Below are 82,614 nucleotides of genomic sequence, written 5' to 3'. Positions count from 1 at the left end.
AGTTTGCGCTCAAGAGCCACCACAATGCGATTGCCGCCACCAAGGCCGGTCTGTTCAACGATGAACTCGTCGTGCTTGATGTGGAAACGCCTGAAGGCGTGATCCAGCACAATGTCGATGAAGGCATCCGCTTTGACGCGCCGCTGGAAAGCATTGCGGGCGTGAAGCTGTTGCAGGAAGGTGGCTCGCTCACCGCTGCGTCCTCCTCGCAAATCTGCGATGGATCGTCGGCTGTCATGATCGTGTCGGAAGAGGCGCTCAAGGCCTATGGCCTGACGCCGATTGCGCGCATCCACAATCTGACGGTGACAGCCGGTGACCCGGTCATCATGCTGGAAGAGCCGCTGTTCGCCACCGACCGCGCCTTGCAGCGCGCGGGTATGAAGATCAGCGACATCGACGCCTATGAAGTCAACGAAGCCTTCGCCTCCGTGCCGCTCGCCTGGCTCAAGCACACCGGTGCTGACCCCGAAAAGCTGAACATCCATGGCGGCGCCATCGCGCTCGGCCACCCGCTGGGTGCTTCGGGCACCAAGCTGATGGCAACGCTCCTCGGCGTGCTCAAGGCCAAGGGCGGCAAATACGGTCTCCAGACGATGTGCGAAGGCGGCGGCGTTGCCAACGTGACCATTGTCGAACGGCTGTAATCAAAAATGTTGTGCTCCGGCGAAGGCCGGAGCCCAGAGTCAATTGGCGAGAGGCTGGGTTCCGGCCTCCGCTGGAACACAAAGGAGACTAAGCTCATGAAACTCGATTCCTCCGTATCTGCCGTCGTCACTGGCGGCGCTTCCGGCCTTGGTGCCGCCACCGCCCGCGCGCTCGCGGCGAAGGGCGTGAAGGTCGCGATCTTCGACATGCAGAAGGAAAAGGGCGAAGCCGTCGCGGCGGAAATCGGCGGCGTGTTCTGCGAAGTGAACGTGACCTCTGACGAGAGCGTGGACGCAGGGTTTGCCAAGGCGCGCGCGGCCAATGGTCAGGAGCGCATCCTCGTGAACTGCGCGGGCACCGGCAACGCGGTGAAGACCGCCAGCCGCAGCAAGGAAGACGGCTCGATCAAGCACTTCCCGCTGGAGGCCTTCAACTGGCTGATCCAGATCAACCTCGTCGGTACGTTCCGCTGCATCGCGAAGTCTGCCGCGGGCATGATGACGCTGGAGCCGACCGCAGACGGTGATCGCGGCGCTATCGTCAACACCGCGTCGGTCGCGGCTGAGGATGGCCAGATCGGGCAGGCAGCGTACTCGGCCTCGAAGGGCGGCGTTGTCGGCATGACGCTTCCCATCGCGCGCGACCTGATGAGCGAAGGCATCCGCGTCAACACGATCCTGCCGGGCATCTTCGATACCCCGCTGCTGGCAGGCGCGCCGCAGAACGTGCGCGATGCGCTTTCGGCTTCGGTGCCGTTCCCCAAGCGTCTTGGCCAGCCGGCGGAATACGCGCAGCTCGCGCTGACCATGATCGAATGCGGCTACTTCAACGGCGAGGACGTGCGCCTCGACGGCGCGATCCGCATGGCACCGCGCTGAATGATAGGGGCGGAAAAAGAGGGACAGTCCCTATTTTTCCGCCCCTATTCCCCCACCGGAGAGGAAGAGCCGAATGGCCGAATACACGCAGATCCTGCTCGACATCGCGGACGGCGTCGCGACGCTGACGCTCAACCGTCCGCACAAGATGAACGCCTATACCGGCACGATGATGAGCGAGATCATCGATGCGTTTGATCGGACCGACGCTGACGACAGCGTGCGCGCGGTAATCATCACGGGTGCGGGCGACCGGGCGTTCTGCGCGGGCGCGGACCTGACGCCGGACGACGGCAAGCGGCCTTTCTCCGATCCCAGCGAAGTGGCGGACCTCTCCGACGTGCGCGTGCGCGATGGCGGCGGATACTGCACCTTGCGCATCTTCAATTCGAAGAAGCCGGTGATCGGCGCGATCAACGGCGCGGCGGTGGGCATTGGTGCGACGATGCAGTTGCCGATGGATTTCCGCCTCGCCAGCACCTCGGCGCGCTTCGGCTTCGTGTTTGCCCGGCGCGGGATCGTGCCCGAGGCGGCATCGAGCTGGTTCCTGCCGCGCCTTGTGGGCATGAGCACGGCGCTGGAATGGTGCATGACGGGCCGCGTGTTCGGCGCGCAGGAAGCCAAGGACGCGGGCCTCGTGCGCTCGCTCCATGCGCCGGAAGACCTGCTGCCTGCAGCCCACGCTTTGGCGCGCGAGATTGCGGACAATACCAGCGCGGTTTCGGTGGCGATGACGCGGGCGATGCTGTGGCGCAATTCCGCCACGCCGCACCCGATGTTCGCGCACCGGGTCGACAGCCGCGCGATCTACCAGCTTTCGCGCGGGGCCGATGCGAAGGAAGGTGTGGCCAGTTTCCTTGAAAAGCGCGCACCCGCCTACCCGGGCCGCGTTTCTTCGGATATGCCGGGCTTTTACCCGTGGTGGGATGAGCCGAGCTGGGAATGAAAGAGCAGACGAACGTGGCTGACGTGGGGGAAGGCGGCGCACCTGAACAGGCTGGCGCGCGCGAATTGCTGCTGGAAACCGCCTCGCAGATCATGCGCGAGGGCGACCAGGTCGATATCTCGCTGTCGGAGCTGTCGCTGCGCTCGGGCCTCAATTCAGCGCTGGTGAAGTACTACTTCGGCAACAAGGCCGGGATGCTGGGCGAACTGCTCGACCGGGACATGGTGGCGATCATCAAGTCGGTCGAGGCGCTGCTGGCCAAGGACCATATGAGCCCCGAGGCGAAGCTGCGGCAACATATCGCGCGCTGCGTCGATACCTATTTCGCGTTCCCCTATCTCAACCGGCTGCTGATGCGGCTGGTGCGCGATAGCGACCCCGCCGAGGCGAAGCGGATTGCAGACAAGTATCTGCTGCCGCTCAACAAGGCCTATGACCGGTTGATCAGCGCAGGCGTGAAGGCGGGGGTGTTTCGCCCGATTGATCCGCAGATGTTCTACTTCACCGTGACGGGCGCGGCAGATCGGTTCTTCTCGGCGCGGCTGGTGCTGCGGCACTGCTTCGATCAGGATACGCTGACCGAGGAGCTGCGCGACCGCTACCGCGAGCACACGGTGGATTTCATCATGGCGGGCATTCTCGCGCGATGATCGGCGGGCGGATCAGCCCCCGCGCTTTTGCTTGCGCACGGCGCTGGCTGGCTTAAGCTTCGGGGCATGGCTGACACGCAAACCCGCCCTGAAAAAACCAGACTGTCCGATTTCATTCCGTATCGCCTGGCGATCACTTCCAACGCGGTGAGCAGCCTGATCTCAGGCGAATATCACAGCGAATTCGGCCTCAAGATTCCCGAATGGCGGATCATGGCGGTGCTGGGCGATGCCGGGCAACAGACGCAGCGTGATCTGGTGCGCGCGACGCTGATGGACAAAGTGGCGGTGAACCGCGCGTGCAAGATGCTGGGCGAACGCGGGCTGGTGGCGCGCACCGCCAACGAGGCAGACGGGCGCTCGCACCACTTGTGGCTGACCGATGCGGGCCGGGCGATGTACGACCGGATCTGGCCCAATGCGTTTTCGACATACGAGAAGATCTTTGCCGCGCTTTCCCCGGCCGAGACAGCGAAGCTGCGAGCTCTGCTCGACAAGCTGCTGACCGCGGTGCGCACCATCGAGGGGGAAAGTGCATGAAACTCGCCAGCTTGCCGCAACTGCGCGATGGCCGCCTGATTATCGTTTCGGACGATCTGGCGTGGTATGCCGATGCTGATCACATCGTGCCGACGATGCAGGGCCTGCTCGACGACTGGGATCGCCATGCCCCTTATCTGGAGGCGCTGGCGGTGGAATTGCAGCACGGTGCCATCCCGCAAAAGCGCTTTCACGAGCGCGAGGCAGCGGCGCCCCTGCCGCGTGCCTATCAGTGGGCGGACGGCAGCGCCTACGTCAACCATGTCGAACTGGTGCGCAAGGCGCGCGGGGCTGAATTGCCCGCCAGCTTCTGGACTGATCCGCTGATGTATCAGGGCGGCAGCGACGATTTGCGCGGTGCGCGCGATCCGCTGGTGCTGCAGGACGAGGCATGGGGCGGTGATCTTGAGGCCGAAGTGGTGGTCGTCACCGGCGATGTGCCGCAGGGCGTCTCGCCGGAGGAGGCGCTTGGCCATATCCGGCTGATCGGCCTGGTGAACGATGTTTCGCTGCGCGGGCTGATCCCGGATGAACTCGCCACGGGGTTCGGCTTTGTGCAGTCAAAGCCCGCCAGCCATTTCTCGCCGGTGTTGGTGACGCCCGATAGCCTCGGCGCGGCGTGGTCCGGCGGCAAGCTGCACCTGCCGCTGCATGTCGATGTCAACGGGCGGCCGTTCGGCCGGCTGGCGACGGGCGAGGACATGACCTTCGATTTCGGCCAACTGATTGCGCATCTTGCCAAGACGCGCCGTATCGGGGCGGGCACGATCATCGGTTCGGGCACAGTCTCAAACCGCGATGGTGATGCGAAAGCGGGCTATTCCGCAGGGCGTCCGGTGCGGGAAGGCGGGCGCGGCTATGCGTGCATCGCCGAGCAGCGCATGGTCGAGACGATCCGCAGCGGCGCGGCGGTCACGCCGTACCTCAAGCATGGCGATACCGTGCGGATCGCGGCGAAGGATGCCAAGGGCCACGCCGTGTTCGGCGCGATCGAGCAGACGGTGGTGCCAGCCTGAAAAGGGGCGCAGGAGGGCAAGCCCTCCCGCGCCGCAATCAGCCGACCTTGCGGTTGAGGAAGTTGTCGCTGATCGAGCAGGCCGCGGGGCCGAGGATCACGACGAACAGCGTCGGCAGGATGAACAGGATCAGCGGGATCGTCATGATCGCTGGCAGGCGCGCGGCCTTTTCTTCGGCGCGCATCATGCGTTCGTTGCGGAATTCGGCCGATAGCACGCGCAGCGCCGAGGCGAGCGGCGTACCGTAGCGTTCGGTCTGGATCATGGTCGTGACCACGCCCTTCACCGAATCGAGATTGACCCGGTAGGCGAGGTTTTCGAACGCCATGCGCCGTTCGGTCAGGAACGACAATTCGATGGCCGTCAGCGCGAATTCATCGCCGAGTTCGGGATAGGCGCGGCCCAGTTCGCGCGCCACGCGGCCGAACGCGCTATCGACGGTGAGACCGGCTTCGGCGCAGATCACCAGCAGATCGAGCGCATCGGGCAGGCCCTTGCGGATTTCCTTGGTGCGCTTGTTGGACAAGTTGCTGATCCACAGGTCCGGGCCCTTGTAGCCAAAGATCACCATCGCCGCGAACAGGCCGAACTTCTTGACGGCCGACCATTCGGGGAAATAGTTCACGCCGTAGATCAGTATGCCGAAGATCAGGCCGAGCACGATCGGCCCGATCATCCGGCCCAGCACGACAGCGACGGCCCATTCCTTCTTGCGGATGCCGGCCTGCGCCAGCTTCTGCTGGATGTCCTTGAGCTGGCTGTCCTGCAGCACCTTCAGCGATTCAAGGAAGGTCTTGATGTTGTCCGTCGTCTCGTTGCGGCGGACGATGCTCTGCCGCTTCTTGGCGTTGACCGTGACGATGCCAGCCTTGAGCTGATCACGCCGCTCGTTGAGCGCCTTGACGCGCTTGGCCATCGGATCGCGCACGGTGACCGCGGCATAGATCGCCAGCAGCATGGCGGCAGCGGCGATGCCCATGAGGATAGAGCCGACATAGATGACATCGACGCCGAGCAACGTGGGGCCGGTGGGGGGATTGACGTTCATGGCGGTTTCCCCCTCAGATTTCGAAGTTGACCATCTGCGCCATGATCCAGGCGCCGATGCCAAGCCAGGTCAGGCCGCCAAGGCCCGCGATGATCAGGCGCTCGTCGACGAAGAACTTGCCGAGGTAGGCCGGGTTGATCGAATAGATCAGCGCGAACACGATGAACGGCAGCGAGCCGACGATATAGGCCGAGGCCTTTGATTCCGAGCTCATCGCCGAAATCTTCAGCTTCATCTGCGCGCGCTTGCGCAGAACGTCGGCCAGGTTGGCGAGCGTTTCAGCGAGGTTGCCGCCGGTTTCGCGCTGGATGGCGAGCGTGATGCAGAAGAAGCTGAATTCGGCCATGTCGAGGCGGTTGGCGGTTTCCTGGAGGGCTTCTTCCATCGTGCGGCCCACCTTGATGCGGTCGGTCACCAGCTTGAACTCCTCGCCCACCGGGCCGGGCAGTTCGGTGGCGACCACGCCGAGCGTCTCGGTGATCGGCAGGCCCGAGCGCAGCCCGCGGACCAGCAGTTCGAGCGCATCGGGGAACTTGGAGACGAAGCCGGCCTTGCGCTTGTTGATCGCGCGGCCGACGAAGAAATGCGGAATGCCCGCACCCACCAGCACGCCCGCGCCAAGGCCGAGCAGCAGCGCGCCGCTCTTGATGAAGATCAGGAAGGCGAGGCCGAGCCCGAGGCCGAGCGAGGTGTAGAGATACTGGGTGAGGGTCCAGCCCTTGCCGGTCTTGTGCAGGCGCAGCGCCAGCGCTTCGATGCGCGAACCCGAACCTGCCTTCTTGAAGGTGGTCGGCTTGCGGTTGGCAACGGCCTTGCGATACTGCGCCTCGACCTTGTCTACCGCGCTTTCCGAATGGCGGAAGCGCACATTCTGGAGACGGCGCGTAGCTTCGCGGCCCGCCGAAGGACCGGTCAACGCAGCAGCGGCCAGGAGCAGCACCAGCACAGCTCCGACGCCAATGATCACGAGTTGCATGATGTTCATCGCGCGGTCCTGCCAGTTCTTTCAATGTGTCCGGTGCCCGCGCGCCGCCCCATCATCGAGGCGGCGCTGCGGGTGCGGATCATGCGGGGGTTCCGGCCTTGGCTTTGCCGGAGGTAAGGATCTTCTTGAAATCGAACTTGCCGAGCAGCGACGTCTTGGCCCCCGGCACGCCAGCCGGCTTGTCGGCCTTCACCTTGCCCTTGGCCTTGGTGTCGATCACTTCGCCGTCGCTGCCGGTGGCAATGATTGCCGTGCCCAGATCACGCATCGCCGCGCCAGCCTTGGTGCCGCGATTGGCCGCAACGAAAGTCTGGCCGAGTTTCGCCGCGTTGGCGGCAGCCTTCATGTCGTAGGGCACGCTGTAGTTGATCTTGCGCTCGATCGAAGCCTCGAAGTCCGAACGGCTGATCTCGCCCACACCCGAGTGGACCTTGTTGGCCACCACGATCGTTTCGGCATGCTTGGCGTTGGTCTTGAGCCACGAGAGCAGGCGGATCGCATCGCGCGCGCCGGCCAGCGTGAGTTCGGTGACCACCACGACCACGTTCACGTCAGCCAGCAGGTGCGGGAAGTTGATCAGCATGTTGCGCGGCAGATCGATCATCGTCATTTCGAACGCGTGGCGGAATTCTTCCTCCAGTTGCACGAAGGCGCTGCCATCGGTCATCAGGGGCGAGCTTATCGGCGCTTCGGCCGAAAGGATCGCCAGATTGTCGTTGGCGCGGATCATCGCGCGTTCGATGAACAGGCCGTCGATCCGGCTCGGGTTGTCGATGGCGTCGGTCAGGCCGCGCCCCGGTTCGAGATCGAGCGTGAGCGCGCCGGTGCCGAAATGCACGTCGAGATCGAGCAGCGCGGTCGGCAGGCGGTGATCGGCGCTGAACAGCCATGCCAGCGAAGTCGCGACGGTGGAGGCACCGACGCCGCCGCGCGTGCCGACCACGGCGGTCGAGACGTGGCGCTTGGCGGTGTTGCCATCAGCGGACTTGGGCGCAGCGAAGATCGCCTGCGCCTGCACCAGCGCATCGCGCACCTGGCCCGGCGTGAGCGGCTTCAGCAGGTAATCCTGAATGCCCGAAGCCAGCAGATCGCGGTAGAGGCGCACGTCGTTGACCTGGCCGACCGCGATCACCACGGTGCCGGGTTCGCACACTTCGGCGAGGGCATTGATATCGCTCAGCGGGTCGCCGCTTTCCGAAAGGTCGACCATCAGGATCGCGGGCGAGGCCGCAATCGAAAGCGACTGGATGGCGTTGCGCAGGCCGCCCTTGTTGCACTTCTCCGGCTGCCAGCCCATGTCGGCGGTGACCGGACGCAGCACATCGAGCGCCGCATCGTCGCACATAAAGGCGGCGAACATGTCGCGATTGCCTGTTTTCGAGGACGCGCTCATCGATCAGTTACCCCCGGACTTGCTGGAAACTTGCTTCAGGCCGCCCGCGCCTGTCGGCGGCTGGTCACGATAGGACTTGATCGCCTTGGCGTTGCTCTGGACCAGCGTGGTGCTCGCGCCCTTGGCGCCGTGCACGAGGTCTTCCTTGTTGGCGACCATCACCGCCATGTTGCTGTTCACCGCGCAGCCGTAACCGGGCGACGTGGCGTTGTTCAGCTTGTTGTCGACCTTCTGCGACCAGTCCGGGCAGCCGGGCACGCTGGCCTCGGTGCGCGAGACGACGACGCGCGCCGTGCCCGCACCGATATCGCCTTCAGTCACCGGGGCGACTTCCGCGAGGAGGATGCCGAAGCGGCCAGCGACCTGCTCGACCGAGGTGCGGGTCTGGTCGGAATCGACCGGATCATCGAGCGAGACGCGGTCGCCGTAGCCCAGATCGAGCGCCTCGAGCCAACCGGCGAGGCGGCGCTGTTCGGACACGGCGAGGCCGCCTCCGGGCAGGGTGCTCACATCGAACACGAAGCTGGTGCGCTGGACGACCGGCTGGCGGACGCTTTCAAGCCCGCGGTTCGTATCGGCCGAAGGCGCGTTGCATGCGCTGAGCGGCAGGCACAGCACGCCGGCGAGGAGAAGGACCCGGACGGAACCCTGAATGCGGGGCAGACGGATGGACATGATGGCGCCCTTTCTCACTGGAAGCTGAAGCCGGGCGCAGCATCGGCGCTGGCCTGACGATTGCGGGACGCACGCGGCGCCTTGACGGGTGCGGCCACGGGGGCGGCGCTACCGAGCGCCTGCGGCGTGGCATCGATCTGCGGGGCATCGAGCGCGCCGACCTTCGGACCGTTCGATTGGATCGTGCCGGACTTCTCGGTCGGCTTGGGCCGATCACCGCCGGTCACGCCGTCCGCCTCGATATGGCCGAGCATCTGCTGGAGCGCGGTGGCAGATTGGAAGCCATCGGTCGGCAGCTTGATGTCGTTCGCATCTACCGGGTTCACCAGATACGGCGTGACCACGATGACCAGCTCCGTCTCGCCCTTGCGATAGGCGGTGGAGCGGAACAGCGAGCCGAGGATCGGCACATCGCCAGCGCCGGGCATCTTGGTGATCGTGTTCTGCACGCCATTGCGCAGCAGGCCCGCGATCATGAAGCTCTGGCCCGAACCCAGCTCGATGGTGGTTTCCGCGCTGCGCACCGTGAGGGCAGGCACCGTGGTGTTGTTGGTGATGATCGCGCCTTCGGAGGACAGTTCCGAAACTTCGGGCCGCACGCGCAGCGAGATGCGCCCGTTGGCGAGAACGGTGGGCGTGTAGGCAAGGCTGACGCCGTACTTCTTGAATTCGATGGCGGTGTTGCCAAGGCCGGTCGAGACGGGGATCGGATATTCGCCGCCCGCCAGGAAGTTGGCGGTTTCGCCCGAAAGCGCGGTGAGGTTGGGTTCGGCGAGCGATGTGACGAGGCCGATGGTCTCACCCAGATCGAGCGCGCCGAGGATGTTCATCCCGAACAGCTTGCCCATCCCTGCGATGGTCTGCACGCCCTGCAGCGGGGTGACGACGGTGCCGTCGGTCAGCGCAAGCTTGCCGGTGGTCGGATCGAGCGTATAGCCCTGCACCTTGTTCCCGATGCCGAGCGGCAGATTGGGATCGGTGTTGATCGTCTGGCCGATGGCGCGGCCCTGGCCGACGCCGAACTTGAACCCGCCCGAACCATCGATGGTGGTGAGGTTCGAGCCGATCTGGCGCACCAGCGAGCGGTTCACTTCGGCAAACTTCACATGAAGGTTTACCTGCAGCGGGGTCGCCATCTTGAGGCGGCTGATCACGTTGGTCTTGTCATCGACGAAGGCCTTGACGAGGCGCTCGGCCTCGGCAGCATCTTCGGGCGCGGCAATCGTGCCGGTCAGCAGCACGGTGTTGTTCATCGTCGATGTGACGATCTTGGCCTCGGGCATCGCCAGCTTGAGCATCTGCTCGATGCTGTCGATATTGGTGCCGACGCGGATATTGGCCGACCACACCACATCGCCGTTCGCATTGCTGGCATAGACGGTGGTTTCACCGCCGGACTTGCCGAACACGTAGAGCTGGTTGGTCGATTTGACCTGCACATCCGCCACCGCATCGTTGGCAACGAACACGTCGGTCATCTTGCCGGGCAGCGTGACGAGCTGGCCGCGGCCGATCGAGATCGCGATGCTGCGCGCCGGGCTGGTCACCGACTGGGCCGAGGCGGCCGAAGGGGCTGCGACGAGGGCCAGCGGAGCTGCCAGGGCAGCAAGCGGGAGCAGCGTGGATGCGATACGGGCCTTCATGGTCTTGCCTTTCGCGGGCGCAGTCTGGGCCTTCATGGCGGCGGTTCGGGGAGCGCGGATGGTCATCTCAGTGTCCTCCGACCTTGACTTCGGTGGTGTCCTTGCCGCGCGTCACGCGGACCACCGGGCCGGGTGAGAACAGGGCGCGGGCGGCGTCGGTCATGGTCCCGCCTGCCGAAGCGCGGGGCATGGCGGGGGCCATCGCCTTGACCATGGCCTGGACGGCGGAGGCCGGATCCATCGGGGCCGAGCTCTTCTTGGGCTGGAAGCGCGAGACATCGCCTCCGGTCGCATAGCTGTTGCCGTCGGCCTCGATCGGCTTCGACATCGCTGCGCGCAGGATGCGTTCTTCTTCGGCCTTGCTGGCGCCAGCAGGGATCTTGATCTGGCCGAGCGCGAGCGCCTGTTCCAGTTCGCTCGAATTATCAGCCAGCGAACGCAGCGAGAGCGAGATCGTGCCGATGGTCTGCGCCACCGCGATCTTCTCGGCAATCTTGGGCGTGGCCTCGACCGTGACGGTGCTGAACGTGCGCACGCGGGTCTTGCCCTCGACCTGCTCCTGCGAGGTGGTCTGATCGGTGGCGAGCACGCGCAGGTTCTTGAGGATCGTCTCGGCGGTCTTGAGCGGGATCATGCCGCCCTTCACCGTTTGCGTGAGGACGAGATCGATGTGATCGCCGGGGAACACGAAGCCGGCCACGGCGGTACGCGCGCTGACGGGGATGGTGACGGCGCGCATGCCCGGCCCGAGCGCGGCGGCGAGGAAGCCGCGATCACCGGGAGCGACGAGGCTGCCTTGAGTCACCGGGCCGCCCGCCGTGATCGGCGTGCGCACCACGGTGCCGAGGAGCTTCGACATGTCGGTCTTGTCTTCGGTGAAGTAGACGTCCTGGACCAGATCCTTCGGCCAGGGCTGATAGCCCATCGCGTCGGCAGTGATGATCGTGCCGGCGGGAAGCGCGCGGTTGGCGACGAGCACCTTGGCGCCCATCGGCACTTTCGCGGCAGCCACGGCCTGCGGCGATCCAGCGCCTGCAAACATGCTCCTGGCAGCAAAGGCCGTGCCGATCGCCACGATCAGCGCCCCCACCAACAGCATCAGCTTCTTCCTGTCCATGGCTACAATCCTGCCGTTTGATCCACCCGCGTTCTTCGGGCAAAATGGTTAAGATAGACCTATCCCGCCGAAACGGCGTGAAGCGTGGCCCAATCAGTGGTTGTGATGATCCAGAGCCCTGCGGTCGCGATGGCGATGCCGTAAGGAATCTTGAGCTTGTCTTTCTGGCGCCGGGCGATGTGCCACATGCCCATCGTGATGGTCAGCACGCCGCCCGCCAGCGCCATGATCACCAGCAGCTTGAGGAACAGCAGCGCGGGCATCCACAGCGCAAGGACGGTGAGCAGCTTCACGTCGCCGCCGCCCATCGCCTTCAGCGCAAACAGGCCTGCCAGCACGAAGAATGTCACGGCAGCAAGGGCGAGCTGCAAGGCCACCCCCGGCCACAGTGAAAGTCCCGTCGCCCACCAGAACAGCGGCGCGCCTGCGGCAATCGCGACATTCAGCCAGTTGTCGATCTGGCGGCGGCGGATATCGGTGAAGGCGGCAACGGCAAGTGCGATTGCCAAGGCCCCGACCAGTCCGTAAACGATGTGAGTTCCCTGCATGGGGGTTGTCATACGGGATAATCACTTACCAAACGGTAACCAAACCTGCGCCGCAGATCTTCGGGCTTGCGGATAGCGCCGAAGCTTTGTGACGGGAGTTCTTGCTTGAGTGGAGGGTTTGACAGACGCGCGATTCCTGCCGGTGCGCGCGAATGGCGCTGGGCTTTGCCTGATGGCCACGAAATCCGCCGTATCGCGCTCGAACCGCGGCCCGGAGCGCCTGTGCGCGGTTCGATCCTGTTCATGCCGGGGCGCGCGGATTTCTACGAGAAGTATCTCGAATCGATGGCGGAATGGGCCGAGGCCGGCTGGCATGTCAGCGCGGCGGACTGGCGCGGGCAGGGCGCTTCCGGGCGGATGACGGCCAATCCGCTGGTAGGTGATATTGCGGACTTTTCGATCTGGATTTCCGACCTTGCCGCCTTGTGGCAGGATTGGGTGCGCAGCGCGCCGGGGCCGCATGTGCTGGTGGGCCATTCGATGGGCGGGCACCTGGTGCTGCGCGGCGTGGCCGAAGGGGCAGTGCGCACCGATGCCGTGGTCCTGAGCGCGCCCATGCTTGGATTCGTCACGGCGATTCCCCGCTTCATCCAGAGCCTGTACGGGCGAATCATGTGCGGCATCGGTGATCCGGGGCGCATGGCCTGGCCGGTCAGTGAAAAGCCGGGCTCGCCGCTCGACATGCGCCAGACGCTGCTGACCCACGATCCGGACCGCTATGCCGACGAGCTGTGGTGGCGCACTGCGCGGCCCGAACTGGAGCTTGGCCCCGCCAGCTGGCGCTGGGTCGAAAGGGCGGCTGCCTCGAACGAGACCTTGCGCGCGCCGGGCGTGCTGGAGGCGGTGATGGCACCGGTGCTGGTGCTGGCGGCCAAGCGTGACGCGCTGGTTTCATGGCCCGCCATCGAAGCCGCGGCAGCGCGCCTGCCGCGCGGCGAACTGGTGGTGTGGCGGCCGGAAGCGCGCCACGAACTGCTGCGCGAGGCGTACCCGGTGCGCGGGCAGGCGATGGCTGCCATCGCCAGCTTCCTGGCGCGCGCCCTTCCGCCAAAGACGTCTTGAGAGCGAGCATGACCGAAACCTTCGATATCGCGATCATCGGCGCGGGCATGGCAGGCTCCAGCCTCGCCGCCGAATGCGCCCACCACGCGCGCGTGCTGCTGATCGAGGCCGAGGACACCCCCGGCTATCACACTACCGGGCGCTCCGCCGCGTTCTGGCACGAAACCATCGGGGGGCCGCAGATCTATCCGCTGACGGCGGCATCGGGCGATTGGCTGGCGGAGCACGGCTTCCTTTCCCCGCGCGGCGGCCTGCATATCGGGCGCAAGGATCACCGCGCGGTGGCGGAAAGCTTCGTGGCGGAGTTTCAGGCCGCCGGGGCGCGGATCGAGTTGATCGGGCGTGAGCGGTTGGAGCGGATCGTGCCCGGGCTGCGGCCTGAGTGGATCATCGGCGCGTGGGAGCCAGAGTGCGCGGACATCGACGTCGCCGCGATGCACCAGCACTATCTGGCGGCGGCGCGCAAGGTGGGCAGCGTGCTCAGGGTGCGCGCGCGGCTCGATGGCGTGGAGCGCGAAGGCGGCGCATGGTCGCTGGCGTGGAGCGGGGCCGCCGGACCGGGTGAGGCGCGGGCCGCGCTGCTCGTCAATGCAGCAGGCGCGTGGGCAGACGGCGTGGCGCAGCTGGCGGGCGCAGCGCCGCTCGGGGTCCAGCCGCTGCGCCGCTCGATGGTGCAATTGCGGGTCGATCCAGTGCCGCCCGATGACTTGCCGCTGACGTTGAGCTTCGACGAGGACTTCTATTTCCGCCCGCAAGGTGGCCGCCTTTGGCTATCCCCGCACGATGAGACGCCCGATGTGGCGCGCGATGCCGCGCCTGAGGAGCTGGATATCGCGATGGCGATCGACCGGATGGAGCAGGCGGTGGATTGGAAGGTTCTGGCGCTGGAGCGGCGCTGGGCCGGGCTCAGGAGCTTCGCGTCAGACCGCCTGCCGATCTATGGCTTTGATGCGAGATGCGAGGGGTTGTTCTGGTTCGCCGGGCAGGGCGGCTTCGGCATTCAGACCGCGCCCGCCGCAGCCCGGCTCGGCGCGCAGCTGCTGCTGGGCCTGCCCCGTGATGCGATGACCGAGGCCCTTGACGCCGCGTGCTATTCGCCTGCACGGTTTGGATCCCATCTTTAGGCCAAAGCGGACTGTTTCGCGCTCCCGCTGGGGCTGGGCCGTGCTAAACCAAGCGCGGACCGATCCAACCACCATGGGAGTCGCGGCAATGGCCCACCGTTTCGAGATCCGGAAGAACAAGGCTGGCGAGTTCGTCGCCTATTTCTGCCACAACAGCGAAGCGATTTTCTGGACCGAGGGCTACAAGTCCAAGGCCAGCGCGAAGAACGCCATTGAGTCCGTGCTGAAGAACGGACCCGAAGCCGAAGTGGTCGATACCACGACCGACTGAGGTTCGCTCACGCCGCGATGGCGGCGTCGCTGGCGAGCTTGTCCACCCGTTCGTTCTCCGGGTGGCCGTCGTGCCCCTTCACCCAGACCCATTCGATCTGGTGCGGGCGCGCGGCGGCCAGCAGCGCGCGCCACAAGTCCTCGTTCTTGACCGGCTTGTTGTCGGCGGTTTTCCAGCCCTTCTTCTGCCAGCCGAACACCCACTTGGTGATGCCATCGAGGACATACTTGCTGTCGGTGTGCAGCGTCACGCGGCAGGGGGCCTTGAGCGCTTCTAGCCCGCGGATCGCGCCCATCAGTTCCATGCGGTTGTTGGTCGTCAGCTTTTCGGAGCCGGACAGCTCCTTTTCCGCTTCCCCCATGCGCAGCAGCGCGCCCCAGCCGCCCTTGCCGGGATTGCCCTTGCACGCCCCGTCGGTGAAAATCGCAACGTGCTTCACGCGAACATCCCCGGATTGGCCTTGTAGAAGCCCAGCCGCCGCGCCGGCCCCATCGGGTCCTTCGGCGTCACGAGCGCATCGGCAGGCGTGTTGAGCCAATCCCACGCGCGGCTCATCGCAAAGCGCATCGCCGCGCCTTGCCCCAGTAGCGGCAGTGCGGCGCGTTCTTCGGCTGAGAGCGGGCGGACGCTTTCGTAGCCCTCTATCAGTGCCTGCGAGACGTCAGCGCGGAAGGCATCATCCTTGTCGAAGCTCCACGCCACGTGCGTCACGGCCAGATCGTAGGCGATGATGTCGTTGCAGGCGAAGTAGAAGTCGATCAGGCCGGTGACGCGCTCATCCAGCATCAGCACGTTGTCTGGAAACAGATCTGCGTGGATCACGCCTGCGGGCAGGTCCGTGGGCCAGCTTGCGGCGAGGCGCGGGAGTTCGCTCGCCACGATCTCGGCCAGCTCAGGGTTGATCCGCGCAAGGCCCTCTGCGCCGCAAGCCGCAGCCAGCCGCTGCCATTCGGCCACGCCCATGCCGTTGGCGCGGACGCTGCGAAAATCGGCCGCCGCCAGATGCAGCCGCGCCAGCTCTGCGCCCACCGCGCGGGCCTGCCCGGCAGTCGGCGTGCTGACGGAAACGCCGGGGAGATATTCGATCAGGGCCAGCGCCTTGTCCTCTCCTGCCGGGCCGGGACGCGACACATAGAGGTTGCCCTCCCGGTCATGGATCGTGCGCGGCACCGGGCAGCCCGTGGCGGCGAGGTGATCGAGCAGCGAGAGGAAGTAGGGCAGGTCCTCCAGCTCGATGCGAAACTCGTACATCGTCAGGATGAAGCGCGCGCCGCTTCCATCATGTCCGGTGGTTTCCAGCAGCCAGTTGCTGTTGGAAACGCCCTCGGCAATGCCCTTGGCGGAAACCAGCGTGCCGACATCGAAGCGGGCGATCAGCGCGGACATGTCCTCCGCGCCGAGGTGTGTGTAAACGGCCATGGCTGCGGGCTCAGTCGGCGAGCTGGCGGGGCAGCTTGAACACCATGTTCTCGACCGTGGTGGTGACGGTTTCCTCGGTCACGGCGCGCCATTGGGCCAGCCGGTCGACCACTTCGCGCACCAGCACTTCGGGCGCGGAGGCCCCCGCCGTCAGCCCCAGCGTGGTGACGCCATCGAGCCAGCTTGGATCAATTTCATGCCCGCGCTGGATGAGTTTGGCGGGCGTGCCTTCGCGTTCGGCCACTTCGACAAGGCGCAGCGAGTTGGAACTGTTGGGCGCGCCGATCACCAGCAGCAGATCGCACTTGGCCGCAATCGACTTCACCGCCGATTGCCGGTTCGATGTGGCGTAGCAGATGTCTTCGGCGCGCGGGCCGTTGATATCGGGGAATCGCGACCTGAGGGCGGCTACGATCTCGCGCGTGTCATCCACCGAAAGCGTGGTCTGGGTAAGGAAGGCGAGCGGCGTGCTGGTGGGCAGATCGAGCGCGGTCACATCGTCCAGCGTCTCGACCAGCGTGATCGATCCTTCGGGAACCTGGCCCATCGTGCCGATCACTTCGGGATGCCCCTTGTGGCCGACGAACAGGATATGCCGCCCGGCCTCGACCTGGCGTTCGGCCTGGCGGTGAACCTTGCTGACAAGCGGGCACGTGGCATCGAGCCAGTCCAGCCCGCGCTCCGTGGCGGCGGCGGGCACGATCTTGGGCACGCCATGTGCGGAAAACACCACCGGCGCGCCATCGGGCACGTCGTCCAGTTCTTCCACGAAGACCGCGCCCTTGGCCTTCAGTCCATCGACCACGAAGCGGTTGTGCACGATCTCGTGCCGCACGAACACCGGCTGGCCGAACCGGTCGAGCGCGCGCTCCACGATCTCGATCGCGCGGTCCACTCCGGCGCAGAAACCGCGCGGTGCGGCGATCAGCAGCTTGAGCGGGGCGAGCGGTGAATCGAGGCCGGCGGGCGAAGCAGGTGCAATGGTGGTCATCGCGCGCGACCTTAGCAGCGGTGCGCGCGCCCGGCAAACCCGCTGAGCTGGGAGATGGGCCGGGACATGAGTCGGGACAGGCGGCATTGCGCCTTGGGAGCGGGGTGGGTAGAGGAAGCGAGACTACGCAATCCCGAGGATGCCTGAATGACCCTGCCCGCTTTCCGCCCATCCTCGCTTGCCCCGCTGGCTGCGCTCGCCCTTGTCGGTGCGCTGGGGGGCTGCAAGAGCGGCGGCGGCGAACTGGTGGTGGACGACAGCGTGGGCGTGACCGCGCTGCGCAGCCCGTGCCCCATTGTCGAGATTCCGGAAATGACCGGCGATGTGACGCTGATGTCCGCGCCCGGCCGCACCGATGCCGGCGCAATCGACGTGACGGCTGCGATCACCAACTTGCGCAGCACTTGCGACGACGCCAAGGGCCAGACCGAACTGCACACCGAGGCGACCTTCGACGTCTTTGCCCGCCGCATCGATACGCGCGGCGCGCGGCGCGTGGTCCTGCCCTATTTCTCGGCCGTGATGCGCGGCGGCAATGTCGTGATCGCCAAGCGGCTGGGTTCGGTGACGCTCGATTTCGCCGACGGGCAGGAGCGGGCGCAGGCGCAGGGCCGTGCCGCCTCGACCGTGAACCGCGCCGAGGCGACGCTGCCCGAAAGTGTGCGCAAGCTCCTCACCAAGAAGCGCAAGGCCGGGCAAGCCGATGCCGCGACCGACCCCCTCGGCCTGCCCGAAGTGCGCACGGCGCTGGCGAAGGCCAGTTTCGAACTGGTGGTGGGCTTTCAGCTGACCGACGCGCAGCTCGCTTACAACGCCACGCGCTAACCGGGCATTCCCTCTTGCGCCAGCTTCGGCTAACGGCGCGGGCATGACTGATACCGAAACCAGCGCCGCTCTTCCCCTGTTCGCCGATTTTGCCGGTGTGATCGACCGCGCGCTCGATGCGCTGGTCGCTGCCGGGACGCTGCCGCAGGGGCTGGCACGCGGCGGCGTGACGTGCGAGCCCCCGCGTGAGGCGAGCCACGGCGACATCTCCACCAACGCCGCGATGGTGCTGGCCAAACCCGCCGGAACCAACCCGCGCGCGCTCGCCGCGCTGCTGGTCGAGGAACTTGTCCGCGAGCCGCGCATTGCTTCGGCGGAGATCGCCGGGCCGGGCTTCATCAACTTGCGGCTGGCCGATGGCGCGTGGCTGACCGAACTGGCGCTGATCGCCGCAAGGGGGGCGGACTATGGCCGCTCCACCGTGGGCGGTGGCACCATGGTCAATGTCGAATATGTCTCTGCCAATCCCACCGGGCCGATGCACATGGGCCACTGCCGGGGCGCGGTGGTTGGCGATGCGCTGGCCAGCCTGCTCCAGTTTGCCGGGCACCGGGTGACGCGCGAATACTATGTCAACGATGCGGGCGCGCAAGTCGATGTGCTCGCGCGCTCGGTCCACATGCGCTACCTTGAGGCGCTGGGCGAGGCGATCACGATCCCCGAAGGCCTCTATCCGGGTGATTATCTCGTTCCGGTCGGGCAGGCGCTCGCGGCAGAATTCGGCGATACGTACGCCAAGGCCCCCGAAGCCGATTGGCTGATCCCGTTCCGCACCCGCGCCGTCGCGGCGATGATGGACATGATCCGCGCCGATCTTGCCACGCTGGGCATTCACCACGATCTGTTCTCGTCCGAAGCCGAGCTTCAGGCCTCGGGCAAGGTCGAGGCGGCGGAGGCGTGGCTGCGCGCGCATGATCTGGTCTATGATGGCGAACTCGAAGCGCCCAAGGGCAAGACGCTGGACGATTGGGAGCCTGTGGCGCTGCCGCTGTTCCGCTCGACCAGGTTCGGCGACGATCAGGACCGCCCGATCAAGAAATCGAACGGCGCGTGGACCTATTTCGGCGCGGACCTCGCCTATCACTTCCAGAAGGCGCAGGCCGCAGACGCCCTCGTCGATATCTGGGGCGCGGACCATGCCGGCACGGTCAAGCGGATCAAGGCCGCCGTCGCTGCGCTGACCAGTGCTGACGGGGGCAAGCCGAAGCCGTTCGAAGTCAAGCTCGTCCAGATGGTCGCGCTCATGAAGGGCGGCCAGCCGTTCAAGATGTCGAAGCGCGCGGGCAATTTCGTCACGCTGGCCGATGTCGTCGAGATGGTCGGCAAGGACGTGGTGCGCTTCACCATGCTGGCGCGCAAGCCCGATGCGCAGATGGACTTCGATTTCGACAAGGTGGTCGAAGCCTCGAAGGACAATCCGGTGTTCTATGTGCAGTATGCCCATGCGCGGATATGCTCGACCTTGCGCAAGGCGGCGGCGGAAGGCTTTGCGCCTGCTGCGGAGCATGTCGCGCTGCTGGGGGCCGAGGAACTGGGCCTCGTCAAGCTGGCCGCGCAGTTTCCGCGCGTGATCGAAAGTGCAGCTGCCGCGCGTGAGCCGCACCGGGTGGCGTTCTTCCTGTTTGATCTTGCCGCGGGCTTCCACGCCTACTGGAATGTTGGCAATGACCGGCCCGACAAGCGCTTCATTGTGGGACAAGATGCCCCGCTTACTTCAGCACGACTTTTCCTTGCCTCACAAATAGGGCAAGTGATTAAAAATGGCCTCGCCCTGTTGGGTGTGGAGGCCGCTGAGGAGCTTTGACGCGATGGTTATCAGCGTAGCGGACGGGAACGAAGAGGGCGGCGAAGACGGCAGCCTGCCGATCAACCCGGCCAATTGGGGCGAGGCGGCCAGCAACGCAGCCGAAGACGGCATCGCGGCGGCTCGGCACGAAGTGCACGAAGTTGCTGATGCGGTGTTGGGCGGCGCTGCGGCAGACCGGCTCGCGCTCGGCGACGAAGAGCGCCTGCCGTGGCTCGAAGGCGCTGACGACGTCGATTTCGAAGAGCCGGCGGATGGCAACAGCCGCATGATCGGCTTCGGCGTGCTGGCGGTTCTCCTGCTGGCGGCGCTGGTCGGCGGGATGTACTGGATCACACATCGCGGCGCGGCGACAGCTGCCGCCGATGGCAGCCTGATCGCGGCGAGCACCGAGCCCTACAAGGTCGCGCCCAAGGATCCGGGCGGCAAGACGTTCGAAGGCACCGGCGATGCCAGCTTCAAGGTGAGCGAGGGCGAAAAGCCCGTGGCCAACCTTGCCGGCAGCGCGGCACAGGCACCCGCTGCACCAAAGCCGGCGGCAGCGCCCGCCGCCGCAGGCGCAGCCCCTGCCGCCACTGGCTCTGGTGTCGGCGTGCAGGTCGGCGCGTTTTCGACCAGTGCTTCGGCGGAAGCCGCGTGGTCCAAGCTCGTCGCTGCGCATGGTGCGCTGTCGGGCCTCTCGCACCGCGTGGTTGAGGGCAAGGCCGACATGGCCACCGTGTTCCGCCTTCAGGCCGTGGCGGGCGACATGGCCGGGGCCAATGCGCTCTGTGCCAAGTTGCAGGCTGGCGGCCTGAAGTGCCAGGTGAAGCGCTGATGTCCCGTTCCTCCCCGAGCTTGCCTCGGGGAGGTGGCAGCCCGAGAGGGCTGATGTAGCGGCGCTTTTCCCCATTATCCCCTGCTTCCGGCCTTGCGCCGGGGCGGGCTTTGCGCGAACCCATCGCCCATGCTTCCGGCGATCTTCGGGCTTTCGGGCCTCACTCTCAGCACTGACGAGCGCGCGTTCTTTCGCGATTGCGATCCGGCGGGTTACATCCTGTTCGGCCGCAATGTCGAAAGCCGCGACCAGCTGCGCGCGTTGACCGATGAACTGCGCAGCGTGCACGGGCGGGACCGCACGTTCATCTGCATCGATCAGGAAGGCGGGCGGGTCGCGCGGATGAAGCCGCCGGTCTGGGCATCCTATCCGCCGGGCGGGGCGTTTGACAGGCTCTATGAAACTGCGCCGCTCAGTGCGATCGAAGCGGCCCGCGCCCATGCCGAGGCGCTCGGGCTCGATTTGGCGGAGGCGGGAATCAGCGTCGATTGCCTGCCGCTGCTCGATGTGCGGCAGGAAGGCGCGCACGATGTGATCGGTGATCGCGCGTTGGGGCAGGAGCCGCTGCGGGTGGCCGCGCTGGGCCGCGCCATGCTCGAAGGCCTCGCCCGCGCCGGGGTTGGCGGGGTGGTGAAGCACATGCCGGGGCACGGCCGCGCGGGGGTGGACAGCCACAAGGAACTGCCCACCGTCACTGCAAGCGCCGAGGAGCTCGAAACCGACCTTGCGCCGTTCCGCAGCCTCAATGACAGCCTGATCGGCATGACCGCGCACGTGCGCTACACCGCGTGGGACAACGAGAACCCTGCAACGCTCTCCACCACCGTGATCCGCGATGTGATCCGGGGTCGCATCGGCTTCGATGGCCTGTTGCTGACGGACGATCTCGATATGCAGGCGCTGGGCGGCGCGGTGCCCGACCGCGCGGCGCGGGCGCAGGCAGCGGGCTGCGATATTGCGCTCAATTGCTGGGCGAAGATGGGCGACATGGTGGGGATCGCGCAGGCGCTGGCCCCGATGTCCGCCGAGACCGCCGGGCGGCTGGAGCGGGCGCTCGCCCCCACTGGCGATTTCAGCGCGCCGGTGGATTACGCGCGGCAGGCCGAACGCACCGCCACGCGAGATCGGCTGCTGGCGCTGGCGTGACGGAAGAGGCCGCTCTTGCGCCGCTCGCAGCGGACGATTGGGATGCGGCCCCGCTCGATGTTCCGCCCGAGGCGAGCGAGACGCTGACGCTCGCCATCGACGGCTGGGAAGGGCCGCTGCACTTGCTGCTCGATCTGGCGCGGCGGCAGAAGGTCGATCTGCGCAAGATCTCGATCCTCGCGTTGGTCGATCAGTACCTGGAATTCGTGGAGCGGGCAGGCGCACAGCGGCTCGAACTCGCGGCGGATTATCTGGTCATGGCGGCGTGGCTGGCGTGGCTGAAATCGCTGCTGCTGCTCCCTCGCGATCCCGAAGTGCAGCCCAGCCCCGAAGAATTGGCGCTGCGCCTGCAGCTTCGGCTCCAGCGGCTCGGCGCGATGCGCGAGGCCGGCGCGCGGCTGATGGCGCGGGACCGGCTGGGCCGCGATGTATTTCCGCGCGGCGCGCCGGAGGGGCTGCGCACCGAGCGGCAGGTGCGCTGGCGGTGCGATCTCTTCGCGCTGATGCAGGCCTATGGCCATGTGCAGCATCGCGGGCGTCCGGTGGTCCACATGGTCCGCGCGCGGCCGGTGATGACGCTGGAAGCCGCCATCGCGCGGGTGGAGTCGCTGATCGGCGCGGCGATTGACTGGACCGAGCTTCGGCTGTTCCTGCCGCCGCAGGAGGCCGGGGCCGATCCGCGCCTGGCCCGTTCGGCGCTGGCGTCCAGCTTCGTGGCGGCGCTGGAACTGGCGAAGCAGGGCAAAGTGGAAATCGCGCAGGAAGCCACGTTTGCGCCCATCATGCTGCGGCGAGGCGCTGCGTGAACGAGATCGAACGCGCGGTCGAAGCGGCGCTGTTTGCCGCCGAAGCGCCGATGAGCGCCGAGGAGCTTTCGCGCCATCTTGCCGGATCGGATGGGGGCGCGGATGTGGCTGCAGCGCTGGAAGCACTCGCCGCGCACTATGCCGGGCGCGGGGTGGAACTGGTCTCGCGCGGTGAACGCTGGCACTTCCAGACCGCACCCGATCTGGCCCACCTGCTGCGGCGCGAGCGCGAGGACGTGCGCCGCCTTTCGCGCGCGGCGACCGAGGCGCTGGCGATCATCGCCTATCACGAACCGGTCAGCCGTGCCGAGATCGAGGCGATCCGCGGTGTGCAGACCGCGCGCGGCACGCTGGACGTGCTGATGGAGGCGGGCTGGGTGAAAGTGGCGGGCCGCCGCGAAGGGCCGGGCCGCCCGACGATCTACGCGACAACGCCAGCCTTCCTTGCGCATTTCGGCCTCGAATCGCGGCGCGATCTGCCGGGCATCGAGGAACTACGCGCCGCGGGCCTGCTCGATCCGGTGGAAGCGGTGTTTGCCGGTGAAGCCGATGAAGAGGCGGATGCGGAGCCGGACCCTCTGAACGAAGGTTGACAAAACCGCCGCAAGCTTGCTGGCAGTTTCGCACGAAATGTCCTATCTGAAGGGCATAAAGGAGAACTCCCATGGGCGGTCTGTCGCTTCCGCATCTGATCATTCTTGCTCTGGTTGTCCTCATCCTGTTCGGCCGTGGCCGGATTTCGGAGATGATGGGCGATTTCGGCAAGGGTATCAAAAGCTTCAAGCAAGGCATGAACGAAGGCGCGGAGACGCCGGTGGTTCAGCCGCCCGCGCAGATCCAGCAGCAGCCGGCCGCGCCCGCTGCACCCGCTGTGCAGGCTGAGCAGACCGGCACCGGCGGGAACGCCTGAGCCGTCAAACGCACTTCCGCTTGCACCTTTACTCGCAACTCTACTTGCACTGGGCCTGATCGATGTTCGGCATTGCGCCAGACGAGATGCTGCTCGTCGTGATCGTGGCGATCATCGTCATCGGTCCCAAGGACCTGCCGCTCGCGCTGCGCACGGCGGGCCGCTGGATCGGCAAGATCCGCCGTGTTTCCGGCCACTTCCGCACCGGAATCGAAACCATGATTCGCGAGGCGGAGATGGAGGAGATGGAGCGCAAGTGGAAGGAACAGAACGCGGCGATCATGGCGGCGCATCCCGCGGCCGATCCGGCGGAAGGCCAGAGCGCCGAAGCGGCGACCGATCAGAACGATCCGCCGCCCGCGCTCATGCAGCCGCTGCCCGCGCCGGTCGATCCTGACGTGGCGGCTGTCGCGCCGACGGACCCAATGCCTGGGCCTCTTGCTGAACCCATGGCCGAACTCCTCCCCATCAGCGAACGCCCCGCCCGGGCGCGCGGGCCTGCCGGGGGCGCAGCGTGATGGTCCGCGATATCGACGAGACGCAGGCCCCGCTGCTCGATCACCTGCTTGAATTGCGCACGCGGCTGCTGCGCTGCGTCTATGCCCTCGCGCTAGCGTTCGTGGTGTGTTTCTATTTCGCGAATCAGATCCTCGCGATTCTGGTCCAGCCGCTGGTCCATGCCTTTCCGGCGGGGCAGGGCAAGCTGATCTACACCAAGCTCTATTCGGCGTTCTTCGTGGATCTCAAGGTCTCGCTGTTCGCGGCCTTTCTCGTCAGCTTCCCGATCATCGCCAACCAGCTCTGGGCGTTCATCGCGCCGGGGCTCTATGCGCGTGAGAAGAAGGCGTTTCTGCCGTTTCTGGTCGCCACGCCGATCCTGTTCGGCGCGGGCGCAAGCCTTGCCTATTTCTTCGTGATGCCCACCGCGTTCCGCTGGTTCATCGGGTTTCAGGGGGATCGCGGCGGCCTGCAACTGGAAGCGCTGCCGGGGATCGAGGAATACCTCAACCTCGTGATGCAGTTCATCTTCGCGTTCGGCATCAGCTTCCTGCTGCCGGTTCTGCTGATGCTTCTGAACCGCGCCGGGATCGTCACGCGCGGGCAGCTTGTGGCGGCGCGGCGCTATGTGATCGTTGGCATCACCGCTCTGGCCGCCGTGATCACGCCGCCCGATGTGCTGAGCCAGCTGATGCTCGCGATTCCCTTGATGATCCTGTTCGAAGGCACGCTGGTGATCATGCGCTTTGCCGAAAAGAAGGACGCCGAGGAGAAGGCCAAGGAAGCGGCGGCAACCAGCGCCTGATCCGTAGCCTGCGCGCGCGCGGATGGCAGCGTCTAAAGCACGAAATCCGTCACCTTCAGCGCAGCCGCGCTATCGATGATGAGCACGAAATCGGCATCGGCATCGCCGTCGACATCGGCGAACAGCGTCGTGGTCGTACCCGTCCGGCCCATGACGATCTCCCTGCCTGCGCCCGAGAAGGCGGACACGATGGCAAAAGCCTGATTGCCGTCTGCCAGCGTGCTTGCATCGATCAGGGATAAATCGATCTTGTCCTGCCCGGTGGTGAAATCGGTGATCGCGTCAAAGCTTTCCGGCGCGCTGTCGCCCACTTCGGAGAAGGCGAACACATCCGCCCCGGCGCCGCCGGTCAGCGTGTCCGAATCGAAGCCGCCGACCAGCGTGTCGGTCCCGTCACCGCCCACGAGCCTATCGTTGCCCGCACCGCCCAGCAGGAAATCGTTACCGATCCCGCCCTTGATGGTGTCGTCGCCATTGCCGCCGGACAGCGTGTCGTTGCCGCCGTTGTCGGTGATGGCATCATTTCCCTCGCCACCCGAAATCGCGTTGCTGGCCGAATTGCCGGTGAGGTTGTCGTTGAACTGGCTGCCTTCGAGGTTTTCGATGCCTTTGAGAATGTCGCCGCGTGCATCGCCTGCGCCCGGGTTGGCGACCGTGCTGGAGAGGTTGACGACAACCCGGGCGACGGCATGTTCATAGCTTGCCCAATCGTTGCCCGCGCCGCCATCGATGGTATCGGCCCCTTCGCCGCCCTCAATCACGTCATCCCCGGTGCCGCCCGAGAGCTTGTCCGCGCCCGAGCCGCCGACAAGGCGGTTCGCGCCCGAATCGCCGGTGAGCGTATCGGCGAAGGCCGAGCCGGTCAGGCCCTCGATCGAAATCAGCCGGTCGCCCACTGCGTCTGCCCCGCTGAGCGTTGCCGTGCCCATGTCGATGGAAACGGCAGCTGCCGAATCCGAATAGTCGGCCATGTCGAAGCCCACGCCGCCATCGAGCGTATCGCGGCCCGCGCCGCCGTTCAGCACATCATTGCCGTCTCCGCCGAAGAGCTTGTCATTCGCCGCCCGGCCGAACAGCACATCGTCCGATAATCCGCCGAAGAGCGTGTTGGCCGCCGCGCTGCCATAAATGAAATCGGACCAATCGCTGCCGATCACGCCTTCGATCGAAACATAAGTATCGTCCTGCGCGACACCGAGATCGCCGATCCCCGCAGTTAGATCGAGCGAAACGGATTCGAGTGCATTGGCATAGCTCACCGTATCGAAGCCGGTCCCGCCATCGATCTTGTCCACATTGGCGCCCGGCAGGATGAGATCCCGGCCAGCACCGCCGAAAATCGTGTCATCCCCGTCGCCGCCGATCAGGGTGTCGGCCCCGGCATCGCCCGTCAGGGTGTCGTTGCCCGAACCGCCGTCGATCGTGTCGTCGCCGAGATTGCCGTAGATGACGTTTTCCCCGTAACCGGCGGTCAGCCGGTCGGCGTAGTTCGATCCGTTGATGTTTTCGATGGAATCGAGAAAATCGTCGGCGGCCGCGCCTGCGGAAACCTGCCGTCCGTAGATCGTCAGGTCGACCGTCACCCCGGCCAGTGATTCGAGATAGTCGATGGTATCGATACCCGATCCGCCATTGATGGAATCGAAGCCGGTGCCGCCGCTGATGGTGTCGTCGCCGTCACCCCCGTTGATCTGGTCGCCGCCAGCCCCGCCGCTGAGGACGTCGCCGCCGCCAAACCCTTCCAGAATATCGTTGCCCGCATTGCCGAACAGGATGTTGCCCGCATCATTGCCGCGCAGGATGTCGTTGAACTGCGATCCGCTCACACCCTCGATCGAGGTGAGGACATCGCCTAAGGCATCCCCGGTCCAGCGTTGCAGCGCCACGCGCAGATCGACGCGGACCGACGTGGAGTTCTCATAGAACGCGAAATCGAAGCCGAGGCCGCCATCCAGTTTGTCAGCGCCCGCGCCGCCTTCGAGAATGTCGCCGCCATCGCCGCCCTGCAGCGTATCGTCGCCAAAGCCGCCGTGCAGAATATCGGCACCCAGCCCGCCGCTCAGCAGGTCCTTGCCATCATAGCCGTAGATTTCATCATCGGCTGATGTGCCGGTCAGCGTGTCAGCTGCGTTCGTTCCGTTGAGCACTGCCATGATGGTCCTCCCTAGCCGCTACGCCGATCTGCGCCGGTGCCGGAGAATCGCCTCTCCGGTTCCCGTCCCTGCGCAAGGGGCAGCCTATTCGCGCCGTCACGTTATGACGACAGGGAATTGCTTCGGTTGTGGCTTGGGTCACATTCCGACCCATCACGGTGATCCGGATTGGGCGGAATGTGCGGCAATCAACGCTTGGGCGCGGGCGCGGCGCTTTGGGTGCCGCCTTCCGGCGTTGCCGCATCCCACACTTTGCCGCCGCCGACCCACGTTTCGAGCACCTTGGTCTGGCGGATGGCGGACGGAGTGGCGGTCATCGGATCGGTGTCGACGAAGATGAAATCGGCGCGCAGGCCAGGGGCGAGGCGGCCGAAGCGTTTCTCGGCAAAGCCCGCGTAAGCGGCATCCGCTGTATAGGCCGCCAGCGCGGTTTCGCGGGTGACGCGTTCCTGCGGCTGCCAGCCGCCAGCGGGCTGGCCATTTTCATCGATCCGGCTGATCGCGGCCGCAAAACCGGCCCACGGATCGGCGCGCTCTACCGGGGTGTCCGAGCCGAATGCGAGCGATGCACCGTTCGCCTTGGCCGTAGCCCAGGCATAGGCACCTGCCAGCCGCTCCGGCCCGAGCCGTGCTTCGGCCATCAGGCGGTCCGAGGTCTGGTGGATCGGCTGCATCGAGGCGATGAGGCCGACCGATTTGGCGACGCGCGCAGCCACCGGCCAATCGGGTGCATCGATCACTTGCGCGTGCTCGATCCGCCAGCGTCGATCACCCTTGTAGGTCTGCGAGAGGTCTTCCATCGCACCCAGCAGCACGGCATTCGCCTCGTCGCCAATCGCGTGGACGGCGATCTGATAGTTGTCCATCGCGGCGCGGCTCATCAGGTTGCCAAGCTGCGTCTGCGTGAAGTTGGGCAGGCCGCGGGTTTCGGGCCGGTCGTGATAAGGCGCCTTCAGCCATGCCCCGCGCGAACCGAGCGCCCCATCGAGCAGGAGCTTGATGCCATTGAGTCGCAACCTATCGGCATAGAGCCAAGGCGTCGGCCCCGGGCCGCCGATGCGGATCGTGTTATCGATCCCCGCGCCATAAACCATGATGCGCACATAAAGCGTGTTGGCATCACCGGCGCGACGGAAGGTCTGCCAGTCTTCCATGGTCGCGCCCATGTCCGCGACAGCGGTGAGGCCGCGGCGATAGAAATCCTGCTGGGCGAGTGCGAAGGCGGTGTCGTAGTCGCGCGCGGTAGGCGGCGGGACGAGCTTTTCGATCAGCGGCCGGGCATTGTCCACCAGCACGCCTGCGGGGGTGCCATCGGCGAGTCGAATGATCTCGCCTCCAGCCGGGGCCTGCGTGGCGGCGGTAACGGCGCCTGCCTTGAGCGCGGCGCTGTTGGCCCAATTGGCATGGCCGTCCGCGCGTTCGAGCCAGACGGGTCGGTCTGCCACCACGGCATCGAGTTCGGCAGCGGTGGGGAAGCGGCCCAGGTTCCAGCGTTCCTGGTTCCAGCCGCCGCCCAGCAGCCACGGACGATCCGGGTGCGCCTTGGCATAGTCTGCGATTTTTGCGAGTGCCTCGCTCAGGCTCTTCGTATCGGACAGGTCCAGCGTCAGCGCGGCAAAGCCAGTGCCCATCACGTGGACATGCGCGTCGATCATGCCCGGAAGCATGATGCGGCCCTTGCCGTCGATGCGGTACTGGAAGCCCTTCTTCGGCGTCTTCTCGCCTTCGTGGATCAGCGATTTCACCACCCCGGCATCATCGAATACCATGGCCTTGAAGCGTTCGACATGGCCGTCGGCGCCGATGGTCTGGCCCTGCACATTGTCGACGAGGGTGTCGGCCCAAGCTGTTTCTGAGGCGGCGGGGGCGGTGACGAGGACGGCCAGCGCGGCGAAAAGGGCTGGGCGCGCCATCATGCATTGCCCCGGCGCGGCAGGCGGCGGATCAGCGCGCTGGTGTCCTGCCGCCCGCCGCCAAGCGCCTGCACATCGGCATAGAACTGGTCGATCAGTCCGGTGACGGGGACGCTGGCCCCCACGCCGCGCGCTTCCTCGATCGCAAGGCCGAGATCCTTGCGCATCCAGTCCACCGCGAAGCCGAAGTCGAACTCATCCTTGGCCATCGTGTGCCAGCGGTTGTCCATCTGCCACGATTGCGCGGCACCGCCGGAAATCGCCTCGAACACCTTGTCCAGATCGAGCCGCGCGGCCTGCGCGAAGCGGATCGCCTCGGCAAGACCCGCAATGGCCCCGGCGATGCACATCTGGTTGGCCATCTTGGCGGTCTGCCCTGCGCCCGGCTTGCCCACATGAGTCACGCGCTTGGCATAAGCGGCGAGCACGGGGCGCGCGGCATCCACGGCCTTGGCACTGCCGCCGCACATGATCGAAAGCGTGCCCGCCTCCGCGCCCGATTGCCCGCCGGTGACGGGCGCATCGACGCAGAGCAACTCCTTGTCGCGGCCTTCCACCGCGATCTGGCGGGCAATCCGGGCCGAAACGGTGGTATGATCGATGAACAGCGCGCCCCGGCGCAAAGTGGAAAACGCGCCCATCGGGCTGAGTACCACGTCTGACAGATCATCATCATTGCCAACGCAAGTGATGACCACATCCGCGCCTTCCGCCGCTTCCGCCGGGCTGGTGGCAACCCGCGCGGCAAGCCCCGGATGCGCGGCCTGCCACGCTTCAGCGCGGGCCGGGGTGCGGTTGTAGATGGTGAGGGCGTGGCCTGCGGTGCCGAGATGGCGGGCCATCGCCCCGCCCATCACGCCAAGACCGAGGAAGGAAACGTTGAGCGGCTGAGTGGTTACGTCTGTCATGCCGCAGGTTCTAGCCGCTTTGCCGCGCGCTGCCAGCCCCCATCGCGCGGGGCCGGATGCAATTGCGGCTTGTGTGGCTGCGTGCAGCGAGGCTAGCCCCTGCGCCATGCTGCGACGCAATAGAATCACCGCTCTTGCCACTGTTGCCTTCTGGGGCTGCCTCGCCGGGGCGGTGACGCTGGCGCTGATCCCGCACCCGCCGCACTTGCCCGAAATGAGCGACAAGGCGCAGCACATGCTGGCCTTCGGGACGCTGGCCTTCTTCGGCGCATTGGCCTTTCCGCGCTTTCCCCGGCTGCATCTGGCAGAGCGGCTCTCGTTTCTGGGCGCCTTGGTGGAAGTGCTGCAGGCGATACCCGCGCTGCACCGCGATTGCGATATCAGCGACTGGATCGCCGATGCGCTGGCCATCATCGCCGTGCTTGTCCTGCTCGAAATGCTCAAGCTGCCGCGCCGCAAACGCTGAACGCTTCGGCGGTTCCCTTGTGGGCAGGTTTCGATTAGGGGCGGGGCCATGACCACCACCGCTCCCGCCGCCCTGCTGACCCTTGACGACGTGCGTGCCGCCGCCGCCCGCATTGCCGGGCAAGTGGTGCGCACGCCCACGATGTACAGCAAGACGCTGAGCGAGATTACCGGCGCGGAAATCTGGCTGAAGTTCGAGAACCTGCAGTTCACCGCCGCCTACAAGGAACGCGGCGCGCTCAACGCGCTGCTGCAGCTGACCGAGGAGCAGCGCGCCAAGGGCGTGATCGCGGCTTCGGCGGGCAACCATGCGCAGGGGCTGTCGTATCACGGCACGCGGCTGGGCATGCCCGTCACCATCGTGATGCCGCGCACCACGCCGACCGTGAAGATCATGCAGACCGAAAGCGTCGGCGGAACGGTCGTGCTGGAAGGCGAGACCTTCGACGAGGCTTATGCCCACGCGCGGCTTCTGGAGGCCGAACGCGGCATGACCTTCGTCCACCCGTTCGATGATCCGCAAGTGGCCGCCGGGCAGGGCACCGTTGCGCTCGAAATGCTGGAAGATGTGCCCGAACTGGAAACGCTGGTCGTGCCGATCGGAGGCGGCGGGCTATTCAGCGGCATGGGCACCGCCGCGCGCGGGATCAAGCCCTCGATCGGGCTGATCGGGGTGCAGGCCACGCTGTTCCCCTCGATGTACGCCAAGCTCAAGGGGCTGGATCTGCCCTGCGGCGGGGATACCATCGCTGAAGGCATCGCGGTGAAGGAGCCGGGCACGTTCACTTCGGCGGTGCTGAAGAAGATTGCCGACGATATCGTGCTGGTGAGCGAACCTGCCCTTGAAACCGCGGTCGCGCTGCTGTTGCAGATCGAGAAGACCGTGGTGGAAGGCGCGGGCGCTGCCGGGCTCGCCGCGGTGATGACCCACCGCAAGCGCTTTGCCGGGCGCAAGATCGGCCTCGTGCTGTGCGGCGGCAATATCGATACGCGCCTGCTCGCCAATGTGCTGCTGCGCGATCTGGCGCGCTCGGGCCGCCTCGCGCGGCTGCGGCTGACCTTGCAGGATCGCCCCGGCGCGCTGTTCAAGGTGGTGGAGGATTTCAACCGCCATCAGGTCAACATTCTGGAAGTCTGGCACAACCGCATCTTCACCTCGCTGCCGGCCAAGGGCCTTACCGCCGAGATTGAATGCGAGGCGCGCGACCGCGAGCAGATCGACCTGCTCGTCGCGAGCCTGCGCGCCAAGGGCTATGACGTGACGCAAGTGGAGCTGGGTTAACGCTCTTTGTTCATATCCCGGCTGCGGCGCATCCCGTTTCGGTACGCGGCCCGGACCCTGCGCAGCAGCAATGCGAAATCCTTGCTTATTAACTACCTTTGTTGGTTAATCGCTCTTTCACCAAACGCGCGGGTGGGGCATGTTCTTCCTGTCAGCGCCGCCGGATGGTCCGGAGGCGGACAAGGATACCGCCCAGGCCGTGACTGCGCCCGTCCGCTTCCCCCGTTTCTTCGTGACGAGCCCAAGCCCGTGCCCCTATCTGCCGGGCAAGACGGAGCGCAAGGTGTTCACCGAGCTCAAGGGGCCGAATGCCGACGAGCTCAACGATGCGCTTGGCCGGATCGGTTTTCGCCGCAGCCAGACGGTGGCCTATCGCCCCAGCTGCATCGAATGTTCGTCCTGCATTTCGGTGCGCGTGGTGGCGGGCGAATTCGTGCCCTCGGCCACGCAGCGCAAGAACTTGCGGCGCAACGGCGATCTCGTCGTCTCAGCCTGCAAGCCGTGGTCGACGCCCGAGCAGTTCGAGCTGCTCCAGCGCTATCTGGCCGCGCGCCATCCCGGCGGCGGCATGGCTTCGATGGACGAGATGGACTTTGCCGACATGGTCGAGCACACGCCGGTCAGCACTTTCGTCATCGAATATCGCGAGCCGTCGGTGGATGGCAGGCCGGGCAAGCTCGTCGGCGCCTGCCTGACCGACCGGCAGGGCGATGGTCTTTCGATGATCTACAGCTTCTACGAGCCCGATGAGGCGAGTGGAGAAGGCAGTGGCCGCCGGGGGCTTGGCAATTTCATCATTCTGGACCACATCCTCCATGCTGCGCGGATCGGTCTGCCCTATGTCTATCTCGGATATTGGGTCGAAGGATCGGCGCGGATGCAGTACAAGGTGCGCTATCGCCCGCTGGAACGGTTGGGCCGCGAAGGATGGGAACGCTTTGACCCCGATGAGCAGGCCCGCGCGATTGGCCGCGCCGCGACCGCGAACGGGGCCGACCGCCGAATCGCGGACGATACCGGCAAGGACGGTCTCGCTGCCGCGCAGGCCCAATACCGCCACAGTTGAGGGCATGCGGGCCGGGTTTCTGGTCCTCATCCTGGCCCCGATCATCGCCGCCCTGCCGCAATTGGCGCACGCCCAGTCGCGCAGCGCGGATCAGGCGCTGGAAGACCTGATCCCCGATTCCGCGATGGACGATCCCAAGGCCTGGGCCAACCAGACCGAGGCCGCCAAAGTCGCCGTGCCGGATCCGGCCACGCTGCTCTCGCCCGATGCCATTGCGCCGCTGACCGGCATTCCCGCGATCACGCTGGCCTGGCCCGATGCGGCGGAACTGCCGCCGATCGAACCGCTCACCCCCGATGCCGATATCGCTGCGGCGGCCGAGGAGGCCAAGCTTGCGGGCGATGCGCTGACCACCGATTCGGACCCGGGCAGCGGGCGCGGCATCGGCCTGATCCCGGGCGCAAGCCTGTTTGCGATCACGCCGCAGCTCGCGCTGGCATTCCCGCCAGAGCTTGAGGCCTTGCCCGAACGCGCGGCGGTGACAGACCGTTTCGGCGCGCTCGCCTCGCTGCGCAAGTTCGGCAACGAGGAAGACAACCTCGCCCAGCTGACCCGGCGCGCGCGGCAGGATACCGATCTGCTGCAGCAGGTGCTCCGGGTCTACGGCTACTACGACGCCGAAGTGTTCCAAAGCACGACCGGCTATGCCGCACCCGCCGAAGGCAGCGGCGCGGCCCCGGCGATCGACCTCAGGAAAGTGGGCGTGCGTTTCGATGTGCGCCCCGGGCCGCGCTACACGCTGGCGCGGATTGCGCTGGGCGATATCGGCGTTGCGCGCGATACGGCGGCGCTGGCCCGCGCCTTCGCGCTGGCGCCTGGCGATCCGGTCAATTCCGACCGGATCGTGGCGGAACGCGACAACCTGATCGCCGCGCTGGGCGAGGGCGGCCATGCCTTTGCGCAAGTGGGCCAGCCCGATCTGGCCATCGATCATGCGCTGCGCATCGGTGATCTTACCCTGCCGGTCACTGCGGGCGGGCAATATGTCATCGGGCAAGTGCGCAGCTCGCTGCCCGATTACCTCTCCTCGCGCCACTTGGGGCGCATCGCCCGGTTCCGCCCCGGCGATCCCTTCCGCCGCTCGCGCATCGATGATCTCAGGCAGGCGATTCTCGCCACCGGCCTTGTCTCCGCGGTCACCGTCACCCCGCGCGAGGTAGCCCCTGCGGCGGGCGCGCAGCCGGGCGTGGCCGATATCGACGTGACGCTGGCCAAGGCGCCGCAGCGCACCATCGCGGGCCTGATCGGCTATTCAAGCGGCGAGGGCCTGCGCGTCGAGGCGAGCTGGGAAAACCGCAACATGTTCCCGCCCGAAGGCCTCGTGCGCTTTCGCGGCGTCGTCGGCACGCGCGAGCAGCTGGTGGGAGCGACATATCGCCGCAACAACTTCTTCGGGCGCGATCAGGTGCTCACCGCCGATCTCTATGCCCAGACCCGCCGGACCAGCGCGTTCCGCGCGCGCACGCTCTCGTTCGCGACCACGTTCGAGAAGCAGACCACGCTGATCTTCCAGAAGGCGTGGGTCTGGTCGGCAGGGGTCGAACTGCTTGCGACGAGTGAATTGCCCGCCGCAACCGGTTCCACCCGCACCACCTATTTCATCGGCGCGCTGCCGCTGCGCCTGGCCTATGATGGCAGCAATGATCTGCTCGATCCAACGCGCGGTGTGCGCGTCTCGCTGCGGTTCAGCCCTGAAATCTCGGTGCAGAACGGCATGCGGTCGAGCTACATCCGCGGCCAGTTCGATGCGAGCGCCTACCAGCCGATCAGCAGCGGCGTGGTGCTGGCAGAGCGGGTGCGGCTGGGCACGATCCCCGGCACCGGCGTGAACAGCATCGCGCCTTCGCGGCGGTTCTATGCAGGCGGCGGCGCTTCGGTGCGCGGCTTCGCCTATCAGGCGGTTGGCCCCCGCGATGCGCTGGGCAACCCGAGCGGCGGGCGCAGCTTGTCCGAATTCTCATTGGAAGCGCGGGTCAAGACCGGGCTGATGGGCGGCGCGGTCAGCCTCGTGCCGTTCGTGGATGCCGGCACGGTGGGGACAACCGCTTCGCCCACGATCAATGGCCTCAAGGTCGGCGTGGGGCTGGGCGTGCGCTATCAGACCAGCTTCGGCCCGATCCGTATCGATCTCGGTACGCCGCTCAATCCGGTCAAGGGTGATCCCCGGATCGGCGTCTATGTCAGCCTCGGGCAGGCGTTCTGATGGCGAGCGTACCGCCCGAGGAGAAGCCGCCGGCACCGCGCCAGCGCAGCCTGATATGGCGGCTGCTGGGCTGGGGGCGCGGGCTGGTGCTCGCGGGGGTGCTGCTGGCGCTGGCGCTGGTGGGTGCGGTGGTGGTGCTCGATTCCCCGCTCGGCCACCGCTTCGTGGCAGACCGGATCGCGGCCGCCGATACCAGTTCGGGCCTGCACATCCGCATCGGGCGGATCGATGGCACGCTGTTTGGGCAGATGAGCCTGCACGAAGTGGTGCTGACCGACCCGCAGGGCCGCTTCATGGTGATCCCGGAGGCCACGCTCGATTGGCGGCCGCTGGCATGGTTCGGGCTCGATCCGCGCGGCGGCCTGATGAAGGGCCTCGATATCCGCGCGCTGATCCTGAAGCGGGCCACGCTGCTGCGCGCGCCGCGCCTCAGGCCCGGCAATCCGGACGATCCGATCCTCCCCGGTTTCGATATCCGCATCGACAAGCTTGCGGCAGAAAACCTCGTCGTCGAACGCGGCGTGATGGGCGAGCGGCGGCGGATCGATTTTGCGGCGCGCGCCGATATCCGGCGGGGCCGCGCGCTGATCAGCCTGGGCGGACGGCTCGGCGGGCGCGACCGCCTGCGCCTGCGGCTCGACAGTGAGCCGGACCGCAACAAGTTCGCGCTCGATTTCATCTACAATGCGCCCAAGGACGGGCTGCTGGCGGCGCTGACGGGGGTGAAGCGCGATGTTGCGGCGCGCGCAGGCGGTAAGGGCAGCTTCACCGAATGGCACGGCTGGGGCGCCGCGACCGACAATGGCCGCACGCTCGCCGCGTTCGAACTGGAAAACCGCGCCGGGCGCTTCAAACTGGCGGGGCAGGTGTTCCCCGGCGATCTGCCGGGCGCGGCGGGGCGGCGCGCGATGGGTGAGAAAGTGGCCGTCTTTGCCGAAGGCACGGCGGCGGGTGGCGGCGTGCTGCGCGGGAAGCTGTTCGTTGGCGCGGCGACGCTGCGCGGCACGGCGGAAGGCGCAATCGACCTGATGAACAACCGCGCCGAGGCGGTTAAGGTCCGCGCCCTGCTGGTGCGGCCGGAACTGCTGCTGGCTGGGTCGGGTGTGGAGCTTGGCGGCGCGCAGCTCGATGCGACGGTCGATGGCCGCTTCACCCAGCTGGCGATCATCCATGATCTGAGCGCAGCGCGGCTGGCAAGCGGGCCGGTGCTGGCCGAAGGGCTGCGCACTGCGGGCACCGCCTATTGGGACGGCAAGCGGCTGCGCTTGCCCTTGGCGCTCACCGCACAGCGGCTCAAGACCGGGCAGGCGATGGTCGATCCGCGCCTGCCGGGCGCGCGACTGACGGGTGATCTGGTGCTGGCGGGCGGCAAGCTTGTGTCAGACCGGCTCGATCTGGCGCTCAAGGGTGCGTCGGCGCGGCTCACGCTCGATGGCGATCTGGCGCGCGGGCGGTTTGCGCTTTCGGGGCCGGTCAACGCACGGGGGATTGCGCTGCCCGATCTGGGGCTTGCCGATGGCGAAGCGCGGATCCAGCTCACCGTTGGCGGCGGCGAGAGCTGGCTGCTCACTGCCGACGGCGCGGGGCGTCTGGCGCGGATCGACAATGCCACGCTGGCCAATCTCACCGGCGGCAATGTGCGGGTCTTGGGCGCGATTTCGCTGGGCGGCAGCCAGCCACTGCTGGTACGGCGGGGCGACCTGACTTCGGCCAAGCTCACGATGGCGCTGCGCAGCTGGACGCAGGTGAGCGGTGTGACGACGCTGGCCGGGCAGGGCCGCCACCTTGAATACGGGCCGTTCACGTTCGAAGGCGCGCTGGCCAAGGATGGCCCGCGCGCGACGCTCGTGCTCGCCAATCCGCTGCCTGCCGCCAGCCTCAAGGACGTGCGCCTTGCGCTCAGCCCGGAAGGGGACAGCTTCCGGATCGAGACGACCGGCGATTCCCGGCTGGGGCCGTTCAGCGGCCGGATCCTGCTCACCGCGCCCAAAGATGGCCCGGCGCGGCTCGGCATCGAGCGCTTCACCGTCTACCAGACCGAGATCACCGGCAGCCTTGCCCTCGCGCAGCAGGGCATGACGGGCAGCCTCGCGCTCGCCGGGGGCGGCGTTAGCGGGACGGTCGATCTGGCACCCGATGGCGCCGGGCAAGCACTCAAGGCCGCGATCACGGCGCGGGGGGCGCGTTTCGGCGGGGAAAACCCCATCGCGGTCGGCAAGGCCGACATCACCGCCGAAGGGCGGATGGAAGGGGGGAACACCACCCTCGAAGCCTCGCTCAAGGCCGAAGGCATCAGCGCGGGCAAGCTCTTTATCGGCCGGCTTGCAGCCGATGCGGCGCTGGTCAACGGTTCGGGCAGCGTCACCGCCTCGCTCGCCGGGCGGCGCGGCACGAGCTTTGCGCTGCAGGGCACAGCCGCGTTTTCGCCCGAAAGGATCGTCGCATTCGTGGCGGGGGACTATGCCGGGCGCGTCATCTCGATGCCGCGCCGCGCGGTGCTTGAGCGCGAGCCGGACGAAGCCGGGCAGGGGCAGGCCGCAGGTTGGCGGCTCCAGCCGACGCAGATCGATTTCGGGCGCGGCAGCGTGATCGCCAACGGGCATGTGCTGGGCGGGGCGACCAAGCTCAAGCTCATGCTCTCGCGCATGCCGCTTTCGGTGCTGGATATCGTGCTGCCCGATCTGGGCATGGGCGGGCTGGCTTCAGGCATCATTGATTACGAGAACGACCACCTCGGTGCGCCTTCGGGCCATGCGGCGGTCGAAGTGAAGGGGCTCACGCGCTCGGGCCTCGTCCTCACCTCGCGGCCGCTCGATCTTGCGCTGGTGGCTTCGCTTGATCCGGGCGCGCTGCAGATGCGCGCGGTGGCGCGCGAGGGCGCGGCGATGCGCGGGCGCGTGCAGGCGCTGGTGTCCGATCTGCCGCGCGGCGGGACGATGCTGGAGCGGCTGCGCGGGGGCACTCTCAAGGCCGAAGTGCGCTATAGCGGCCCGGCCGAAGCGCTGTGGCGGCTCGCGGCGATCGAGGTGATCGACCTCACCGGTCCGCTCGGCGCGGCGGCGAGCGTGACCGGCACGATCGACCACCCGGTGATCACCGGCGCGGTGGCGACGCGCGCGCTGCGCGTGCAATCGAACCTCACCGGCTCCGATGTGCGCGAGGTGGAGGCGCTGGGCAGCTTTGCCGATGCGCGCCTTAGCCTCGCGCATTTCAGCGGGACGACCGCTGGCGGCGGCACGGTGAGCGGGAGCGGCACGGTCGATCTGACCGACGCGGCGACGCGCGGGGTCGGGCTGGATCTGCGGCTGGCGGCTACCAATGCGCAGCTGATCAACCGCGACGACATGGCCGCGACAGTGACCGGGCCGCTGCGGATCGTCTCCAACGGGATTGGCGGCACGATTGCGGGGCGCGTTCATATCGACCGTGCGCGCTGGACGCTGGGGCGCACCAGCGTGATCGAGCAGTTGCCCGCGATTCCCACGCGCGAAAGCAACTTGCGCGCCGATATCGCCCCGCCGCGCGCGGCCTACACGCCGTGGAAGTATCTGATCGACGCGGCCGGGGCAGACCGCATCGATGTGCGTGGGCTGGGCCTTGAAAGCGAATGGGGCGCGGACGTGCGGCTGCGCGGCGATACCGCCAATCCGCAAATCTTCGGCAGCGCCGATCTGGTGCGCGGCGGCTATGAATTTGCCGGGCGCCGGTTTGATCTCACGCGCGGGCGCATCCGCTTTGTCGGTGAAGTCCCGGTCGATCCGCGGCTCGATATCGTGGCTGAAGGCGATGCCAACGGCGTCAGCGCCAAGATCGCGATCAGCGGTTCGGCGCTGAAACCGCAGATCGCGTTCAGTTCGGTTCCCGCGCTGCCCGAAGAAGAACTCTTGAGCCGGATGCTGTTCGGCAGCTCAATCACGCAGATTTCCGCGCCCGAGGCCTTGCAGCTTGCTTCCGCGCTGGCCGCCTTCCGCAGCGGCGGCGGGCTCGATCCGATCAACAAGGTGCGCAATGCCATCGGGCTCGACCGGTTGCGCATCATCAGCGCCGATGCTTCGGTCGGGCGCAGCACGTCCATCGCGGTGGGCAAATATATCGGGCGGCGCGTGTTCGTCGAACTGGTGACCGATGGGCGCGGCTACAGCGCGACGTCCGCCGAATTTCGCATCACGCGCTGGCTGGTGCTGCTGGGGACGATCTCGACCATTGGCGACGAGAGCCTCAACCTCAAGGCATCCAAGGACTACTAGGGCAAACAAAAGCCCCGCGCTGCCGTGGCAGCGCGGGGCCATATGTTTCAGAACATCAGCTGCGCTTACGCGCCAGCGATGGTCTTCAGTTCCATGAAGTCCTTGAGACCGTAGACGCCGCCTTCGCGGCCGTTGCCCGATTGCTTGTAGCCGCCGAACGCACCGCCCTTGACGCCGCCCCACTGGTTGACTGCGACGAGGCCTGCGCGCAGGCGGCCGACGATGCCCTTGGCTGTTTCCGGATCGCCGGTGATGACAGCGGAAAGACCGTAAGCCGTGCGGTTGGCCAGTTCGATGCCTTCCTCGATGCCGTCATACGTGGTGATCGTGGCGACCGGACCGAAGGTTTCCTCGCGGAAGATCGTCATGTCCGGCGTGACGTCGGAGAACACCGTCGGGCGGATGTAGTAGCCGCGGTTGACGTTGTCCGGCAGGCCCGGGCCACCTTCGAGCAGCGACGCGCCTTCGGCAATCGAGGTGTCGATCAGCGACTGGATCTTGCTCCACTGGGCCTTGTTGACCACCGGGCCGATATGCGCGCCGTCCTCGGCCGGGCTGCCGACCTTTACCGCCGCGAAGTAGTTCTTCACGAAAGTCTCGGCCTCTTCCTTGCGCGCCTTGGGGACGAGCAGGCGGGTGGGGGCGATGCAGCTCTGACCGGTGTTGGCGACCACGCCCTGCAGCGTGTTCGGCAGGGTTGCGGCGAAATCGGCGTCTTCCAGCACGAGGTTGGGCGACTTGCCGCCCAGTTCCTGATGGACGCGCTTCACGGTATCGGCCGCGTTCTTGGCGATCTGGATGCCCGCGCGGGTCGAACCGGTGAAGCTCACCATATCGACATCGGGGTGGACGGTGAGCGCGACGCCGACGCCCGGGCCATCACCGTTGACGAGGTTGAACACACCGGCGGGAACGCCCGCAGCATGCATCACTTCTGCCATGATCACCGCGTTCGAGGGGCATTCTTCCGAAGGCTTGAGCACCACGGTGTTGCCCGCCGCGATGCACGGCGCGATCTTGGCGCAGATCTGGTTGAGCGGCCAGTTCCACGGGGTGATCGCGGCGACGACGCCGATGGGTTCATGCACGAAGCGCGCATTTGCGCCCGGCACCGGGTGTTCCCATTCGAAGCCATCGAGCGCTTCGAGCGTGCCGGCGATATAGCCAATGCCCGCGCCGACTTGCGCGGTGCCGGCAAAGCCGATGGGCGCGCCCATTTCTTCGCTGATCACGGCGGCGAAATCGGGGATGCGCTTCTTGTATTCGGCCAGAATGCGCTCCAGCAGCGCCTTGCGTTCAGCGACCGGCGTGGCGGCGAAGGCCGGGAAGGCGGCCTTGGCAGCGGCGACTGCCTTGTCGACATCGGCCTGGCTGCCCAGCGTGATGACCGCGCAAGCCTCTTCGGTGGCGGGGTTGATCACTTCGTGGCGCTTGCCGCCTTCGCTGTTGACCCACGCGCCGTTGATGTAGTGCTGCAGATGCTCACGCATCGGTATTCTCCCAAAATTGTTAGCATGGTTGATGAAATGTCACGCACCGGGCGTCCGGGCGGGAGGATGGCAAGTCCGGTACGCGATTGCAACCGATTTGGCTCAGGCACGGGCGCCGCTGCCATGAATGGCCGGTCTGGCCATGCAGACCCTCTCAACGGCCCGAAATTCTTCCATTTTGGAGGCGTCGATCCCGGCAGTGCGTAAGCCGCGCTAACCGTTTATTTCCATCCTCGCCTTAAGTCTGGCCGGATGGGTCTTGACCTGATCAGCCGCGGCTCCGGCGCGCGTCCTTCTGTGCGCAATCTGCGCACCGGGTGGATTGCGCTTGCCACGTTCCTTGCGCTGATTGCCTTGTCCGCGCTGCTGGTGGCGGCCTTCTCGCGCTCGACCCGCATCGCCGACGAACTGGCGCGCGAGGACGAGCGCATGCTCGTCACCCGCTATCTCGATCAGCTCGGCAGTTCGATCGTCGCGGCGCAGAAGGTGCAGCTGACCTGGGACGATGCCATGCGCAACGCCGTCCTCAGCGACAACGAGGCATGGGCCGATCACTTCCTCGGCGATTTCGTGTGGAACAACCTCGAAACCGACGCGATGTTTCTGGTGAAGCCCGATGGCGGGCTGGTCCATGGCTGGGCGCAGGGGCGGCCCTCGGAAGACGTCGGCTATCAGGAAGTGCGCACGCATGTCGAAGACCTGATCGCGCGGGCAAAGCGCAACGTCGCGCTGGGCGGACGGACTGCGGGCATGAAGCCCCTTGCCGATATCGACTGGCCGGTCGCAGCTTCCGGGCAACCGCTCAACCGCTGGGCCGCCACGGCGGTGATGCGCCATGGCCGACCGGCGTTCCTGACCGTCGTCTCGATCGTGCCCGACAATGATTACAGCCTGCTGCGGCGCGAGCCCAACTATGTGGCCACGCTGCGCTATCTCGATGGCTCGCTGATCTCCAAGATGGGCGGCGATCTCGTGCTGGGTGATATCGCCTTCACCGATGCAGTACGCCAGCCGCGCGGGGTTAATGCGGTTCCCCTCAAGACCGCATCGGGCGTGCGCATCGGCTGGATCACTTGGACCGCGAAAGTGCCGGGGCCGAAGATTCTCCAGCAGACGGCACCGGTGTTGGCGGCTTTCATCCTGTTTTTCCTCGGCGTCGTGGCCGGGGGCGCGGTGATCGTGCGGCGCATGCGCGTGGCCGCCAATGAGCTCAGGGCCAGCGAAGCACAGGCGCAGCACAATGCGCTGCACGATGCAATGACCGGTCTGCCCAACCGGGTCTACTACATGCAGCGTCTGCGCGCGCAGCTCACCCAGATCATCGAAGGCGAAGCACAGGGCAACCTGTTCGTCGCCTATATCGACATCGACGGCTTCAAGCTGGTGAATGACACGATGGGCCACCATGTCGGCGATGAACTCGTGCGGCAGGTCGGGCACCGGCTGCGCGCGGCGTTGCCCCGCGATGCCTTTATCGCGCGTTTCGGCGGCGATGAATTCGTCGTGCTCCACGCCAGCGAGGAGGGCGCGCGCGCGGCGGACCGGCTGGGCACCCGGATCATCGCGCTCATGCGCCAGCCGTTCCTGATCTCGGGCAATACGCTGGAGGTTTCGATCAGCTGCGGGATCAGCTGGGGGCCGGAGCAGAGCGAAGACCCGGGCGAACTGCTGCGCCGCGCCGATATCGCGCTCTACCGCGCAAAACAGCGCGGGCGGGGCCGTTTCCGCCGCTTCACGCCCGATATGGATGCCAGCATCAAGCTGCGCCGCGAGATGGAAATGGAGCTGCGCATCGCCATCAGCCGGGGTGAGCTTTCGGTCGCCTACCAGCCCGTGGTCGATACCGGCACCGGCGTGATCGGCGGGTTCGAGGCGCTGCTGCGCTGGAACCACCCGGAGCGCGGCGAGATCCGCCCGGACCTGTTCGTGCCGATTGCCGAGCAGGGCGGGCTGATGATTCCGCTCGGCACCTGGGTGCTGCGCCATGTCTTCACCCAATGCCGCGATTGGCCGGATTGCGACATTTCGGTCAATCTTTCGCCGCTGCAGATCATGGCAGGGGATTTTCTGACGACGCTGGCGGGGCTGCTGGAAGAAACCGGCATGGACCCGCAGCGGCTGGTGTTCGAAGTGACCGAGGGCGTGATGCTCGATCGCAGCACCCATGTGATCGGGGTGCTGCGCGAGCTCAACCGCATGGGCATCCGCGTCGCGCTCGATGATTTCGGGATCGGCTATTCGTCGCTGTCGTATCTCCGCTCGTTCCAGTTCGACCGGATCAAGATCGACCGCTCGTTCGTGCAGAACATCGAACGCGACCGCGATGCTCATTCGATCCTTTGCGCCATCACCACGCTGGGCAAGACGCTGCGGATGAAAGTCGTGGCCGAAGGGGTGGAAACCGAAGTGCAGCGGCTGTTGGTGCAGGCGGCGGGCTGCGAACTGGTGCAGGGCTATCTGTTCTGGGCCGCGCTGCCCGCGCCAGAAGCGCGCGCGCTGCTGGCCGAGCGGGACGAAGACGTCAGTTTGCGCCAGGCTTCGTGACTACTTGGCTTTGGGAAACAAGGCCTTCAAACCAGCGATGACCAGCAGAAGCAGGCCGATCGCGGTTGCACCGACCATGAGCAGACCCAAGCCGAGCGGGTTGCTGTCTGCTGGGCCAAACTGGATTTCGTAAAGCAGCGGTGCCCAACCGGCGGCGATGGTCAGCAAACCAGCTTTCACGAGCCTGCTCATCGCGCGAAAAGCTTTGTCATCGCAGTGCCGGGATTGCGAAGAGCGCGTCAGGCCTCAGCCGGCATTCGCAGCAGAACCTGCGCTGGCGGTCACGGTGCGGGGATAGATGAAGCCCTTGGCCGGGCTTGGGCGCAGGCCCAGCGAGCGGGTCGGCGCATACCACACGCGCACTTCGCTCCAGTCACCAGCAGTCGAAACATCCACCGCCATCACGCCGCGCTCGACCATGCCCGGGCCGGACCAGTTGGCATGGTTGATCAGGATGTGGCGATCATCGACAACCTTGTTGACCACGGCGACATGGCCATAGGGCATGGCGCGGGTGCCAGCGAAAGCGAGCACGGCACCAACCTTGGGAGCACGACCGCGATCATAACGCCCTTCGGCATTGCCCCACCAATCGCGCGCATTGCCGCTGATCTGCACGTCCGAAACCTGCCGCGCATAAGCCACGCACTGCAGCCGGGCATTCGCCGCCGAAGGCAGGGCGAACATTGAAAGGAGTGCGAGAAGGGCTGCGACCATGTTCTTGTGCATGTGCAGCATCTCTAAGGATCAGGGGCGATTCGAGGAGTCCGCGCCGCTTCCGTTCATCCTGCCGCAATCACCGTTCATCCCGAGTCCATGCGGCGCTGTGGAAAAAATCACAGCGCGGGGCGGATCGGCTTGCGGGCCAACGAAAAAGGCGCCCGGTTTCCCGGACGCCTCTTTCTGACCAAGCGCTGAAAGATCAGGCGCTGTAGTACATGTCGAACTCGACCGCCGACGGCGTGGTTTCCCAGCGCATCACTTCGGGCCACTTGAGTTCGATGTAGGATTCGATCTGGTCCTTGGTGAACACGCCGCCGTGGAGCAGGAAGTCGTGGTCAGCGGCCAGCGAGTCCAGCGCCTCGCGCAGCGAAGCGCAGACGGTCGGCACTTCGGCGAGTTCGGCCGGCGGCAGATCGTAGAGGTTCTTGTCCATGGCTTCGCCCGGGTGGATCTTGTTCTTGATCCCGTCGAGCCCGGCCATGAGCAGCGCCGCGTAGCACAGGTAGGGGTTGGCCATTGCGTCGGGGAAGCGGAATTCCACGCGCTTTGCCTTGGCGCCCGAGCCATAGGGGATGCGGCACGAAGCCGAACGGTTGCGCGCCGAATAGGCGAGCAGCACGGGGGCTTCGAAACCCGGCACCAGGCGCTTGTAGCTGTTGGTGGTCGGGTTGGTGAAGGCGTTGAGGGCCTTCGCGTGCTTGATCACGCCGCCGATGAAGTAGAGGCACATGTCAGACAGACCGGCATAGCCGTTGCCTGCGAAGAGCGGCTTGCCCTGTTCCCAGATCGAGATGTGGGTGTGCATGCCGCTGCCGTTGTCCGACTTGATCGGCTTGGGCATGAACGTCGCGGTCTTGCCATAGGCCTGCGCGACCTGGTGGACGACGTACTTGTAGACCTGCATGCGGTCAGCCGTCTGGACGAGCGTGCCGAAGGTCAGGCCGAGCTCGTGCTGGGCCGAGGCCACTTCGTGGTGATGCTTGTCGCAGGGCAGGCCCATGTCGATCATGGTGCGGACCATCTCGGCGCGGATGTCGACGCAGCTGTCGACCGGGGCGACCGGGAAGTAGCCGCCCTTGGCGCGCGGACGGTGGGCGAGGTTGCCGGCTTCGTATTCCTTGTTGGAATTGGTCGGCAGCTCGATGTCGTCGATGCGGAAGCCGTTGCCGTCGTACCCATCGTAGAAGCGCACGTCGTCGAACACGAAGAACTCGGCTTCGGGGCCGACGTAGACGGTGTCACCCACGCCGCTCGACTTCACGAAGGCTTCGGCGCGCTTGGCGGTCGAGCGCGGATCGCGGGTATAGAGTTCACCGGTCGAAGGCTCGACGATGTCGCAGCAGATGATCAGCATCGGGGTTGCCGAGAACGGATCGATGTAGACCGCGTCGAGGTCGGGCTTCAGGATCATGTCGGATTCGTTGATGGCCTTCCAGCCTTCGATCGACGAACCGTCGAACATCAGGCCGTCTTCCAGTTCGTCCTCGCCGAGCACGGTGGAGACCATCGTGAGGTGCTGCCACTTGCCCTTGGGATCGGTGAAGCGCAGATCAACCCATTCGATTTCCTCGTCCTTGATGCGAGCGAGAATGTCCTTTGCAGTAGCCATCGCTGGTCCTTTAACTGGCCCCGGCCCATGCAGGGGCGCTCAGTGGTTTCAAGAAAATGGGGAAGTCGCCGGCCCGCGGCTGCCTCCGGGTGAAGTGTGATCGGGTTCGCCTGAAGCGCGTCCCTAGATTGCGTCCCTAAATCGCGTCCCTAAATCGCGTCCCTAAATCGCGTCGTTGTCGCGTTCGCCGGTGCGGATGCGCAGCGCGCTTTCCACTGCAAACACGAAGATCTTGCCATCACCGATCCGGCCTGTCTGGGCGGCGGACGCAATCGCTTCGACCACACGGTCGACCAGCGCATCGGTCACCACCACCTCAAGCTTCACCTTGGGCAGGAAATCCACGACATATTCGGCGCCGCGATAGAGTTCGGTATGGCCCTTCTGCCGGCCGAAGCCCTTGGCTTCGGTGACGGTGATGCCGGAAACGCCGATTTCATGCAGCGCTTCCTTCACCTCATCCAGCTTGAAGGGCTTGATGATCGCTTCGACCTTTTTCACTCGATCATTCCCTGCAGGCAATCCGGTTGACGGGCCGAGGCCCTTTCCGGCGGTTGGTTTTTGTACGTAAGCCCGATACCGGAACAGCTATCCAAGAATCGTGCCACGCGGGTCCATCGCCTCACTAGGCGATGAATGGCCCTCGCGAAAGCGGGAATTCGGGCGTTCCGGCAAGAATGCGAGGTTCGCGCACGCCTGCGCATTGCGCAAGTTGCGCGAGTGAGGCTGATTGCTGCACAAGTTTTGCGCAGGGGTTGCCTGTTTTTTGGGCAGCCACCCCTCCGCCTTCGCTTCGCTCAGGCACCTCCCCATTTTGGCGAAGCCCAAATGGGGAGGTGTCATCGGCGAAGCCGATGACGGAGGGGTAACTTCAGGCCCCGTAAGGCGGCTGGTGCAGCCCCGCCGGGCTCAGCGTGAAGATCTCGCAGCCGGTTTCGGTCACGCCGATCGAATGCTCGAACTGCGCTGAAAGCGAACGGTCGCGCGTTACCGCTGTCCAGCCATCGTCGAGCAGCTTCACGCCTGCCTTGCCGAGGTTGATCATCGGCTCGATGGTAAAGAACATGCCGGGGCGCAGTTCCGGGCCAGTGCCCTTGTGCGCGGCGTGGATCACTTCGGGCGCATCGTGGAACAGGCGGCCAACGCCGTGTCCGCAGAATTCGCGCACCACACCGTAGCGGTGGCGCTCGGCATGGGCCTGGATGGCCGCGCCGATATCGCCCAGCCGCGCACCGGGCTTCACCTGCTCGATGCCGATCATCAGGCACTCATACGTCACGTCGACCAGCCGCCGCGCCTTCAGCGGCACATCGCCGACGAGGTACATGCGGCTGGAATCGCCGTGCCAGCCATCGAGCAGCGGAGTGACGTCGATGTTCACGATATCGCCGTCGCGCAGCACGCGCGTATCCGAAGGGATGCCGTGGCACACCACGTGGTTGATCGATATGCAGCACGAATGGGTATAGCCGCGGTAGCCCAGCGTGGCCGGAATGGCGCCGCCATCCAGCGTCATCTGGCGCACCACATCATCGAGCGCGGCAGTGGAAACCCCCGGCTGCACCATCGGCACCAGCGCATCGAGGATTTCGGCAGCAAGGCGGCCCGCCTTGCGCATCCCTTCAAAGCCTGCGGGGCCATGCAGCTTGATCGTGCCGTCACGCGGCATCACATCGGTTTCGTCGGCGATCACATAGTCGGTCATGCGGGCCATGTAGCGCCATTGCGAAGCAATTGCGAGATCATGGGATCACAAAGGCAGCCTTGTTTTCCGGTTTCACTGCCGCGAGCATGGCGGCGGTGATCGGCAGGGTCACTTCATAACTGCCCTCTGCGTAAGACCCGGCGTTGTAAGGCGCGATCAGGAAACCGATCCGGTCGAAGCCCTTGCCGCCTTTTGAGCCGAGGATCACCACTTGCTCGTTAGGATCGATGCACTTGCTGAAATCGTCGTCCGGATCATAGGCGAAGTCTTCGCCGCGCTTCTTGGCGCGCTGGCGGTCCAGCTCGGCGCAGAAGCCCTTCGTCACCGCGGCTTTCAGCGCAGCGGGCGACGTGAACAGATCGGCCGCCGTGCGGCGCTGATTGGCCGCCTTGTCCCACAGGATCGTCTCGAACGCGGAATTGCCATGTGCGCCGCCGGAGAAGCTGTAGTCCTCAGCCGAAAGGCTCAGCCAGCCGGGCAGGTCGGTCACCACCTTCCATTCGGTCGAGCCCATGTAGGGATTGAAATCATATTCGCCGATTTTGGCATCCTCCTTGCCTTCGCGGGCTTCGGCGTTAAGCGCTGCCCGGCGGCTGACAAGATCGGCGTCCAGCCATTCGCGCAGCGCGGGGATCGCGGCGGCGGCGGCGGGATAGCTGTAGTCGAATTCCGAAAGCTCGCTCTTTTCGCTGACCTTGCGTGCCTCTGCGGCGGGGGCAGCCGGCGCGGACGGGGCAGGCGCTGCTGCCGAAGCTTCTGCCCCAGCGCCCGTGGCCGCCGCTTCGGGCGCAGCGGATTGCTGGCAGGCGGAAAGGCTCAGAATAAGGGCAAACCCCAGCGCTTTGGGGGCAGGCAGGCGCACCATGCAGTTTCCTCTCGCACTCGCCGCCAAGGTGCGGCAAGAATCGCGGTTACGATGAACCAGCTTGATGCACTGATCCAGCCCGATCGCGGCCAGAAGGCCATTCCGCTCCATGTTGTCGACAAGCAGGGCCTGCCCGCCTGGCTCGCCGCGCTCACCCCCGCCCAGCGCGCGGTGCTGGCGGGGCAGGGCTTTGAAGGCGGCGCGGGGGAGATGGCGATTGTCCCCGATGCAGCTGGTGCGGGGGAGGGGTGGTTTGCCGTGGGCGGCGTGGCCGATCCGGCGAAACTTGCCAGCTGGTGCCTCGCGCCATTGGCAGACCGGTTGCCTGCCGGGACATACCGGCTGGCGCAACCCGGCGCGGAAGGCCCGGCGCTGATCGGCTGGCGTCTCGCGCAGTACCGCTTCGATCGCTATCGCAGCGAGGCTTCGGACAAGGGCGCGCGGCTGCTGCTGACGGGCGCGCTGGGCGCGATGAACGCCGCGCTGGCCGAGGGGGACGCGGTCATCACGGTGCGCGATCTGGTCAATACGCCCGCTGAGGACATGGGGCCTGCCCAGCTGGAGGCCGAAGCGCGCGCGCTGGCCAAGGCCCACCACGCGGTGATCCACGTGATTTCGGGCGATGCGCTGGAGCGCGACTATCCGATGGTCCACGCCGTGGGCCGCGCGGCGGCGCGCAGCCATGCGCCCCGGCTGATCGAGATCGAGTGGGGCGATCCGGCACATCCCCGCCTTGCCATCGTGGGCAAAGGGGTGTGCTTCGATTCGGGCGGGCTCGACATGAAGCCCAGTTCGGCGATGGCGCTGATGAAGAAGGACATGGGCGGCGCGGCCCATGCACTCGCGCTGGCGGGGCTGGTAATGGGCGCGGGGCTGCCGGTGCGGCTGCATCTGCTGGTGCCTGCCGTGGAGAACGCGGTTTCAGGCAATGCCTTCCGCCCGGGCGACGTGCTGCGCTCACGCGCGGGGCTTTCGGTGGAGATCACCAATACCGATGCCGAAGGGCGGCTGGTGCTGGGCGATGCGTTGGTCCGCGCGTGCGAAACAAAGCCGGATCTGCTGATCGATTTTGCCACGCTGACCGGCGCGGCGCGCGTGGCGCTGGGGCCGGACTTGCCTGCGATGTTTGCACGGACGGATGAAACCGCGAACGGCCTGCTCGCCGCTGGCCTCGAACGTGATGATCCGTGCTGGCGGCTGCCGCTCCACGATGGCTACCGCGAAATGCTGAAATCCGATGTGGCCGACCTGCAGAACAGCCCCTCGGGCGGGTTCGCGGGCGCGACGGTGGCCGCGCTCTTCCTCGATCGGTTCGTGGCCGTGGGCGTGGACTGGGCGCACTTCGATACCTTCGCCTGGCGGCCTGCAAGCAAGCCCGGGCGGCCCAAGGGCGGCGAGGCGCTGGGCCTGCGCGCCGCGTGGGGATTGATCCTGTCCCGTTTTGCAAAGGCCGCCACGCCTTGAACCCGGAGCCCGATGCCTCTAAGCGCCCGGCTTTCGCATTTGCCGGAAAGCCTGACGTGACCGACCTTGTAAAGTCCGTGCTGGATGTGGCCAGCCTGAAGACGTCCTATTCGCTTGGCGGCCCCGCGCCCAAGTTCGATGCGCATGCCCATACCCGCGCGGTGCGCGGCGATGTCGCGCATATCCGCTATGCCGGGCAGGTCTTTGTCTCGCACTATGCCATCCCGATGCCGCGCACGGTGGCCGCTGCCGGGGCCACGCTGCGCACGGCGGGGCGCGCGGAAGCGGAAGAGATCGGCACGCTGGCGGCGGGCGAGACCTTCAATCTGCTCGATAGCGCAGGCGGCTGGGGCTGGGGACAGCAGGGCGAGGACGGCCTCGTCGGCTATCTCCCGCTGACGGCGCTGGAGCCATGACCACACACGTCTTCATCGACGGCGCTGCGGGCACCACTGGCCTTGAAATCGCCGACCGGCTTGCGGGCCGCGCCGAGTTCAGCCTGATCGCGCTCAGCGATGCCGAACGCAAGGATGCTGGCGCGCGCGCAGAGGCGCTGAATGCGGCGGACGTCGCTATCCTGTGCCTGCCCGATGATGCGGCGCGCGAGGCGGTTTCGCTGATCGCCAATGACCGCACCCGCGTGATCGATGCCTCGACCGCGCACCGGACGGCACCGGGCTGGACCTATGGTTTCCCTGAAATCGCGGGCCATGCGGCGGTGGCGGCGGCCAAGCGGGTTTCCAACCCCGGCTGCTATCCCACCGGCTTCCTCGGCCTCCTCGTGCCGCTGCTGCGCGCCGGGCTGCTTCCGGCGGATTGGCCCTACACGGTCAACGCCGTCTCGGGCTATTCGGGCGGCGGCAAGGCGCTGATCGCGCGGTTCGAGGACGATCCCGACATTGCCTTCCGCGCCTATGGCCTCGCCCTGGGCCACAAGCACGTGGCCGAAATGCAGAGCCATGCGGGGCTGACCCATGCGCCGATCTTCGCGCCTGCGGTGATCCCCGCGCATCGCGGCATGGTCGTGGAAGTGCCGGTGCCGCTGGCCGCGATGCCCGGCGCGGCTGGTCCTGACGCGCTGCGCGATGCGCTGAAGGTGTTCTACGCAGACAGCCCGCTGGTGCGCGTGCTGGAGGGCGTGCCGGATGAACTCCTGCTGCGCCGCTCGGACGAACCGCGCGACGGGCTCGATCTCTACGTCTTCGGCAGCCCGGACGGCACGCAAGCGCGGCTCGTCGCGCTGCTCGACAATCTCGGCAAGGGCGCGAGCGGGGCTGCGGTGCAGAGCCTCAACCTGATGAGCGGCCTGCCCGAGACGGCAGGGCTGCGGCTCTGATGTGGCCCAAACCTGATCCGGTCCGTCCGGGGCAGGAAAGCGTGTGGGACTATCCCCGCCCCGCCGTGGCGCGGCCTTGCTCTGTGCATGTGGTGATCGCTCATCGCGGGCGCATCATCGCCGATACCCGCCGCGCCGTGCAGACGCTCGAAACCAGCCATCCGCCCAGCTACTACATCCACCCGGACGACATCGCGCCGGGCGTGCTGCGCCGCGCGTCAGGCTCCTCGCTGTGCGAATGGAAGGGCGCGGCAGTCTATTGGGACGTTGTGGTGGAAGGCGAAGTCCTGCCGCAAGTCGGCTGGAGCTACCCGAGCCCGACGCGCAGCTTCCTCGCGCTCAAGGACCATGTCGCGTTCTATGCCGCGCCGTTTGACCGGTGCAGCGTGGACGGCGAAACCGTGGTGCCGCAGCCGGGCGCGTTCTATGGCGGATGGATCACCAGCGCGGTGGCCGGGCCGTTCAAGGGCGGACCCGGCAGCCGGGGCTGGTAGGCTTCCTACTTTGCCAATTCGATTGCAGGCTTTTCCGCGCCGGGCAGCGTGCCGCCCATCGCCTTCGCCAGCGTCGGCGCAATCGTGCGCATGTCGATCTCGCCCAGATTGCGCGCCTTGTCCACGCCTTTGCCCATCACCATGAAGGTGGAGCGCATCTCAGGCGCAGCGGGGAAATAGCCGTGCATGCCCTTGCTGGGTGAGGGGAACGTGAGCGGCAAGGTGGCATTGATGAACGGCCCTGCAACCGCACCGAGCTTGAGGTTCACATAGAAGCTCGCTTCGGGATTGGCGCCCGCAGCCAGGGTCTCTGCCGCATCCAGCACGCGCTCGAACTTCGCGGCAGGATCGGCGGCCAGCTTGTCGAGCACGGCTTTCACCTTGGCCTTCAGCGCCGCATCATCGGGCCGCGCCAGCCTGATCGCGAACGATCCGCCCGAGCCCCATGGGGTTGCCTCCGCCGCCGTGATCTTGCCGTCCGCGTTCACGGTGACGAGCCCGGCATCGATGAACGGGCGGTAGAGGTTGATCACCGTATCAACGGGCGCGAAACCGTGGTCGCTGACGAGCGCGATCACCGCATCGGGATGGGCTTTCATTTCCGCCGCAACGAGATCGCCAACGAGGCCATCGAGCGCTTCCAGCACGGCATGCGACTGCGCCGAACCCGGCCCGGCTTCATGCTGCGTGTGATCGAGCGCGGCGAGGTACATCGTCATGAAGGCAGGCTTGTGCTGTGCGATCAACGCCGCGCCATATTTCGCGCGGACCACATCGGCGGGCAGGTCTTCGGCCTTGCCATCGGCATAGGGGACGCCCGCCGCCTGCTCCAGCTCGCCTGTCAGCCCCGGCGTTGCCAGAACGTCGAGCAGCTTGCGGTCATCGCCGTGTCCGGTGATCCACATCTGCGGCAGGTTCCATGTCACGTTCTTCGCGCCCACCGAAACCGGCCAGTGGACATTGCCAGTGGTCAGCCCCGCTTCGTGCGCGGCATCCCACAGCGTGCGCGCCTTGTCGTCCGAGGCATACCAGAACCAGCCGCCCCGGTTGATCTGCAGGGGATCGTAAGTCGTGTTGCCCACGATGCCATGCTTGGCGGGCGAAACCCCGGTGATCAGCGTGGTGTGGCTGGGATAGGTAATCGTCGGTAGCACGCCGGTGACGCCGGTTGCATACGTGCCCTCGGCCAGAAAGCGCCGCAAGTTGGGCACTTTAAGGCCGCGCGCCTCGGCGTCCTGCACGTCGGCGGGCCGCAGCCCGTCGATGGAAATCAAGAGGACGGGAGCGCCGCGCGCTTCCCCGGTCATGGCGCCGAGCGAAACTGCGGCGAGAAGAGCGAAAGGAAGCGCGCGGCGCATTATCAGAACCCTACCTTGATCGTTGCAAAGACCTGGCGCGGAGCACCGGCGAGCAGCGTCTGGTTATCGCCGCTGTTGCCGAAGCCGTTGGAGCCGATCGTGGCGACATAGCTCTTGTCCAGCAGGTTGGTCGCGTTGATCTGCAGTTCCACCGGCTTTCTCATCCCCAGATCAATGCGATAGCCCAACGTCGCATCCACCAGCGCGCGGCGCGGGACCGACTTGTCGTTGGTGTATGTGAAGTAGCGCTTCGACATGAAGTCAACCCCGACGCGGCCATAGATCGGCCCCTGATCGTAGGAAACTTCGCCGTGGATGAGGTGCTTGGGGCTGTCGGTCACCGTCTTGCCCGCGGTCGGGATCGTGGTCACCACATCGTTGCCCTGCGCATCCTTGGTGCGGATCACCACGTCGTTGCGGTAGGTGTTGTCGTTGTAGCTGTAGGAAGCCAGCGCTGACCAGCCGCGGCCGAAGCGCACTTCGCCGCTCGCCTCGATACCGGCCGAACGCACGCCGCCCACGTTCTGCAGCGCATTCGCCGCACCCACGATGCCCACCGAAGTCGGGATCGCCAGCAGGCGGTTGCGGAAGTTGACGAGGTAGCCCGCCAGCACGCCGTTGAAGATGCCGCTGGTGTAGCGCAGGCCCGCTTCATACGTGTCCGACTGTTCCGGCTTGAGGAACGGCTTGATCGCATCGAAACCGACCTGGCTGGACGAGAACGGCCCTGCCGTGGTGGCCGAGGTGAAGGCGCGCGTTACCTGGGTGAAGCCTGCAAAGGCCTCGATCTCGGGCGTGAACTTGTAGCTCGCGCCTACATGCGGCTGGAACCAGTCCTTCGTCGCCAGATCGCCCTGCGTGCGCCCGCCCGCCACGATCGGCCGCGCGTGGTTGTCGACCTTGAAGCCCTTCCAGCCGAGGCTGATCTTGGCATCGCCCAGCTTGATTTCGTCCTCGACGTAGTACTGGAAAGTCTTGGTGTTGAACGCCACTTCCCACTGCGTGAAGAACGGATCGCGCTGGAACTTCAGGTGATCGCGGCCCGGGTTGGTGCGGCTGGCATAAGCATAGAAGCGCCGCGCCTGATTGAAGTCGTTGTTCTCGTACCATGCGCCGACGGTCAGGCTGTTCATGCCGAGTTCGGCGTTCACGCTGGCGAACAGGCCCTTGCGGTTGATGTCGTATTCGGTGGTGCGCAGTGCCATCGGCACGCCGGTCGGGCTGTTGACATAGGGCGAACCCCAAGTGCCCTGACCTTCGTTCTTGTGGAAGTAGGTTCGCGCCTTCAGCGTCACGTTCTGCGCGAGATCAGCGAGCAGGCCGACCGAGGCGAGCGTATCGCGGCGCAGGCCCGATGCATCGTAGTAGGCGTCGTCTGCGGTCTTGATCTTGCCGGGATAGACCGTGCCCGCCGAAGGGTTGAGCGGCGTGGTGCCGGTATCGCCGCGATTGGCGGCAATGTCGGCCACCTGAATGGCCAGCGCATACTGGCCGGGGCCGAAGTTGTCCCAGTCATAGCCAAGGCGCTTGATCTGATCGAGGCTGAGGTCCTGATAGTCCTGCTCGGCGCGGTTCGAATAGCTGAACGTACCGTCCAGCGTGACCGAGCCCAGCGGCACCACGCCCTTGGCGTTCACGTTGAGCTGGCGCTGCTTGCCATCGCCCTTCCACTTGTCGGTCGTGGCATAGACCACCGACGCGAAGGCGCGCGCGCCATCGCGCGTGCCGATCCCGCCGCGCAGGAACCCGCGCCAGGTGTTGTTCGAGCCATAGGTGCCGCTGGCATCGAGGCCGAGCGCCTCCTTGGGATCGATCGAATAGAAGTTCAGCGTGCCGCCGAGGTTGTTGGTCGACTGCGTGTCGATCGAACCCGAACCCTGGCTGACGACGGTGCGGCCGATGTTTTCCGCCGAGATCGCGCGGCTGATGTGCAGGCCGTTGTTGTTGCCATACGACATGTCGCCGAGCGGAATGCCATCGAGGTTGAAGCCGAGCTGGTTCTGGTTGAAACCGCGCAGCGTGATGCGGGTCGACCATTCATAGGTGCCGAAGGCGTCGGCGGACTGGAAGTTCACCGAAGGCAGCTTCTGGATCGCACGCAGCGGGCTGGTGCCTGCGGCCTGGATGGCAAGGTCGGCGCCCGAAACTTCCTGAACCTGACGGGTCTTGCCGGTGCCGTAGACGACAATGGCTTCGCCTTCGCCGCTTTCGGTGGCGGTCGCATCGGCAGCAGCCGGTGCGGCGGTCTGGGGTTCGGGTGCCGCGAAGGCGGGGCTGGCGACGGCAAAAGCCGTGGTGGTGAGCAGCAGAGTGGCAAGGCGCATACAAAAAACTCCCTCATCAAGCCTTGGAATGCTGCGGCTGCTAGGGTTGAAGTATGACATTTTTGAGTAATTAAAACGGTACTTTAGGGAGTTTTCTCGTGTGACATTTTGGCGACGCAGCAAAATAGCTACATGGTATATACATTCGGAATACCTCCCGCTGGACCGCTTTGCCCACGGGGTGAATGGACCGGCCAGACCACGCAAATTCATCGCGCGTTCAGGCACTGACTGCAGCGCGTGGAATGGGTGTGAGCTGTCCCCGGCAGACATGAAAACGCCCCGTGCGCGTTGCTGCGCCGGGGCGTTTTCATGTCTGCCTTTTCAGGAAGGTCGCGCAGCGCTTGGCCGCGCGGCGCGCCTCAGTCTTCCGGTGCGATCACGACCTTGAGCCCGTCGAGATCAGCCGTCAGCTGCACCTGGCACGAAAGGCGCGAGGTCTCGTTGCGGTGATCCGAGCTATCAAGGAGGTCGTTCTCGTCTTCGCTCATCTTCGGCAGCTTGTCGGCGAAGGCAGGGTCGATATAGATGTGGCAGGTCGCGCACGAGCAGCAGCCGCCGCACAGCGCGAGGAGTTCGTCAAAGCCGTTGTCGCGGATCGCTTCCATCACCGAAAGGCCGGCTGCGGCCTCGACAGTGGATTCTTCACCCGAGCGGTTCACCACGACAAGCTTCGGCATCGATCTGATCTCCTGTTGAGAGCGGCAGGATTGGGTAGGCGCGCTCTCTGGCCCCGTTTGCCCGGGGCTGCTATCGCGCGGGGGGCGTTTTGGCAAGGTGCTGCGCTGCATCATGGCCTCAAAAGGAAAGCTTTCGGATATGGGCCTCACTGCCAGCCAGATCGCGGATGGGCTCGCCTACGTCTCCGCGAAGAACCCGCTGATCGCCGAGGCGGTCGCCCGTGTCGGCCACCCAGAGCCGCGCATCCGCCAGCGCGGCTATGTCACGCTGCTGCGCACGATTGTCGGCCAGCAAGTCAGCGTCGCCGCCGCCGCGTCTGTCTGGAACAAGCTGGAGGCGCTGCTCGGCGATGCCATGCCGCCGCAGGACTTGCTCCAAGCCGATTTCGATTCCCTGCGCGCCTGCGGCCTCTCGCGCCAGAAGCAGGGCTATGCGCGGTCCTTGTGCGAACTGGTGGTGACGGGTGAGCTCGATCTGCATTCCCTGCCCGAAGACGACGAGGCCGCCATCGCGCAGCTCACCAAGATCAAGGGCATCGGGCGCTGGTCGGCGGAAATCTACCTGCTGTTCGCCGAAGGTCGCCCCGATATCTGGCCGGCGGGCGATCTGGCAGTGCAGGCAGGCATGGCCAAGCTGCTGGGGCTGGCCGAGCGGCCCGACGAAAAGCAGGCCCGCGCGATGGCCGAAGACTGGCGCCCGCATCGCGGCGCGGCGGCGATCTTCACGTGGCATTGCTATAACAACCCCGCGCTGTAAGTTCGCGCCCCAACAACAAAGGGTGTAGAGTTGTGGCGACCAAGACGATTTTCATCACCGGCGGCGCATCGGGCATCGGGCGCGCGGTGGCAGAACGGTTTGGCCGCAGCGGCTGGTTCGTGGGCATTGCCGATATCAACGAGGAAGGCATGGCAGGCACCGCCGCGCTAATCCCGGCGGGGTTCTCCTCGCAGCACAAGCTCGATGTGCGGGATCGCGCCGCGTGGGACGGGGCGCTTGCCGATTGCGCGGCGGCTTCGGGCGGGAAGATCGATGTGGTGTTCAACAATGCGGGCATTCCCATCGGCGGGCGCATCATCGATTGCAGCACCGAGGAAGTCGAACGCACGCTCGATATCAACCTCAAGGGCGTGATCTTCGGCGCGCAGGCGGCCTGGCCTTGGCTCAAGGCGTCCGCACCCGGATCGTGCCTGCTCAACACCGCGAGCGCGGCGGGCATCTATGGTGTGCCCGGCGGCTCGATCTATTCGGCCACCAAGTTCGGCGTCCGCTCGATCACCGAATCACTCGATGGCGAATGGAAGGCAGACGGCATCCGCGTGCGCGATCTGATGCCCAGCTTCATCGAAACGCCGCTGCTCGATCACGCGCCCAACCGCGCCTCGAACGAGGACATCCGCGGCCGCGTCATCTCCGCCGGGCTGGAAATCACCCCCGTCAGCGATGTGGCCGAAGCCGCATGGGCGGCGGTCCACGGCGATAAAGTCCACACGCTGGTGGGCAAGACCGCGCGGAAACTCGCCTTCGCCGCCCGCTGGATGCCCGGCGCGCTGCGCAAGCAGGTGGGCCAGCAAAACGGGCCGCTGGGCGGCTAGGCCCCGAACCCGTCAATCGCCGATGCCAGCGCCACGTCACGCTGGCTCAGCCCGCCCGCATCGTGCGTCGTCAGCGTAATTTCCACGCGGTTGTAGACGTTGAACCATTCCGGGTGGTGATCGGCCTTTCCCGCCAGGATTGCCACGCGGGTCATGAAGCCGAAGGCCTCAGCAAAATCGGCGAAGCGGAAAGTGCGGGTGATCGCGAGGCCATCTTCGCGCAAGGACCACGCGGGCAGCGCGGCGAGTGCGGCGGCGCGTTCGGTTTCGGTCAGCTGGGCAATCGCCATCGTTCGGCTCTCCTTGGCAGGTCCCGGTCTTTCCCCTATCGCGTGAGGTGATGCAACCTGCTCGTCTTGCTGCCTATGATCTTGCCTGCCGGCGCGGCGACCGGCTCCTGTTCAAGGGGGTGGGCTTCGAACTCCATCAGGGCGATGCGCTTCAGCTGGCCGGGCCGAACGGCATCGGCAAGTCCAGCCTCATGCGCATTCTGGCCGGGCTGCTGCGGCCCTATAACGGCCATGTCGAGCATGACGGCACATTGGCGTTGGCGGACGAACGCCCCGCGCTCGATGCGCACCTCCCGCTGGGACAAGCGCTGGCGTTCTGGCGCGCAGTGGACCGTGCCGGAGAATCGCGCGCCGATTTCGGGCTGGACGATCTGCTCGATGTGCCTGTGCGCTATCTCTCCACCGGCCAGCGCAAGCGCGCCGCACTCGCCCGCCTCGCCGCCAGCGGCGCGCGGATCTGGCTGCTGGACGAACCCTTGAACGGGCTCGACACGCATTGGGGCGCGGCCACGCAAGCCGCGATCGAGGCGCACCGCGCGCTCGGCGGCATTGCCGTCATCGCCTCGCACCAGCCGCTGCAATTGCAGAAGCTCAAGACGCTCGCGCTGCTGGAGCATCTGCCGTGAAATCCTTGTGGACGATCTTCCGCCGCGATCTCACCCTGCTGCTGATGGGCGCGCCGGGGCGGGGCGGGGCGCTGCTGCCGCTGCTGTTCTTCCTCGCTGTCGCGATGCTCTATCCCTTCGCGGTGGGGCCGGACGCGCGGCTGCTGGCCCGCACCGGGGCAGGTGTGATCTGGGTGGCGGCGCTGCTTGCCGCGATCCTCCCGCTCGACCGGCTGGTGGAGCCTGATCTGGAGGCCGGGTTCTTCGACCAGTGGGCGCTGCGCGGGATTGCCGAAGAAGGCGTGCTGCTGCTGCGCATTCTCGCGCACTGGCTCAGCTTCGGTGTGCCATTGATGCTCGCCGCGCCGCTCGCCGCCGGGCTGCTGGGGCTGGACGGCGCGCAATTGTGGACGGTGGAGCTGGGCCTGCTGCTCGGCACGCCGGGCCTTGCCGCCATCGGCGTGACCATTGCCGCGCTGACGGCGGGCCTGCGCGCGGGCGCCGCGCTGGGCGGGCTGCTGGCGATTCCGCTGGCCGTTCCGCTGCTGATCTTCGGCGCGGGCTCGCTCCAGCCGGGCGGGGAGGGCGGCCTGCTGCTGCTGGCGGCCTCCAGCCTTGCGGTGCTGGCGATTGCGCCGTTCGCGGCAGGCGGTGCGATCCGGGCCGGGCGGGAGTAGCCCCTTCAAACCCGCGCTTGCCGCCGCCCAAGCGCAAATCCATTGCGGCGCGCGCGGCGGCGCATTACCTCACCGGGCATGAACCAGATCGTCCCGTCGCCCGCCCCCCCGCCCGCCCCGCTGTCCGATACTCTCTCGCTGATCGGTAATACGCCGCTCGTCCTGCTGAAAGGACCGAGCGAGGCTGCTGGCTGCGAGATCTATGGCAAGTGTGAATACGCCAATCCCGGCGCCTCGGTGAAGGACCGCGCCGCGCTGTGGATCGTGCGCGATGCGGAAGCGCGCGGCGCGCTGAAGCCAGGCGGGACCATCGTCGAAGGCACGGCGGGCAATACCGGCATCGGCCTTGCGCTGGTCGCCAATGCGCTGGGCTACAAGACCGTGATCGTCATGCCCGAAACCCAATCGCGCGAGAAGATGGACACGCTGCGCGCCTTGCGGGCCGAGCTCGTGCTGGTCCCCGCCGCGCCGTTTTCCAATCCGGGCCACTTCGTCCACACCTCGCGCCGCATTGCCGAGGAGACCGAAGGCGCGATCTGGGCCAACCAGTTCGACAATATCGCCAACCGCCGCGCCCATATCGAAAGCACCGCGCCGGAAATCTGGGCGCAGATGGAAGGCCGGATCGATGGCTTCATCTGCGCGGCGGGCACCGGCGGCACGATTGCGGGCGTGGGCTTCGGCCTCAAGGCGTACGACGAGGCCGTGACCATCGGTCTGGCAGACCCGCACGGCGCGGCGCTCTACAATTACTACGCCCACGGCGAGCTGAAATCCGAAGGCTCCTCGGTCGCCGAAGGCATCGGGCAGGGGCGCATCACCGCGAACCTCGAAGGCGCGCCGATTGATACGCAGTTCCGCATTTCGGACGAGGACGGCCTCGAATGGGTGCGCCGCCTGCTGGCCGAGGAAGGGCTGTGCCTCGGCCTGTCGAGCGGCATCAACGTGGCGGGGGCCGTCGCGCTGGGCAAGCAGCTCGGACCGGGCAAACGCATCGTCACCATCCTGTGCGACACCGGTTTCCGCTACCTCTCCTCGCTCTACAATCCGGAGTGGCTGCGCGCGAAGGGGCTGCCGGTATTCCCTTGGCTGGCATAAGCGCGTAGTATCAGGGCCATGGCATTGTTCGGCCTTATCCCTGATCGCGCACCTGCGGCAGAGTTCGTGCCGCCAGCGGGCGAATCCCCCGCCGATGCGGCGCGCCGCGCGGCGCTTCAGCCCGCGTTCCCCACCCCGCGTGAATTGCGCGCGCAGGCAGTGCACCGCCTGCAGATCGGCCTGTTCGGGCTGGCGGCGATGTTGCTGATCGTCAGCCTTGCCAATGTGATCATGGACCGGGCCAAGCAGGTAGAAGGCGCCACCGCCAGCACGGCACCGGCCGTGGCCGTCAGCCCCAGCCCAAGCCCCAGCACGGCCAACGATCCGCTGGTCGACATGGGCGTTGCGCCCGAACTGCCGGTGGGCGGCGGTGGTGGCAACGAGGCGAACGGGGCCAAGCCCGCGCGGCCCGCGCCGCGCCCCGCCGGCAACTGAACCGCATTCGCGCGCTGCTTGTCCTCGCGGCGGGCGCGCTCGCGCTGTCCGCTTGCAGCCAATCGCCCCAGCGCAGCCCGCTCGGCCTGTTCACCAGCCTGCCGATCCTGTGGAGCGAAGCGGATGGCGTGTCCGCCCGGCTGGCCGTGCCCGGCAAGCCGCACTGGGCGCGCCCGGTGCTCGAAGAAAGCCGCCGCCTCGTCCCGCTCGATACCCTGCTCGCACCCGGTGCGCTCGCCGATCTGCTGATCGCGCAGCCGCGCCCGCTGGAGCCTGCGGAGAACGTCGCACTCGATGGCTGGGTGCGCAGCGGCGGGCACCTGCTGCTGTTCGCCGATCCCCTGCTGACCAGCGAAAGCCGCTTCCCGCTCGGTGATCCGCGCCGCCCCGCCGATACCGTGCTGCTTTCCCCGATCCTCACGCACTGGGGCTTGGCGCTGCGTGAGGATCGAGGAGAGCGGGAAAACGCGGGAATGCCGTTTCCGGTGAACGCTCCGGGGGAACTTTCCCAGCTTCCGGGAGCAGTGGCGCTGTGCCGGATCGAGGAGGGTGGCCTCATGGCCCAGTGCCGGATCGGCAAGGGCAGCGCGCTGATCGTGGCCGATGCGGCATTGCTGGAACCGGCAGAAGGCCCGGCAGCGGCCCAGCGCGGGCGGATGCTGCGGATGCTGATGCGGCGCGCCTTCGCGCCTTGAGTTTTCCACACGGGATTTTGCGGGAATCGCCCACGGGAAATCGCGGGAACGCGCAGCCGTTCCGTGTGCGCCGCGCCGGTCAGCCATGAAATTTGGCGGAAATGCGGGATTTCGCCTGATGCGCCAGCCATTCCGCGCCACCCTACGTGATTGCCCCAAGCAATGATTCATCCGGTGGAATCAACGTTTGAACGTGATTTCCCGCATTTTCCCCTTTTCGCCCGGACCCTCCCGCGTTAAGACATCCTCCCATCAGGACGGACTCCATGACGCATCCGCGGGGGATGAGTCGGCAGCGCGGGTGCGCGCGGCCGGGTCGGGAGGCTTTCGTCCGAGGTGGGGAACCGGCGCGTGGCAGGGGCGCAGTCGCAGTATTGGGGGCAGGGCTTTTCGCCGCGCGGCGAGAAGAACCGCTTTGTCCTCCCTGCGGACTTCCGCCAGACCGTCCGCGATGCCTCGCGCGGCAGCCGCACCCTTTGCCTCGACAAACACGCCAAGCATCCCTGCCTCGTCGGCTTCGGCGAATCGCGCGCCGACAGCTTTGCCGAAATGCTGGCGCACGAGGAACGCGTGGCGATCGAGCGTGGCGAGCCGTTCGACATCGACTTGCGCGCCGCACAGATTGCCGGTTTCGCCCGGATCAACTTCGATGATTCCGGCCGCTTCGTCCTGCCCGAATATCTCGGCGAACAGGCCCAGGTTGGCGATGAGCTCTATTTTCACGGCGGCATGCACCAGATCATGATCTGGTCGCCCGATGTGCTGTTTGCGATGGGTCCGGAATGGGACTCGGTCAAATCGGCCTGCCGCGCCCGCATGGCCGAGTTTTCGGCCAAGGCAGCCCGCAAATGACGGCGGCTCCCCACATCCCCGTGCTCCTCGATGAGGTGATCGCCGCGCTGCACCCCGCGCCGGGCGACATGATCGTGGACGCCACCTTCGGCGCAGGCGGATATACCCGCCGCCTGCTCGGTGCCGGCGCAACCGTCCATGCCTTCGATCGCGACCCCGATGCGATTGCGGCCGGCCGGGCCTGGGGGGAAGTCTCCGAAGTGCCGCCGCGCCTCGTGCTGCATCCGCGCCGCTTTTCCGAACTGGCCGAAGGGCTGGCCGATGTGGGCGTGGCAACGGTGCAGGGCGTCGTGTTCGATATCGGCGTCAGCTCGATGCAGCTCGATCAGGCCGCGCGCGGTTTCGCCTTCTCCAGCGATGGCCCGCTCGATATGCGCATGTCGCAGGCCGGGGAAAGCGCCGCCGATTTCCTCAACGGCGCAGCCGAAGAAGCGATTGCCGATGTGCTCTATCACTACGGCGAGGAGCGCCAGTCGCGCCGGATCGCCCGCGCGGTGGTCGCCGCTCGTCCGCTGACGACCACGGGCGAGTTCGCCCATGTCGTGCGCAAGGCATTGGGCTATCGCCCCGGCGCGCCGAAGGATCCGGCGACGCGCAGCTTTCAGGCCGTGCGCATTCATGTGAACGGTGAGCTGGACGAACTTCACGCCGGGCTGGCCGCAGCAGAGCGCGTGCTCGCCCCCGGCGGCTGCCTCGCGGTTGTCAGCTTCCACAGCCTCGAAGACCGCATTGTGAAGCAGTTCCTGCGCGAAGCGGCCGGCGCTGTTCCCGCAGGGTCCCGCCATCTGCCCGTGCGCGGCCCCGCCGCCGCGCCGGTGTTCGAAAAGCCTTCCGCCGCGATCCGCCCCAGCGCGGAGGAGCAGGCACGCAATCCCCGCGCGCGTTCGGCCACGCTGCGCTGGGCCGTGCGCACCGCTGCGCCCGCGCGGGAGGGGCGCGTGATGGGAGGGATGGCCGCATGATGGTCAGTGCCAACCGCTTCCGGTCTGTCGGCTGGCTTGCACTGCTGCTCGTCTGCGGCGCGCTGGTCATGGTCATGGCATTTCGCGTCAATGCGCTGCGCAGCCAGGTTCACCGCACCGAACTGCAGATCATTTCGCTGCGCAAGGAGAAGCTCTACCTCGAAACCGAGGTGGAAACCCGCGCCAACCAGCAGCAATTAAAGCTCTGGAACGATGTCGAGTTCGGCTATGTCGCGCCTTCGGCCAGCCAGTATATCGCCAGCGAGCGCCAGCTGGCCGCCTTCGCCAAGCCCGAAGGCCCCGATGCGCCCGAACCGATTCGCGTGGCCAGCGCGGACGATGCGATTGCGGCAGAAGCGGCGTTCCCGTCGGTGATCGCGGGGCTTGCCGGAGCCGGGCTTTCCGGTTCGGCGGATCTTTCTGCTCCTGCGCAGGAGGATGCTGCGAAGCCTGCGGCAAAGCCCGCCGATGCGCAGGAGCGGGCTGCGGCGACCGCCAATCTCGGCGCGCGGCTGTCGATGGTCGGCACGCCGGGCCAAGGCGGCAAGGAGAAGAGCGGAAAAGAAAAGGGCGGCAAGGAGGTTGTCTCGGGCAAGAAGCCGGCACTCGCCAAGTCTGCCAAGGATGACGGCGTTCGTCCCGGCAAGGGTGCCAAGCTGACGGAAGCGAAATCCGGGGCCAGCGCCCAGTCTGCCGCCAAAACGTCTGCTGCCAAAACGCCTGCTGCTAAAAAGCCCGCCGCCAAGAAGCCGGCCACCAAGGGGAGCAAGTCCACCCCGTGAATGCGCTCACCGCCTCAGCCGCCATTGCCACCGGCCGCGTCCAGCTGGCCAATGTTCGCCACAGCGCGCTGAATACCGCGCGGCTGCGCGTGCTGTGGATCATGCTGCTGTTCGTGTTCGTCGCGCTGACGGCCTGCGTGCGCATTGGCCAGCTCGGCCTGTTCGAACAGACGCCCGAGCGCGCCTCGCTGGCCGAAGCGCTGCTGCCTTCGCGCGGGGAAATCACCGATCGCAACGGCCTCCCGCTCGCCCGCGCGTTTGCGTCCTATTCGCTGTGGTTCAATCCCAAGGCCTTGGGTGAGGGTGGTGCGCCGCTGGTCAAGACGCCCGAAGAAGTGGCGCGCGCGCTCCTCGGCATCTTCCCCGATGCCGATTACGCCGATCTCGTGGCGCGGCTGAAGGCGGGCAAGCCCGGCTACTTGCGCCGCCGCGTCCTGCCCGAAGAAGCCAACAAGGTCTTCGCGCTGGGCGAACCGGCGCTTGAATTCCCGCGTGAGGAGCAGCGCTTCTATCCGCAAGGCTCGCTGGCCGCACACGTGCTGGGTTATGTCGACGAGGCGGGCAAGGGCCATGTCGGCATGGAACAGGTGCTGGAGCCGCGCCTGCTCGATCCGGCCTATCGCGGCACCCCCACCGCGCTCTCCATCGATGCGCGGGCGCAAGGCGCGCTGGAGGACGAGCTGGGCCGGGGCATGATGGAAACCAATGCCAAGGGCGCGGCGGGGCTGATCCTCGATGCCGATAGCGGCGAAGTCATCGCGCTCGCCTCGCTGCCCTCGTTCAATCCGAACCGGTCGGACATGGCCTTCAACGATCTCGTGTTCAACCGCGTGTCGAACCAGGTCTACGAGCTCGGCTCCACGTTCAAGCCGATCACCGTCGCCTCGGCCATCGATGCCGGGGTGATCACCGATCTTTCGGTGCGCTATCCGGCGGTGCCGTTCCCGGTCGGCAAGTTCACCATTCACGATAGCCACAATTTCGGCGCCTCGCTCAATGTGCCCGAGGCGCTGATCCATTCGTCGAACACGGTCACCGCGCACGTGGCCGACCTGCTTGGGCCGGTCCGGCTGCGCGCCACCATGATGGCGCTGGGCATGAACGAGCGCCCGACCATCGAACTGCCCGCGCGCGGTTTCCCGCTCTGGCCGCATGGCGGCGGCGAAGGCGGCAAGGGCGATTGGGCGCGGCTGACGACGATGACGGTGAGCTATGGCCACGGCATCGCGGTCACGCCGCTGCACCTCGCCTCGGCCTATGCCGCGCTCGTCAATGGCGGCATTTGGCGCCCGGCCACGCTCTACAAGGTGGACCCTGCGCACCTCCCGCCGGGCCGCCGCGTGTTTCAGGCCTCGACCAGCGCGCGGCTGCGCCAGTTGCTGCGCATGATTGTGGCCGATGGCACGGGCCGCAAGGCCGATGCCCCCGGCTTTCGCGTTGGCGGCAAGACCGGCTCGGCGGAAAAGCCCGGCACCGGCGGCTACCGCAAGACCTCGCTGATCGCGACCTTTGCGGCAGCTTTCCCGATGGACAAGCCGCGCTATGTGGTGATCGTGATGCTCGATGAACCGCAAGGCACGACTGCCACTTCCGGCCAGCGCACCGCCGCATGGAACGCCGCGCCCATCGTCGGCAGGCTGGTGCCGCGCATCGGGCCGATGCTGGGTGTGGTTCCCGATGCGCACCACGATGTCGATATTTCCGACCTCAGCCCGCTGGTTGGCTCCGGAGACGGCGAATGAACCTCGGCGTCCTTGCCGCAGCAGCTGGATTGGTCCTGCCTGAAACCGCCACGGGTCTGGCCAGCGCGCAAGTCACCGGCTTTGCCATCGATCACCGCAAGGTCGCCCCCGGCACGGTGTTCGGCGCGTTCACCGGCGCGCGGTTCAATGGTGAGGATTTCATCGCCGACGCGGTAAAGGCTGGTGCGATTGCCATTGTCGCCCGGCCCGAAGCCATTGTGGAAGGCGCGGTCCATATCGCCGATCCCGCCCCGCGCCGGGCCTTCGCGTGCCTTGCCGCCCCGTTCTTCGCGCCGGTGCCCGAAACGCTAGTGGCCGTCACCGGCACCAACGGCAAGACTTCCACGGTCGAGATGACGCGCCAGCTCTGGCGCATGGCGGGTTTCCACGCCGCATCCATCGGCACGCTCGGCGTCACGACCGCAGACGAAAGCGTCTCCACCGGCCTCACCACGCCCGATATCGTAACTTTCCTCGCCAATCTTGCGGGCCTTGCGCGCGAGGGTGTGAGCCACGTGGCGTATGAGGCCTCCAGCCACGGGCTCGATCAGTTCCGCAACGAAGGCCCGCGCGTGATCGCCGGGGCTTTCACCAATCTCAGCCGCGATCATCTTGATTATCACGGCACGATGGAGGCATATTTCGCCGCCAAGATGCGCCTGTTTGCCGATGTGATCGCAGCCGATGGCACGGCGGTGGTCTGGGCGGACGACGCGTGGTCGGCGCAGGCCATCGCAGCGGCCAAGGCACGCGGGCTGAAGCTCATCACCGTGGGCGAGCAGGGCGAGACGCTGCGCCTCCTCTCGCGCACGCCCACGCTGCTGGGGCAGACGCTGGAACTGGCGTTCGGCGGCACCACGCGCAAGCTCGATCTGCCGCTGATCGGGGCCTATCAGGCGGCCAACGCGCTGGTTTCGGCGGGGCTGGTCATGGCCGCGGGCGGCGATCCGGCAGCGACGCTCTCCGCGCTTTCGCGCATCCAGCCGGTGCGCGGGCGGCTGGAACGCGCCGCGATCACGCGGGCTGGCGCGCCGGTCTATGTCGATTATGCGCATACGCCTGATGCCATCACCGCCGCCATCGCCGCGCTGCGCCCGCATGTCGCAGGCACGGGCAAGCTCGTCACCGTGTTCGGCGCGGGCGGGGACCGCGATGAAGGCAAGCGGCCCGAGATGGGCCGCGCCGCTTGTGCAGGCTCCGAACTGGTAATCGTGACCGATGACAATCCGCGCGGCGAGGACGCCGGCCTCATCCGTGCCGCCGTCATGGGCGGCTGCAACGAACGCGCGCGCGAAGTGCCGGGCCGCCGCGAAGCCATTGCCGCCGCCATTGCCGCCGCGGGCGCGGGTGATATCGTGCTGGTGGCCGGCAAGGGCCACGAACAGGGCCAGATCGTGGGACGCGGTGAGGCCATGCGCGTCCTTCCTTTCGACGACGTGCAAGTGGCGCGGGAGTGCAGCCAATGAATGCGATGAGAGCCTTGCTGCAATGGCCGGTCGAAGCGGGCGACGCCATCGGCCTCGCGCTGTGGACGGCGGACGAAATCGCGGCCGCGACCGGCGGCACGGCTTCGGGCACGTTCGAGGTTTCGGGCTGCGCGACGGACAGCCGCGAAGTCCAGCCCGGCGACTTGTTCATCGCGCTGATCGGCGCGGAAAGCGATGGCCACCGCTTCCTTGAAAGCGCCTTCGCGCGCGGGGCCACGGCGGCACTGGTGGATCGGGCGGTGCCCTGGCCGCATGTGCTGGTCGAAAGCACCACGCAGGCGCTGGTCGATCTGGGCCATGCCGCCCGCGCCCGCGCAGACCGCGCCGAAGCCGTGGTCATCGGCGTCACCGGTTCGGCGGGCAAGACCGGGGTCAAGGAAGCGCTGTTCGCCGCGCTCGATCGCGGTAGCCGGGGCCGCGCGCACCGCTCGGTCAAAAGCTACAACAACCATGTCGGCGTGCCGCTCAGCCTGGCGCGGATGCCGCCGCGCACGCGTTTTGGCGTGCTCGAAATGGGCATGAACCATGCGGGCGAGCTTGCCGCGCTGACCCGGCTGGTGCGCCCGCACATCGCCATCGTGACGACCATTGCGCCCGCGCATATCGGGCACTTCTCGGGCGAGGAAGCGATTGCCGAGGCAAAGGCTGAAATCTTCGAAGGGCTGGAGCCGGGCGGCACCGCGATCATCCCGGCCGACAACCCGCACTTCGCGCTGCTGCGCGAAGCCGCCGCGCGCCATGCCGGGCGGGTGATCGGCTTCGGGCGCAGCGCCGCTGCCGATGTGCGCCTGCTCGATGCCGTGCCAGCGCACGGCGGCGGCACGCTCGTCACCGCATCGTTCGGCGGTTCGCTCGCCCCGCGCAAGCTGTGCTACACGATTGCCCAGCCCGGCGCGCACTGGGTCGATAATTCGCTCGCCGTCATGGCGGCGGTTGCGGCGGCAGGCGGCGATCTGGGCGCGGCAGGCCTTGCGCTCGCGGAGATGGAAGGTCTGGCCGGGCGCGGCGCGCGCCATGTGATCCCGGCTCCTGGCGGTGACGGATCGGGCAAGGCGCTGCTGATCGATGAAAGCTACAACGCCAATCCCGCCTCGATGCGCGCGACCATCGCCGCGCTGGGCGAAACGCCCGCCCGCCGCCATATCGCGGTGCTCGGCGCGATGAAGGAACTGGGCGAAGGATCGGATGCCTATCACGCCGCGCTGGCCGAGCCGCTGATCGCCGCCGGGGTGGAGCGGATCATCCTCGTCGGCCCGGAAATGGCCCCGCTGGCGGCCGGGCTTGGCCGAAAACTGGCAACCGCGCTGGGGAAAAGCGCAGGCGGCGTCCTTGCGGGGCGAATCGAACTCGACCATGCCGGAAATGCTGCAGAAGCGGCGGAATGCCTTGCTGCGGATTGCCCGCAGGGCGGCGACGCCATTCTGGTCAAAGGGTCGAATTCGGTCGGACTGGGTGCCCTCGTGCGCGCGCTCACGGCCGGGGTGCGGCCCGCCAGGTCTGCTGTTGGAGCCGTAACGGCCGGGGAAAACTGAATGCTCTACCTGCTGGCGCACTGGCTGCATTTCGAAGGCATCGCCAACCTGATCCGCTACCAGTCGTTCCGTTCGGGCGCGGCGCTGATCACCGCGCTGACCATCGGCCTGATCATCGGTCCGCGCTTCATCAACATGCTCCGCGTGCGCCAGGGCAAGGGCCAGCCGATCCGCGCCGATGGCCCGCAATCGCACCTCGCCAAGCGCGGCACGCCCACGATGGGCGGGCTGATGATCGTCATCAGCCTCGCGATCTCGCTGGTGCTGTGGATGGATCTCACCAGCAAGTTCGTATGGGCCTGCCTCGTCGTTACGCTGGGCTTTGGCCTCATCGGCTTCCTTGATGACTACGCCAAGGTGACGAAATACGCCCACGCAGGCCTGTCCGCGCGCATCCGGCTCATCGCCGAATTTGTCGTGGCGGGCACTGCGCTGGCGCTCGTCGTTACCGATACCAATCTCTATCTGCCCGTCTTCAGCAATCTCTATATTCCGATGGGCCCGGCCTACTATCTGTTCGCGGCGTTCGTGATCGTTGGCGCGGGCAATGCGGTGAACCTCACCGATGGGCTCGACGGCCTCGCGACGATGCCGGTGATCATCGCGGCGGGCACTTTCGCGATCATCGCCTACCTTGCCGGACGCGCGGATTTCGCGGCCTACCTCGGCATTCCGCACGTGCCGCGCGCGGGCGAGCTGTCGATCTACTGCGGCGCGGTGATGGGTGCGGGCCTCGCCTTCCTGTGGTTCAACGCGCCGCCTGCCGCTGTGTTCATGGGCGATACCGGCAGCCTTGCGCTGGGCGGCACGCTCGGCGTGATCGCGGTCTCGATCCACCATGAAATCGTGCTCGGCATCGTCGGCGGGCTGTTCGTGATGGAAGCGGTTTCGGTGATCGTGCAGGTCTTCGTCTACAAGCGCACGGGCAAGCGCGTGTTCCGCATGGCGCCGATCCACCACCATTTCGAACAGCTCGGCTGGAAGGAATCGACGGTCGTCATCCGCTTCTGGATCGTCTCGATCGTGCTCGCGCTCATCGGCCTCGCCACGCTGAAGGTTCGGTAAGCAGGCCGTGATCGTCTCCCCCGCCTTCAGCGGCAAACGCTACGCAGTTCTGGGCCTCGCGCGCTCAGGGCTGGCCAGCGTGGATACGCTGCTGGCCAGCGGGGCAGACGTCACCGCATGGGATAGCCGCGAGGATGCGCGCGCCGCCGTCGAGGGGCGGGCGACCATTGCCGATCCGCTGACGATCGACCTCACCGGCTTCGACGGCATGGTCGTCTCCCCCGGTGTGCCGATCAACCGCCATCCCATCGCCGCCCATGCCCGCGCGGCCGGGGTGCCGATCATCGGCGATATCGAACTCTTCGCGCAGGCCCGCGCCAGCCTGCCGCCGCACAAAGTGGTGGCGATCACTGGCACCAACGGCAAATCGACCACGACCACGCTGGTCCACCACATCGTCAAGGCCGCGGGCCTGCCCACGGAAATGGGCGGCAACATCGGTTTGCCGATCCTCGGCCAGCCACCGCTGCCCGAAGGCGGGGTCTATGTGCTGGAGCTGTCGAGCTATCAGATCGATCTGACCTACAGCCTTCAGGCCGATATCGCCGCCTTCATCAACCTCAGCCCCGATCACCTTGATCGGTATGACGGATACGAAGGCTACGGCGCCTCCAAGGCGCGGCTGTTCGAAATGCAGCAGGCCGGGCAGTTCGCGGTGTTCGGCTGCGGGGATGAGGATACGCGCCGCATTGCCGCCAAAACCGCCGCGCACCGGCCTGCAGGCGATGTCGCCGTGGTCGATCCGGCTGCGCTGACGGGGCAGGGGGATTGGCCCTCGCTGCAAGGTCCGCACAACTTGCAAAATGCCGCCATCGCGGTCGCCATTGCCGAGCGGCTCGGCATTTCGGAGCCGGTGTGGCGCGCCGCGCTCGCCAGCTTTGTCGGCCTGCCGCACCGCATGGAGCGCGTGGCCGAGGCAAACGGCGTGCTCTTCATCAACGACAGCAAGGCGACCAATCCGGCCTCGACCGCGCCCGCGCTCGGCGCATGGCCGCGCGTCCACTGGATTCTCGGCGGGCTGCCCAAGGGCGACGACCTTGATGCCTGCGCCCCTTATTTCAGCCATGTCGTGCAGGCTTACACCATCGGCGAGGCAGGCCCGCGCTTCGCAGAGATCCTCGAACCGCTGATGCCCGTGCAGCGCAGCGAAATGCTGTGCGATGCCGTGCGGCAGGCGATGGACGCGGCCCAGCCCGGCGATGTCGTGATGCTGTCCCCGGCTTGCGCCAGCTTCGATCAGTTTCGCGATTTCGAGGCGCGCGGCGATAGCTTCCGCCAGATCGTCACCGCGTTGATCGCGGAGCGGGACGCGTGATGAATGCGCACCAGCCCACCCGGCAGGTCGCCACTGCGCTGCCCGGCGGCGGCGTGCGCGTTGCCCCGCGCACCAATCGCTATCGCCGCACCCGCCGCAGCGAACTCGTCATCTGGTGGCGCGAGATCGACCGCGTGCTGCTCGCGCTCGTGCTCACACTCGTGGCGGTCGGCACGGTCGCGGTCGCGGCATCCTCTCCTGCCAGCGCGCACCGTTTGTCGACTGCGGGCAAGACGCTGGGCGATCTCTACTTCTTCTGGCTGCACTTGCGCTGGCTGGCGGTCGGCCTCCTCGCGATGTTCGTCGCCTCGCTCCTGCCCAAGGAAACCACGCGGCGGCTGGCGATCATCCTGGCCGCCACCATGCTCGTCGCGCTGGTGCTGGTGCCGATCTTTGGCGGTGAAGTGAAGGGGGCGAAGCGCTGGCTGTGGATCGGCTTCAGCCTCCAGCCGTCCGAATTCCTGAAGCCCGGCTTTGCCATCGCGGTGGCGTGGATCCTCTCATGGCGGGTGCGCGATCCCAATATCCCGGTGATTCCGATCACCATCGCCCTCATGGGCCTGATCGCAGCGCTGCTCATGGTCCAGCCCGATTTCGGCTCCACCGTGCTGTTTGGCGGGGTGTGGTTCGTGCTCGTGCTGCTGTCGGGCCTCAGCCTCTCCAAGATCGGCTGGAGCGTCGGCGGCGGCATCCTTGGCGTCGTGCTCGCCTATTTCTTCTATCCCAACGCCACGCACCGCATCGATGCGTTCCTTTCGGGCGGCAGCGAGTTCGACCAGGTCGATCTGGCGATGCGCACGATTGTCAGCGGCGGGTGGAGCGGCACCGGCCTGTGGCTCGGCAGCCGCAAGATGGCGCTGCCCGAGGCGCATACCGACTATATCTTCTCGGTCATCGGCGAGGAGTTCGGCCTGATCGTCTGCGCGATGATCGTGGTGCTCTACTGCGCCATCGTGGTGCGCGTCATGCTGCGCCTCGCGGACGAGGAGGACCTGTTCACCGTGCTCGCCGCAGCGGGGCTTACCGCGCAGCTGGCAGGTCAGGCCTTCATCAACATCCTCGTCAATCTCCAGCTCTTTCCTTCGAAGGGCATGACACTGCCGCTCATCAGCTATGGCGGGTCTTCCACCATCGCACTTCTGCTCGGCGTCGGGTTCCTCCTCGCCATCACGCGGCGCAATCCCTATCTCTCGCGCGAGACGGCAGACCTGAGGGAGCTCGTGCGGCCATGACACATCACGTGCCCGGAGTTTCGCGCCACTTCGTGCTCGCCGCTGGCGGCACCGGCGGACACCTGCTGCCCGCATTCGCGCTCGCGGTGGAGCTGGATCGGCGCGGGCATCACGTGGCGCTGGTGACGGACGAGCGCGGCGCGAAGATCCCCGGTAAGCCGGCGTTCCTGCCCGCGCATGTCCTGCCCGCAGGCCGCCTCGGCAAGAACCCAATCGCGCTGGCCAAGGGGCTTGCCGCGATCTGGCGCGGCCGCGCGATGGCGCTGCGCCTGTTCGAAAGCTTCCAGCCGTCCTGCGTCGTCGGCTTCGGCGGCTATCCGGCGCTGCCCGCGCTGCTGGCTGCACGCTCGGCGCGCATTCCCACGGTGATCCACGAACAGAACGCGGTGCTGGGCCGCGTGAACCGCCTGCTGGCCAAGCGCGTGGATGCCATTGCGACCGCCTATATGGATGTCGAGCGGCTCGATCCGGGGCTCTGGGGCAAAGTCCACCGCGTCGGCAATCCGGTGCGCGCCGAAGTGCTGGCGCTGCGCGGCGAAGCCTTCCCCGAGTTTACCGAGGACAGCCTGTTTCGCGTGTTGATCACGGGCGGCAGCCAGGGCGCCTCGATCCTGTCTGAAGTCGTGCCCGATGGCCTTGCCATGCTCCCGCCCGCGCTGCGCCACCGCTTGCAGGTCACGCAGCAGTGCCGGCCCGAAGACATCGAAGCGGTGCGCACGCGTTATGCCGGGCACCAGATCCCGGCGGAACTCGGCACTTATTTCGAGGACATGGCGACCCGCTTGGCCGAAACGCACTTGTTCATTGGCCGGTCGGGCGCATCGACCATTGCTGAACTCACCGCCGTGGGCCGCCCTGCCATTCTCGTGCCGCTGCCCATCGCGACCGACGACCATCAGGCGGTCAACGCGCGCGAGATGGTGAAGGCGGGCGGCGCGCGGGCGATCCGCCAATCGGGCTTCACGCCCAAGGAACTGGCCAAGCAGATCCAGACGATGGCGCTCAACCCGCTTTCGCTCGCCAATGCTGCCCATGCCGCGTGGAATTGTGGCCTCCCCAATGCGGTCAAGGATCTGGCCGATCTGGTCGAAGGCTTCGGCGGTGTGCCGATGATGGATGTGATCCGCGTGGAAGGGATGCAGGCTGCACCCTCGGCGCGAGAGGCGCTTGCAAGGGAGACCGCCGAATGAAGGGTGTCGGCACCGAAATCGGCACGATCCACTTTGTCGGCATTGGCGGCATCGGTATGTCCGGCATTGCCGAAGTGATGCACAACATGGGCTATTCGGTGCAGGGGTCCGACATGGCGGAAAGCTATGTCGTCGATGGCCTGCGTCAGCGCGGCATCGCGGTGATGATCGGCCAGCGCGCCGAAAACGTCGCGGGCGCGGCGGTTGTCGTCACGTCTACGGCTGTGAAGCGCGACAATCCCGAAGTCGTCGCGGCGCTGGAAGGGCGCATCCCTGTCGTGCGCCGCGCCGAAATGCTCGCCGAACTGATGCGCCTGAAAAATACCGTCGCGGTGGCGGGCACGCATGGCAAGACGACCACGACCTCGATGGTCGCCTGCCTGCTCGATGCGGGCGGGATCGATCCTACCGTGATCAACGGCGGCATCATCAATTCCTATGGCTCCAACGCCCGGCTGGGTGACAGCGACTGGATGATCGTCGAAGCCGACGAAAGCGACGGCTCGTTCCTGCGGCTCGATGGCACGCTTGCGGTCGTCACCAACATCGATCCCGAGCACCTCGATCACTACGGCTCGTTCGAGAAGGTCAAGGACAGCTTCGTCGAATTCATCGAGAACGTGCCGTTCTACGGCGCGGCGATCCTCTGCATCGATCATCCCGAAGTGCAGGCGATCATCCCCAAGGTGCGCGATCGCCGTGTGGTGACCTACGGCTTTTCGGCGCAGGCCGACGTGCGCGGCGAGGCTGTCACACCCATCTCGGGCGGCAACCGCTTCACCGCCGTTCTGCGCCAGCGCGATGGCAGCTTCCGCCGCGTCGAGGGTATCGAACTACCCATGCCCGGCCGCCACAACGTGCAGAACGCGCTCGCCGCCGTCGCCGTCGCGGTGGAAATGGGCGTTTCGGAAGAACTGATCCGCACCGGGTTCGCGAAGTTCGGCGGGGTCAAGCGCCGCTTCACCAAGGTCGGTGAAGTGGACGGCGTCACCGTGATTGACGATTACGGCCACCACCCGGTCGAAATCCGCGCCGTTCTCGCCGCCGCGCGCGAGGGCGTGCAGGGCCGGGTCATCGCCGTCGTCCAGCCGCACCGCTTCACCCGCCTGCGCGATCATATGGAAGAGTTCCAGGGCGCTTTCAACGATGCCGACGTCGTCTATGCAGCGCCGGTCTATCCGGCGGGCGAGCAGCCCATCGAAGGCGTGGACAGCGCCGCGATGGTCGAGGGCATCAAGGCGCGCGGCCACCGCAGCGCGCACCTGATCGCGGGCGCGGACGCGCTGGCCGTGGAACTGGCGGGCGTGATCCAGCCGGGGGATATGGTCGTCTGCCTCGGCGCGGGCGATATCACCAAGTGGGCGGCAGGCCTTGCTGGCGCGATTGCCCAGCAGCGAGCGGCGGCGTGACCACGCTGACTGCCTTTCCTCCGGTTCGCGGCAAGCTGACTCCGAATGCACCGCTTGCGCCGCTCGTCTGGTTCAAGTCCGGCGGCACGGCGCAGTGGCTGTTCGAGCCCAAGGACGTGGCCGACCTGCAAGGCTTCCTCGCCGGTCTCGCGCCCGATGTTCCCGTCATGGCGCTGGGCCTCGGCTCCAACCTGATCGTGCGCGATGGCGGCGTCCCCGGCGTCGTCGTCCGCCTCGGCAAGGCTTTCGCGCAGGTCGAGCGTGTGGACGAGACCACGCTCAACTGCGGCGGCGGTGCCAGCGGCATCCTCGTCTCCAGCACCGCGCGCGACAACGGCATCGCGGGCCTCGAATTTCTCCGCTCGATCCCCGGCACCGTCGGCGGCTTCGTGCGCATGAACGGCGGCGCCTATGGCCGCGAAGTGAAGGATGTGCTGATCGATTGCGACGTGGTGATCCGCTCGGGCGAGATCGCCACGCTGCCGCTTTCCGAACTCGGCTACACCTATCGCCATTCGGCGTTGACCGATGGCTGCATCGTGGTGGCCGCGCGCTTCCGTGGGCATCCCGGCGAACCCGCTGCCATCCAGGCCGAAATGGACCGCATCAGCGCCGCGCGCGAGGCCAGCCAGCCGCTGCGCAGCAAGACCGGCGGCTCGACTTTCAAGAACCCCGATGGCGCGAAGGCGTGGGAACTCGTCGATAAGGCCGGCTGCCGGGGGCTGACACTCGGCGGCGCGCAAGTCTCCGAAAAGCACACCAATTTCCTTATCAACACCGGCGAAGCCACCAGCGCCGATATCGAAGCGCTGGGCGAGGAAGTGCGGCGGCGCGTGAAAGAGCAGTCGGGCGTAGACCTGCAGTGGGAAATTCAGCGGGTAGGCGAGGCATGACTCTTCCGAAACTTCATATCGCCGTCCTCATGGGCGGCTGGTCGAGCGAGCGCCCCGTCTCGCTCATGAGCGGCAACGGCGTCGCCGATGCGCTCGAAGCCAAAGGTCACCGCGTCACGCGCATCGACATGGGCCGCGATGTTGCGCAGCGCCTCGCCGAAGCCGCACCCGATGTCGTGTTCAACGCGCTCCACGGCACGCCCGGCGAAGACGGCACGGTGCAGGGCCTGATGGACCTGATGGGCCTCACCTACACCCATTCCGGCCTCGCCACTTCGGTCATCGCCATCGACAAGCAGCTGACCAAGCAGGCGCTTGTGCACCACGGCATCCCCATGCCCGGCGGGCGCATCGTGAAGAGCGCGGACTTGTTCGAACGCGATCCCCTGCCGCGTCCCTATGTGCTGAAGCCGGTCAACGAAGGTTCCTCGGTCGGCGTTGCCATCGTCACCAAGGACGGCAACTACGGCGATCCGATCAGCCGCGATGCCATCGGCCCGTGGCTGGAGTTCGACGAACTCCTCGCCGAACCCTTCATTCGCGGGCGCGAACTGACGACGGCGGTGCTCGTCGACAAGGCCCTCCTCGTCACTGAACTGAGGCCCAAGTCCGGCTTCTACGATTTCGACGCCAAGTACACCGACGGCATGACCGACCATATCTGCCCGGCCGAAATCCCCGAAGAGATCGCCGAAGCGTGCAAGGACATTGCCCTGCGCTCCCACCAGCTGCTGGGCTGCAAGGGCACCAGCCGCAGCGATTTTCGCTGGGATGACGAGCAGGGCATCGAAGGCCTGTTCCTGCTGGAGGTCAACACCCAGCCGGGCATGACGCCGCTCAGCCTCGTGCCCGAACAGGCGCGCGCGCTCGGCATGGATTATGGCGATCTGGTCGAGGCCATTGTGGCTGACGCGCTCGCTTCTGCGAAGAAGGAGGCCTGAGCCATGGCGCAGACCATTCGCCGGGGCGGCAAAGCGGTGCGCAAGGTCGCGGCGGCCAGCGGCACCAAGCGGAAGGTCCATGCCGCGCGGCGGCAGACCGGCTCGGTGATCGATCAGATCATGCAGTGGCTGCCTTTCAGCGAGGATATGCTGCACCGCATCCTGATGGTCGTGATCCTCGGCGGTGCGGCGGTGCTCGCGTGGATCGTCGCCAGCATGGCAGGCGTGCCGCAGCTGGCCGAAGCCGAAATGGCGATGATCGCGTCCAAGTCCGGGTTCGAGGTCAAGCGCGTCGAAGTGCGCGGCGTGAACCGCATGAACGAGCTGAAGATCTACGAGAAAGTGCTCGGCCATCGCGATCAGGCGATGCCCCGGCTCGATATCGCGGGCCTGCGCGATGAACTGCTCCAGCTGTCGTGGATCAAGGATGCGCGCGTCTCGCGCCAGCTGCCCGATACGCTGGTGGTCGATGTGATCGAGCGCAGCCCCCATGCCGTGCTGCGCCGCGATGGCAAGCTCACCCTGATTGACGAGACCGGCAGCCCCTTGGAAGCGGTCAGCCCGGCGCGGGCCAAGGGCTTGCTCGTGCTGTCAGGACCCAATGCGGAAGCGCGGGTGCCCGATCTCGTGCGCCTGCTCGATGCCGCGCCTGCGCTGCGCCCGCAAGTGGCGGAGGCCGAATGGGTCGGCAATCGCCGCTGGAACCTGACCTTCAAGACCCGCCAGGTGCTGGCCCTGCCCGAAGGCGAGGACAAGTCGGCCAGCGCGCTGCTGACCTTCGCGCGGATGGACGGGGTGGACCGGCTGCTCGGCGGCCAGGTCGCCAGCTTCGACATGCGCAGCGCCGACCGCATCTACATGCGCGTGCCTGGCCGCGCCGAAGCCGTGACGGCCGCCGCGCGCGCCGATGCTTCGGCCAAGGCCAATGCCGCTGCGGCCAAGACGCAGGCCGCGCGCGCCGCCGTTGCGTCCGCTGCCGCCCCCAGCAAGGCTTCCGCCACCAAGACCGCGCAGGATTGATGCACAGCCCATGGCCGCTCCCCGCATCACCAAAGTCTTTGCTGCCGTCAATCTCGGCTCGTTCCGCGTCTCGGCGATCATTGCCGGGCTGACCGAGGGTGGTGAGATGGTGGTCATGGGGTCGGGCCACCGCCAGTCGCAGGGGATCAAGCGCGGCTACGTGACCGATATGGTCGCCGCCACCCATTCGGTGCGCGATGCCATCGAACGCGCCGAAAAGATGGCCAATGCAAGCGTGCAGAGCGTGTGGATCGGTTGCTCGGGCGCGGGGCTGGCCAGCACCACTGCCAAAGTCGAAGTTGATATCGGCGGGCGGCGGATCGAAAGCGACGATATCGAGCACCTGCTGATCGCCGGGCGCGAGGTGATCCAGCCCGATGGCCGCACCGTGCTCCATGCGCAGCCCGCGCACTACACGCTCGATGGCGTAGACGGCGTGCCCAATCCCAAGGGCCTCCATGCCGAACGCCTCGCGGTCGATATCCACGTGATGCTGGCCGATGGTGCCCCGGTGCGCAATCTCAAGGAAACGGTCGAGAACGCGCACTTGCGCGTTGAATCCGTGGTGGGATCACCGATTGCGGCGGGGCAAGCCTGTCTCTCTGCCGAAGAGCGCGAACTGGGCGTCGCGCTGATCGAATTCGGCGCGGAAGTGACCACGGTCTCGGTCTATGCCGGGGGCATCATGCTCGGCATGAAAGCGATTGCGTTCGGTTCGGGCGATATCACCGATGCGATCGCCTCGGCTTTCGGCATCCGCCGCTATCAGGCCGAACGGCTCAAGTGCATGGCCGGCTCCGCGCTCGCCAGCCCGGCCGATCACCGCGAGATGGTGCCCGTCAGCGCGCCCGGCGATCCCGAACAGGGCGCACCCGTGGCGCGCCATGCGGATGACAAGAACCGCATCCCGCGCGCCGAACTGGTGTCGGTGATCACGCAGCAACTTGGCATGTTCACCGATGAAGTGGGGCGCGCGCTCAAGGCGCTGGGCTTCAATGGCAAGCGCGGCCAGCAGGTCGTGATCACCGGCGGCGGCGCGCAGTTGCCGGGCCTGGCGGATTATGCGCAGGCCGCCCTGGGCCGCCCGGTGCGCATCGGCTCCCCGCCCACCATGCTTGGCCTGCCGCCGGCCCATGCCACGCCGAGTTCGTCCACGCTCGTCGGTCTGATGCTCTTTGCGGCGGCCGATCCGGTCGATATCCGCAAGCTCGGCCCAACTTGGGGGCCAACTACGGGTGGTTACACAGGGTTCGCCCTCGTGAAGCGGATCTACCATGCCATGCGGGAGTATTTCTGATGCCCCGGGGCGGCTTATTCCTTTCTACTTGTGGAAAAACCTGTCGAAGCTTTGATTCGGTGAAAGGTTCCGTGCCAAAGCAAGGTCACCAATATTCGGGGCTCCATTTCCGGCCCCCCGCAGACCCGCACGGGAGAGCGCTATGAGCATCAACATCGGACCGCCAGCCATCGACGAATTGCGGCCGCGCATCACCGTCATCGGCGTGGGCGGGGCGGGCGGCAACGCCATTGCCAACATGATCAACGCCAAGATCGAGGGCGTCGATTTCGTCGTCGTCAACACCGATGCGCAGGCGCTCAACAATTCGATCGCGGACAACCGCATCCAGTTGGGGCCTGACATGACGCAGGGCCTCGGCGCGGGCGCTCGTCCCGAAGTCGGCCGCGCGGCTGCAGAAGAAACGATCGAAGAGCTCGAACGTGCGCTCGAAGGTGTGCACATGTGCTTCATCGCTGCGGGCATGGGCGGCGGCACCGGCACCGGCGCGGCGCCCGTTATCGCCGAGGCCGCGCGCCGCAAGGGCGTGCTCACGGTCGGCGTGGTGACGAAGCCGTTCCTGTTCGAAGGCACGCGCCGCATGCGCGCGGCGGAAAGCGGCATCGCCGAGCTGCAGAAGCACGTCGATACGCTGATCGTCATCCCGAACCAGAACCTGTTCCTCGTCGCCAAGGCGGAGACGACGTTCAAGGAAGCGTTCCAGCTGGCCGATGAAGTGCTGCAGCAGGGCGTTCGCTCGATCACCGATCTCATGGTCATGCCCGGCCTCATCAACCTCGATTTCGCCGACGTGCGCTCGGTGATGGGCGAGATGGGCAAGGCGATGATGGGCACCGGCGAAGGCGAAGGCCCGAACCGCGCGCTCGAAGCGGCGGAACGTGCGATTGCCAACCCGCTGCTCGATGGCGTTTCGATGCAGGGCGCCAAGGGCGTGATCATTTCGATCATCGGCGGCGACGACATGAAGCTGCTCGAAGTCGATGAAGCCGCCAACCACATCCGCGAACTGGTCGATCCCAACGCGAACATCATCTGGGGTTCGGCGTTCAACCCGCACCTCGATGGCAAGATCCGCGTCTCGGTGGTTGCCACCGGCATCGAGCAGAGCGCTGAAATGGCTGAATCGGCTGCGCGTCCGACGATGCTGGGCGGCGTGCGCGGCCCGGCATTCCCGGGCGGCATGGCCCGCGCCGCTGCTCCGGAGCCGGCACCCGCACCGGTGGCTGAAGAGCCGCAGTTCGCCCCGCCGCCGAGCTTCGCCGCGCCTGAACCGGCAGTCGAGGAACCGGTAGAGGTCGCGGCGCAAGCACCCGCAGAAGAACCTCTCGATCTCACGCTCGATCTGTCCGATGCGCAGGAAGCCGCGCCGCCAGCCGAAGAACCCGGTGAACTCGCGCTCGGTCTCGGCGATGAAGAGCCGATCCCGCCGCGCTTCGGCCGGGCGCAGCCTTCGCCGTCGGGCGGCAGCGCGCCGGGCAGCACCTTGTTCGAACGCATGGCCAATCTCTCGCGCGGCGGTGGCCGTGTCGGCGATGATGATGCCGATCCGGAAGATGGCAGCGCGCTCAATATCCCGCGCTTCCTCGGACGGCAGAACAACCAGTAAAGCAGCACGGGTCGGCGCAAGGGTTTTGGCAGTGCAGCTGTGATCGGCTAGGGGGCAGCCGGTCTTCGCCGCAATGCGAACTTTCGAATTTCATACTCTTGCCGCCGGGCCCGCTTTGCCAGTTCCTCACTGCCGCGATAAGGTCGGCCCCATGATCTGCCGTTTCCTCCGCTCCGGGCTCCGGCGCAGTGTTTCCTGCGCGGTTGTCGCCGTGGTCCTTGCGTCGGCCGGCGGCGCGTTTGCCGCGCCGCAGGCGGGGCTGGGCGGTGTCCTGCCGGGCCAACCGGTTGCCGAATCGACCTCGGTGCCCGTGGTCCAGTCCACCGCGCTCAGCCCCACGCGCATGCTCAACGGCGCGCTGGCCCGCCTTGCCCGTGATCCGCGAGACATGATTGCGCTGCTCGATGCCGGCGGCGCAGCGCTTGATCTGGGCGATACCGATGCGGCAATTGGCTTCCTCACGCGGGCCGAGCAGGTTTCGCCGGGCAATGCCGGGGTGCGCGCGCGCATCGGCATCGCGATGCTGCGTTCGAACCAGCCGTTCGAGGCGATCCGCTGGTTCGATCTGGCTGATCAGGCGGGGTTCGACCGCACGGAAATGGCCACCGAACGCGGCCTCGCCTATGATCTCATCGGCGATAATGCCGCCGCGCAGCGCCAGTATCAGCTGGCCATTGCAGGCGGACAGAACGACGAAGCGAGCCGCCGCTACGCGCTCAGCCTCGTGATCGCGGGGGACCGGCGCGGCGCCGAACTCGTCATCCAGCCCTTGCTCGAACGGCGCGATCGCGGCGCGTGGCGCGTGCGCACGTTCATCATGGCGATCTCCGGGCAGAGCGACGAGGCCGAAGGCATTGCCCGCGCCACGATGCCGGCCGATCTCGCCGCCGCGATTTCGCCCTATCTGCGCTACATGCCGCGCCTGACGCCCGCGCAGCAGGCCGCCGCCGCCAATCTTGGCCGCTTCCCGCGTGCGGCGGACATCGGCCGCGATGATCCGCAAGTCGTGCAATATGCGCTGGCCCACCCGCGCGCGCCGCGCGTCGATGCCGGGCTCGTGCCGCAAGGTGAGGCGCTGGGCGGGCGCGGGCGCGACGACCGCGATTCGCGCGCCAAACGCCGCCGTCCGGGCAAGGACGAGCGGCGCGAAACCACGATGGCTGCGGCCAAGCCCGCGCCTGCCCCCGCCGCGCCAGCGGTCAGCGCACCGTGGGGCCTCCAACCCGGCACGCGCACCGCCGCAGCGCCGCAGCAGCAGGTGGTGCAGCCTACCCCGCAGCCCGCACCTCTGCCAGCCGCAGCGCCCCCGCCAAGCGCGCAGCAGCAGCGTCCGGTGGTGCTTTCGAAGCTCGATGTGCCGCCCGGCACGGCGCTCGCGCCGCCGCCCGTCCCGCGTGTGGTGGCAGCGGCCCCGCAAGTCGCGCCGCCGCCTGCGCCAACCCTGCCAGCACCCGTACCGCCGCCTGCGCCAACCCTGCCAGCACCCGTACCGCCGCCTGCCGTCACGCCGGCACCGGCACCAGCCCCGGCACCCGCCCAGGTCGCTGCCGCCACGCTGCCTGCGCCCGGCCCGCAACTCGCTCTTGCTGCGCCGCCGCCGGGCAACCCACCCGCGCCCGCTCCGGTTCAGGCCCCGCCGCTCCAGCAGGCTTCTGCACCGCTGGCTTCGGCTCCAGTTCCGGCTCCAGTTCCGGCCCCAGTCCCGGCTAGCGCGCCCGCCGATTTCCGCAGCATGTTCGATGGCTTCAAGCCGCCTGAGCAGGAAGCCGCCGCAACCACCGAGGCGGTCGATCTCGCCCGGATCGAAGCGCTGCGTCAGGAAGCACGCGCCGCCGCGACCAAGGCTGCTTCGGCCCGTGCCAAGGATCGCGGAGAACGCCCCGATGGCCCCACCGCCGTTTCGCGCACCAGCGATCAGGACACGGCGGAACCTGCCGTCGTCACCCGCGCGGGCAAGGACAAGGCGGCGAAGGACGCTGCCGCGAAGGAAGCGGCCAGCAAGGCAGGCAAGGACAAGCTCGCGCTCAAGACCGATTGCCCAGACCCCGCAGGCAAGGACAAGGCCGGGAAGGGCAAGTCCGCCAAGGGTAAGGCGGCGGCGAAGCCCGGCGCAAAGTCCGGTGGGGGCAAAAGCGCAGCCGAAGCCCAGTGCCCGCCCGAAACCGACAAGGCGAAGAAGGGCAAGAACGGCAAGTCCGAACCAGCGCACGCCAGCCGCATCTGGGTGCAGGTTCTCACCGGCTCCAACCGCGAAGGCATGGGCAAGGAATGGCAGCGCCTCGTGCGCGAGGCCTCAGCGCTCAAGGGCCGCAAGCCTTATATCACCCCGTGGCGCAGCAATTATCGTTTGCTGACAGGGCCTTTCGCCAGCGAGGCGGAAGCGCAGGCGTTCCTTGGCGCGCTGCGCAAGGACGGCGTCAGCGCCTTCCAGTGGACCAGCCCGGCCGGGCAGGCAGTGGACGGCCTCGGCGTGAAGTAGCGCGGGGGAGGGGTCTGTGGTTC

Annotated in this window: 75 protein-coding genes and 1 pseudogene; 52 read left to right on the top strand and 24 right to left on the bottom strand. The window is 66.6% G+C overall.

Going from position 1 to position 82,614, the window contains the following annotated elements; translation table 11 throughout:
- The 6 genes and pseudogenes from CFE35_RS08290 to CFE35_RS08265 all read left to right on the top strand — a co-directional run.
- Positions 1–647: pseudogene (locus tag CFE35_RS08290) on the top strand (acetyl-CoA C-acetyltransferase); the annotation flags it as partial.
- A 96-nt stretch (positions 648–743) separates the two neighbouring features.
- Positions 744–1,526, top strand: a complete 783-nt coding sequence (locus tag CFE35_RS08285; RefSeq protein WP_292929862.1) for an SDR family NAD(P)-dependent oxidoreductase — start codon at positions 744–746, stop codon at positions 1,524–1,526.
- A gap of 73 nt (positions 1,527–1,599) precedes the next feature.
- Positions 1,600–2,472: a crotonase/enoyl-CoA hydratase family protein gene (locus tag CFE35_RS08280; protein ID WP_292929860.1), complete on the top strand. Its 873-nt coding sequence runs from the start codon at positions 1,600–1,602 to the stop codon at positions 2,470–2,472.
- The gene (locus tag CFE35_RS08275; protein ID WP_292929858.1) at positions 2,469–3,122 is read left to right on the top strand and encodes a TetR family transcriptional regulator; all 654 of its coding nucleotides are present in this window, start codon (positions 2,469–2,471) and stop codon (positions 3,120–3,122) included. Before CFE35_RS08280 ends, CFE35_RS08275 begins: the two co-directional genes overlap by 4 nt.
- 66 nt (positions 3,123–3,188) lie before the next feature.
- Entirely contained in the window at positions 3,189–3,662 is a 474-nt protein-coding gene (locus CFE35_RS08270; protein WP_292929856.1) for a MarR family winged helix-turn-helix transcriptional regulator, read from the top strand.
- Complete coding sequence (locus CFE35_RS08265; protein WP_292929854.1) at positions 3,659–4,678, top strand: fumarylacetoacetate hydrolase family protein; 1,020 nt, start codon at positions 3,659–3,661, stop codon at positions 4,676–4,678. Before CFE35_RS08270 ends, CFE35_RS08265 begins: the two co-directional genes overlap by 4 nt.
- A gap of 37 nt (positions 4,679–4,715) precedes the next feature.
- On the opposite strand, the gene CFE35_RS08260 is transcribed toward CFE35_RS08265, so the two are convergent.
- The 7 genes from CFE35_RS08260 to CFE35_RS08230 form a co-directional block, all read right to left on the bottom strand.
- Positions 4,716–5,726, bottom strand: a complete 1,011-nt coding sequence (locus CFE35_RS08260; RefSeq protein ID WP_292929852.1) for a type II secretion system F family protein — start codon at positions 5,724–5,726, stop codon at positions 4,716–4,718.
- A gap of 13 nt (positions 5,727–5,739) precedes the next feature.
- Positions 5,740–6,711, bottom strand: coding sequence for a type II secretion system F family protein (locus CFE35_RS08255; protein WP_292929850.1), 972 nt, complete (start codon positions 6,709–6,711; stop codon positions 5,740–5,742).
- A gap of 79 nt (positions 6,712–6,790) precedes the next feature.
- Positions 6,791–8,104: a pilus assembly protein CpaE gene (locus tag CFE35_RS08250; RefSeq protein ID WP_292929848.1), complete on the bottom strand. Its 1,314-nt coding sequence runs from the start codon at positions 8,102–8,104 to the stop codon at positions 6,791–6,793.
- Positions 8,105–8,107: 3 nt separating this feature from the next.
- Complete coding sequence (locus tag CFE35_RS08245) at positions 8,108–8,779, bottom strand: CpaD family pilus assembly protein (protein ID WP_292929846.1); 672 nt, start codon at positions 8,777–8,779, stop codon at positions 8,108–8,110.
- A 14-nt stretch (positions 8,780–8,793) separates the two neighbouring features.
- The gene (locus CFE35_RS08240; RefSeq protein WP_292929844.1) at positions 8,794–10,488 is read right to left on the bottom strand and encodes a type II and III secretion system protein family protein; all 1,695 of its coding nucleotides are present in this window, start codon (positions 10,486–10,488) and stop codon (positions 8,794–8,796) included.
- Position 10,489: 1 nt separating this feature from the next.
- Complete coding sequence (gene cpaB / locus CFE35_RS08235; RefSeq protein ID WP_292929842.1) at positions 10,490–11,539, bottom strand: Flp pilus assembly protein CpaB; 1,050 nt, start codon at positions 11,537–11,539, stop codon at positions 10,490–10,492.
- A 59-nt stretch (positions 11,540–11,598) separates the two neighbouring features.
- A complete protein-coding gene (locus CFE35_RS08230) occupies positions 11,599–12,087 on the bottom strand; it encodes a prepilin peptidase (RefSeq protein WP_292929840.1) in 489 nt (162 codons plus the stop codon).
- 105 nt (positions 12,088–12,192) lie between these two features.
- Here CFE35_RS08230 and CFE35_RS08225 point away from each other — a divergent pair, with 105 nt between their 5' ends.
- The 3 genes from CFE35_RS08225 to CFE35_RS08215 all read left to right on the top strand — a co-directional run bounded on the left by CFE35_RS08225 (position 12,193) and on the right by CFE35_RS08215 (position 14,544).
- On the top strand, positions 12,193–13,149 hold the full coding sequence (locus CFE35_RS08225; RefSeq protein ID WP_292929838.1) for an alpha/beta hydrolase: 957 nt from the start codon (positions 12,193–12,195) through the stop codon (positions 13,147–13,149).
- Between the two features lie 8 nt (positions 13,150–13,157).
- On the top strand, positions 13,158–14,273 hold the full coding sequence (locus tag CFE35_RS08220) for an FAD-dependent oxidoreductase (protein WP_292929836.1): 1,116 nt from the start codon (positions 13,158–13,160) through the stop codon (positions 14,271–14,273).
- 88 nt (positions 14,274–14,361) lie between these two features.
- Positions 14,362–14,544, top strand: coding sequence for a DUF1508 domain-containing protein (locus CFE35_RS08215; RefSeq protein WP_292929834.1), 183 nt, complete (start codon positions 14,362–14,364; stop codon positions 14,542–14,544).
- Between the two features lie 7 nt (positions 14,545–14,551).
- Here CFE35_RS08215 and rnhA read toward each other — a convergent pair whose 3' ends face one another.
- The 3 genes from rnhA to ispH are packed head-to-tail and all read right to left on the bottom strand — an operon-like array spanning position 14,552 to position 16,954.
- Positions 14,552–14,983 carry a ribonuclease HI gene (gene rnhA / locus CFE35_RS08210; RefSeq protein ID WP_292929832.1) on the bottom strand — a complete coding sequence of 144 codons (432 nt, stop codon included), beginning with the start codon at positions 14,981–14,983 and terminating at the stop codon, positions 14,552–14,554.
- Complete coding sequence (gene thrB, locus CFE35_RS08205; RefSeq protein ID WP_292929830.1) at positions 14,980–15,963, bottom strand: homoserine kinase; 984 nt, start codon at positions 15,961–15,963, stop codon at positions 14,980–14,982. The genes rnhA and thrB overlap by 4 nt, the downstream gene beginning before the upstream one ends.
- Positions 15,964–15,973: 10 nt before the next feature.
- Entirely contained in the window at positions 15,974–16,954 is a 981-nt protein-coding gene (gene ispH / locus CFE35_RS08200) for a 4-hydroxy-3-methylbut-2-enyl diphosphate reductase (RefSeq protein WP_292929828.1), read from the bottom strand.
- 147 nt (positions 16,955–17,101) lie between these two features.
- Here ispH and CFE35_RS08195 point away from each other — a divergent pair, with 147 nt between their 5' ends.
- The 9 genes from CFE35_RS08195 (at position 17,102) to tatC (ending at position 24,565) form a co-directional block, all read left to right on the top strand.
- A complete protein-coding gene (locus CFE35_RS08195) occupies positions 17,102–17,779 on the top strand; it encodes a hypothetical protein (RefSeq protein WP_292929826.1) in 678 nt (225 codons plus the stop codon).
- A 43-nt stretch (positions 17,780–17,822) separates the two neighbouring features.
- Complete coding sequence (gene argS / locus CFE35_RS08190) at positions 17,823–19,583, top strand: arginine--tRNA ligase (RefSeq protein ID WP_292929824.1); 1,761 nt, start codon at positions 17,823–17,825, stop codon at positions 19,581–19,583.
- Positions 19,584–19,587: 4 nt separating this feature from the next.
- Entirely contained in the window at positions 19,588–20,400 is an 813-nt protein-coding gene (locus CFE35_RS08185) for an SPOR domain-containing protein (protein ID WP_292929822.1), read from the top strand.
- Positions 20,401–20,529: 129 nt separating this feature from the next.
- Complete coding sequence (gene nagZ, locus CFE35_RS08180) at positions 20,530–21,546, top strand: beta-N-acetylhexosaminidase (RefSeq protein WP_292929820.1); 1,017 nt, start codon at positions 20,530–20,532, stop codon at positions 21,544–21,546.
- A gap of 83 nt (positions 21,547–21,629) precedes the next feature.
- Complete coding sequence (locus CFE35_RS08175; protein ID WP_292929915.1) at positions 21,630–22,352, top strand: ScpA family protein; 723 nt, start codon at positions 21,630–21,632, stop codon at positions 22,350–22,352.
- Positions 22,349–22,945 (top strand): SMC-Scp complex subunit ScpB, encoded by a 597-nt coding sequence (gene scpB / locus CFE35_RS08170; protein ID WP_292929818.1) that lies wholly within the window; start codon positions 22,349–22,351, stop codon positions 22,943–22,945. Before CFE35_RS08175 ends, scpB begins: the two co-directional genes overlap by 4 nt.
- A 71-nt stretch (positions 22,946–23,016) precedes the next feature.
- A complete protein-coding gene (tatA, locus tag CFE35_RS08165; protein ID WP_292929816.1) occupies positions 23,017–23,262 on the top strand; it encodes a twin-arginine translocase TatA/TatE family subunit in 246 nt (81 codons plus the stop codon).
- Between the two features lie 62 nt (positions 23,263–23,324).
- Positions 23,325–23,780 carry a Sec-independent protein translocase protein TatB gene (gene tatB / locus CFE35_RS08160; RefSeq protein ID WP_292929814.1) on the top strand — a complete coding sequence of 152 codons (456 nt, stop codon included), beginning with the start codon at positions 23,325–23,327 and terminating at the stop codon, positions 23,778–23,780.
- Positions 23,780–24,565 (top strand): twin-arginine translocase subunit TatC, encoded by a 786-nt coding sequence (gene tatC, locus CFE35_RS08155; protein ID WP_292929812.1) that lies wholly within the window; start codon positions 23,780–23,782, stop codon positions 24,563–24,565. The genes tatB and tatC overlap by 1 nt, the downstream gene beginning before the upstream one ends.
- Before the next feature lie 32 nt (positions 24,566–24,597).
- On the opposite strand, the gene CFE35_RS08150 is transcribed toward tatC, so the two are convergent.
- The 3 genes from CFE35_RS08150 to CFE35_RS08140 all read right to left on the bottom strand — a co-directional run bounded on the left by CFE35_RS08150 (position 24,598) and on the right by CFE35_RS08140 (position 29,539).
- Complete coding sequence (locus tag CFE35_RS08150) at positions 24,598–26,718, bottom strand: calcium-binding protein (protein WP_292929810.1); 2,121 nt, start codon at positions 26,716–26,718, stop codon at positions 24,598–24,600.
- A gap of 188 nt (positions 26,719–26,906) precedes the next feature.
- Complete coding sequence (locus tag CFE35_RS08145; RefSeq protein WP_292929808.1) at positions 26,907–28,634, bottom strand: amidohydrolase; 1,728 nt, start codon at positions 28,632–28,634, stop codon at positions 26,907–26,909.
- Positions 28,631–29,539, bottom strand: a complete 909-nt coding sequence (locus CFE35_RS08140) for an NAD(P)-dependent oxidoreductase (protein WP_292929806.1) — start codon at positions 29,537–29,539, stop codon at positions 28,631–28,633. Before CFE35_RS08140 ends, CFE35_RS08145 begins: the two co-directional genes overlap by 4 nt.
- A 106-nt stretch (positions 29,540–29,645) precedes the next feature.
- On the opposite strand from CFE35_RS08140, the gene CFE35_RS08135 reads away from it, so the two are divergent.
- The 5 genes from CFE35_RS08135 (at position 29,646) to CFE35_RS08115 (ending at position 38,802) form a co-directional block, all read left to right on the top strand.
- Positions 29,646–30,005 carry a hypothetical protein gene (locus tag CFE35_RS08135; protein ID WP_292929804.1) on the top strand — a complete coding sequence of 120 codons (360 nt, stop codon included), beginning with the start codon at positions 29,646–29,648 and terminating at the stop codon, positions 30,003–30,005.
- A 48-nt stretch (positions 30,006–30,053) separates the two neighbouring features.
- A complete protein-coding gene (locus tag CFE35_RS08130) occupies positions 30,054–31,286 on the top strand; it encodes a threonine ammonia-lyase (RefSeq protein ID WP_292929802.1) in 1,233 nt (410 codons plus the stop codon).
- A gap of 199 nt (positions 31,287–31,485) precedes the next feature.
- Complete coding sequence (locus tag CFE35_RS08125) at positions 31,486–32,352, top strand: arginyltransferase (protein ID WP_292929913.1); 867 nt, start codon at positions 31,486–31,488, stop codon at positions 32,350–32,352.
- Positions 32,353–32,356: 4 nt separating this feature from the next.
- A complete protein-coding gene (locus tag CFE35_RS08120; protein ID WP_292929800.1) occupies positions 32,357–34,555 on the top strand; it encodes a BamA/TamA family outer membrane protein in 2,199 nt (732 codons plus the stop codon).
- Positions 34,555–38,802 carry a translocation/assembly module TamB domain-containing protein gene (locus CFE35_RS08115; RefSeq protein WP_292929798.1) on the top strand — a complete coding sequence of 1,416 codons (4,248 nt, stop codon included), beginning with the start codon at positions 34,555–34,557 and terminating at the stop codon, positions 38,800–38,802. The genes CFE35_RS08120 and CFE35_RS08115 overlap by 1 nt, the downstream gene beginning before the upstream one ends.
- A 65-nt stretch (positions 38,803–38,867) precedes the next feature.
- Here the strand turns inward: CFE35_RS08115 and CFE35_RS08110 are convergent, their stop codons facing one another.
- Entirely contained in the window at positions 38,868–40,292 is a 1,425-nt protein-coding gene (locus CFE35_RS08110; RefSeq protein WP_292929796.1) for an aldehyde dehydrogenase family protein, read from the bottom strand.
- Positions 40,293–40,544: 252 nt separating this feature from the next.
- Between CFE35_RS08110 and CFE35_RS08105 the strand changes: the two genes are divergently transcribed.
- Entirely contained in the window at positions 40,545–42,836 is a 2,292-nt protein-coding gene (locus CFE35_RS08105; RefSeq protein WP_292929794.1) for an EAL domain-containing protein, read from the top strand.
- On the opposite strand, the gene CFE35_RS08100 is transcribed toward CFE35_RS08105, so the two are convergent.
- From CFE35_RS08100 to CFE35_RS08075, 6 genes are all read right to left on the bottom strand, one after another.
- Complete coding sequence (locus tag CFE35_RS08100) at positions 42,837–43,028, bottom strand: hypothetical protein (RefSeq protein ID WP_292929792.1); 192 nt, start codon at positions 43,026–43,028, stop codon at positions 42,837–42,839.
- A 54-nt stretch (positions 43,029–43,082) separates the two neighbouring features.
- Positions 43,083–43,565 (bottom strand): CHAP domain-containing protein, encoded by a 483-nt coding sequence (locus CFE35_RS08095; protein WP_292929790.1) that lies wholly within the window; start codon positions 43,563–43,565, stop codon positions 43,083–43,085.
- A 193-nt stretch (positions 43,566–43,758) separates the two neighbouring features.
- Entirely contained in the window at positions 43,759–45,168 is a 1,410-nt protein-coding gene (gene glnA / locus CFE35_RS08090; RefSeq protein WP_292929788.1) for a type I glutamate--ammonia ligase, read from the bottom strand.
- Between the two features lie 162 nt (positions 45,169–45,330).
- On the bottom strand, positions 45,331–45,669 hold the full coding sequence (locus CFE35_RS08085) for a P-II family nitrogen regulator (protein ID WP_292929786.1): 339 nt from the start codon (positions 45,667–45,669) through the stop codon (positions 45,331–45,333).
- A 370-nt stretch (positions 45,670–46,039) separates the two neighbouring features.
- On the bottom strand, positions 46,040–46,873 hold the full coding sequence (gene map, locus CFE35_RS08080) for a type I methionyl aminopeptidase (RefSeq protein ID WP_292929911.1): 834 nt from the start codon (positions 46,871–46,873) through the stop codon (positions 46,040–46,042).
- Positions 46,874–46,910: 37 nt separating this feature from the next.
- Positions 46,911–47,738 carry a DUF3298 and DUF4163 domain-containing protein gene (locus tag CFE35_RS08075; RefSeq protein ID WP_292929784.1) on the bottom strand — a complete coding sequence of 276 codons (828 nt, stop codon included), beginning with the start codon at positions 47,736–47,738 and terminating at the stop codon, positions 46,911–46,913.
- Between the two features lie 51 nt (positions 47,739–47,789).
- Here CFE35_RS08075 and CFE35_RS08070 point away from each other — a divergent pair, with 51 nt between their 5' ends.
- Genes CFE35_RS08070 through CFE35_RS08055 form a run of 4 tightly spaced genes read left to right on the top strand, consistent with a single transcriptional unit; the run spans position 47,790 to position 51,032 of the window.
- Positions 47,790–49,202 (top strand): M17 family metallopeptidase, encoded by a 1,413-nt coding sequence (locus CFE35_RS08070; protein ID WP_292929782.1) that lies wholly within the window; start codon positions 47,790–47,792, stop codon positions 49,200–49,202.
- Positions 49,203–49,258: 56 nt separating this feature from the next.
- Positions 49,259–49,618 carry an SH3 domain-containing protein gene (locus CFE35_RS08065; RefSeq protein WP_292929780.1) on the top strand — a complete coding sequence of 120 codons (360 nt, stop codon included), beginning with the start codon at positions 49,259–49,261 and terminating at the stop codon, positions 49,616–49,618.
- Positions 49,615–50,538, top strand: coding sequence for an N-acetyl-gamma-glutamyl-phosphate reductase (gene argC / locus CFE35_RS08060; RefSeq protein WP_292929778.1), 924 nt, complete (start codon positions 49,615–49,617; stop codon positions 50,536–50,538). Before CFE35_RS08065 ends, argC begins: the two co-directional genes overlap by 4 nt.
- Entirely contained in the window at positions 50,538–51,032 is a 495-nt protein-coding gene (locus tag CFE35_RS08055; protein WP_292929776.1) for a DUF427 domain-containing protein, read from the top strand. The genes argC and CFE35_RS08055 overlap by 1 nt, the downstream gene beginning before the upstream one ends.
- A 5-nt stretch (positions 51,033–51,037) precedes the next feature.
- Here CFE35_RS08055 and CFE35_RS08050 read toward each other — a convergent pair whose 3' ends face one another.
- From CFE35_RS08050 to CFE35_RS08040, 3 genes are all read right to left on the bottom strand, one after another.
- Positions 51,038–52,390 (bottom strand): alkaline phosphatase family protein, encoded by a 1,353-nt coding sequence (locus CFE35_RS08050; RefSeq protein WP_292929774.1) that lies wholly within the window; start codon positions 52,388–52,390, stop codon positions 51,038–51,040.
- A 2-nt stretch (positions 52,391–52,392) separates the two neighbouring features.
- The gene (locus tag CFE35_RS08045; RefSeq protein WP_292929772.1) at positions 52,393–54,714 is read right to left on the bottom strand and encodes a TonB-dependent receptor; all 2,322 of its coding nucleotides are present in this window, start codon (positions 54,712–54,714) and stop codon (positions 52,393–52,395) included.
- Between the two features lie 362 nt (positions 54,715–55,076).
- Complete coding sequence (locus CFE35_RS08040; protein ID WP_292929770.1) at positions 55,077–55,394, bottom strand: 2Fe-2S iron-sulfur cluster-binding protein; 318 nt, start codon at positions 55,392–55,394, stop codon at positions 55,077–55,079.
- Positions 55,395–55,533: 139 nt separating this feature from the next.
- Here CFE35_RS08040 and CFE35_RS08035 point away from each other — a divergent pair, with 139 nt between their 5' ends.
- Together CFE35_RS08035 and CFE35_RS08030 are read left to right on the top strand one after the other, a co-directional pair.
- A complete protein-coding gene (locus CFE35_RS08035) occupies positions 55,534–56,151 on the top strand; it encodes a DNA-3-methyladenine glycosylase 2 family protein (RefSeq protein WP_292929909.1) in 618 nt (205 codons plus the stop codon).
- A gap of 32 nt (positions 56,152–56,183) precedes the next feature.
- A complete protein-coding gene (locus CFE35_RS08030) occupies positions 56,184–56,987 on the top strand; it encodes an SDR family oxidoreductase (RefSeq protein WP_292929768.1) in 804 nt (267 codons plus the stop codon).
- On the opposite strand, the gene CFE35_RS08025 is transcribed toward CFE35_RS08030, so the two are convergent.
- Positions 56,984–57,316 carry a 4a-hydroxytetrahydrobiopterin dehydratase gene (locus tag CFE35_RS08025; protein ID WP_292929907.1) on the bottom strand — a complete coding sequence of 111 codons (333 nt, stop codon included), beginning with the start codon at positions 57,314–57,316 and terminating at the stop codon, positions 56,984–56,986. The two genes, CFE35_RS08030 and CFE35_RS08025, sit on opposite strands and share 4 nt — an antisense overlap.
- An 11-nt stretch (positions 57,317–57,327) precedes the next feature.
- Between CFE35_RS08025 and ccmA the strand changes: the two genes are divergently transcribed.
- The 22 genes from ccmA (at position 57,328) to CFE35_RS07915 (ending at position 82,591) form a co-directional block, all read left to right on the top strand.
- Complete coding sequence (ccmA, locus tag CFE35_RS08020; protein WP_292929766.1) at positions 57,328–57,903, top strand: heme ABC exporter ATP-binding protein CcmA; 576 nt, start codon at positions 57,328–57,330, stop codon at positions 57,901–57,903.
- Positions 57,900–58,559: a heme exporter protein CcmB gene (gene ccmB, locus CFE35_RS08015; protein ID WP_292929764.1), complete on the top strand. Its 660-nt coding sequence runs from the start codon at positions 57,900–57,902 to the stop codon at positions 58,557–58,559. The genes ccmA and ccmB overlap by 4 nt, the downstream gene beginning before the upstream one ends.
- A gap of 78 nt (positions 58,560–58,637) precedes the next feature.
- Positions 58,638–59,657: a cysteine synthase A gene (locus tag CFE35_RS08010; protein WP_292929762.1), complete on the top strand. Its 1,020-nt coding sequence runs from the start codon at positions 58,638–58,640 to the stop codon at positions 59,655–59,657.
- 18 nt (positions 59,658–59,675) lie between these two features.
- Entirely contained in the window at positions 59,676–60,092 is a 417-nt protein-coding gene (locus tag CFE35_RS08005) for a hypothetical protein (protein ID WP_292929760.1), read from the top strand.
- 128 nt (positions 60,093–60,220) lie between these two features.
- On the top strand, positions 60,221–60,787 hold the full coding sequence (locus CFE35_RS08000) for an ABC transporter (RefSeq protein ID WP_292929758.1): 567 nt from the start codon (positions 60,221–60,223) through the stop codon (positions 60,785–60,787).
- A gap of 351 nt (positions 60,788–61,138) precedes the next feature.
- Complete coding sequence (locus CFE35_RS07995; RefSeq protein WP_292929756.1) at positions 61,139–61,639, top strand: division/cell wall cluster transcriptional repressor MraZ; 501 nt, start codon at positions 61,139–61,141, stop codon at positions 61,637–61,639.
- Positions 61,636–62,601, top strand: a complete 966-nt coding sequence (gene rsmH / locus CFE35_RS07990; RefSeq protein WP_292929754.1) for a 16S rRNA (cytosine(1402)-N(4))-methyltransferase RsmH — start codon at positions 61,636–61,638, stop codon at positions 62,599–62,601. The genes CFE35_RS07995 and rsmH overlap by 4 nt, the downstream gene beginning before the upstream one ends.
- Positions 62,598–63,383: a hypothetical protein gene (locus CFE35_RS07985; protein WP_292929752.1), complete on the top strand. Its 786-nt coding sequence runs from the start codon at positions 62,598–62,600 to the stop codon at positions 63,381–63,383. Before rsmH ends, CFE35_RS07985 begins: the two co-directional genes overlap by 4 nt.
- Positions 63,380–65,125, top strand: coding sequence for a penicillin-binding protein 2 (locus CFE35_RS07980; protein WP_292929750.1), 1,746 nt, complete (start codon positions 63,380–63,382; stop codon positions 65,123–65,125). The genes CFE35_RS07985 and CFE35_RS07980 overlap by 4 nt, the downstream gene beginning before the upstream one ends.
- On the top strand, positions 65,122–66,591 hold the full coding sequence (locus CFE35_RS07975) for a UDP-N-acetylmuramoyl-L-alanyl-D-glutamate--2,6-diaminopimelate ligase (protein WP_292929748.1): 1,470 nt from the start codon (positions 65,122–65,124) through the stop codon (positions 66,589–66,591). The genes CFE35_RS07980 and CFE35_RS07975 overlap by 4 nt, the downstream gene beginning before the upstream one ends.
- Positions 66,588–68,144: a UDP-N-acetylmuramoyl-tripeptide--D-alanyl-D-alanine ligase gene (gene murF, locus CFE35_RS07970; protein WP_292929746.1), complete on the top strand. Its 1,557-nt coding sequence runs from the start codon at positions 66,588–66,590 to the stop codon at positions 68,142–68,144. The genes CFE35_RS07975 and murF overlap by 4 nt, the downstream gene beginning before the upstream one ends.
- On the top strand, positions 68,145–69,209 hold the full coding sequence (mraY, locus tag CFE35_RS07965; protein WP_292929744.1) for a phospho-N-acetylmuramoyl-pentapeptide-transferase: 1,065 nt from the start codon (positions 68,145–68,147) through the stop codon (positions 69,207–69,209).
- A gap of 7 nt (positions 69,210–69,216) precedes the next feature.
- Positions 69,217–70,524, top strand: coding sequence for a UDP-N-acetylmuramoyl-L-alanine--D-glutamate ligase (murD, locus tag CFE35_RS07960; RefSeq protein ID WP_292929742.1), 1,308 nt, complete (start codon positions 69,217–69,219; stop codon positions 70,522–70,524).
- Positions 70,524–71,756, top strand: coding sequence for a putative peptidoglycan glycosyltransferase FtsW (locus CFE35_RS07955; RefSeq protein WP_292929740.1), 1,233 nt, complete (start codon positions 70,524–70,526; stop codon positions 71,754–71,756). Before murD ends, CFE35_RS07955 begins: the two co-directional genes overlap by 1 nt.
- Before the next feature lie 8 nt (positions 71,757–71,764).
- A complete protein-coding gene (murG, locus tag CFE35_RS07950; RefSeq protein WP_292929905.1) occupies positions 71,765–72,946 on the top strand; it encodes an undecaprenyldiphospho-muramoylpentapeptide beta-N-acetylglucosaminyltransferase in 1,182 nt (393 codons plus the stop codon).
- On the top strand, positions 72,943–74,355 hold the full coding sequence (gene murC / locus CFE35_RS07945) for a UDP-N-acetylmuramate--L-alanine ligase (protein WP_292929738.1): 1,413 nt from the start codon (positions 72,943–72,945) through the stop codon (positions 74,353–74,355). The genes murG and murC overlap by 4 nt, the downstream gene beginning before the upstream one ends.
- Entirely contained in the window at positions 74,352–75,248 is an 897-nt protein-coding gene (gene murB, locus CFE35_RS07940; RefSeq protein WP_292929736.1) for a UDP-N-acetylmuramate dehydrogenase, read from the top strand. Before murC ends, murB begins: the two co-directional genes overlap by 4 nt.
- Positions 75,245–76,189, top strand: coding sequence for a D-alanine--D-alanine ligase (locus CFE35_RS07935; RefSeq protein WP_292929734.1), 945 nt, complete (start codon positions 75,245–75,247; stop codon positions 76,187–76,189). Before murB ends, CFE35_RS07935 begins: the two co-directional genes overlap by 4 nt.
- A 3-nt stretch (positions 76,190–76,192) precedes the next feature.
- Positions 76,193–77,209, top strand: coding sequence for a cell division protein FtsQ/DivIB (locus tag CFE35_RS07930; protein WP_292929732.1), 1,017 nt, complete (start codon positions 76,193–76,195; stop codon positions 77,207–77,209).
- A 10-nt stretch (positions 77,210–77,219) separates the two neighbouring features.
- Complete coding sequence (gene ftsA, locus CFE35_RS07925; protein ID WP_292929730.1) at positions 77,220–78,506, top strand: cell division protein FtsA; 1,287 nt, start codon at positions 77,220–77,222, stop codon at positions 78,504–78,506.
- 142 nt (positions 78,507–78,648) lie between these two features.
- Complete coding sequence (gene ftsZ, locus CFE35_RS07920) at positions 78,649–80,112, top strand: cell division protein FtsZ (RefSeq protein WP_292929728.1); 1,464 nt, start codon at positions 78,649–78,651, stop codon at positions 80,110–80,112.
- A 151-nt stretch (positions 80,113–80,263) separates the two neighbouring features.
- Positions 80,264–82,591, top strand: coding sequence for an SPOR domain-containing protein (locus CFE35_RS07915; protein WP_292929726.1), 2,328 nt, complete (start codon positions 80,264–80,266; stop codon positions 82,589–82,591).
- The last annotated feature ends 23 nt before the right edge of the window (positions 82,592–82,614 follow it).

The organism is Novosphingobium sp. PASSN1 (assembly GCF_002278815.1).
This window is presented reverse-complemented; position numbering and strand designations above follow the sequence as displayed.

Bases quoted from the DNA above. Each gene is read 5' to 3' on its own strand.
- CFE35_RS08285 (WP_292929862.1), top strand. From the start codon at position 744: ATGAAACTCGATTCCTCCGTATCTGCCGTCGTCACTGGCGGCGCTTCC.
- CFE35_RS08280 (WP_292929860.1), top strand. From the start codon at position 1,600: ATGGCCGAATACACGCAGATCCTGCTCGACATCGCGGACGGCGTCGCG.
- CFE35_RS08275 (WP_292929858.1), top strand. From the start codon at position 2,469: ATGAAAGAGCAGACGAACGTGGCTGACGTGGGGGAAGGCGGCGCACCT.
- CFE35_RS08270 (WP_292929856.1), top strand. From the start codon at position 3,189: ATGGCTGACACGCAAACCCGCCCTGAAAAAACCAGACTGTCCGATTTC.
- CFE35_RS08265 (WP_292929854.1), top strand. From the start codon at position 3,659: ATGAAACTCGCCAGCTTGCCGCAACTGCGCGATGGCCGCCTGATTATC.
- CFE35_RS08260 (WP_292929852.1), bottom strand. From the start codon at position 5,726: ATGAACGTCAATCCCCCCACCGGCCCCACGTTGCTCGGCGTCGATGTC.
- CFE35_RS08255 (WP_292929850.1), bottom strand. From the start codon at position 6,711: ATGAACATCATGCAACTCGTGATCATTGGCGTCGGAGCTGTGCTGGTG.
- CFE35_RS08250 (WP_292929848.1), bottom strand. From the start codon at position 8,104: ATGAGCGCGTCCTCGAAAACAGGCAATCGCGACATGTTCGCCGCCTTT.
- CFE35_RS08245 (WP_292929846.1), bottom strand. From the start codon at position 8,779: ATGTCCATCCGTCTGCCCCGCATTCAGGGTTCCGTCCGGGTCCTTCTC.
- CFE35_RS08240 (WP_292929844.1), bottom strand. From the start codon at position 10,488: ATGACCATCCGCGCTCCCCGAACCGCCGCCATGAAGGCCCAGACTGCG.
- cpaB (WP_292929842.1), bottom strand. From the start codon at position 11,539: ATGGACAGGAAGAAGCTGATGCTGTTGGTGGGGGCGCTGATCGTGGCG.
- CFE35_RS08230 (WP_292929840.1), bottom strand. From the start codon at position 12,087: ATGCAGGGAACTCACATCGTTTACGGACTGGTCGGGGCCTTGGCAATC.
- CFE35_RS08220 (WP_292929836.1), top strand. From the start codon at position 13,158: ATGACCGAAACCTTCGATATCGCGATCATCGGCGCGGGCATGGCAGGC.
- CFE35_RS08215 (WP_292929834.1), top strand. From the start codon at position 14,362: ATGGCCCACCGTTTCGAGATCCGGAAGAACAAGGCTGGCGAGTTCGTC.
- thrB (WP_292929830.1), bottom strand. From the start codon at position 15,963: ATGGCCGTTTACACACACCTCGGCGCGGAGGACATGTCCGCGCTGATC.
- ispH (WP_292929828.1), bottom strand. From the start codon at position 16,954: ATGACCACCATTGCACCTGCTTCGCCCGCCGGCCTCGATTCACCGCTC.
- CFE35_RS08195 (WP_292929826.1), top strand. From the start codon at position 17,102: ATGACCCTGCCCGCTTTCCGCCCATCCTCGCTTGCCCCGCTGGCTGCG.
- argS (WP_292929824.1), top strand. From the start codon at position 17,823: ATGACTGATACCGAAACCAGCGCCGCTCTTCCCCTGTTCGCCGATTTT.
- CFE35_RS08185 (WP_292929822.1), top strand. From the start codon at position 19,588: ATGGTTATCAGCGTAGCGGACGGGAACGAAGAGGGCGGCGAAGACGGC.
- nagZ (WP_292929820.1), top strand. From the start codon at position 20,530: ATGCTTCCGGCGATCTTCGGGCTTTCGGGCCTCACTCTCAGCACTGAC.
- tatA (WP_292929816.1), top strand. From the start codon at position 23,017: ATGGGCGGTCTGTCGCTTCCGCATCTGATCATTCTTGCTCTGGTTGTC.
- tatB (WP_292929814.1), top strand. From the start codon at position 23,325: ATGTTCGGCATTGCGCCAGACGAGATGCTGCTCGTCGTGATCGTGGCG.
- tatC (WP_292929812.1), top strand. From the start codon at position 23,780: ATGGTCCGCGATATCGACGAGACGCAGGCCCCGCTGCTCGATCACCTG.
- CFE35_RS08150 (WP_292929810.1), bottom strand. From the start codon at position 26,718: ATGGCAGTGCTCAACGGAACGAACGCAGCTGACACGCTGACCGGCACA.
- CFE35_RS08145 (WP_292929808.1), bottom strand. From the start codon at position 28,634: ATGATGGCGCGCCCAGCCCTTTTCGCCGCGCTGGCCGTCCTCGTCACC.
- CFE35_RS08140 (WP_292929806.1), bottom strand. From the start codon at position 29,539: ATGACAGACGTAACCACTCAGCCGCTCAACGTTTCCTTCCTCGGTCTT.
- CFE35_RS08135 (WP_292929804.1), top strand. From the start codon at position 29,646: ATGCTGCGACGCAATAGAATCACCGCTCTTGCCACTGTTGCCTTCTGG.
- CFE35_RS08130 (WP_292929802.1), top strand. From the start codon at position 30,054: ATGACCACCACCGCTCCCGCCGCCCTGCTGACCCTTGACGACGTGCGT.
- CFE35_RS08120 (WP_292929800.1), top strand. From the start codon at position 32,357: ATGCGGGCCGGGTTTCTGGTCCTCATCCTGGCCCCGATCATCGCCGCC.
- CFE35_RS08115 (WP_292929798.1), top strand. From the start codon at position 34,555: ATGGCGAGCGTACCGCCCGAGGAGAAGCCGCCGGCACCGCGCCAGCGC.
- CFE35_RS08110 (WP_292929796.1), bottom strand. From the start codon at position 40,292: ATGCGTGAGCATCTGCAGCACTACATCAACGGCGCGTGGGTCAACAGC.
- CFE35_RS08105 (WP_292929794.1), top strand. From the start codon at position 40,545: ATGGGTCTTGACCTGATCAGCCGCGGCTCCGGCGCGCGTCCTTCTGTG.
- CFE35_RS08100 (WP_292929792.1), bottom strand. From the start codon at position 43,028: ATGAGCAGGCTCGTGAAAGCTGGTTTGCTGACCATCGCCGCCGGTTGG.
- CFE35_RS08095 (WP_292929790.1), bottom strand. From the start codon at position 43,565: ATGCACAAGAACATGGTCGCAGCCCTTCTCGCACTCCTTTCAATGTTC.
- glnA (WP_292929788.1), bottom strand. From the start codon at position 45,168: ATGGCTACTGCAAAGGACATTCTCGCTCGCATCAAGGACGAGGAAATC.
- map (WP_292929911.1), bottom strand. From the start codon at position 46,873: ATGACCGACTATGTGATCGCCGACGAAACCGATGTGATGCCGCGTGAC.
- CFE35_RS08075 (WP_292929784.1), bottom strand. From the start codon at position 47,738: ATGGTGCGCCTGCCTGCCCCCAAAGCGCTGGGGTTTGCCCTTATTCTG.
- CFE35_RS08070 (WP_292929782.1), top strand. From the start codon at position 47,790: ATGAACCAGCTTGATGCACTGATCCAGCCCGATCGCGGCCAGAAGGCC.
- argC (WP_292929778.1), top strand. From the start codon at position 49,615: ATGACCACACACGTCTTCATCGACGGCGCTGCGGGCACCACTGGCCTT.
- CFE35_RS08055 (WP_292929776.1), top strand. From the start codon at position 50,538: ATGTGGCCCAAACCTGATCCGGTCCGTCCGGGGCAGGAAAGCGTGTGG.
- CFE35_RS08050 (WP_292929774.1), bottom strand. From the start codon at position 52,390: ATGCGCCGCGCGCTTCCTTTCGCTCTTCTCGCCGCAGTTTCGCTCGGC.
- CFE35_RS08045 (WP_292929772.1), bottom strand. From the start codon at position 54,714: ATGCGCCTTGCCACTCTGCTGCTCACCACCACGGCTTTTGCCGTCGCC.
- CFE35_RS08040 (WP_292929770.1), bottom strand. From the start codon at position 55,394: ATGCCGAAGCTTGTCGTGGTGAACCGCTCGGGTGAAGAATCCACTGTC.
- CFE35_RS08035 (WP_292929909.1), top strand. From the start codon at position 55,534: ATGGGCCTCACTGCCAGCCAGATCGCGGATGGGCTCGCCTACGTCTCC.
- ccmA (WP_292929766.1), top strand. From the start codon at position 57,328: ATGCAACCTGCTCGTCTTGCTGCCTATGATCTTGCCTGCCGGCGCGGC.
- CFE35_RS08010 (WP_292929762.1), top strand. From the start codon at position 58,638: ATGAACCAGATCGTCCCGTCGCCCGCCCCCCCGCCCGCCCCGCTGTCC.
- CFE35_RS08005 (WP_292929760.1), top strand. From the start codon at position 59,676: ATGGCATTGTTCGGCCTTATCCCTGATCGCGCACCTGCGGCAGAGTTC.
- rsmH (WP_292929754.1), top strand. From the start codon at position 61,636: ATGACGGCGGCTCCCCACATCCCCGTGCTCCTCGATGAGGTGATCGCC.
- CFE35_RS07985 (WP_292929752.1), top strand. From the start codon at position 62,598: ATGATGGTCAGTGCCAACCGCTTCCGGTCTGTCGGCTGGCTTGCACTG.
- CFE35_RS07975 (WP_292929748.1), top strand. From the start codon at position 65,122: ATGAACCTCGGCGTCCTTGCCGCAGCAGCTGGATTGGTCCTGCCTGAA.
- murF (WP_292929746.1), top strand. From the start codon at position 66,588: ATGAATGCGATGAGAGCCTTGCTGCAATGGCCGGTCGAAGCGGGCGAC.
- mraY (WP_292929744.1), top strand. From the start codon at position 68,145: ATGCTCTACCTGCTGGCGCACTGGCTGCATTTCGAAGGCATCGCCAAC.
- CFE35_RS07955 (WP_292929740.1), top strand. From the start codon at position 70,524: ATGAATGCGCACCAGCCCACCCGGCAGGTCGCCACTGCGCTGCCCGGC.
- murC (WP_292929738.1), top strand. From the start codon at position 72,943: ATGAAGGGTGTCGGCACCGAAATCGGCACGATCCACTTTGTCGGCATT.
- CFE35_RS07935 (WP_292929734.1), top strand. From the start codon at position 75,245: ATGACTCTTCCGAAACTTCATATCGCCGTCCTCATGGGCGGCTGGTCG.
- CFE35_RS07930 (WP_292929732.1), top strand. From the start codon at position 76,193: ATGGCGCAGACCATTCGCCGGGGCGGCAAAGCGGTGCGCAAGGTCGCG.
- ftsA (WP_292929730.1), top strand. From the start codon at position 77,220: ATGGCCGCTCCCCGCATCACCAAAGTCTTTGCTGCCGTCAATCTCGGC.
- ftsZ (WP_292929728.1), top strand. From the start codon at position 78,649: ATGAGCATCAACATCGGACCGCCAGCCATCGACGAATTGCGGCCGCGC.
- CFE35_RS07915 (WP_292929726.1), top strand. From the start codon at position 80,264: ATGATCTGCCGTTTCCTCCGCTCCGGGCTCCGGCGCAGTGTTTCCTGC.